The sequence below is a fragment of the Microbispora sp. CA-135349 genome, from assembly GCF_050947365.1.
Taxonomy (GTDB): domain Bacteria; phylum Actinomycetota; class Actinomycetes; order Streptosporangiales; family Streptosporangiaceae; genus Microbispora.
Genome location: NZ_CP192001.1, coordinates 898,570 through 1,009,839, shown reverse-complemented (window position 1 = coordinate 1,009,839; position 111,270 = coordinate 898,570). Strand labels below are relative to the sequence as shown.

108 protein-coding genes, 2 tRNA genes and 1 pseudogene (2 of these 111 cut by a window edge) are annotated in these 111,270 nt (G+C 71.6%); 50 read left to right on the top strand and 61 right to left on the bottom strand.

The annotated features are described in order from the left end of the window. Positions 1-1,500 carry the 5' portion of a glycoside hydrolase family 3 N-terminal domain-containing protein gene (locus ACQPZZ_RS05045; protein WP_432929413.1) on the bottom strand. It extends 867 nt beyond the left edge of the window, so only the first 1,500 of its 2,367 coding nucleotides appear in the window; it begins with the start codon at positions 1,498-1,500; its stop codon lies beyond the left edge, outside the window. Between the two features lie 178 nt (positions 1,501-1,678). On the opposite strand from ACQPZZ_RS05045, the gene ACQPZZ_RS05040 reads away from it, so the two are divergent. From ACQPZZ_RS05040 to ACQPZZ_RS05030, 3 genes are all read left to right on the top strand, one after another. Continuing rightward, positions 1,679-2,548, top strand: coding sequence for a fumarylacetoacetate hydrolase family protein (locus ACQPZZ_RS05040; RefSeq protein WP_432929411.1), 870 nt, complete (start codon positions 1,679-1,681; stop codon positions 2,546-2,548). Continuing rightward, entirely contained in the window at positions 2,545-3,267 is a 723-nt protein-coding gene (locus ACQPZZ_RS05035; RefSeq protein ID WP_432929409.1) for a LuxR C-terminal-related transcriptional regulator, read from the top strand. Before ACQPZZ_RS05040 ends, ACQPZZ_RS05035 begins: the two co-directional genes overlap by 4 nt. Before the next feature lie 79 nt (positions 3,268-3,346). Beyond that, positions 3,347-3,895 carry a hypothetical protein gene (locus ACQPZZ_RS05030; protein ID WP_363642083.1) on the top strand — a complete coding sequence of 183 codons (549 nt, stop codon included), beginning with the start codon at positions 3,347-3,349 and terminating at the stop codon, positions 3,893-3,895. A gap of 3 nt (positions 3,896-3,898) precedes the next feature. Here ACQPZZ_RS05030 and ACQPZZ_RS05025 read toward each other — a convergent pair whose 3' ends face one another. After that, the gene (locus ACQPZZ_RS05025) at positions 3,899-4,309 is read right to left on the bottom strand and encodes an SRPBCC family protein (protein ID WP_432929407.1); all 411 of its coding nucleotides are present in this window, start codon (positions 4,307-4,309) and stop codon (positions 3,899-3,901) included. Positions 4,310-4,348: 39 nt separating this feature from the next. Beyond that, entirely contained in the window at positions 4,349-5,056 is a 708-nt protein-coding gene (locus ACQPZZ_RS05020) for an SDR family NAD(P)-dependent oxidoreductase (RefSeq protein ID WP_432929405.1), read from the bottom strand. A gap of 101 nt (positions 5,057-5,157) precedes the next feature. On the opposite strand from ACQPZZ_RS05020, the gene ACQPZZ_RS05015 reads away from it, so the two are divergent. Together ACQPZZ_RS05015 and ACQPZZ_RS05010 are read left to right on the top strand one after the other, a co-directional pair. Beyond that, entirely contained in the window at positions 5,158-5,997 is an 840-nt protein-coding gene (locus ACQPZZ_RS05015) for a helix-turn-helix transcriptional regulator (RefSeq protein ID WP_432929403.1), read from the top strand. 131 nt (positions 5,998-6,128) lie between these two features. Then, positions 6,129-7,163, top strand: coding sequence for a LacI family DNA-binding transcriptional regulator (locus ACQPZZ_RS05010; protein WP_432929401.1), 1,035 nt, complete (start codon positions 6,129-6,131; stop codon positions 7,161-7,163). A 72-nt stretch (positions 7,164-7,235) separates the two neighbouring features. Here the strand turns inward: ACQPZZ_RS05010 and ACQPZZ_RS05005 are convergent, their stop codons facing one another. Beyond that, positions 7,236-8,663, bottom strand: a complete 1,428-nt coding sequence (locus ACQPZZ_RS05005) for an endo-1,4-beta-xylanase (RefSeq protein ID WP_432929399.1) — start codon at positions 8,661-8,663, stop codon at positions 7,236-7,238. Positions 8,664-9,357: 694 nt separating this feature from the next. Here ACQPZZ_RS05005 and ACQPZZ_RS05000 point away from each other — a divergent pair. The 4 genes from ACQPZZ_RS05000 (at position 9,358) to ACQPZZ_RS04985 (ending at position 14,980) form a co-directional block, all read left to right on the top strand. Then, positions 9,358-10,473 carry a cellulose binding domain-containing protein gene (locus ACQPZZ_RS05000; protein WP_432929397.1) on the top strand — a complete coding sequence of 372 codons (1,116 nt, stop codon included), beginning with the start codon at positions 9,358-9,360 and terminating at the stop codon, positions 10,471-10,473. Positions 10,474-10,520: 47 nt separating this feature from the next. Next, a complete protein-coding gene (locus ACQPZZ_RS04995; protein WP_432929395.1) occupies positions 10,521-11,876 on the top strand; it encodes an extracellular catalytic domain type 1 short-chain-length polyhydroxyalkanoate depolymerase in 1,356 nt (451 codons plus the stop codon). A 36-nt stretch (positions 11,877-11,912) separates the two neighbouring features. Continuing rightward, entirely contained in the window at positions 11,913-14,006 is a 2,094-nt protein-coding gene (locus tag ACQPZZ_RS04990; protein WP_432929393.1) for a family 43 glycosylhydrolase, read from the top strand. Between the two features lie 143 nt (positions 14,007-14,149). Then, positions 14,150-14,980, top strand: a complete 831-nt coding sequence (locus ACQPZZ_RS04985) for an SAM-dependent methyltransferase (RefSeq protein ID WP_432929391.1) — start codon at positions 14,150-14,152, stop codon at positions 14,978-14,980. A 214-nt stretch (positions 14,981-15,194) separates the two neighbouring features. On the opposite strand, the gene ACQPZZ_RS04980 is transcribed toward ACQPZZ_RS04985, so the two are convergent. Beyond that, the gene (locus ACQPZZ_RS04980) at positions 15,195-15,959 is read right to left on the bottom strand and encodes an NAD(P)H-binding protein (RefSeq protein ID WP_432929389.1); all 765 of its coding nucleotides are present in this window, start codon (positions 15,957-15,959) and stop codon (positions 15,195-15,197) included. Beyond that, positions 15,956-17,029, bottom strand: a complete 1,074-nt coding sequence (locus tag ACQPZZ_RS04975) for a patatin-like phospholipase family protein (protein WP_432929387.1) — start codon at positions 17,027-17,029, stop codon at positions 15,956-15,958. The genes ACQPZZ_RS04980 and ACQPZZ_RS04975 overlap by 4 nt, the downstream gene beginning before the upstream one ends. A 74-nt stretch (positions 17,030-17,103) precedes the next feature. On the opposite strand from ACQPZZ_RS04975, the gene ACQPZZ_RS04970 reads away from it, so the two are divergent. Further along, complete coding sequence (locus ACQPZZ_RS04970) at positions 17,104-17,850, top strand: aminoglycoside 3'-phosphotransferase (RefSeq protein WP_432929385.1); 747 nt, start codon at positions 17,104-17,106, stop codon at positions 17,848-17,850. On the opposite strand, the gene ACQPZZ_RS04965 is transcribed toward ACQPZZ_RS04970, so the two are convergent. Further along, complete coding sequence (locus ACQPZZ_RS04965; protein ID WP_432929383.1) at positions 17,843-18,241, bottom strand: VOC family protein; 399 nt, start codon at positions 18,239-18,241, stop codon at positions 17,843-17,845. The genes ACQPZZ_RS04970 and ACQPZZ_RS04965 overlap by 8 nt on opposite strands. A gap of 111 nt (positions 18,242-18,352) precedes the next feature. Between ACQPZZ_RS04965 and ACQPZZ_RS04960 the strand changes: the two genes are divergently transcribed. Next, the gene (locus ACQPZZ_RS04960) at positions 18,353-19,021 is read left to right on the top strand and encodes a hypothetical protein (protein ID WP_432929381.1); all 669 of its coding nucleotides are present in this window, start codon (positions 18,353-18,355) and stop codon (positions 19,019-19,021) included. A 74-nt stretch (positions 19,022-19,095) separates the two neighbouring features. Here ACQPZZ_RS04960 and ACQPZZ_RS04955 read toward each other — a convergent pair whose 3' ends face one another. The 3 genes from ACQPZZ_RS04955 to ACQPZZ_RS04945 form a co-directional block, all read right to left on the bottom strand. After that, on the bottom strand, positions 19,096-19,758 hold the full coding sequence (locus ACQPZZ_RS04955) for a hypothetical protein (RefSeq protein ID WP_432929379.1): 663 nt from the start codon (positions 19,756-19,758) through the stop codon (positions 19,096-19,098). Between the two features lie 126 nt (positions 19,759-19,884). Next, on the bottom strand, positions 19,885-22,425 hold the full coding sequence (locus ACQPZZ_RS04950; protein WP_432934284.1) for an FtsX-like permease family protein: 2,541 nt from the start codon (positions 22,423-22,425) through the stop codon (positions 19,885-19,887). A 5-nt stretch (positions 22,426-22,430) separates the two neighbouring features. Further along, positions 22,431-23,171 (bottom strand): ABC transporter ATP-binding protein, encoded by a 741-nt coding sequence (locus ACQPZZ_RS04945; RefSeq protein ID WP_432929377.1) that lies wholly within the window; start codon positions 23,169-23,171, stop codon positions 22,431-22,433. 118 nt (positions 23,172-23,289) lie between these two features. On the opposite strand from ACQPZZ_RS04945, the gene ACQPZZ_RS04940 reads away from it, so the two are divergent. Further along, a complete protein-coding gene (locus ACQPZZ_RS04940) occupies positions 23,290-23,529 on the top strand; it encodes a heavy-metal-associated domain-containing protein (protein ID WP_432929375.1) in 240 nt (79 codons plus the stop codon). On the opposite strand, the gene ACQPZZ_RS04935 is transcribed toward ACQPZZ_RS04940, so the two are convergent. From ACQPZZ_RS04935 to ACQPZZ_RS04925, 3 genes are read right to left on the bottom strand one after another with little or no spacing between them, the layout of a single operon-like run. Then, positions 23,519-26,491: an AfsR/SARP family transcriptional regulator gene (locus ACQPZZ_RS04935; RefSeq protein ID WP_432929373.1), complete on the bottom strand. Its 2,973-nt coding sequence runs from the start codon at positions 26,489-26,491 to the stop codon at positions 23,519-23,521. The genes ACQPZZ_RS04940 and ACQPZZ_RS04935 overlap by 11 nt on opposite strands. Positions 26,492-26,534: 43 nt before the next feature. After that, positions 26,535-27,608, bottom strand: coding sequence for a flavin-containing monooxygenase (locus tag ACQPZZ_RS04930; RefSeq protein ID WP_432929371.1), 1,074 nt, complete (start codon positions 27,606-27,608; stop codon positions 26,535-26,537). Next, on the bottom strand, positions 27,605-27,805 hold the full coding sequence (locus tag ACQPZZ_RS04925) for a heavy-metal-associated domain-containing protein (protein ID WP_432929369.1): 201 nt from the start codon (positions 27,803-27,805) through the stop codon (positions 27,605-27,607). Before ACQPZZ_RS04925 ends, ACQPZZ_RS04930 begins: the two co-directional genes overlap by 4 nt. A gap of 164 nt (positions 27,806-27,969) precedes the next feature. Here ACQPZZ_RS04925 and ACQPZZ_RS04920 point away from each other — a divergent pair, with 164 nt between their 5' ends. Both ACQPZZ_RS04920 and ACQPZZ_RS04915 read left to right on the top strand, forming a co-directional pair. Next, positions 27,970-31,167 carry a heavy metal translocating P-type ATPase gene (locus ACQPZZ_RS04920; protein ID WP_432929366.1) on the top strand — a complete coding sequence of 1,066 codons (3,198 nt, stop codon included), beginning with the start codon at positions 27,970-27,972 and terminating at the stop codon, positions 31,165-31,167. 114 nt (positions 31,168-31,281) lie between these two features. Then, positions 31,282-32,124, top strand: a complete 843-nt coding sequence (locus ACQPZZ_RS04915; protein ID WP_432929364.1) for a hypothetical protein — start codon at positions 31,282-31,284, stop codon at positions 32,122-32,124. A gap of 252 nt (positions 32,125-32,376) precedes the next feature. Here the strand turns inward: ACQPZZ_RS04915 and ACQPZZ_RS04910 are convergent, their stop codons facing one another. The 5 genes from ACQPZZ_RS04910 to ACQPZZ_RS04890 form a co-directional block, all read right to left on the bottom strand. After that, the gene (locus ACQPZZ_RS04910) at positions 32,377-34,845 is read right to left on the bottom strand and encodes a DUF222 domain-containing protein (protein ID WP_432929362.1); all 2,469 of its coding nucleotides are present in this window, start codon (positions 34,843-34,845) and stop codon (positions 32,377-32,379) included. A gap of 946 nt (positions 34,846-35,791) precedes the next feature. Continuing rightward, on the bottom strand, positions 35,792-36,472 hold the full coding sequence (locus ACQPZZ_RS04905; RefSeq protein WP_432929360.1) for a hypothetical protein: 681 nt from the start codon (positions 36,470-36,472) through the stop codon (positions 35,792-35,794). A 38-nt stretch (positions 36,473-36,510) separates the two neighbouring features. Beyond that, on the bottom strand, positions 36,511-37,686 hold the full coding sequence (locus ACQPZZ_RS04900; protein WP_432929358.1) for an AI-2E family transporter: 1,176 nt from the start codon (positions 37,684-37,686) through the stop codon (positions 36,511-36,513). A gap of 99 nt (positions 37,687-37,785) precedes the next feature. After that, the gene (locus tag ACQPZZ_RS04895; protein ID WP_363645846.1) at positions 37,786-38,679 is read right to left on the bottom strand and encodes a YihY/virulence factor BrkB family protein; all 894 of its coding nucleotides are present in this window, start codon (positions 38,677-38,679) and stop codon (positions 37,786-37,788) included. Between the two features lie 11 nt (positions 38,680-38,690). Continuing rightward, positions 38,691-39,158: a CBS domain-containing protein gene (locus ACQPZZ_RS04890; RefSeq protein ID WP_432929355.1), complete on the bottom strand. Its 468-nt coding sequence runs from the start codon at positions 39,156-39,158 to the stop codon at positions 38,691-38,693. A 100-nt stretch (positions 39,159-39,258) separates the two neighbouring features. Here ACQPZZ_RS04890 and fbp point away from each other — a divergent pair, with 100 nt between their 5' ends. Beyond that, a complete protein-coding gene (gene fbp / locus ACQPZZ_RS04885; protein WP_432929353.1) occupies positions 39,259-40,380 on the top strand; it encodes a fructose-1,6-bisphosphate aldolase/phosphatase in 1,122 nt (373 codons plus the stop codon). A 2-nt stretch (positions 40,381-40,382) separates the two neighbouring features. Continuing rightward, complete coding sequence (locus ACQPZZ_RS04880; RefSeq protein WP_363645841.1) at positions 40,383-40,595, top strand: DUF1918 domain-containing protein; 213 nt, start codon at positions 40,383-40,385, stop codon at positions 40,593-40,595. Here the strand turns inward: ACQPZZ_RS04880 and ACQPZZ_RS04875 are convergent, their stop codons facing one another. Beyond that, positions 40,596-41,231, bottom strand: coding sequence for a phosphoribosyltransferase (locus ACQPZZ_RS04875; protein WP_363645839.1), 636 nt, complete (start codon positions 41,229-41,231; stop codon positions 40,596-40,598). A 92-nt stretch (positions 41,232-41,323) separates the two neighbouring features. Between ACQPZZ_RS04875 and ACQPZZ_RS04870 the strand changes: the two genes are divergently transcribed. Beyond that, complete coding sequence (locus tag ACQPZZ_RS04870; protein ID WP_363645837.1) at positions 41,324-41,545, top strand: hypothetical protein; 222 nt, start codon at positions 41,324-41,326, stop codon at positions 41,543-41,545. Between the two features lie 9 nt (positions 41,546-41,554). Beyond that, on the top strand, positions 41,555-42,592 hold the full coding sequence (locus ACQPZZ_RS04865) for a LacI family DNA-binding transcriptional regulator (RefSeq protein WP_432929350.1): 1,038 nt from the start codon (positions 41,555-41,557) through the stop codon (positions 42,590-42,592). On the opposite strand, the gene ACQPZZ_RS04860 is transcribed toward ACQPZZ_RS04865, so the two are convergent. Next, entirely contained in the window at positions 42,583-43,563 is a 981-nt protein-coding gene (locus ACQPZZ_RS04860) for a DUF418 domain-containing protein (protein ID WP_432929348.1), read from the bottom strand. The two genes, ACQPZZ_RS04865 and ACQPZZ_RS04860, sit on opposite strands and share 10 nt — an antisense overlap. Before the next feature lie 120 nt (positions 43,564-43,683). Between ACQPZZ_RS04860 and ACQPZZ_RS04855 the strand changes: the two genes are divergently transcribed. The 5 genes from ACQPZZ_RS04855 (at position 43,684) to ACQPZZ_RS04835 (ending at position 47,388) form a co-directional block, all read left to right on the top strand. Beyond that, positions 43,684-44,895, top strand: coding sequence for a sensor histidine kinase (locus ACQPZZ_RS04855; protein WP_432929346.1), 1,212 nt, complete (start codon positions 43,684-43,686; stop codon positions 44,893-44,895). Continuing rightward, entirely contained in the window at positions 44,892-45,545 is a 654-nt protein-coding gene (locus ACQPZZ_RS04850) for a response regulator (RefSeq protein ID WP_432929344.1), read from the top strand. The genes ACQPZZ_RS04855 and ACQPZZ_RS04850 overlap by 4 nt, the downstream gene beginning before the upstream one ends. Before the next feature lie 76 nt (positions 45,546-45,621). Beyond that, positions 45,622-45,894: a GlsB/YeaQ/YmgE family stress response membrane protein gene (locus ACQPZZ_RS04845; RefSeq protein ID WP_432929342.1), complete on the top strand. Its 273-nt coding sequence runs from the start codon at positions 45,622-45,624 to the stop codon at positions 45,892-45,894. Between the two features lie 199 nt (positions 45,895-46,093). Beyond that, positions 46,094-46,996 (top strand): hypothetical protein, encoded by a 903-nt coding sequence (locus ACQPZZ_RS04840; protein WP_432929340.1) that lies wholly within the window; start codon positions 46,094-46,096, stop codon positions 46,994-46,996. 5 nt (positions 46,997-47,001) lie between these two features. Beyond that, positions 47,002-47,388, top strand: a complete 387-nt coding sequence (locus tag ACQPZZ_RS04835; RefSeq protein ID WP_432929338.1) for a hydrogenase maturation nickel metallochaperone HypA — start codon at positions 47,002-47,004, stop codon at positions 47,386-47,388. On the opposite strand, the gene ACQPZZ_RS04830 is transcribed toward ACQPZZ_RS04835, so the two are convergent. The 4 genes from ACQPZZ_RS04830 to ACQPZZ_RS04815 form a co-directional block, all read right to left on the bottom strand. Beyond that, the gene (locus ACQPZZ_RS04830) at positions 47,377-47,721 is read right to left on the bottom strand and encodes an STAS domain-containing protein (RefSeq protein ID WP_432929336.1); all 345 of its coding nucleotides are present in this window, start codon (positions 47,719-47,721) and stop codon (positions 47,377-47,379) included. The two genes, ACQPZZ_RS04835 and ACQPZZ_RS04830, sit on opposite strands and share 12 nt — an antisense overlap. After that, positions 47,721-48,860 (bottom strand): cobalamin B12-binding domain-containing protein, encoded by a 1,140-nt coding sequence (locus tag ACQPZZ_RS04825; RefSeq protein WP_432929333.1) that lies wholly within the window; start codon positions 48,858-48,860, stop codon positions 47,721-47,723. The genes ACQPZZ_RS04830 and ACQPZZ_RS04825 overlap by 1 nt, the downstream gene beginning before the upstream one ends. Beyond that, complete coding sequence (locus ACQPZZ_RS04820) at positions 48,857-50,623, bottom strand: SpoIIE family protein phosphatase (protein WP_432929331.1); 1,767 nt, start codon at positions 50,621-50,623, stop codon at positions 48,857-48,859. The genes ACQPZZ_RS04825 and ACQPZZ_RS04820 overlap by 4 nt, the downstream gene beginning before the upstream one ends. A gap of 143 nt (positions 50,624-50,766) precedes the next feature. Then, on the bottom strand, positions 50,767-51,690 hold the full coding sequence (locus ACQPZZ_RS04815) for an ROK family protein (RefSeq protein ID WP_432929329.1): 924 nt from the start codon (positions 51,688-51,690) through the stop codon (positions 50,767-50,769). A 313-nt stretch (positions 51,691-52,003) separates the two neighbouring features. Here ACQPZZ_RS04815 and ACQPZZ_RS04810 point away from each other — a divergent pair, with 313 nt between their 5' ends. Beyond that, positions 52,004-52,963 (top strand): sulfite exporter TauE/SafE family protein, encoded by a 960-nt coding sequence (locus ACQPZZ_RS04810; RefSeq protein ID WP_432929327.1) that lies wholly within the window; start codon positions 52,004-52,006, stop codon positions 52,961-52,963. Here ACQPZZ_RS04810 and ACQPZZ_RS04805 read toward each other — a convergent pair. Continuing rightward, positions 52,945-53,658, bottom strand: coding sequence for a dienelactone hydrolase family protein (locus ACQPZZ_RS04805; protein WP_432929325.1), 714 nt, complete (start codon positions 53,656-53,658; stop codon positions 52,945-52,947). The two genes, ACQPZZ_RS04810 and ACQPZZ_RS04805, sit on opposite strands and share 19 nt — an antisense overlap. A gap of 59 nt (positions 53,659-53,717) precedes the next feature. Here ACQPZZ_RS04805 and ACQPZZ_RS04800 point away from each other — a divergent pair, with 59 nt between their 5' ends. Both ACQPZZ_RS04800 and ACQPZZ_RS04795 read left to right on the top strand, forming a co-directional pair. Further along, complete coding sequence (locus tag ACQPZZ_RS04800) at positions 53,718-54,506, top strand: aminotransferase class IV (protein ID WP_432929323.1); 789 nt, start codon at positions 53,718-53,720, stop codon at positions 54,504-54,506. 232 nt (positions 54,507-54,738) lie between these two features. Next, complete coding sequence (locus ACQPZZ_RS04795) at positions 54,739-56,190, top strand: alpha/beta fold hydrolase (RefSeq protein ID WP_432929321.1); 1,452 nt, start codon at positions 54,739-54,741, stop codon at positions 56,188-56,190. Here ACQPZZ_RS04795 and ACQPZZ_RS04790 read toward each other — a convergent pair. Continuing rightward, on the bottom strand, positions 56,187-57,152 hold the full coding sequence (locus ACQPZZ_RS04790) for an LLM class F420-dependent oxidoreductase (protein ID WP_432929318.1): 966 nt from the start codon (positions 57,150-57,152) through the stop codon (positions 56,187-56,189). The two genes, ACQPZZ_RS04795 and ACQPZZ_RS04790, sit on opposite strands and share 4 nt — an antisense overlap. Positions 57,153-57,180: 28 nt before the next feature. Continuing rightward, entirely contained in the window at positions 57,181-58,278 is a 1,098-nt protein-coding gene (locus ACQPZZ_RS04785) for an NADH:flavin oxidoreductase/NADH oxidase (RefSeq protein ID WP_432929315.1), read from the bottom strand. Positions 58,279-58,372: 94 nt separating this feature from the next. Here ACQPZZ_RS04785 and ACQPZZ_RS04780 point away from each other — a divergent pair, with 94 nt between their 5' ends. The 3 genes from ACQPZZ_RS04780 (at position 58,373) to ACQPZZ_RS04770 (ending at position 60,056) form a co-directional block, all read left to right on the top strand. Beyond that, the gene (locus ACQPZZ_RS04780; protein ID WP_432929313.1) at positions 58,373-58,702 is read left to right on the top strand and encodes an ArsR/SmtB family transcription factor; all 330 of its coding nucleotides are present in this window, start codon (positions 58,373-58,375) and stop codon (positions 58,700-58,702) included. A gap of 93 nt (positions 58,703-58,795) precedes the next feature. Continuing rightward, positions 58,796-58,960, top strand: coding sequence for a hypothetical protein (locus ACQPZZ_RS04775; RefSeq protein WP_363462590.1), 165 nt, complete (start codon positions 58,796-58,798; stop codon positions 58,958-58,960). Between the two features lie 37 nt (positions 58,961-58,997). Beyond that, positions 58,998-60,056 (top strand): sulfite oxidase, encoded by a 1,059-nt coding sequence (locus ACQPZZ_RS04770; RefSeq protein ID WP_432929310.1) that lies wholly within the window; start codon positions 58,998-59,000, stop codon positions 60,054-60,056. A 9-nt stretch (positions 60,057-60,065) separates the two neighbouring features. Here the strand turns inward: ACQPZZ_RS04770 and ACQPZZ_RS04765 are convergent, their stop codons facing one another. Then, the gene (locus ACQPZZ_RS04765) at positions 60,066-61,055 is read right to left on the bottom strand and encodes a zinc-binding dehydrogenase (RefSeq protein ID WP_432929308.1); all 990 of its coding nucleotides are present in this window, start codon (positions 61,053-61,055) and stop codon (positions 60,066-60,068) included. 144 nt (positions 61,056-61,199) lie between these two features. Here ACQPZZ_RS04765 and ACQPZZ_RS04760 point away from each other — a divergent pair, with 144 nt between their 5' ends. From ACQPZZ_RS04760 to ACQPZZ_RS04730, 7 genes are all read left to right on the top strand, one after another. Then, positions 61,200-61,553, top strand: coding sequence for a hypothetical protein (locus ACQPZZ_RS04760; protein ID WP_432929306.1), 354 nt, complete (start codon positions 61,200-61,202; stop codon positions 61,551-61,553). Positions 61,554-62,088: 535 nt separating this feature from the next. Then, positions 62,089-62,481, top strand: coding sequence for a hypothetical protein (locus ACQPZZ_RS04755; protein WP_432929304.1), 393 nt, complete (start codon positions 62,089-62,091; stop codon positions 62,479-62,481). After that, on the top strand, positions 62,478-62,657 hold the full coding sequence (locus tag ACQPZZ_RS04750; protein ID WP_432929302.1) for a hypothetical protein: 180 nt from the start codon (positions 62,478-62,480) through the stop codon (positions 62,655-62,657). Before ACQPZZ_RS04755 ends, ACQPZZ_RS04750 begins: the two co-directional genes overlap by 4 nt. A gap of 68 nt (positions 62,658-62,725) precedes the next feature. Further along, positions 62,726-63,070, top strand: a complete 345-nt coding sequence (locus tag ACQPZZ_RS04745) for a hypothetical protein (protein ID WP_432929300.1) — start codon at positions 62,726-62,728, stop codon at positions 63,068-63,070. 15 nt (positions 63,071-63,085) lie between these two features. Then, the gene (locus ACQPZZ_RS04740; RefSeq protein WP_432929298.1) at positions 63,086-63,904 is read left to right on the top strand and encodes an SAM-dependent methyltransferase; all 819 of its coding nucleotides are present in this window, start codon (positions 63,086-63,088) and stop codon (positions 63,902-63,904) included. A gap of 76 nt (positions 63,905-63,980) precedes the next feature. Next, on the top strand, positions 63,981-64,256 hold the full coding sequence (locus ACQPZZ_RS04735; RefSeq protein ID WP_363645793.1) for an isoamylase early set domain-containing protein: 276 nt from the start codon (positions 63,981-63,983) through the stop codon (positions 64,254-64,256). 81 nt (positions 64,257-64,337) lie between these two features. Next, the gene (locus tag ACQPZZ_RS04730) at positions 64,338-65,519 is read left to right on the top strand and encodes a zinc-dependent alcohol dehydrogenase (protein WP_432929296.1); all 1,182 of its coding nucleotides are present in this window, start codon (positions 64,338-64,340) and stop codon (positions 65,517-65,519) included. Here the strand turns inward: ACQPZZ_RS04730 and ACQPZZ_RS04725 are convergent. The 6 genes from ACQPZZ_RS04725 to glnII form a co-directional block, all read right to left on the bottom strand. Next, the gene (locus ACQPZZ_RS04725; RefSeq protein WP_432929294.1) at positions 65,509-66,348 is read right to left on the bottom strand and encodes a metal ABC transporter permease; all 840 of its coding nucleotides are present in this window, start codon (positions 66,346-66,348) and stop codon (positions 65,509-65,511) included. The genes ACQPZZ_RS04730 and ACQPZZ_RS04725 overlap by 11 nt on opposite strands. 76 nt (positions 66,349-66,424) lie before the next feature. After that, positions 66,425-67,306: a metal ABC transporter permease gene (locus tag ACQPZZ_RS04720; protein WP_432929292.1), complete on the bottom strand. Its 882-nt coding sequence runs from the start codon at positions 67,304-67,306 to the stop codon at positions 66,425-66,427. After that, the gene (locus ACQPZZ_RS04715; protein ID WP_432929290.1) at positions 67,303-68,064 is read right to left on the bottom strand and encodes a metal ABC transporter ATP-binding protein; all 762 of its coding nucleotides are present in this window, start codon (positions 68,062-68,064) and stop codon (positions 67,303-67,305) included. The genes ACQPZZ_RS04720 and ACQPZZ_RS04715 overlap by 4 nt, the downstream gene beginning before the upstream one ends. After that, positions 68,061-69,059: a metal ABC transporter substrate-binding protein gene (locus tag ACQPZZ_RS04710; RefSeq protein WP_432929288.1), complete on the bottom strand. Its 999-nt coding sequence runs from the start codon at positions 69,057-69,059 to the stop codon at positions 68,061-68,063. The genes ACQPZZ_RS04715 and ACQPZZ_RS04710 overlap by 4 nt, the downstream gene beginning before the upstream one ends. A 66-nt stretch (positions 69,060-69,125) precedes the next feature. Continuing rightward, complete coding sequence (locus tag ACQPZZ_RS04705; protein WP_432929286.1) at positions 69,126-70,100, bottom strand: glycerophosphodiester phosphodiesterase; 975 nt, start codon at positions 70,098-70,100, stop codon at positions 69,126-69,128. A gap of 125 nt (positions 70,101-70,225) precedes the next feature. Continuing rightward, positions 70,226-71,239 (bottom strand): glutamine synthetase, encoded by a 1,014-nt coding sequence (glnII, locus tag ACQPZZ_RS04700; protein WP_432929283.1) that lies wholly within the window; start codon positions 71,237-71,239, stop codon positions 70,226-70,228. Between the two features lie 209 nt (positions 71,240-71,448). Between glnII and ACQPZZ_RS04695 the strand changes: the two genes are divergently transcribed. Continuing rightward, entirely contained in the window at positions 71,449-72,033 is a 585-nt protein-coding gene (locus ACQPZZ_RS04695; RefSeq protein WP_432929281.1) for a hypothetical protein, read from the top strand. 70 nt (positions 72,034-72,103) lie between these two features. On the opposite strand, the gene ACQPZZ_RS04690 is transcribed toward ACQPZZ_RS04695, so the two are convergent. Then, positions 72,104-72,904, bottom strand: a complete 801-nt coding sequence (locus ACQPZZ_RS04690) for a DUF72 domain-containing protein (protein ID WP_432929279.1) — start codon at positions 72,902-72,904, stop codon at positions 72,104-72,106. 83 nt (positions 72,905-72,987) lie between these two features. Here ACQPZZ_RS04690 and ACQPZZ_RS04685 point away from each other — a divergent pair, with 83 nt between their 5' ends. From ACQPZZ_RS04685 to ACQPZZ_RS04670, 4 genes and pseudogenes are all read left to right on the top strand, one after another. Continuing rightward, positions 72,988-73,533: a type 1 glutamine amidotransferase domain-containing protein gene (locus ACQPZZ_RS04685; RefSeq protein WP_432929277.1), complete on the top strand. Its 546-nt coding sequence runs from the start codon at positions 72,988-72,990 to the stop codon at positions 73,531-73,533. 67 nt (positions 73,534-73,600) lie between these two features. Next, entirely contained in the window at positions 73,601-74,479 is an 879-nt protein-coding gene (locus ACQPZZ_RS04680; protein ID WP_432929275.1) for a sugar kinase, read from the top strand. Then, positions 74,476-74,931: pseudogene (locus tag ACQPZZ_RS04675) on the top strand (nucleotidyltransferase family protein). The gene ACQPZZ_RS04680 and the pseudogene ACQPZZ_RS04675 overlap by 4 nt, the downstream one beginning before the upstream one ends. A gap of 27 nt (positions 74,932-74,958) precedes the next feature. Further along, a complete protein-coding gene (locus ACQPZZ_RS04670; protein ID WP_432929273.1) occupies positions 74,959-75,759 on the top strand; it encodes a DUF222 domain-containing protein in 801 nt (266 codons plus the stop codon). Here the strand turns inward: ACQPZZ_RS04670 and ACQPZZ_RS04665 are convergent. Next, on the bottom strand, positions 75,725-78,187 hold the full coding sequence (locus tag ACQPZZ_RS04665) for a GcvT family protein (RefSeq protein WP_432929272.1): 2,463 nt from the start codon (positions 78,185-78,187) through the stop codon (positions 75,725-75,727). The genes ACQPZZ_RS04670 and ACQPZZ_RS04665 overlap by 35 nt on opposite strands. Before the next feature lie 72 nt (positions 78,188-78,259). Here ACQPZZ_RS04665 and ACQPZZ_RS04660 point away from each other — a divergent pair, with 72 nt between their 5' ends. Genes ACQPZZ_RS04660 through ACQPZZ_RS04650 form a run of 3 tightly spaced genes read left to right on the top strand, consistent with a single transcriptional unit; the run spans position 78,260 to position 81,845 of the window. Then, positions 78,260-79,177 carry a phosphotransferase gene (locus ACQPZZ_RS04660; protein ID WP_432929270.1) on the top strand — a complete coding sequence of 306 codons (918 nt, stop codon included), beginning with the start codon at positions 78,260-78,262 and terminating at the stop codon, positions 79,175-79,177. Between the two features lie 11 nt (positions 79,178-79,188). Continuing rightward, positions 79,189-80,763, top strand: coding sequence for an amino acid permease (locus ACQPZZ_RS04655; protein WP_432929268.1), 1,575 nt, complete (start codon positions 79,189-79,191; stop codon positions 80,761-80,763). A 50-nt stretch (positions 80,764-80,813) separates the two neighbouring features. Next, positions 80,814-81,845: a phosphotransferase enzyme family protein gene (locus tag ACQPZZ_RS04650; RefSeq protein WP_432929265.1), complete on the top strand. Its 1,032-nt coding sequence runs from the start codon at positions 80,814-80,816 to the stop codon at positions 81,843-81,845. Between the two features lie 27 nt (positions 81,846-81,872). Here ACQPZZ_RS04650 and lipB read toward each other — a convergent pair whose 3' ends face one another. The 6 genes from lipB to ACQPZZ_RS04620 form a co-directional block, all read right to left on the bottom strand. Continuing rightward, the gene (lipB, locus tag ACQPZZ_RS04645) at positions 81,873-82,508 is read right to left on the bottom strand and encodes a lipoyl(octanoyl) transferase LipB (RefSeq protein WP_432929263.1); all 636 of its coding nucleotides are present in this window, start codon (positions 82,506-82,508) and stop codon (positions 81,873-81,875) included. A 54-nt stretch (positions 82,509-82,562) separates the two neighbouring features. Continuing rightward, entirely contained in the window at positions 82,563-82,778 is a 216-nt protein-coding gene (locus tag ACQPZZ_RS04640) for a PspC domain-containing protein (protein ID WP_432929261.1), read from the bottom strand. Between the two features lie 106 nt (positions 82,779-82,884). Continuing rightward, positions 82,885-83,682, bottom strand: a complete 798-nt coding sequence (locus tag ACQPZZ_RS04635) for an ABC transporter ATP-binding protein (protein WP_363645761.1) — start codon at positions 83,680-83,682, stop codon at positions 82,885-82,887. After that, positions 83,679-84,737: a FecCD family ABC transporter permease gene (locus tag ACQPZZ_RS04630; RefSeq protein ID WP_432934282.1), complete on the bottom strand. Its 1,059-nt coding sequence runs from the start codon at positions 84,735-84,737 to the stop codon at positions 83,679-83,681. The genes ACQPZZ_RS04635 and ACQPZZ_RS04630 overlap by 4 nt, the downstream gene beginning before the upstream one ends. Before the next feature lie 2 nt (positions 84,738-84,739). After that, on the bottom strand, positions 84,740-85,768 hold the full coding sequence (locus ACQPZZ_RS04625) for a FecCD family ABC transporter permease (protein ID WP_432929259.1): 1,029 nt from the start codon (positions 85,766-85,768) through the stop codon (positions 84,740-84,742). 39 nt (positions 85,769-85,807) lie between these two features. Further along, a complete protein-coding gene (locus tag ACQPZZ_RS04620) occupies positions 85,808-86,857 on the bottom strand; it encodes an ABC transporter substrate-binding protein (protein ID WP_432929257.1) in 1,050 nt (349 codons plus the stop codon). 200 nt (positions 86,858-87,057) lie between these two features. On the opposite strand from ACQPZZ_RS04620, the gene ACQPZZ_RS04615 reads away from it, so the two are divergent. Together ACQPZZ_RS04615 and rho are read left to right on the top strand one after the other, a co-directional pair. Further along, the gene (locus ACQPZZ_RS04615; protein ID WP_363645755.1) at positions 87,058-87,636 is read left to right on the top strand and encodes a hypothetical protein; all 579 of its coding nucleotides are present in this window, start codon (positions 87,058-87,060) and stop codon (positions 87,634-87,636) included. A gap of 296 nt (positions 87,637-87,932) precedes the next feature. Next, positions 87,933-89,072: a transcription termination factor Rho gene (gene rho / locus ACQPZZ_RS04610; protein WP_432929254.1), complete on the top strand. Its 1,140-nt coding sequence runs from the start codon at positions 87,933-87,935 to the stop codon at positions 89,070-89,072. 11 nt (positions 89,073-89,083) lie between these two features. Here the strand turns inward: rho and ACQPZZ_RS04605 are convergent, their stop codons facing one another. The 3 genes from ACQPZZ_RS04605 to deoC form a co-directional block, all read right to left on the bottom strand. Then, positions 89,084-89,959, bottom strand: coding sequence for an aldehyde dehydrogenase family protein (locus tag ACQPZZ_RS04605; protein WP_432929252.1), 876 nt, complete (start codon positions 89,957-89,959; stop codon positions 89,084-89,086). Between the two features lie 212 nt (positions 89,960-90,171). Beyond that, the gene (locus ACQPZZ_RS04600; protein ID WP_432929250.1) at positions 90,172-91,599 is read right to left on the bottom strand and encodes an aldehyde dehydrogenase family protein; all 1,428 of its coding nucleotides are present in this window, start codon (positions 91,597-91,599) and stop codon (positions 90,172-90,174) included. 15 nt (positions 91,600-91,614) lie between these two features. Then, entirely contained in the window at positions 91,615-92,553 is a 939-nt protein-coding gene (deoC, locus tag ACQPZZ_RS04595) for a deoxyribose-phosphate aldolase (protein WP_432929248.1), read from the bottom strand. A 198-nt stretch (positions 92,554-92,751) separates the two neighbouring features. On the opposite strand from deoC, the gene ACQPZZ_RS04590 reads away from it, so the two are divergent. Further along, complete coding sequence (locus ACQPZZ_RS04590; RefSeq protein WP_432929246.1) at positions 92,752-92,919, top strand: hypothetical protein; 168 nt, start codon at positions 92,752-92,754, stop codon at positions 92,917-92,919. Between the two features lie 132 nt (positions 92,920-93,051). Further along, entirely contained in the window at positions 93,052-95,919 is a 2,868-nt protein-coding gene (locus ACQPZZ_RS04585; RefSeq protein WP_432929244.1) for a helix-turn-helix transcriptional regulator, read from the top strand. On the opposite strand, the gene ACQPZZ_RS04580 is transcribed toward ACQPZZ_RS04585, so the two are convergent. From ACQPZZ_RS04580 to ACQPZZ_RS04535, 10 genes are all read right to left on the bottom strand, one after another. Further along, the gene (locus ACQPZZ_RS04580; RefSeq protein WP_432929242.1) at positions 95,916-96,485 is read right to left on the bottom strand and encodes a TMEM165/GDT1 family protein; all 570 of its coding nucleotides are present in this window, start codon (positions 96,483-96,485) and stop codon (positions 95,916-95,918) included. The genes ACQPZZ_RS04585 and ACQPZZ_RS04580 overlap by 4 nt on opposite strands. Before the next feature lie 212 nt (positions 96,486-96,697). Beyond that, positions 96,698-97,747: a UDP-N-acetylmuramate dehydrogenase gene (locus ACQPZZ_RS04575; protein ID WP_432929240.1), complete on the bottom strand. Its 1,050-nt coding sequence runs from the start codon at positions 97,745-97,747 to the stop codon at positions 96,698-96,700. A 129-nt stretch (positions 97,748-97,876) separates the two neighbouring features. After that, positions 97,877-98,248, bottom strand: a complete 372-nt coding sequence (locus ACQPZZ_RS04570; RefSeq protein ID WP_432929238.1) for a hypothetical protein — start codon at positions 98,246-98,248, stop codon at positions 97,877-97,879. 55 nt (positions 98,249-98,303) lie between these two features. Further along, positions 98,304-98,732 carry a MaoC family dehydratase gene (locus ACQPZZ_RS04565; RefSeq protein WP_363645737.1) on the bottom strand — a complete coding sequence of 143 codons (429 nt, stop codon included), beginning with the start codon at positions 98,730-98,732 and terminating at the stop codon, positions 98,304-98,306. A gap of 2 nt (positions 98,733-98,734) precedes the next feature. Then, positions 98,735-99,184 carry an FAS1-like dehydratase domain-containing protein gene (locus ACQPZZ_RS04560; RefSeq protein ID WP_432929236.1) on the bottom strand — a complete coding sequence of 150 codons (450 nt, stop codon included), beginning with the start codon at positions 99,182-99,184 and terminating at the stop codon, positions 98,735-98,737. 224 nt (positions 99,185-99,408) lie between these two features. After that, the gene (gene rpmG, locus ACQPZZ_RS04555) at positions 99,409-99,573 is read right to left on the bottom strand and encodes a 50S ribosomal protein L33 (protein WP_036325591.1); all 165 of its coding nucleotides are present in this window, start codon (positions 99,571-99,573) and stop codon (positions 99,409-99,411) included. Positions 99,574-99,653: 80 nt separating this feature from the next. Further along, positions 99,654-99,727, bottom strand: a tRNA-Met gene (locus ACQPZZ_RS04550). A 177-nt stretch (positions 99,728-99,904) separates the two neighbouring features. After that, positions 99,905-99,977: transfer RNA gene (locus ACQPZZ_RS04545), tRNA-Thr, on the bottom strand. Between the two features lie 93 nt (positions 99,978-100,070). Then, the gene (locus tag ACQPZZ_RS04540; protein WP_432929233.1) at positions 100,071-100,556 is read right to left on the bottom strand and encodes a hypothetical protein; all 486 of its coding nucleotides are present in this window, start codon (positions 100,554-100,556) and stop codon (positions 100,071-100,073) included. Positions 100,557-100,615: 59 nt separating this feature from the next. Then, a complete protein-coding gene (locus tag ACQPZZ_RS04535; RefSeq protein WP_432929231.1) occupies positions 100,616-100,825 on the bottom strand; it encodes a transposase in 210 nt (69 codons plus the stop codon). A gap of 145 nt (positions 100,826-100,970) precedes the next feature. Between ACQPZZ_RS04535 and ACQPZZ_RS04530 the strand changes: the two genes are divergently transcribed. Next, positions 100,971-101,591 (top strand): hemerythrin domain-containing protein, encoded by a 621-nt coding sequence (locus tag ACQPZZ_RS04530; RefSeq protein ID WP_432929229.1) that lies wholly within the window; start codon positions 100,971-100,973, stop codon positions 101,589-101,591. Here the strand turns inward: ACQPZZ_RS04530 and ACQPZZ_RS04525 are convergent. Together ACQPZZ_RS04525 and ACQPZZ_RS04520 are read right to left on the bottom strand one after the other, a co-directional pair. Next, positions 101,572-104,892, bottom strand: coding sequence for a BTAD domain-containing putative transcriptional regulator (locus ACQPZZ_RS04525; protein WP_432929227.1), 3,321 nt, complete (start codon positions 104,890-104,892; stop codon positions 101,572-101,574). The two genes, ACQPZZ_RS04530 and ACQPZZ_RS04525, sit on opposite strands and share 20 nt — an antisense overlap. A 58-nt stretch (positions 104,893-104,950) precedes the next feature. Continuing rightward, positions 104,951-105,454, bottom strand: a complete 504-nt coding sequence (locus ACQPZZ_RS04520; RefSeq protein WP_432929226.1) for a C40 family peptidase — start codon at positions 105,452-105,454, stop codon at positions 104,951-104,953. A 208-nt stretch (positions 105,455-105,662) separates the two neighbouring features. Here ACQPZZ_RS04520 and ACQPZZ_RS04515 point away from each other — a divergent pair, with 208 nt between their 5' ends. Further along, complete coding sequence (locus ACQPZZ_RS04515) at positions 105,663-105,998, top strand: STAS domain-containing protein (protein ID WP_432929224.1); 336 nt, start codon at positions 105,663-105,665, stop codon at positions 105,996-105,998. Between the two features lie 7 nt (positions 105,999-106,005). On the opposite strand, the gene ACQPZZ_RS04510 is transcribed toward ACQPZZ_RS04515, so the two are convergent. The 4 genes from ACQPZZ_RS04510 to ACQPZZ_RS04495 all read right to left on the bottom strand — a co-directional run. Beyond that, positions 106,006-108,162: a transglycosylase domain-containing protein gene (locus ACQPZZ_RS04510; RefSeq protein ID WP_432929222.1), complete on the bottom strand. Its 2,157-nt coding sequence runs from the start codon at positions 108,160-108,162 to the stop codon at positions 106,006-106,008. A gap of 68 nt (positions 108,163-108,230) precedes the next feature. Further along, positions 108,231-109,154, bottom strand: coding sequence for a class A beta-lactamase (bla, locus tag ACQPZZ_RS04505; protein WP_432929220.1), 924 nt, complete (start codon positions 109,152-109,154; stop codon positions 108,231-108,233). Positions 109,155-109,275: 121 nt separating this feature from the next. Then, complete coding sequence (locus ACQPZZ_RS04500; RefSeq protein WP_432929218.1) at positions 109,276-110,748, bottom strand: SulP family inorganic anion transporter; 1,473 nt, start codon at positions 110,746-110,748, stop codon at positions 109,276-109,278. Positions 110,749-110,817: 69 nt separating this feature from the next. Continuing rightward, a protein-coding gene (locus ACQPZZ_RS04495) for a carbonic anhydrase (protein WP_432929216.1) crosses the window boundary here: on the bottom strand, positions 110,818-111,270 show its 3' portion. The gene runs 168 nt beyond the window's last position; only the last 453 of its 621 coding nucleotides appear in the window; its start codon lies beyond the right edge, outside the window; its stop codon occupies positions 110,818-110,820.

The following is a 111,270-nucleotide window of genomic DNA, read 5'->3' as shown; positions in this document are numbered from 1 at the left end:
CGCGACGTCGGCCGCGGCGGCGGCCGCCACCGCCTCGTCGAAACCGTCCGTCGACGCGTCGATGACATCGCACCCGCGCGCGTAGCGCACCCGGTCACCCAGCCGGGCCGTGAGCTCGTCGCGTACCGTGGGCACCCCGTCCGTGCTCTCCTCGATCTCGAGGTCGTCCGGGATCGTCATCGTCTGCCCGAGCAGGCCCTTCCGCTCGCGCGCCTCCAACAGCGACTCGACGTGCGCCACGAAGGAGTAGTCGCCGAGCAGATGCCGGGCGCTGTCGGCGTTCGGCCCGATGAGGGCGACCGTTCCGGCGCCGGCCCGCAGCGGCAGGATGCCGTCGTTCTTGAGCAGGACGAGACTGCGGCGAGCCGTCTCGAGCGCCACCTCTCGGTGCCGTTCGGCGTTCACCGTCGCCGCGACCGCGGCCTCGTCGACGTAAGGGTTCTCGAACAGGCCGAGCTCGAACTTGTGCCGGAGCACCCGGGCGACCGCCTCGTCCAGCGTGTCTTCGCCGACCTCGCCGGCGTCCAGGGCGCGTGCCAGCGCCTCCGCGTACGCGTCCGTCGCCGGCAGCTCGACATCGGTGCCCGCGGTGAGCGCCAGCACCGCCGCCTGCCGTTTGTCCTCGGCGAAGCGGTGATACGAATGGAGATCGTCGACGGCGAAGTAGTCCGACACGACGGTTCCCGCGAAGCCCCACTCCCCGCGGAGGACGTCGCCGAGGAGCTCACGGTTGGCGTGGCAGGGGATGCCGTCCAGTTCGTGGTAGCCGGCCATCACCGACTGAAGGCCCGCCTCGCGGACCGCCGTCTCGAACGGATACAGATACACCTCCCGCAGCAGACGAGGCGGCAGGTGCGCCGGCGCCCAGTTCAACCCGCCCTCGGACGCCCCGTAACCGACGAAATGCTTGGCCGTCGCGATGACGCCCTCCGTCAGAGAGTCGCCCTGGAGGCCCCGGACGAACGCCGCGCCCATGCGGGCCACCAGATACGGGTCCTCCCCGTAGGTCTCCTCCGTCCGGCCCCACCGCGGGTCCCGCACCACGTCCAGCACGGGTGAGAGCCCTTGGTGGCTTCCCATCGCGCGCATCTGCGCACGAACGGCGTCCGCCAGCCGCCGGTTGAGCTCCGGCTCCCACGTGCTCGCGACGCCGATCGCCTGGGGGAAGATCGTCGCCTCCCGCGCCATCAGCCCGGAGCACACCTCCTCGTGCACGATCGCCGGAATCCCCAGCCGGGTCTCCGTCACCAGGAACCGCTGGATGGCGTTCGCCACCCGTGCCACCTGTCCGGCCTTCAGATTGGTGGCGCCCGCGACACGGGTCACGTGTCCCAGGCCGTGCCGTAGGACCGTCCGCGCCCGCTCCTCCGAGTATCGGCCGCCCTCGATCACCGAGAACGCCCAGACGCTCCCCAGCTGCGCGAGCTTCTCCTCCCGGGTCATCCGGGACAGCAGATCCGCCACGCGCTCCCCCACGGGAGCGGCCGGATCGATGTACATCGCCCCAGACTCCCGGCTCACAATGGTCACCCGGTCACCCCAATCGCCGCACCGTCCGCTTCGTAAACGTAATCGGTAACGTTTACAACTCAACGTTTGCCGATCACAATGACTTTGTCCAGAGTTCACATCGGAGACCTCCGCCCACCCGTCGGCCCGCGCAAGAGGGGAAACTGGAGTGCACATCGTCAGATACCGGCGGGATGTCGACCCCCGCCCACGCGTCGCGGTGTTGAACGACGGCGTCCTGTCCACCCTGCCGGTCGCCGGCATGTTCGAGCTTCTCCACCACCGCAAAGAGGAGATCGAACGGATCTGCGCCGACGCCGTCCCCGACGGCCTGCTCAGCGAGGTGCGCCTGCTCGCACCCGTGGACGGCGCCACGGAGGTGTGGGCCGCGGGCGTGACCTACCTGCGCTCCCGGGAGGCGCGGGTGGAGGAAAGCGCCCTCAAGTCGGTCTACGAGCTGGTCTACGACGCCGAGCGTCCCGAGCTGTTCTTCAAGTCGCCCGCCTGGCGGGTGGTCACCGACGGTGAACCCGTCGGCATCCGCTCCGATTCGCTGCTCAACGTTCCCGAGCCCGAGCTGGCGCTCGTGGTGAACCGCTTCGAGGAGATCGTCGGCTACGTCGCCTGCAACGACATGAGCTCACGATCGATCGAGGGAGAGAACCCGCTCTACCTGCCGCAGGCGAAGGTGTACGCCGGCGCGTGCGCGCTTTCCTCCGGTATCCGGCCCGCGTGGGAGGCCGACCCCTCCGACCTCGCCATCCGCCTGACGGTCGCTCGCGAGGGCGCCGTCATCTGGGCCGGCGCGACCTCCACCAGTCAGATCCGGCGCCCGTTCACGGAGCTGACCTCCTGTCTGTTCCACTCCGAGAACCATCCCCACGGGGTCGTACTCGCCACCGGGACCGGCGTCGTGCCCGATCTCGACTTCCGGTTGCACGCGGGCGACCTGATCACCGTGGCGATCGAGGAGGTCGGTGAGCTCCGCAACCAGGTCGTCGCCGGCAAGGAGCACTTCGATTTCCTGACGACCTCGTGACACAGGACCGGCTGGACCGGTTGACCCTTCGGCTGGAAGAGGCCGTGGACAAACTGCGGGGCATTCCCGTCGGCGTCGAGCTCGTCGACGACGACGAGCTCGTCCGGCAGCGGATAGCGGAGGCGGTGCGTTCGGCTCGTGAGCTGCGCGCCATGCACCCGGTGGGCTCGACGGACAAGGGGCGTCAGGAGCAGAAGAGCAGGCGCGGGGTGCTCGACGCCCTGCAGCGCGGCATGGCGATGCGCACCATCGTCCACGCGAGCGTGCTGAACGATCCCGGCAAGGCCGCGCGGATCAGGGAGCTGCACTCCTCCGGTGATTTCCACCGTGTGGTCGACGAGCCGATTCAGCAGATGCTCGTGTTCGACCGCACCGTGGCCTTCGTACGGACGACTCCCGTCGCCTACTCCCCGGGCGCTCTTCTGATCAGGCAGCCGAGCCTGATCACCATTCTCATCGACCTGTTCGAGCTCACCTGGAGCAGGGCCAGGGACGTCACCGAGCCGGTGCAGCGGCTGACCGCACGCGAGCGCGAGGTGCTCGGGCTGATCGCCGAAGGGCGCTCCAACAGCGCCGTGGCTCGCGCGCTGTCGATCACGGAGGCCGCCGTCGGCAAGCACGTGGCCAGCGTGTTCGCCAAGCTGGAGCTACCGGTCACCGAGGATGTCAACCGGCGGGTGCTGGCCGTGCTCGCCTATCTGCGCGGCACGGCGCGATAGTGCCAGGCATACCTCGTGGTCGCCCTGAGCCCCATGCGCGGGGGAGGCGGCGCCCACTTCAATGGATCGCATGCAGCGAATGACTGGATTGCTGGTCGGCGCGGTCTTCGGCGCGGTCTTCGTGCTCGTCAACGCACAGAGCCCGCTTCATCCCGTGGCCGTGAGTGTTCTGAAGGCGGCCGCCTGCCTGGCGGCCGCGGGTGTCCTCCTCATGTGGATCGTCTCCGCCCGGAACGCCCACGCGGGCGAGGGGCCGCGGCGGCCCATGTTCGGCCGCGGTTACCTGATCGTCGTCGCCGCCGAGGCGCTCCTGCTCTTCGGCGGGATCCGGCTGCTCGCGATGTGGGGGCGTCCCGAGGAGACCAACGTGGCGTGGGTGGCCGTGGTGGTCGGCGTTCACTTCATCGCGCTCGCCCCGATATGGAAGGAGTGGGGCATCGCCGTCCCCGGTGTGCTCCTCACCGTGCTGGGCGCCGTCGGCCTCGTGCTGGCCTCGACGGCCGCCGTCGCGTGGGTGCCGTTCGTCAGCGGGGTGCTGTCGGGACTGGTGCTTCTGACCGGCTCCGTCGCCTTCGGCCGGCGTGCCGTGACAGCTCGCCGCGTTGTGGGCGACGAGGCCGCGCCGTAACGGTCACCCGGTGCGATCGGCGGATTCGAGTATGCGCTTCAGCCGGGCGAGGTCGGCCTGGACGAGACCCGCGTCGCGGTCGAATTCCTCGTCGCTCACGTCCGGAAGGCGACGCAGCGTGAACACCACCTCGCAGGCGTCGCCGTCGGGAATCACCCGCATCGGGTTGTAGACGACCTCGCCGGAGGGCAGTGTGACCTCATGGTCGAGGACGCCGTACTCGTTGCGCCCCGCGAAGACGAAGCCGACCCGGCCCGACGGGGTCTGCACGAACCACTGTCCGCCGACGTTCTCCACCGCATCACCGAGCCCGGGAGCCCACGTGGGCAGATTGGCCGGATCCGAGGCGTATTCGTAGACGGCAGCCGCCGGACGGTCGATTCGCTCGCTGATGTGCCTGGATCGCGTAGCCATGTACGCCAGTATGGCGTCGCCGACCGGCCCCGGCGCGAGTCACCAGGGCAGGGCGCCCTTGGCGTCGAAGTAGCCTCCGGTCGGCCCGTCCGGGCCCACCTGTGCCATGCGGACGATGATCTCGGCGCCTTCCTCGACCGTCTGCGTGCCGGTGCGCCCGTTCAGGTCCGTCGCGGTGTAGCCGGGCTCGACCGCGTTGATCCGCATGCCCGGGAACGCCTTCGCGTACTGCACGGTGATCATGTTGACGGCGGTCTTCGACGCCGGATAGGCCACTCCCGGGTACGCGTACGCAGGCGAGCCGGGGGTGGAGGCACCGGCGAGCGAGGCCAGGCCGCTGCTGACATTGACCACGACCGGCGCGGCGGACCGCGCCAGCAGCGGCAGGAACGCGTGGGTGACGCGCACCAGGCCGAAGACGTTCGTCTCGAACACGCGCCGCATCAGGCCGGCGGTGGTCTCCGCGGCGCCGGTGACCGCGTTCTGCTCGGTGCGCTCCTCGATGCCGGCGTTGTTGACCAGCACGTCGAGCCCGCCGTCCGCCTCGACGGTCTTCGCGGCGGCGGCCACTGACGCGTCGTCGGTGACGTCGAGGAGGACCCATCGCGCACCCAGCCGATCGGCGGCGCGGCGCCCGCGCTCGGCGTCCCTGCTGCCGACGTAGACGATGTGACCCGCCGCGACGAGCCGGCGGGCGGTCTCGAAGCCGAGTCCCTTGTTCGCTCCGGTGATCAGTGTTGTCGTCATGTCTTCAGGCTGCGGCGTGGCCGCACGACCGGCCAGTGCCCCCGGCTTCCTGGGACTCCCGGTACCTGGCAGGGCCGTACAGGGCGGTGCAGACTGAGGGCATGAAGGCGACGGAGTTCGGCAGGGCGGTGCGCCGCTGGCGCGACCGCGCCTCGCCGGAGGCCGCCGGTCTGCCCGGCGGCGGGCACCGGCGCGCGGCCGGACTGCGCCGTGAGGAGCTGGCCATGCTGGCCGGCATCTCCGTCGACTACGTCACGCGGCTCGAACAGGGCCGCGCGTCCAACCCGTCGGCGTCGGTCGTCGAGGCACTGGCCAGGGCCCTGCGACTGTCCGGCACCGAGCGCGCGCACCTGTTCCGGCTGGCCGGGCTGGCTCCGCCCGGCCCGGAGACGGTGTCGGCGTACGTCACCCCGAGCGTGCAGCGGATGCTCGACCGGCTGGCCGGGACACCCGTCGCCGTCTACGACGCGTCCTGGACCCTGCTCATCGCGAACCCGCCGTACGCCGCGCTGATGGGCGATCCGTCCGGGTGGGGCGGCGGCCGGCCCAACGCGGTGCGGCGGCACTTCCTCGGGCCCGGCACCCGGGCCCGGCACACGCCGGAGTCGCTGCGCGCGTTCGAGACGGCGCTGGTGGCCGACCTGCGGGCCACCGCCGGGCGTTATCCGGCCGACAGGCGGCTACGGCGGCTCATCGCGGAGCTGTACGCGGGCAGCCGGCGCTTCGCCGAACTGTGGGACTCGGGCGCCGTCGGACACCACGAGGCCGGGCGCAAAACCATCGACCATCCGCACGTCGGCCCCCTCACGCTGGACTGCGACGTGCTCACCGTGGCGGGCAGCGACCTGCGCGTCGTGGTCTACACCGCCGAACCCGGCACCGAGGACGCCGAGCGTCTCGCGCTGCTCACCGTGCTCGGCACCCAGTCGCTCACCGGATAGCGCCGACGCATCGAGGCCCGAAAGTTTTCGGGCGCCCGGCCAGCAGCCACACGGGACTTCACCGGCATCGTCACGGCGATGGCCGAAACTTTTAGGGGCCGAACCGACGACGCGCGGTTAGACTGCGGGGTGTGACCGTTGTCGACGAGCCGTCCGCATCCGAACCAGAACCGCTGACCCTCGCGCAGCTCGCCGAACTCGCGGGAGTGTCCAAGGCGACGGTTTCCAAGGTGGTGAACGGCCGGGCCGCGGTGGCGCCGGAAACCCGCGCCATGGTCGAAGGCCTCATCCGCGAGCACGGCTTCCGCAGGCAACGGCGGCGGGCCAGCCCGGCCGCCGTGCTGGAGCTGGTCTTCCACGAGCTGGCGGGCGACTACCCGACGGAGATCGTCCGAGGGGTGGGGCGGATCGCCCGCGAGCACCATCTGGCCGTGGCGGTGTCGGAGCTGCAGGGCCACCACGTTCCGGGCGCCGATTGGCTCGAGGACGTGCTCGGCCGCCGCCCCTCCGGCGTCATCGCCGTCTTCTCCAGCCTGACCGACGTCCAGCGTGAGCGGCTCGCCACCCGCAGGATCCCCCTCGTCCTCCTCGACCCGACCGGAGACCCCGGACACCGCGTCCCCTCGGTGGGCGCGGGCAACTGGAACGGCGGGCTCACCGCCACCCGCCACCTGCTGGAGTTGGGCCACCGGCGGATCGCCATCATCACCGGGCCGCCACACGCGCTGTCCAGCCGGGCCCGTCTCGACGGCTACCGCGCGGCGCTCGACACGGCGGACGTGCCCGTCGACCCGGACCTGATCTGCCAGGGCGACTACCAGATCGAGGACGGCCTGGCGCACACGCACCGGCTGCTGCGGCTGCCCGACCCTCCCACCGCCGTCTTCGCCTCCAACGACGGCCAGGCCATCGGCGTCTACCACGCGGCCCACCAACTGGGACTGCGCATCCCGGACGACCTCAGCGTCGTCGGCTTCGACGACATGCCTCCGGTGCGCTGGGCCATCCCGCCGCTGACCACGGTGCACCAGCCGCTGGCCGAGATGGCGGCGGCCGCCGCCGCCATGCTGGTGACGCTCGCCCGGGGTGAACCCCTCCCCCATTACCGCAAGGAATTCGCCACGACCCTCGTCGTACGCGACAGCACCGCTCCTCCGAAGCACTAGAGCTCCGGTGCGACGGGGGTCCGCCGCACCGGAGGTCCGCTCACCACGAAGGAGCGGTCAGGGGCCCAGGGATCAGGGACTCGTGCAGGTGGCGGTGGGGGTGGCCGCGCTGCCGTTGGCCGTGAAGCCGAAGGTGGTGGACGAGCCGGCCGCGATGGAGCCGTTGTAGGGAGCGTTGCGGACGGTCACGGAGGAGCCGGACCCGCTCTGCTCGCCGTTCCAGACGCTGCTGATCGTCTGTCCGCTCGGCCAGGTCCACTTCACGGTCCAGCCGTTGACCGCGGAGCCGCCCGCCCGGACGGTCACCGTCGACTGGAACCCGCCCGGCCAGCTGTTGGTCGTCTCGATCGTCGCCGAGCACGCTCCCGTCACCGGCGAGGGCGTCGAGGACGGGCTGGTACGCGGGGAGGGGCTGGTGTTCGGGCTGGTGTTCGGAGACGGGCTGGTGTTCGGAGACGGGCTGGTGTTCGGGGTCGCCGCGTTGAGTGCGTTGAGGACGGAGGTGTAGGCCTGCTTCTTGTTGTAGTTGCCGTCGAACAGCAGCGGGGTGTCGCCGCTGCGCCAGGAGTATTTGTCGGTGATGCCCCACACGGTGATGCCGGTACAGCGGGGCACGGCCGTGCAGGCCTGGACGACGCGGCGGTAGGCGTCGGCCTGGGTCGAGCCGGAGCCGCCGACGTCGAGCTCGGTGATCTGGACGTCGACGCCGAGCGCGGCGAACTGGGCGATGTTCTGCTGGTAGTTCGACGGCGGGTTGCCGAAGTGCGACTGCAGGCCCACGCAGTCGATCGGGACGCCCCGGGCCTTGAAGTCCTTGACCATGTTGTAGACGCCGCGGGTCTTGTTCGCGTTGGCGTCGTCGATGTTGTAGTCGTTGTAGCACAGCTTGACGTTCGGGTCGGCCGCCCGCGCGGCGCGGAAGGCCTCCTCGATGAACCCGTTGCCGAGCTTCTGGGTGAAGATCGAGCTGCGCAGGCTGCCGACGGCGCCGCCGTCGGCGAAGGCCTCGTTGACCACGTCCCAGGCGAAGACCTTGCCCTTGTAGTGGTTCATGACCTGGGTGATGTGGTTGGTCATCGCCGAGCGCAGGTCGCTGGCCGACATGCTGCTGGTGATCCAGTTGGGCAGCTGGGCGTGCCACAGCAGCGTGTGACCGCGGACCTTCATGCCCTTGCTCACCGCGTGGTTGACGATCTGGTCGGCGGGACCCCAGTTGAACGAGCCGCGGGAGGGCTCGATCGGGCCCCACTTCATCTCGTTCTCGGCGGTGACGCCGTTGAACTCCCGGTCCCAGGTGGCGACGTAGGTCGAGTCGTTCAGGTGACCGGCCGCGATCGCGGTGCCGAAGTAGCGGCCGCTTTGGGCGGCGGCCGCGCCCAGCGTGCCGGCCGCGGCATCCGCCGAGGTGGTCGCCGCCAGCGCGGCGGCCGCGCCGAGCACGCCGACAGCGCCGGCGACCAGCATCCGGCGGGCGCCGCCGAGCCGTCGCCGCCCTGCCACCGAGTTGACCGGGACTGAGCCGGCGGATGAGGGATTTTCGCCCATGCCTGAGCCTCCACTGCGAAATCAAACGAGGAAACGCGAGCAGACGCCCGCGGAAACACCGCGCGATCCGTCGTCGCGACGGGACTGCGGCCCCTGCCGCACACCACCGACTCCGGCAGGAGGAAGCCGCTCGGGGAGTCAGTCTGGAAATCATCACGAAACGTGTCAAGGGCGTTCCCCGTAAGTTTCCATCGCCATCTTCCCGATCACGCTCGCATGCTGCACCGGCAGAGCGGGCGAATCTGGAAGTTTCCGGACGTCCCGGTGGCCGGCTTCATAAGCCGCCGTTGTCGTGAATGTTTCATCGCCGCGGCTCCACGGACCGAGCGTCCGCATCCCGTCGCAGCAGTTGGGATGCGTCGGGCGAGCGGGCGGGCCGGGCAGGCCCCGGCGCGGTCCTTGACGGGAACTCGCGACGTCGTATTTGCTCCGCCGCACCACCACCAATACCGGCACGCCACAGGGAAGGGCGGGCTTGACAGACACGATGTTAGCGTTAACAGCCTCTGGCCGACTTCACCGCCTTCCTTCCACAGGTGCGAGATTCCACCGCTCCACAACTCGGCGACAGCGGTGGAAAGCACATTGTGAGCGTTAACACCTCTCCTCGTAGAACGCACCTCCGGGAGCACTGATGAAGATCCTGAGCATGCGTAGACGGACACACCGCTTCGCCGCGATTGTCCTGGCCGCGGCTGTGATGGCGTCGGGCGCCGTGCTGGGGGCGGGTGCCGCGAGCGCGGAGTCCAACGGCGGGGTGCGGGTCATGCCGCTCGGCGACTCGATCACCGAGGGCACCCAGGTGCCGGGCGGTTATCGCATCGGCCTGTGGCAGCGCCTGGCGGCCGGGCGTTACACGGTCGATTTCGTCGGATCGCAGTACAACGGGCCGTCCAATCTGGGCGACCACGACCACGAGGGCCACCCCGGGTGGCGGATCGACCAGATCGACGCCAACATCACCCGCTGGGTGCAGACCTACACCCCGCGCACGGTGTTGCTGCACATCGGCACCAACGACGTGCTGCAGAACTACAACGTCTCGGGGGCGCCGCAGCGGCTGTCCACCCTGATCGACCACATCACCGCCGCGGCGCCCAACGCCGAGGTGTTCGTCGCGACGATCATTCCGCTGTCGAACTCCGGTCAGGAGGCGGCGGCCCGCAACTTCAACGCGCAGATCCCCGGGATCGTGCAGTCCAAGGCCAACAGCGGCAGGCACGTCCACCTGGTCGACATGCACAGCAAGCTGACCACCGGCGATCTGATCGACGGCATCCACCCCACCGCGACCGGCTACGACAAGATGGCCGCCGCCTGGTACGCCGCGCTGCAGTCGGTCCCCGGCAGCCTCGGCCAGGGCGGCGGCCCGTCGCCGAGCCCCAGCCCGAGCCCGAGTCCGAGTGCGAGTCCGAGTGCGAGTCCGAGTGCCAGCCCGTCGTCGAGTCCGTCGTCGCCGGGTGGGAAGTCGTGCTCGGCCACCTACTCCGTGACCGGGCAGTGGCAGGGCGGTTTCCAGGCCTCGGTGACTGTCACCGCGGGCGCCTCGGCCATCTCCTCCTGGACCGTCACCTGGCGGTTCGGTGACGGTCAGACGGTCGCCCAGTCCTGGAACGCCACGATCAGCAGCAGCGGTTCGCAGGTCACCGCCCGCAACGTGAGCTACAACGGCGCCCTCGGCGCCGGTGCCGCCGCCGAGTTCGGTTTCCTCGGCAGCTGGAACGGCGCCAACGGCGTGCCGGCGCTCACCTGCACCGCGGCCTGACACCCGGCCGATCCACAGGCCGCACCCCATGCAGTGAAGGACATCCCGTGAAACGAAACCTCAAAGCCATACTGGCGGCCGTCACCCTGCCCCTGGTGATCGCCGGCACGCTCCTGGCGGCCCGGCCCGCCGCGGCCGCGTCACTGACCCGGGTCACCGGCTTCGGCAACAACCCGACCAACCTGAACATGTACATCTACGTGCCCGACAGGGTCGCGGCGCGACCGGCGCTGCTGGTGCTGGTGCACTACTGCAGTGGATCCGCCAGCGCGATCTTCAACGGCAACGGGCACGACTACGTCACCGCCGCCGACCGGTACGGCTACATCATCGTGGTCCCCGAGGCCACCCGCAGCGAGAAGTGCTTCGACGTCTCCACCCCGGCCGCGCTGCGGCGCGACGGCGGCAGCGACTCCACCGGCATCATGTCGATGGTCGCCTACGCCCGTCAGCGCTACAACGTCGATCCGGGCCGGATCGTGGTCAGCGGCTTCTCCTCCGGCGCGATGATGACCAACGTCCTGGCCGCCGAATACCCCGACGTGTTCGCGGCCGGGTCGGCGTTCTCCGGCGTACCGGCCGGGTGCTTCGCCACCACCAACGGCTCGCTGTGGAACAGCCAGTGCTCCGGCGGGCAGCTCATCAAGACCGCCCAGCAGTGGGGCGACCAGGTGCGGGCGATGTATCCCGGCTACACCGGCCGCTATCCCCGCATGCAGCTGTGGCACGGCACCACCGACACCACCCTCGCCTACCCGAACTACGGCGAGGAGATCAAGCAGTGGACCAACCTGCACGGGCTGAGCCAGACCCCCGCGTTCACCGACCACCCGCAGTCGTCGTGGACCCGGACCCGGTACGGCAACACGGGAACCCAGGCCACCGTCGAGGGCATCAGCATCTCCGGCGTCGGCCACCAGCTGCCGATGAACGGCCAGATCGCCTACGCCATCTCCTTCCTCGGCCTTGACGGCAGCGGCGTGACGACGTCTCCCTCACCCTCCCCGAGCAGCTCACCGAGCAGTTCTCCGAGTAGCTCGCCGAGTAGCTCGCCGAGCAGTTCGCCGTCGCCCGGCGGCGGATCGGGCGCCTGCCGGGTCAGCGCCACCGTCAACGCCTGGAACAACGGGCTGACCGAGAACATCACGGTCACCAACACCGGCTCCTCCGCCGTCAACGGCTGGTCGCTGACCTTCACCCTGCCCGGCGGACAGGCCATCACCGGCGGATGGAACGCCACCTACTCGCCCACGAGTGGCCAGGTCACGGCGAAGAACGTGAGTTACAACGGCTCGCTGGCCCCCGGAGCCTCCACGGAGATCGGCTTCCAGGCCACCCACACCGGCAACGCCGCCAAGCCCACCGCGTTCACGCTCAACGGAAACGCCTGCACCCTCTCCTGACAGATCCCGGCAGTTCTTCACCCTCTGGAGATTCTCGTGCGCTTCACTCGACATCGACGCTGGCTCGCGGCCGGGATGGCCGCGGCGCTGAGCGTCCTCGGAGTCGCGACCGCCGGCTCCGCCCGGGCCGCCGCGGGCTGCCGGGTCACCTACACGGTGACCAACCAATGGCAGGACGGCTTCGGCGCCAACGTGGACGTGGTCAATCTGGGCGACCCGGTCGACGGCTGGCGCCTGACCTGGTCGTTCCCAGCAGGGCAAACGATCAGCCAGCTGTGGAACGGCAGCTACACCCAGTCCGGCGCTCAGGTCACCGTGACCAACGCCTCCTACAACGGCGCCATCCCGACCGGGGGCAGCACGTCGTTCGGCTTCAACGGCGCCTGGACCTCGTCCAATCCGGTGCCGACCAGCTTCGCGCTGAACGGCACGACCTGCAGCGGCACCGTCACCAGCCCCTCGGCGAGCCCGAGCACCAGCCCCAGTGCCAGCCCGAGTGCCAGCCCGAGTGCCAGCCCCAGTGCCAGCCCCAGTGCCAGCCCCAGTGCCAGTCCCTCGGTCTCTCCCTCGCCGAGTCCGTCACCGAGTCCGTCACCGAGTCCGTCGCCGGGTGGGCCGTGGCCGCCGTCGTCGACGTACTCCAACCCGGTGTTGTGGGAGGACCTGGCCGATATCGACATCTTCCGGGTGGACGACACCTATTACTACTCGGCCTCCACGATGCACTACTCGCCCGGCGCGCCGATCCTGCGTTCCTACGACCTGGTCAACTGGGAGTACGCCGGCCACTCGGTGCCCAAACTCGACTTCGGCTCCAAGTACGACCTCAACGGCGGACGCGCCTACGTCAACGGCATCTGGGCGTCGTTCCTGAACTACCGCAAGAGCAACAAGACCTTCTACTGGGGCGGCTGCATCGACTTCAGCAAGACCTACATCTACACCGCCACCAGCGTCGAAGGCCCCTGGAACCGGCACACCACGATCAACAAGTGCTACTACGACGCCGGGCTGCTCGTCGACGACAACGACACCATGTACGTCGCCTACGGCAACACCCAGATCAGCGTCGCCCAGCTGTCAGCCGACGGCAAAAGCGAGGTCCGCAGCCAGCAGGTGTTCTCCACCCCCTCCAGCGTCGGCACCCTGGAAGGGTCGCGGATGTACAAGCGCAACGGTGCTTACTACATCTTCCTGACCCGCCCGGCCAACGGGCAGTACGTGCTGAAGTCCACCAACGGACCCTTCGGCCCGTATGAGATGCGCCAGGTGCTGCTCAACATGGGCGGCCCGGTCTCCGGCGGCGGCGTGCCGCACCAGGGCGGGCTGGTCCAGACCCAAAACGGCGCCTGGTACTACATGGCCTTCCAGGACGCCTACCCCGGAGGCCGCATCCCCGTGCTCGCGCCGGTCACCTGGACCTCCGACGGCTGGCCGACCGTGCAGACCGTGAACGGCGCCTGGGGCGGCTCCTACCCCTATCCGAACGTGCCGCGCCCGCCGCGGCAGGTGAAGCCGCCGACCGGCACCGACACCTTCACCGGCTCCCAGCTGGGTCCCGAGTGGGAGTGGAACCACAACCCCGACACCACCAAATACAGCGTCGGCAACGGGCTGCGGCTGCAGACCGCCACCGTGACCAACGACCTGTACTCGGCCCGCAACACCCTCAGCCACCGCATCCTCGGCCCGTCCTCGACCGCCACGATCCAGCTGGACTACTCGGCGATGCGCGACGGTGACCGGGCCGGTCTGGCGATGCTGCGCGACTCCTCGGCCTGGATCGGCGTCAGACGCGACAACGGGCAGACCCGGGTGGTCATGACCAACGGCCTGGCCATGAACGGCAGCTGGCAGACCACCTCCACCGGCACCGAGGCCGCCGGCGCGGCCGTGTCCGGCGGGCGGATCTGGCTGCGGGTCAACGCCGACATCCGGCCAGGCACCGGACGGCAGGCCCGCTTCTCCTACAGCACCGACGGGGTGAACTTCACCGCCCTCGGGCCGGCCTTCACGATGGGCAACGCCTGGCAGTTCTTCATGGGCTACCGCTTCGCCATCTTCAACTACGCCACCCAATCCCTGGGCGGCGCCGTCACCGTCAACCGATTCGACCTCACCAAACCCTGATATCAGGGCTAGTTCACTCGGGCGAATTTCCCGTGCCGAGCGACTCTGCGCCCGTAGTCTGATCATCGAACCGGTACTCCCGTTTTGCGGCGGGAGTACCGGGTTTGATCGCGCTTACCCGGCGATGAGAACAGGAGCACTAGATGCCCGACGTGACGGGTCCCGAGCCCCCCGAGCAGGTTCTGAAGCGGATCAACACCAAGGTCCCGCACCCCGCGCGAATCTACGACTACCTGCTCGGCGGCAAGGACAACTACGCGGCCGACCGCGAGGCGGCCGAGCAGCTCCTCAAGCTCTCGCCGGGCACACGCGAGGGCGTCCGCGCCCACCGCGCCTTTCTCCGCCGGGCCGTGCGCCATCTCGCCACCGAGGCGGGGATGACGCAGTTCCTCGACCTCGGCACCGGAATCCCCACCCAGGGCAACACCCACGAAATCGCGCAGCAGGCCAACCCCGAGGCCCGGGTGGCGTACGTGGACAACGACCCCATCGTCCTGGTGCACGGCCGCGCGCTGCTGACCGGCACGGGGGTGACCACCGTGATCGAGGCCGACCTCCGCGAGCCGGACACCATCCTGTCCCACCCCGAAGTGCAGGCCGTTATCGACTTCGACCGCCCGGTGGCCGTCATCCTGGCGGGGGTCATGCACTTCATCACCGACCAGGAGAACCCGTACGACCTGGTCGAGCGGTTCAAGGCCGCCGTGCCCTCGGGCAGCCGCCTGCTGCTGTCGCACATCACGCTCGACTTCGCCCCCCAGGTACGCAGCGAGGAATTGAGCAAGCCGTACGACAAGAGCACCGCGCCCATGGTGTCGCGCAGCCACGCCGAGGTGGCGAAGTTCTTCGAGGGCTGGCAGCTGGTCGACCCGGGCATCGTCGAGGTGGTGCAGTGGCGTCCGGACGAGCGCCAGGAACACATCCCCGGCGGGGGTCACGCCTGGGCGTACGGCGGCATCGCGGTCAAGCCCTGACCCCACGGCCGTCACGGAGAGGCCGGCGAGCAGGACCACGGGCGGCAGAAAAGCCGGTCCCGGAAAGGCGACGGGAAAGAGAAGCATCCCGAACGCGGTGATCCATACCCGGGCGGCCCGATGTGTTCGGTGCGGCCTGCGCCTGCCGCGGACGCCCTCAGAGGTCTCCTGAACCGCGAGATCCTTTCCGGCCTCGGGGGACGGCGGTCGGCACTCACCGGGGCGAAGACCTCAGAGCACGTGAGACAACCGTCTCGGCGGGCCTGCCGAGCACTCGTTCCAGATCGTCGGTCCGCTGTTCCAGCTTTCCCGCGCGTATCTGGGCGTTGATCCAGCTCATCGGGCCCGGCCCGGCGTCGGGCACCTCGCGATAGGGCACGCCGAGCGCCTCGGCCACCTCGGGATAGCTCCACAGGGGCCCGGTGAAGTCGTACGCCCGGCCCAGATGTCCCTCACCGGTCAGCACGTTGGCCGCCGCCTCGGCGAGATCCGATCGGAACGCCGTGTTCAGGCCGCGACCGCCGGTGCTGCTGGTGATCTCACCGTCGCCGGCCCGGGGGACGAACGCGTCGCTGTAGAAGGGATGACGCAGGAACGTGTACGGCAGGCCGCTGCGGAGCACGGCCTGCTCCGTGGCGTGGTAGGCCTCCGTGATCCCGGTGCCGGCGGTGCCGGCCCCCAGGAAGCTGGTGAAGACGACCGCGCCGACGCCGGCCTCCTTGGCGGCGGTCACCGCGTTCAGGTGCTGCCCGATTCTACGGGCGGTGTCGAGCTCCGGAGAGGAGATCAGAAGGAGACGGGCGGCCCCCTCGAACGCCTCGCGCAGACTGGCCGGGTCGTCGTAGTCACCGCGGCGTGCCGGCACTCCTTCGGGCGCGCGGCCGGGGTCGCGCACCGCGGCCACCACCTCCGTACGGGTGCGTAAGTGCTCGATGACGAGGCGGCCGAGCGCGCCGGAGGCGGCGGAGACAATGATCATTGGACAAGTAGACTCCCGGCCGTCTCGACCCTGCCACCGATTTTCGCGGGGGGACGGTAGCGGGCGCGGTAGTCGTCCCAGTCCCATGAGGACAGGAAGGCCGCCGCGGCCGTCCGGCCATTGCGGTAGAGGTGCAGCTTCTGCCGCTCGTCGAGGTCGAAGTCGACCACTCCCACACCCTCGGTGTCGACCTGGATGGTCCTGGCGCTCACCCACGGGCGGCTCAGATACGTCTGGTCGTGGCCGACGATCGCGGTCCCGACCAGGGACGCCAGCAGCCGCAGGGCGGGCAGGTGGGGAGCCCCGACGAACGGCAGCCTGAGCGTGTCCTCCCGGAACGCGGGAAGCAGCTTTACCCCGAACGTGGGCCAGCGCGGCTGCTGCCCGTCGGGGCGGTCGAGCGTGTCGATGGGGAAATTGGACAGCACGCCGCCGTCCACAAGGGTCGACACCAGGCCGGTCGCCGAATTGGTGATCGTGACGGGCTCGAAGAAGAAGGGGATCGACATCGATGCACGGACCGCGTCGGCCACCCGCTGCCTGCCCGGGTCCGGCACGCCGTAAACGGCCCGGTAGTCCCACGGCAGGCGCACCAGCCGGCCCAGGGTGACGTCCGTGACCGTCACCACCAGGCTGTAACGCTCGTCCTCGCCCATCCAGGGCGCCGGGTCGTCGAGCGCCAGGTCGTCGAACGTCTCGACGCCCAGGTCGGCCAGCTCGTTTCCCAGCCATTCGCGCAGGTAGTCGCCCTCGAACACGCCCCGTTCGAACAGCAGGGACAGCAGCGAGAAGCCCCCGCCGACGAGCGGGACACGCTCCACGGCGGACGCGTCCCTGAACTTGCGGTAGTCGACGGCGCACAGGAGCTCGCGCATGCGCTCCGGCGGCATACCGGCCGCGGCCAGCGCTCCCACCACCGCCCCGGCGGAGGTCCCGGCGACACGGGTGCCGGCGGGCCGCCCGAACCGGTATCCGGCCGCGTGCAGCTCGTGCAGCGCGCCGACCAGGGCCACGCCCTTGACCCCGCCGCCCTCCAGAACCAGGTCGGCCCGCGTGTCTCCCCCGGCCATCGCTCCCACCACCGCCCCCGCCTTTCTTCCATCCGTCCCGCTGTTCGTGCCCACCCGCCGGGAAAATGGTGGTCATGAGCCGTCCCGCACTCGCCTCGATTCCGACCGGGCCGGTGGCCGTGCCCGGTGCCGTCGCCGAAATCGCCGGGGGCGACGCCGTCACTCCGGTGTGGCACAACCTGCTCGGCGGCCTGACGTTCCGGCTGGAGGACGCGGGCGGCGGCACGAGGTACGTCAAGTGGATCGCCGCCGGCACCCCGGAAATCGACCTGCCCGGCGAGGCGGAGCGCCTGCGATGGGCCGGGCGGTGGGCCGCCGTTCCCCGGGTCCTGGAGTGGGGCTCGGACGCGGACGGCGCCTGGCTCGTCACGGCGGCGCTCCCCGGCCGCTCTGCCGTGGACCCGCGCTGGATCGCCGATCCCGCCACCGCCGCGGCGGCCGTCGGCCGGGGGCTTCGCCTGCTCCACGACAGCCTGCCCGTGCGGGAGTGCCCGTACGACTGGGGCGTCGAGCGGCGGCTCCGCGGCCGCGGCGAGGCCCGGCGGCGCCTCGGCGAGCCGCCCGCCGCCGACCGCCTCGTCGTCTGTCACGGCGACGCCTGCGCTCCCAACACGCTGCTGCACGACGACGGGACGGTCGCCGGGCACGTCGACCTCGGCTCGCTCGGTGTCGCCGACCGGTGGGCCGACCTCGCGGTCGCCGCCTGGAGCACGGAGTGGAACTACGGCCCGGGGTACGACGGCATCGTGTACGACGCGTACGGCGTCGCCCCCGACCCCGAGCGCATCGCCTACTACCGCCTGCTGTGGGACATCACGTGAGTCCCTGCTTCTCCTGGTCCTGGGGATACCAGCGCAGCTCGACGACGTTGCCGTCGGGGTCCTTCACGTAGACCGACGTGGCGACGCCACGTGCCCCGAACCGGGGACCGGGTCCGTCGATCACGGTGAGGACGCCGGAGTCGATGACCTCCTGCCAGTCCAGCGGATCGACGACCAGGCAGAAATGGTCGACGTTCGGCTCTCCGCGGGAGCCGCGCAGCACATCGATGATCGTGTCCGGCGACACCCGCACCGAGGGGAACGGCGCCTTGCCGGCCCGCCACTCCTCAACGCGTACCGGCTCCAGGCCGAGGACGCCGCAGTAGAACGCCAGCGACCGCTCGACGTCCTCCACGGTCAGCACCAGATGGTCGAAACCCTTCACCCGCATGTCGTTCAGACTCCCCTTCGCACGTGACCTTTTCGGTACGGACCCTTCTGCACCACGTTGTACTTGCGATAGAAGATCACTCGTACCATTTCTCCTCTTTTCGAGGTACACGTGAGAAAGATCCTGCGAGTGGTCGCGGCCCAGATGTTCGCCGCCGCCTTCGTCCTCGCCACCCTGTCCGCTCCCGCTAACGCCGACACGTCTCCTGGCACGACCCCTGGCACGACCGAGAGCGACGCCGACATCGCCGCCGAGTGGCAGGCCGTGTTCGACACCTACCACTTCACCGACAACACCCCGCCCGCGCCTGACTCGGGACGCAGCCGGGTCACGAACAGCATCTCCGTCGACATCGACGCGCCGATGCCGTCGACCTTCTACAAGTACTCGGACTTCAACAACCACATGGGCAAGAACCCGTTCCTGAAGCGGGTCGTCACCCACAAGCAGTGGCTCCAGGCCCCGGTGCTCTACCGCAACCTCACCGCCATCGAGGAGATCCCGTACGAGGGCACGATCGTGGTCAGCAAGACGCACGCGCAGCAGCGTCTGCACCCGGACGGGTTCTATTACGAGACCGACAGCTGGTCGCAGCCCAACGTGGTCACGCACCAGAAGATCGACTTCACGCCGCTGTCCGGCGGGAAGACCAGGGTCACGGAGAACCTCACCTTCGAGGCGGACACCTCGCTGATCGACTTCGTCGCCGCGAACGGCACCGCCGCGCACCAGCAGCTGCAGGCGGCCCTCAAGCAGGCGATCGAGAGCGGCGAGCTCTGATCCCGGTCGGTCACTGAAACCGGGACGGGCGTCCTCCCCGGTGGGGAGGACGCCCGTTTCAGTGTCGCCGGGCTCTACCGCCCGATGCCGCTCCTGCTCTCTTCGGCCCGCAGGGTCTGGTTGATCGAGCAGTTGTCGATCCCGTTCTGGCAGTTGCCGCTGAGGGAGTCGGTGAAGACGCTGACGCTCGACACCTGCTGGGTGCCGGCGAAGTCGACGGCGCTGTTGCCCGCGGGGGCGTTCACGTTGCGTTTGCCGGTGGCCAGCTGATAGGGCGGGCTGCTGATCGTGGGCGCGTTGGCGGTGTTGACGCCGGTCGTGCGCTGTGTGCCACCGCCGTCGTCGTCACCGAAACCACCACCGAAACCACCGCCATGACCACCGCCATGACCACCGCCATGACCACCACCGGGCCCACCACCGGGCCCACCACCGGGCCCACCACCCGGGCCGTCACCGAAATCGGCGAGACGGGCGTTGAGGCGGGCGCCGCCGTGGCCGTGCCTCTTCCCCTTCTTGCCCTTCTTGCCCTTCTTCTCCTTCTTCTCCTTGCCCTTGCTCCCCTGGCCGCCCTGCCCCTGACCTTGTCCATGCGGGCCGTGGCCGGCCGCGGGGACCGGCGCCGCGAGCGTCTGCGGCACCACCACGACGCCCGCCAGCCCGATGAGGGTCGCGGCGACGACGGCCAGACGCCGCGCGGACACCACCACGACGCGGGAGCTCCTGTTGTCGCCCATCCGATCCACACCTGCCTGTCATTCGCCTCCGGACGTGTCCGCTTGCTTGAGGGACAAGCGGCGCATCCGGCTCATACCCGTCGCTTCTCCTCCCTTGTCCCGCCGGAAAGTCTTCCCGCCGGAAAGTCAGGACGTGGCGATGGCGGACAGCACGTCGAGCCGGGCCGCACGGCGGGCCGGCAGCAGCCCGGCCAGCAGGCCGGCCACGGCGGCCACGGCGACTACGGCGAGGAGCGGACCGGCCGGCAGCGTGAGCGTGGCCTCGGTGGTGCGGCCGAGTGCCGTGACCGTGCCCGCGGCGAAGGCCACGCCCAGGACCACGCCGGCGACGATCGCCAGGGCCGCGACGAGGACCGCCTCACCGCGGATCATCCAGCGCATCTGGGCGCCGGTCATGCCGACCGCCCGCAGCAGTCCGAGCTCACGGGTCCGCTCGATGATGGACAGGGCGAGCGTGTTGGTGATGCCCATCAACGCGATCAGGACGGTGAGCATCAGCAGCGCGGTCACCAGCCCCAGGACCTGGTCGATCGTCGCGTTCCGCCCCGCGACGGCCGCGGCCTGGTCGCGCACCTGCGCGGTCGGGGCGTCGGCGAGGACCCGTTCGATGGCCTTCTCGGCGTCCGCGCCGCTCACTCCGTCGGCGACCTTGACGAAGACGCTCGCGTCGACATGCTCCCGGTAGTTGCGCTCGAAGGTGTCCAGCGAGATGACGTAGCCGGTCGACAGCGCCTGAGCGTCCCGGTCGCGCAGTAGGCCGACCACCGGGAGGCGCCGGGTCCCGGTGCGGGAGAACGTCATCGCCAGGGTGTCGCCGATTTTGAGGTGCCGCTCTTTGGCGACGTTCGCGGCCAGGACGACCCCGCCGTCCGCGACGGCGTCCAGGCGTCCGGCCACCATGTGGAGCGAGGTGACGCGGGGCAGCGTGACCGGGTCGACCGCGGTGAGCGCCTCGGTGGACTGCCCGTCCTTCCAGTGGCCGTAGCGCAACCGCGAGGCCACGGCGACCTGCGGCAGCTCGCTGACGTGGTGATAGGCGTGCGCGGGAAGCCCGCCCAGCATCTCGTTGCGCGCGCTTTCCACCACGTAGTCAGCGGTGATCACCTCGGCGTACGACCGAGCGGTCGAGTCCTTGATCGAAGTGCCCAGCACGGTCATGAAGCTGATGAGCGCCAGGCCGAAGGCCAGAGCGAGGGCGGTCGCGGAGGTACGCCGGGGCGCCCGTGCGGCGGACTCGCGCGCCAGCCGTCCGGGGACGCCCGCCGCGCCGATCGGCCGCCCGAGCAGCCGGATCAGGGCCGGGGTGACCGCCGGCCCGAGCAGGGCAAACCCCACGACGGTGCAGACCGCCGCCTCGCCGAGCACCACGACCGACCCCGGCCCGGCCAGGACGATCGCCAGGCCGGCCACCCCGAGCGCGGTCAGAACCGCTCCGATGACGGTACGCGTCCAGCCGGCCCGCCCGGAGACCTCGTCGGCCGACGAGCGCCGCATGGCCTCCACCGGCGCCACCGAGGCGGCGCGCCGGGCCGGCCCGAACGCCGACAGGACCGTGACGCCGACGCCGACCGCGAACGCGACGACCAGCGTCCGGGGCGTCACGACGAGCCCGCCGTCGGGCAGCGTCATGCCGAAGGCTCCGGCGAGGTCGCGCAGCCCCGCCGCACAGGCGACGCCGAGACCCGCGCCCGCCGCGGAGGCGGCCAGCCCCACCAGCAGGGCCTCGCCGAGCACCGAGCGCATGACCTGGGCGCCGGTCGCTCCGGCCGCGCGCAGGACGGCCAGCTCGCGCGTGCGCTGGGTGACGACGATCGAGAAGGTGTTGGCGATGAGGAAGGCGCCGACGAGCAGGGCCGCCGCCGCCAGGGCGAACAGCATCACCTGCAGGTAGGAGATCTGCGTCTTGGCCGCCGCCGCGCTGGACGCGGCGACGTCCCGGCTGGAGGAGACCTCGTATCCGGCGCCGATCGCGGCCGCCACCGCGGACCGCAGCCGCTGGACGTCCGTGCCGTCCGCGGCGACGACGGCGACCTCCGAGGCGTTCCCGTCGAGTGCGAGCAGACGCTGCGCCGCGGGCAGGGCGACCAGGGCGACCGTGGTCTCGGGCAGCCCCTCGCCCGGCCCGAACCCGGCCAGCCCCACCACGCGGAGCCGTTCCGTCCGCTCGGCGCGTACGGTCACCTCGGCGCCGAGGCCGATGCGGTGCCGGCGGGCGGTCGCCGCGTCGACCACGACCTCGCCCTCGGCCGCCGGCGCGCGCCCGGCGCGCAGGGTGAACGCGCCGACCGGGGCGGGCTCCCACGACAGCAGCAGCGACGGGCCCGACGGGACGATGGTCTTCCCGCCGACGCCGATCAGTCCCTGTCCCCGGACGACGGGGGTGGCGGCGGCCACGCCCGGCACCGCGCGGACGCGGTCGACGACCTCCGCGGGCAGCGGGTCGCGCTCGACCTCCACGCCCATCGCCGAGTCGAACGCGGCGGCGTCGCGGACCGTCAGGTCGACCCCGGCGGTGGCCGTACGGAACTGCTCGTCGAGCAGCCGCTGTGAGGTGTCGGTGAGCACCAGGCTGCCGGTGACGAAGGTGACGCCGAGCAGGACGGCGAGCAGGGTCAGCGCCAGCCTGCCCCGCCGTGCGACGGTGTTGCGGACGATCAGGTGCCACATCGCGGTCACTTCTCCTCGTCGCTCGTGAGGTTGCGGGTGAGGCCGGCCACGCGGCCGTCGGCGAAATGGACCACCTGGTCGGCGTACGTCGCGGCGTTCGCGTCGTGGGTGACCATGACGATGGTCTGGCCCAGCTCGTGGGCCGCGTGGCGGAGGAAGCCGAGCAGGGCCTCCCCCGCCCGGGAGTCGAGATTGCCGGTCGGCTCGTCGGCGAAGACGATCCGCGGGCGGGCGGCCAGCGCCCGGGCCACGGCGACCCGCTGCTGCTGCCCGCCGGACAGCTCGGCGGGACGGTGCCGCAGCCGGTCGGCCAGCCCGAGCATCGCGACGATCTCATCGATCCACGTCTGGTCGGCCCGCCGTCCCGCGAGGGTCAGCGGCAGCACGATGTTCTCGGCGGCGGTCAGCGTGGGGACCAGGTTGAAGCTCTGGAAGACGAAGCCCACGTGCTCGCGGCGCAGCAGCGTGCGCTGCCGCTCGTTCAGCCGGCCGAGGTCGGTGTCGCCGATGAGCACCTGCCCCTCGTCCACCGTGTCGAGACCGGCGAGGACGTGCATCAGGGTGGACTTGCCGGACCCCGACGGCCCCATGACGGCGGTGAAACGCCCGGCGGGAATCGACAGGGTCGCGCCGTCGAGGGCCCGGACGGCGGTGTCGCCGCGGCCGTAGATCTTCACGACGTCTCGGGCCAGCGCGGCGACGTCGGTATGCGGAAGTGCCTCGGCGGGTGTCTGGGTGATGGTCATGGGGCGAGCATCACGGCCACGACTGTCGGCGGGCTGGTCGCGGTCTTGCCGGCCCTCGGGCGGTGCCGGACAGCGGGCGGACAGCGGACCGCCAGGCAGGGGCGGCACGCTGGACGGCATGGCAGACCAGACTGTGTGCGTGCCCGCACTGCTGTGCCGCAGGTGCGTCCGCCTCCTGAGCAGGCACGTACGCGACGTATCCGGCGTCACCTCGTTCGAGGTCGACGCCGCCCGTGGCCTGCTGCGTGTGCGCGGCGACGTGTCGGCCGTGGACCTGCGGGCGGCGCTGGCGTCGGCGGGGTTCGCGGGCGACCGGTGCGAGCATCGTCCGCCCGGCCACCGGCGGCTCACTCCGTGAGCGCGGCCGCCGTCTCGCGGGCTCGCCCGGCCTCGTCCGGCAGGCCCGCCGCCGCGGCGCAGCCGGCCAGGAACGACCACAGGCGGGCCCTGGCCCAGGGAAACTCGCCCTCCTTCAGCAGCGCCAGCGCGTCCCGGCACTCGCGGACGGCGAGCGCGGCGTCCCCGCGCGCGCGAGCCGTGCGGGCCCGGCCCCACGCGGCCCACGCCTGGCAGCGGGGGTTGCGCGCCCGGCGTGCGACCTCCCGCGCCTCGGCGAGCAGCGCCGTCACGTCGTCGCTCTCGTCCAGGTCGAGCCGGGTATGGGCGGTGTGCACGAGCGCGAAGGCCAGCCCGTGCAGGGAGTTGCGGCCGCGCACCTCGTCCACGGCCTCCCGCAGCACGGCCAGGGCATCCTCGTGCCGCCCGGACTCGCGCAGGGCGATGCCGAGATGCGCGAGGATCGCGCTGCCGATGATGCGGTCGCCTGCGGCCCTGGCCAGGTCGAGTGCGCGCCGCCACCGCACGACCGCGTCGTCGAAGTCGCCGAGGCGCAGGGCCAGCAGCGCCTCCAGATACTCCGTCATGCCCAGCCACCAGCCGTCGTCGGAGTCGCCCAGTTCGCGCCTGCTCCGCTCGATCATGGCGCGGTAGTGTTCGGCGTCCCCGCCGTACTGGCCGGCCCAGGACATCACGAGCCGGGAGATCGCGGCGTTGCGTACGTCGCCGGCTTCCTCGAAGATCGCGAGGCTCTTCTCGGTGGCGGCGACCGACTGCGGGGTCGGGTAGTAGACGTGCAGGAGCCCGATGCCCTGCAGCGCACGGGCCCGTGCGGTGGGGGAACCGCCGCCGGTCTCCAGCAGCGCGGTCAGCGCCCGGGTGCCCTCGTAGCGCACCCCGTAGTTCCAGAACATCACGAGCGCGCAGCCCAGCCGGAAACCGCTGTCGAGGTCGCCGCTGTCGACGGCGTGGTCGACCGCCGCACGGAAGTTGTCGTGCTCGTCGTAGAGCTTCGTGTAGACGGCGAGGTCACGGACGCGTGACCCGTGCTCTTCCGCGAGCCGGACACAGTAGGCGAGGTGGCGGTCGCGGCAGTTCCCCGCCTCGCCGGCCTCCTCCAGGCGGGCCCACGCGTAGTCGCGTACGGTCACGAGCAGCCGGAACCGTCCCGTGGCCGGTTCCGGCACCACGAGGGACCGGTCGACCAGCCGGAACAGCAGGTCGAGCACCTCGCCGCGGCCGACGCCGTCGAAGGCGCACACCTCCTCGGCGGCGGACGGCGTCCACCCGCCGCGGAACACGGCGAGGCGGCGCAACAGCCGCCGCTCGGCCTCCGGCAGCAGGTCGTGGCTCCAGTCGAGGGTCGCCCGCAGCGTGCGGTGACGCGCCTCGCCGGTACGCGGGCCCGCCGTCAGCAGCGAGAACCGGTCCGCCAGCCGGGCCTCGATGTCGGCCGGAGACAGCGCCTTCACCCGGGCGGCGGCCAGCTCGATGGCGAGCGGCATGCCGTCGAGCCGGCGGCAGATGGACGCCACGACGCGAGCGGTCTCGTCGTCGAGCGTGAACGAGGGCCGTACGGCACGGGCCCGCTCCACGAAGAGCCGCACGGCGGGCCCGTCGTTGTCCGTGACGCCCAGTGGACCGACCGCGACCTGGATCTCGCCGGGGATCGCGAGCGCCTCCCTGCTGGTGGCCAGCACCCGCAGCCCGGGACAGGCCGCGGCCAGCCGCTCCACGAGGGCCGCCGCCTCGTCCACGACGTGCTCGCAGTTGTCGACCACGAGCAGCGGCCGGCCGTCCCGCAGGTGTTCCTCCACCGCGTCGGCCGACGTGACGCCCTGATCGGGCAGCACGCCCAGCTCCGCGGCGAACGCGTCGGCGACGTCCGTCCCGGGTTCCAGCGCGGCCAGGCGGACCAGCAGCACGCGGTCGGCCGGCGACTCGTCGGGCGCCTCGTTCACCGTCTCGTTCAACGTCTCGTTCAACGTCTCGTTCAACGTCTCGTTCACCCTGCGCGCGATCTCGAACGCGAGCGTCGTCTTGCCCATCCCGCCCGGTCCGGTCAGCGTAACCACCTGCGACTCGGCGAGCCGCTCCAGCGCCGTCGCCACGTCGTCCCGGCGACCGATCACCGAGGTGAGCCGGCGTGGCAGCCGGTCATTGTGCCGCGCCTGTGCCCGCGCCTGTGCCTGCGGCTGCTCGCGCGGCGGCGACGGGATCTGCTGGCGGAGGATGGCCTCGGCCAGCGCCTGAAGCTCCGGGGACGGATCGATGCCGAGTTCGTCGGCGAGGCCGCGGCGCAGCGCCTGATAGGCGGCCAGCGCCTCCGCCTGCCGCCCGCCCCGATAGAGCGCGAGCATCAGCAGGCGGTGCAGCCGCTCACGCAGCGGATGCCGCGCGACCAGCCGTTCGATGTCGGCGACGGCCTCGTTGTGCCCGCCGGACTCCAGCAGGAGCTCGAACCGGTCCTCGACCGCCCCCAGCCGCAGCTCCTCCAGCCGGGCGCTTTCCGTCGTGGCCCAGGTCGTCCGGCCGGCGTCGGCCAGGGCGGGCCCCCGCCACAGCCCCAGCGCCTCGTCCAGACGGCTCAGGGCGGCGGCGGCGTTCCCAGCGGCCGTCTCCTCCCGCGCGCGGACGAGCAGCCGCTCGAACACGTGCGCGTCGACGGCGTCCGAGGGCACCGCGAGCCGGTATCCCGGGGCCTGCGTGACCAGGACGTCCGCGCCGAACCCGGCGGCGGCGAGGGCGCGGCGCAGCTTGGACACCCGGATCTGCAGGGCGTTCGCCGCGTCGGCCGGCAGGTCGTCGCCCTCGTCGCCCCACAGGGCGTCCGTCAGGCCGTCCACCGGCACCACGCGCCCGCACGACAGCGCCAGCCGGGCCAGCAGGGCCCGCACGGACGGCGGCAGCGCCGCCGCGGAGCCGTCGGCTCCCCGCACCTCGGTAGGCCCGAGAATCGCGAACGTCACGGCCGTGTTCGGCATGTCACTCCTCGTCGCCACCCGGCTCCGCCGGGACTGCCCAATATTAAGGGGCGATGAGCGTTTTGCCGGGATTTATCGCGCCGGTAATGAGCCGGCCAGCCAGGGTGTGAGCGTCCCGGCCCACCCATCCCAGCACCGACGAGCCACGGGCGCGCTGCCAGGGCAGACCGAGGAAGTACAGCCCCGGCCAGGCCGTCACGCCCTCGCGATGCACCGGCGCCCCCTGTTCGTCCAGCACCGGCACGTGCAGCCAGGGATAGCTCGGGCGGAAGCCGGTCGCCCACACGACGCCGTCGGGGCGCACGCGACGGCCGTCCGCGAGGACGACGTCGCGTCCCTCGGCGTCCACGGCGCGGTCCACCCGCTCCACCCGCCGCAGCAACCGCTTCACGTCGGTTCCGATGATCAGTTCCCGGCTCCTGACGCGGCGCCCGATCCCGCTGTCGCCGCGGATGTCCATGAAGCCCAGGTGGGAGAACCACCAGAACACGTCGCGGCCCAGCACCCGCTGGGGCAGCACCCGGCCCATCGACGAGACCGCCAGCCGGACGCGCCGCCCGGTGCCGGCCAGTTCCTCGGCGATCTGCACGCCCGTGTTGCCCGCGCCGACGACCAGGATCTCGCCCATGGGAAGCTGCTCGGGACGGCGATACCGGCTGCTGTGCAGCTGGGCGACGTGCGGGTCCAGGCCGGTCGCGAAGGCGGGCGTCCGCGGCGTGTGGAACGCCCCCGCCGCGACCACGACCCGCGCCGCGGAGTAGGCCCCTGCCGAGGTCTCTACCAGGAATCGCTCCCCTTCCGGCCGTACGGCCGTGACCTGGCAGCCGAGACGCGTCGGGAGGGCGAACCGCTCCGCGTACGCCTCCAGATAGTCGGCGACCTCGTCCTTGCCCGGATGGCCGTCCGGATCGCCCGGGAACGGCAGGCCCGGCAGCGCGTTGTACCGGCGCGGGGTGAACAACGTGAGCGAGTCCCACCGGTGGCGCCAGGCGTCCCCCACCCGCCGATGCGCGTCGAGGATGGCGAACCGCAGGCCCGCACGGCGCAGGTGGTAGCCCAGCGCCAGGCCGGCCTGGCCGCCTCCGACGATCAGCGTGTCGTACTCGGTGCCGCTCATTCGGCGGCCTCGTAGCCGGCCTCGGCGATGGCCTCGCGAACGGCGGCGGCGTCGGCCGGGCCGGTGACCACCACGGTCTTGGCCGTGAAGTCGACGGCCACCGAATCGACACCGGCCACCTCGCCGACCGACTTGGCGATCGCCTTGACGCAGTGGCCACAGCTGATGGCGGGCACGGACAGCACGAGCTGGTTCATCGTTCGCTCCTTCGCATCGCGGGCCGCTCCGTACGGCCCGGATGAGAAGACCATGCCGGGAGGCACTGTCCGGCCCCTGTCCTGAGCCGGACAGGGGCCGGTCAGCGGCGGGAAAGCGCCGCGCGGGACCGTCACCGCGAAGTCTTCAATCAGGAGGTGAAGCGATGACGGTCGTGACGAGCGTGCGCACACTGGACATCGGAGGGATGACCTGTGCGTCCTGCGTCCGCAGGGTGGAGAAGGCCCTCACCCGGGTCGACGGCGTGGCGGCGGCCGAGGTGAACCTCGCCACCGAGGTCGCCACCGTCACCTACGACCCCGCCCGCGTGACCGTCGGGATGCTCGCCGAGTCGGTCGTCCGGGCCGGGTACACCGCAGAGGTTACCGAGCCCGAGCCGGCGCCCGGCCCTGAGCGGGTGCCGGAGCCGGAGACCGGGCCGGACCGTGAGGTCATCCGTCTGAAGCGCACCTGGCAGGCCACCCTCGCGGCCGGGCTGTCGATGATGGTGCTGATGTACCTGCCGCTGCCCATCGACGCGATGGACTGGCTGATGCCGCTGCTGCTGGTCGTCGCCACGGTCGCGCAGTTCTGGGCGGGCCGTCCGTTCTACCGCGCCGCCTGGGCGGCGGCCCGGCACGGCGCGGTCAACATGCACACGCTCGTCGCCATGGGCACGACGGTGGCGTACGGCTACAGCGCGTTCGTCACGCTGTGGCCGGCCGCGGCGGAGCGGCTGGGGCTGCCGCTGCACGTGTACTTCGAGATCTCCGTCGTCGTCATCGCGCTCGTCCTCATGGGCCGGTGGATGGAGGCGAGGGCCAAGAAGCGGACGACCTCCGCCATCAGGGAACTGCTCGGCCTGCGTCCGAAGACGGCCCGCGTCCTGCGCGGGGACACCGAGGTCGAGGTCCCGGTCGAGGACGTCGCCGTCGGCGACCTCGTCCGGGTGCGCCCGGGCGAGAAGATCCCCGTGGACGGCGTCGTGACCGCCGGCGTCTCCACCGTGGACGAGAGCATGATCACTGGCGAGAGCATGCCGGTGCGCCGGGGCGAGGGCGACCCGCTGATCGGCTCCACGATCAACCGGACGGGCTCGGTCGTGATGCGGGCCACCGCCGTCGGGCAGGACACGACGCTGGCGCAGATCGTCCGGCTGGTCGAGCGGGCACAGGGGTCGAAGGCGCCCCTGCAGCGCCTGGCCGACACGGTCTCCGGGTGGTTCGTGCCCGCCGTCATCGGCATCGCCGTGCTCACCTTCGCCGTCTGGGCGGTCTTCGGCCCGGACCAGGGACGGCTCACGTTCGGCATCGGCACCGCCATCGCCGTACTGATCATCGCCTGCCCGTGCGCGCTCGGCCTGGCCACCCCCACAGCGATCATGGTGGGCACCGGAAAGGCCGCCGAGCTGGGCATCCTGATCTCCGGCGGCGACGCGCTCGAACAGGCCCGCCGCCTCACCACGGTCGTCCTGGACAAGACCGGCACGATCACCCGGGGCCGCCCCGGCGTGACCCGCCTCGTCACCGTCGCGGGCGGGGACGCCGACGAGCTTCTCGCGTACGCCGCCGCGGCCGAGACGGGCTCCGAGCACCCCCTCGGTGAGGCGATCGTGACACGCGCCCGGGACCGCGGGCTCCGCCTGCCCGAGATGCAGGGCTTCGACGCCCTACCCGGTCACGGCGTCGAGGCCCGGGTGGCCGGCCGGGCCGTGCTCATCGGCAACGCCGCGCTCATGCGCCGCCACGACGTGAGCGTCGGCGAGCTGGAGCAGGTGGCCGCCGCGGCGGCGGCCGAGGGAGCCACCCCCGTGTACGTCGCCCTCGACGGCCGCCTCACCGGAGTGATCGGCGTGGCCGACACGATCCGGCCCGAGTCGCACGAGGCCGTCGACCGGCTGCGCGCGCTCGGCCTGGACGTGTGGATGCTGACCGGCGACAACCGGGCCACCGCCGACGTCGTCGCCCGGCAGGTCGGCATCGACCACGTCATCGCCGACGTACGGCCCGAGGACAAGGCGGCCCGCGTGGCCGCCCTCCAGGAGAAGGGCGCGGTCGTCGCCATGGTCGGCGACGGGATCAACGACGCCCCCGCCCTGGCGACGGCCGACCTCGGCATCGCCATCGGCACCGGGACCGACGTCGCCATCGCGGCCTCCGACATCACCCTCGTCGGCGGCGACCTGCGCGGCATCGTCACGGCCATCGACCTGTCCCGGCGGACGGTCACCACGATCAAGCAGGGGCTCCTGTGGGCGTTCGCGTACAACGTGCTGCTGATCCCGGTCGCCGCAGGTGTGCTGTACCCCTTCAACGGCGTGCTCCTCGACCCCTCCCTCGCCGCCGCCGCCATGGCGATGAGCTCGGTCAGCGTCGTCACCAACGCGCTGCGCCTGCGCCGGTTCCGGTCCGGCTCCCGAGCGTCCCGGCTCGCCGACTGGGGCTATCTCGCGGGCATCGCCTGCCTCGCGGTGGCCGTGGGCGCCGGGTTCACCGCGCTCAGCCGTACGGACGCGGCGCAGCGCGGGATGAACGGCGTGCTCGCCTGGGTGGAGAACACCGGCATGCCGATGCGCCCGGCCATGAGCGTGATGATGACCACCGAATCGGAGCCCGTTCCCGCCGAGGACGCCGGCCTGAAGGTCTCCGTAGAGGCCCTCGCCCACGTCACCCCGGGCAGGCCGGCCACCCTGCGTATCCGGGTCGCCGACGCCGAGACCGGCCGTCCCGTCCAGGACGTCGTACGCAGCCACGAGGCGTGGATGCACTTCGTCGTCACCCGGGACGACCTGGGCACGTTCGCGCACATCCATCCGGAGCCCACCGGCAGGCCCGGGGAGTTCGCCGTCCCGCTCACGTTCCCCACCGAGGGCCGGTACACGATCCACAACGAGTTCAGGCTGCGCGGGGAGATGACCGACGTCCTCGACCAGCAGGAGATCACGGTCGGCCGCCCGGACGCTTTCACCCCCCCGGCCACGGCGGCGCCTTCTCCTCGCGAGCAGGTTGTCGGCGGTCTCCGGGTCACCCTCACCGGTGAGGCCGAAGCCGGCGGCAGGAGCGACTTCACCTTCCGCTTCGCGGACGCCGCTACCGGCAGGCCCGTTTCCGGTCTGCGCCCCTACCTGGCCGCCGCAGGACACGTGGTGATCATGCCGCTCGACGGCGAGGGGTTCGCCCACGAGCACGCGGAGGCCGAGGACGACCAGGGCCGTCCCGTCTTCGCCCTGCCGGGTCAGACCTTCGGGCCCGAGCTCGGCCTGCACGCCCGGTTCCCCCGCCCCGGCCTGTACCGCCTGTGGGGACAGTTCCGCGACGCGACCGGCCGGGTCCTCACCACGACGTTCACCGTCGAGGCCCGTTAGGAACGTGCACAGAACATAAACAGAACGGCTCGCCGGCTCTGCACATCCGTACGCCACGATGCTCGGATGTGCAGAGCCCGAGCATGCAGAGCCCGAACACGCACCGTCCTGCGTGTGCGACGGTTGCTCGTGATCATCACGGTCGGCCTGCTGACAGCGGGGTCCGCCGCGACGCTGCCCCCCACCAGGTCTGTCGCTGCGATCGCGACGCTGGTCGGCGATTATCTGGCCACGCATCCCACCGTGAAGCGTGTGCTGCGCTCCGGTGGAACCAGCGTCACCCTCAGCTCGTGCGGCACCGGGACCGGCTCGTCGGCCGACCTGTCGGCGAACCTGTCGTCGGATTTCGGGGAAGGCTTCAGCGGCCGTCTCATCAGGACGCGGGACGGCACCTACTTCCAGATGCCGATCGGTTCCGAAGTCGCTCCAGGAAAGCAGTTCGACAAGATCAGTGATTACTACGAGCCGTACAACCTGCTCGGCATCAGGGTGCTCGCCGTGATCGCCACCAACCTGATCGACGGCCACCGCGCGCACGCGCTCCTGATCAAAGCGGGCCGTGTCACGGCGGCGGCCATTGAAGGCGACACCGTTGAACGCGCTACCGGCCGTTCCACGATTCACTACACGGTCCGCATCGACGTGCTCCGAGCCGTCGAACGCCTCGATCTCGCGGCCTACATCGCCTACACCGATCCCATGCCGCTCGCCCGTCGGATCGAGGAGGAGTACGCCAAGGTGCGAGCGGGAGACCGGGCCGCACAGGCACGGCTCCGCGCCCGCATCGCCGACGATCTCGGCCCCTCCGCCGACTACGAGTTGTGGGTGGACCCGAGCGGGCGCCCGGTCCGCTACGTCCTGTCGGCCAGAAAACGGACCGAGATGACCTTCTCGGACTGGGGAACCTGCATGGTCGAAACGCCCCCGTCGAAGCTCGTCCGCGAGCTGAAGGGCTGATCTCTGCCCCCGGTGCCCGCCCAGGCACTCGCGCGACCCTGCCGCACGCTCCATGGTGAGCTGGTCCTCGCGCCGAGTCGCCCGGCCACGGCTGTGTGCCACAGCCGTGGGGTCACAGCCGTGGGATCACAGCCGTGGGATCACCGCCCTGGGATCACACCTGTGGTCACCGCCTGCTATCGCCGGGCGGCACGAGCGTCCCCGGTTGCAGGGTCCCGCCGTAGGCGAGGCGTCGCCGTTCCACAGGCGCGTTCAGTCTCGCCGCCTCGGAGCTCGGGTGGGGTGGTGGTAGGTGAAGGCCCAGCGGTCTTTGCCGGTTGTGTGGCGGGTGTAGCGCTCGGGGTGCTGGTAGCGGTCGCGGTTGTGGAACTGGCAGGCCGGGCCGAGGAGTTTGAGGTCGGTGAGCCCGCCGGTGCTCCAGTTGTCGGCGTGGTCGATCTGGCACATGGTGGCCGGTAGTGGGCAGCCGTCGATCCAGCAGGTGGCGTAGCGGGCGAAGACCGCCCGTCGCTGGGCCGGGGTGGCCAGTCTGACTTTTCGGCCCATGTCGAGGACCTGTCCGTCGGCGTTCATTACCAGGCGTACCAGGGTGGAGGTGCGGGCCAGGCGGTGCACGCCGGAGACCGGCAGCACCTGCCCCGTGGCCAGCAGCAGCCCCGGCGCCCTGCCCAGCAACGCCCCCACCAAGGCCCCCGGCCATGTTCCCGGCCCTGTCATCGGGTCTGCCCCTGGCCCTGGCTCCGGGTCTGGGCCCGGCCCTTGCCCCGAATCTGCCTCAGGCCGTGAATTCGGCCCTGGCTCCGGGTCTGCCCCCGGCCCTGGCACCGGCCGTTGCCCCGGCCATGTGCCCGACTCATGAGGGCCCGGGTCATGGAAGTCCGGATCATGTGAGTGCTGCCCGCCGCGCACGCCGCCGTGGGCCTCAGGCGTGCCCAGCCCATGCCGGGATCCCCTCGCGGGCCGAGGCCCGGCGTGGGCGTGACAGGCAGAGCTGCCGTCGGAAGGAGGATCCGGCGGTTGCCACTCATCCCAGTGTGACCTGCCCGACCGTGACTCGCGCTGCTGTGACTCGTGCTGTCGTGGCTCGTGCTGTCGTGGCTCGTGCTGTCGTGGCTTGTGCTGTCGTGGCTTGTGCTGTCGTGGCTCGCTCTGCTGTGACTCGTGCTGTCGTGGCTTGCTCTGTTGGGGCTCGCTCGGCCGCGCCTTCTCCGGCCGCGTCCATTCCGGCCGCGCGTGCTTGGACTGCGTCCCTCCCTGCTGCTTGCTCTCCGCCTCGTCGCCCTTCGCCTGTCCGAGCCCGACGGCGTCACCGAGCCCAGCGGCACCGGCGCCAGGAGCGATCGGGTCCGTCCCTTCGGCTTCGCCGGGTGCACCGAGCGCGGGCTCGATGGGCTCGGCGGGCTCCACGTACTCGGCCAGTTCGAGGGCGGCGGGCCTGGGCTCTGCTGACTCGATGAGTTCGGCCGGCGCGATGAACTCGGGGGCGGCGGGCTCGGTAGTCTCCGTGGGATCGCACAGGTCATCGCCCCGGCCGGCAGCGTCAACGACGTCATCCGCGCCACTCGCGTCGTCCGCATCAGTGACGTCGTCCATATCGCCGGGGGCGCCGATGTCCTGCCCGTCGCGGCCATCCCGGCTGCCGTGAACGTCTTGGACAGCCCCGGTGTCTTCGACGCTGCCGGTCTCCCCGGCCTTCTCCGCGTTCCGGCCGCCCTCGGCGCCCAGGATGTTGTCGCCGTCTGCGGCATCTGCGATGGCTTCGGTGTCTTCGGCGTCCTGGGTGTCCGGGCGGGTGCCAGGATCCTCGGCGTCACTGGTGCCGGTGTCCTCGAGGTCCTCCGTGTCCTGGCAGTTCTCGCTGTCCTCGGTGTCGGTGGCGTCCTCGGGGTGGTTGGCGTCGTCGTCCTGGTCGCCCTGGTCGCCCTGGTCGTGGACGGTGTCGGGGACGGGATCGTCGACCGGGTCAGGGGCGGTGTCGGTGACCGGGTCGGTGGGGAGGGACTCGGCGTTGACCAGTACCAGAAGCTCAGCGACGATCTTCTGCTCCAGCAGCGCGATCAACGCATCGGCCTGACGTACCCGCAGCGGCCGGTCATCACCCTCCGCTCGGGGCCGGGCATAGGCATCCAGCAACGCCCGCAACCGGGCGGCCGCCTCACGAGGAAGATAAAACTCCCCCTCCAGCCCGCCACCTCTGCCGGGGCGGACCCGCAGAAACCGCCGCCCGTAATCGGCCCGCTCATCACGCTCGTCCCCATCAGGGTCCAGCACCGCCCGCAGATACCGGCCCGCCCTGGCCACCTCCGCCGGCCCCGCCCGGCCCGCCAGCTCCAACAAAATCGGCTCGGCCAGCCCCACCTGCTCACCGGTCAGATGCTCGGTGGCCATGCAAATGGCCTCCACCACCCCCGCCGACAGCTCACCGCCCGCAAACTTCTCCCGCACCCGCGGCAACCGCGCCAACTGCACGCCCAACGTCAGCAGCCGGCCCGCCCCCGCCACGCTCAACCCACCCGCGGTACGCAACCAGCAGCGGGTCGAGGCATGCCCATGCTGCCTGGCCTGCCCCGCCCGATGCACCCGCCCCACCCGATCCGCCAACGCCGACGTGATCCGATCGCGGGCGAACATCAAGTCCTCGGCCTCGGCCAGGCAGACACCGGCATCGTCCGGAACCGGAGCCAGCGCCAACGCCTGCGCCGACTCCCGCAACGAGGCCACCAACACCCACGACGACCGGACCCCCGACGACCGGACCCGGCCCCGCCCAGCACCACCACCGGCATCCCCGACAGACCCGGCACCAGCCGAACCAGCCGAACCAGTCCCGGTACCACCGCTATCGGCGGCGCTTACGGTGGCGGCACCGTTCAGACCCCCGCTGGGCGCGCGGTCACCGGCCGGGTTGTTCGCCCCGTCGGCCGCGCTGTCATCGGCCGAGCTGTCGTCGGAGGGGGCGTCATCGGATGGGCCGTCGAGTGGGCTGCCGGACCGCCGTATTTCCGATTCGACAATCGGCAACCAGCCGCTGAAGGAGTCGTCGCGAGCAAGGGAGCCTTCGGACGACCACAAAGGGGAATCGGCGGTCAACCGGTCCCACCAGTCGCCGTCGACCCTATTCGAACGACGAGAGTGCTCAGGATCAGAGCCGAACAGATCCATCACACCCCCTCAACGGATTCGAAAACCTGTGTGAATTCTTTCATCGCCTCATCACCCAGAGCAACCACCAGAAGCGAATAGTTGGAGCAGCAGGTCAACCAGAGAAGAAGGGGGATAACAGCGCAATCTCCCCTGAATGGCGGCGACCGCATACACAATCAGCTCCCAAAGCACGGCCAAGCAGAGTGATACGGCCGGCGAGCACATCAAGCGGGACCATCGGTGCGAACCCCGCCGACTGCTGACGGAACGATCCGGCACGGTGCCGACACCACCACGCCTAGGCGGTGAGGGCACGTTCGACGGCTCTCAATGCACGGCGGAGCGGGCGGAGCGGCCGTGAGCCCCGGGGCCGCTCAGCAGGGCCGGTCCGTTCAGGGCGGCGTAAGTGACCACGCGGGGCGGCATAAGCGACCGCGGGACGGTGTGAGTGACCGCGCCGCGCGATTCGTCGGAGCCGCAGGCGTGAAACACAGACAAACGCGGCGAGGCGCAATTCACATGCTTATGGAGCGCCAGGCAGCACGTCGAGCAGGGCCTGGATCACGAAGGAGAACCCGATCGAAGCAAGCACAGGAGCCAGCAGGCTGAGACAGAGAGCCAGAACGCAGCCACGGCCTCCGCCCATCGGGTTGAGGGCCGGTTCCTGTGGCTCCAGTCCGCGCCACAGCGATCGGGGTTCGAGGAGGAGGAACAGCATCGCGCCCACCTCCCCTACCGTGAACAGCCAGAACCAGGCCCACCTGTTGCCCACCCTGGGCCGTGCTGTGCCGAGCATGATGAAGAGCGCGGCGATCCAGGCCCCGCCGACGGGCCAGGCCGCGCCGCGGACCGGGACGTGGAACGGCCAGCCCGAGAAGTACGCTCCGCGCGGCTGCATGAGTCTGGCCTCCGGCCGGGGAACGGTGGCGTCCAGGTCACGCATGAGCTCCCGGGGGGTGTAGGCCATATCCGGACCCCTCTCGACGCGATGCCAGAACAGAGGGCCCGTCGACCACCGCAGGTCCATTGGGGTGCCGGCGTAGATGACGTACGTGACCTGCCCGGCCCGCAGCGCCGTGTGGAAGTCCGCGAGAGTGCGGTCGCGCGGGATCGCGCTGAGCACGCTCACCAGGGCTCCCCACAACAGCACGACGAGCAACAGCACGCGCAGCCACAGCCCCGCAAGACGGTACGGCAGTCGCATGTCACGAGCTTTACACGACCATGCCGCCGGAAAAACCGCTACAAGCGGTCCTGCCGGGGCAGCACCACCTCACGAGCCAGGAGGAGCAGGGCCGCCGCCAGCGGGATGCCGAGCAGGGCCCCGACGATGCCGAGCAGCGCCCCGCCGAGGAGGGCCCCGACGATGGTCGCCACGGGCGGCACGTCGACCGACGATTTGAACACTTTGGGGGAGATCCAGTAGTTCTCGACCTGCTGGTAGACGACGAAGAAGATCACGCAGGCGATGCCGACCTGTGTCGAGGCGAGGAAGCCCACCCCCGAGGCCACGACCGCGCCGATGACCGCGCCCACCAGCGGGATCAGGTCGGTGACCGCGACGAAGATGGCCAGCGCGAGCGCGTACGGCACCTTCAGCATGGCCAGGAACAGGAAGGTCACCACGCCGGCGATCAGCGAGATGATCAGGTTTCCCGCGACGTAGCCGCCGATCTGGTTGATGATCTCGTCCCCGAGCAGGCGGACCCGCGTACGGCGGGAGCGGGGCACGAACCGGTAGGCCGTCTCCTTGATGGAGTTGAGTGACCCGAGGAAGTAGAGCGTGAGCACGAGCACGGTGAAGGCGCTGAACAACGCGCTGATCACGATGCTCGCCACGCCCAGGAGGCCGCCGAACATCTGGGTGGCCAGCCCGCCGCCCGCGACGTACTGCTGGATCTTGTCGAGGATCTGGTAGCGGTCGTCCACCGAGCGGATCAGCGGGTGGTTCTGGAGTTGCTGTACGTAGTCGGGCAGTTGCTGAACGAACCCGGTGGTCTGCTCGGTCAACGGCGGCACGACCGCGAGCCCGAATGCCACGAAGAACGCGATGACCGACCCGAACACGATCGTGATCGCGAGGCGGCGGGACAGGTTGCGCCGCTGGAGCGCCTCGACCGAGGGGTTGAGGCCGATGGCCAGGAACAGCGAGACCACGATCAGCACGAGCGCCGAGCCGGCGCTGGCGATCGCCTGGACCAGGAGCCACGCGGTGAGCACGCCCAGGGCGCCGGTCAGGCCGAACATGAACGGGTTGCTCCGCAGCGGGCGCCCCGGCAGGCCGAACGGCCGGTCGGGGGGCACGGCGCCGTCGTCGCCCGTCCGGCTCACGCCGTCCCGGGGCCGCTCCGGGGCCGCCGCCGGGGAGCCGGCCGGCTCCGGCGTCGTCTCCCCCTGGCCGGGGAGCGAGGGGAACACACTGGAGATGCCGCTTCCTGGGGAAAGACCGCTGTCGGACACGCCCCCACTGCTGCCCAACCAAGGTCACTTGACACGGATTTATCCGGACAAGCCGCCCTATTGTCCCCGGTTGGTGAGGTCGACCGTCTCGTCCAGATGACGCTCGATCGCACCGTTGACTTCGGCGCCGAGCAGCACGATCAACGAGGAGAGGTACAGCCAGAGCATGAGCACGGCCACGGCGGCGACCGCTCCGTACGTCTGGTTGAAGCGCCCGAAGCCGGTCACGAAGACCGACAGGCCCACGGAGATCGCCACCAGGGCGGGCATCGCGAGCCCCACCCCCCACGCGACCGACCGCCATCGCGACTCCCGGCGGCTGCCGGGGACGAACCGGTAGAGCAGCGCCAGTCCCACTCCGATGAGCAGGACCAGCACGGCCCAGCGTGCCACGGAGACGACGGTCCGGGCCACCCACCCGAGGCCGATGTGTCCCAGCACGACCGGGAACGCGGTGGCGAGCGCCAGCAGAAGCGACACTCCGGCGATCGCGGCGACCGTGTACAGCAGCGCCAGCAGGCGGGTGCCGATGAAGCCGTGGCTCTCCCTGCCTCCGTACACCGTGTTCAGGCCCCGCATGAGCGCCTGGACGGCTCGCGACGAGGCCCACAGCAGGCCGGCGAGGCTGACCGCGAGATGAACGCTGAGCCCCTTCCCGGCGCGCACCGCGGTGGAGATCTGGGACGCCAGCAGGTGGGCTACGGGCTCGGGCAGCGGCCGCGTCAGCGACGCCAGCTGATCGGCCACCTGCCGGGGGTCGGCGACCAGCCCGTAGACCGACACCACGGCCAGCAGCATCGGAAAGATCGACAGCGTTCCCCAGAAGGCGATGCCCGCGGCCATCAGGGACAGCCGCTCACGCTTCGCCTCCCTCCGCACCCGCCCGGCGATCCTCTTCCAGTCCTGCGCGGGCATCCCCATGGCAGGGCCACGCCGCGAGGTCGCGGACACCTGGCGACTCTCTAGCCGCTCTGCCGCTGCGGCTCGCTGATCTCCCTGACCACCGGCGTGAGCAGGTCGGCGGTGAGCTGGTGCATCTGGAGGAGCAGGTCGTCGATGGTCAGCATGCCGACCACACCTGCCTCATCGGCCACCGGCAGCCTGCGGAAGGTGTGGTGGCGGAATTTCTCGAAGGCCACTTCGATCTCGTCCTCCGGCCGCACCACCACGGGATGCGGCGACATCACCCGGCCGACGGGCGTGTCCCCGTCTCCGCCCTGGGCGAGCACGCGCAGGGCGAGGTCCCGGTCGGTCACGACGCCCGCGACGCCGCCCTGCTCGGAGACGTCGCCCTGCTCGGAGACATCGCCCTGCTCGGAGACGACGACGCAACCGACGCCCGAATAGTCCATGTGCCGTGCGACGTCCCGCACCGGCGTGATCGGCGGGACGACGACCACCGGCGTGGACATGAGATCTCTGATTTTCATGGCCGGCTCTCCCCCTCGTACGGAAGTCCGCCCCGCTTGTGACCTTATGCCCTATTTATCCCTCCAAGTCCGAATAAACGTAGAAATGGAGGTGATCCCTATGCTTACGCTGAGCATCATCAAGGCCGACACAGGGGGATACGTCGGCCACTCCGCCGTCCATCCCCGGCTGATGGCCGAGGCCAGGCGGGAGATCGAGCGGGCGAAGTCCTCCGGGCTCCTCATCGACGGCCACGTGGACAGCTGCGGCGACGACATCTCGCTCATCATGACCCACACGTACGGCGAGGAGGCGGGCCTGATCCACTCCTTCGCCTGGGACACCTTCCAGGCGACCACGCACCTCGCCAAGGAACTCGGCCTGTACGGCGCCGGCCAGGACCTGCTCTCGGACGCCTTCTCCGGCAACCTGCGCGGCATGGGCCCGGGATACGCGGAGCTGGAGTTCGAGGAGCGGCCCTCCGAGCCCGTGCTGTGCTTCCTGGCCGACAAGACCGAGCCGGGCGCGTGGAACCTCCCGCTGTACAAGATGTTCGCCGACCCGTCCAACACGGCAGGGCTGGTGATCGACGAGAAGATGCACGCCGGGTTCGCGTTCGAGGTGTACGACCTCCGCGAAGACCGGCGCATCGTCTTCGACTGCCCCGCGGACCTGTACGACATGCTGATGTACATCGGCGCCCCGTCGCGTTACGTGATCCGAAGCGTCCATTCCAAGACCTTGGGCACGACCGCGGCGACGACCAGCACCCAGCGACTGTCGCTCATCGCGGGAAGGTACGTCGGCAAGGACGACCCGGTCCTCATCGTGCGCTGCCAGTCGGGCCTGCCGGCCGTGGGTGAGGCGCTGGAGCCGTTCGCCTTCGCGTACTCGGTGGCGGGGTGCATGCGCGGCTCCCACCACGCGCCGTTCATGCCGGTCGCCACCGGGCAGGCGCACCCGTCGCGGTTCGACGGCCCGCCGCGGGTGGTCGCGCTCGGCTTCCAGATCAAGGACGGCAGGCTCATCGGCCCGCGTGACATGTTCGACGACCCGGCGTTCGACGGAGCCCGGCGACAGGCCACGGAGGTCATGGACTACCTGCGCCGCCACGGTCCGTTCGAGCCGCACCGGCTGCCGCTCGATGACCTGGAGTACACCACCATGACCTCTCTCACCAAGCGCCTGGCGCACCGCTGGACGCCGATCACGACCGAGGTCGCGACCCCGGTGGGCGGCTGACGATGAGAGCGTCGGTCGGCGACCACCTGATCGTCGAGAGCATCCAGCGGGGCAGGGCGGGCCGCATCGGAATCGTGGTCGCGCTCTATCACACCGACGGCTCGCCTCCCTATCTCGTGCGCTGGCTCGACGAGGAGCGGGAGACGATGTGCTTCTACCCAGGGCCCGACGCCCGGGTCGAGCACTACTGGGAGCGCACGCCCGAAAGCCCCTGATCAGCGCGCCGCCTGCCGCAGGCACTCGACCACGTCCTCGTCGCTCGCCTGGGTGAAGTCGTCGTACCACGCGCCGATCGCGTAGAAGTGGTCGGGCGTGTCCAGGCAGACGACCTCGTCGGCGTCCCTGCGCAGGCTCGCGATCGTTTCCGGGGCGCCGACCGGCACCGCGAGCACCACCCGGGAGGCCCCGTGCGCGCGGGCGACGCGGCAGGCGGCGCGGGCCGTGCCGCCCGTCGCGATCCCGTCGTCCACCACGATCACCGTACGACCGGCCAGGTCCACCGGCTCGCGGTCGCCCCGGAACCGGCGGGCCCGGCGCTCCAGCTCGGCCCTCTCGTGCCGCTCCACCTCGGCCATCTCGCCGCCGGTGATGTTGGCCAGCCGTACGACGTCGGGGTTCATCACCCGCACCCCGCCCTCGCCGATGGCGCCGAAACCCAGTTCCGGCTGGTACGGCACGCCCAGCTTGCGTACGACGATCACGTCCAGGGGGGCGCCGAGGGCCCGGGCCACCTGGAACGCCACCGGAACACCTCCCCGGGGCAGCCCGAGGACGACCGCGTCCTGCATACCGGGGAGTCGGCGCAACCGCTCGCCCAGGCGCAGTCCGGCGTCACGACGATCGACGAACACGACAGTCACCCCTGCCTTCAACCCCTGCTTCTCACCGTCGGTCCCCGCCGTCGTCCGCGGTAGGGCCGAAGGACCCGGGGAAGACTTGAAGCATGTCCCTTCCCGGAGAGATCGACGAGCTGAGGGCCAGGCTCGACGCGACGGAACGGCACGTCCGCACGCTCGCCGAGGCCGTCCGGGCGCTGGCGGGCGGCCTGGAGGGCGGGCCGCTGGAGGAGGCCGGACCCGCCCGGCCCGAGCACGCCGCCCGGCTCGCCCACGAACTGCTGCTCGCGGCCGGCCTGATCCGGCCGGAGGAGAGCGAAGGCCCATAGACTGTCGCCGTGACCTCGACCGACCCGGCCCTCGACGGGGAGCTTCCGCGTCAGAGGCTGACCGTGGCCGAGATCGCCCACCTGGCGGGAGTGTCCGCGCCGACCGTGTCGCGGGTGCTCAACGGGCATGCGGGAGTCGCCCTGGCCACCCGGCAGCGGGTGGAGGCGGTGCTGCGGGAGCACGGATACCGGCGGCGCGACAGCGAGCCCGCGGCGATCATCGAGCTCGTCTTCCACGCCCTGGAGAGCCTGTGGGCCCTGGAGATCATCCAGGGCGTCGAGCAGGTCGCGCGGGAGAGCGGGCTGGCCGTGGTGCTGACCGAGATGCAGGGCCGTCTCACGCCGGGCAGGGCCTGGACCGAGCAGGTGCTCGCCCGCCGTCCCACCGGTGTCGTGGCGGTCTTCTCCGAACTCACCGTGCAGCAGCAGTCGCAGCTCGCCACCCGCTCGATCCCCCTGGTCGTGCTCGACCCGACCGGCGAGCCGCTGCACGAGACCCCCTCGGTCGGCGCCACCAACTGGAGCGGCGGGATGGCCGCGACCCGCCACCTGCTCGATCTCGGTCATCGCCGCATCGCGATGCTGAGCGGGCCGACGCAGTGGCCGTGCTGCCGGGCGCGGCTCGACGGCTACCGCGCGGCGATGGACGCGGCGGGCGTGCCCGTGGACCCCGAGCTCGTGCGCGTCAGCACCCTGTACGTGGAGGGCGGCCTGCGCGACGGGACCGAACTGCTGCGCCTGCCCGATCCCCCGACCGCCGTCTTCACCGCCAACGACCTGCAGGCGCTCGGCGTGTACGAGGCCGCCAGGCGGGCCGGGGTGCGCATCCCCGAGGACCTGAGCGTCGTCGGGTTCGACGATCTGTCGTTCACCCGGTGGGCCGGGCCGCCCATGACGACCGTACGGCAGCCGCTCGTGCAGATGGGCGCCGCCGCCGCGCGGATGGTCCTGGCTCTCGCGGACGGCGAGCGGCTCGAACAGCACCGGGTCGAGCTCGCGACCACCCTCGTCGTACGGGAGAGCACCGCGCCGCCGCGTCAGGCCTGAGGTCGGTTCTGAGGGCGCCGGGCCCAGGTGGCCCACCGCCACAGCCACTCCAGAGGGCCGTACCGGTGCCGCCGCAGCCAGAGCGCGGACCACAGCCACTGGACGGCGAGGATGGCGGCCGAGGTCAGGGCCACTCGCGCCGAGGACCAGGTCTCCGCCGAGCCGCCGGATGCGCGGGCGACCAGCAGGACGAGGACCGTCGCGGTCAGGTAGTTGGTCAGCGCCATCCGCCCCAGCGGCGCGAACAGGGCCGCGAGCACCGGCCGCAACGGTGTCCGGAGAAGCACCGGCAGGGCGCAGACGTATGCCCCGGCGACCAGCAGCCCGCCCAGCGCCAGCGCGCGGCCGAAGCCGGGGTCGTCGGCGTCCAGCCCGGCCTGCCACCACAGGACGGGTGCGGCGAGCGCGGCGAAGGTCAGGCAGAGGACGGCCGGGGCGCGGACGGACCTCTCGATCCGGGCGGTCACGCCATACCGGGTCAGCGCGGAACCCAGCAGGAACAGCCCGGCGACCAGCAGGAACCTTTCGCCGCCGAGGATCAGCGACGCCGTGACGAACGCGGGGGCGAGCACGGCGACGGCCAGGCGTGGCAGCCAGGTCGAGGGCAGCAGCACCAGCAGGCCCACGACGGCGTACGTGCTGAGGATGTCGCCGGGCCACAGCAGGAAGAAGTGCGCCAGCCCGGCCGCGAGCAGCACGAGCAGCCGGCGCGCCAGGATCAGCCGCGGCCGGGCGGCCCGGGCCGCGGCCGATTCCACCAGCAGCGAGAACCCGGCCCCGAACAGCAGGGAGAAGATCGGGAAGAAGCGCTGCTCGACGAGCAGCCCCGTCCAGGCGTCGTCCGGGGTCACGGGCCGGCCCGGCGCCGTGAGGTCGCCGACATGGGCGATCGGTTTGACGTTGGCCAGCAGGATCCCGCACAGCGCGACCCCGCGGATCACGTCGAGCGCGGTGATCCGTTCACGTTTCATGAGGCCCAATGCTGTGCGGGGCCGCCCGGCCCCGGCATCGGCCGGAAGGGGGGATCGGGCCGCCACGACCATACTTTCGGCCGGTTCTGCGTGAACGGCCGATCTCATAGCCTCGGCATCGTGCGAGTGCGGAGATGGGCGGCCGACATCGGGCTGGGTGTCGTGTTCGCGGTGGTGCTGGCCTTCTGGGCCTCCCGGCTCGCCGACAGCTGGGGCGGCGGCTACTGGCGGTTCGGCTGCGCCGCGGGTGCGGTGGTGTGCGCGATCGCGCTGGCCCGCCGGCTCGACCTGGCGCGGGCGGCCACCGCGGGCCTGGCCGTGGCGGGGACCGCCGTCCTGGCCGCCGGATTCGCCGGGTTGCCGGGCGAACCCGGCCCCGGGGCGGCGCTCGGCCTTGCCGTGCTGGTCGGCTCGGCGGTCCGATCGCTGCCGCTGCGGCCGGCCTGCGCCGTGGCGGCCGGCGGGTTCGCCGTCGCCGCCGGCAGTCTGTTCACCGCGCACAGCCTCGCCGCGGGCGTGCCGGCCGTGACCGTGATGAACATGCTGGCGTGGCTGACCGCCGTCGTGGCCGGGCTGTGCCCGCGACTGCTCGACGCCCGCAGGCGGGCCGTCGCCGAGAGGGTGCGCCGCGCCGAACGGCTGACCCTGGCCAGGGAGCTGCACGACGTCGTCGCCCACCACGTCACCGGCATCGTGGTGCAGGCCCAGGCCGCCCGGCTCGTGGCACGCAGGAGCCCCGAGAAGGCGGGCGACGCCCTGGCCGCGATCGAGGCCGCCGGCTCCGACGCGATGGCCGCGATGCGCCGCGTCGTCGGCCTGCTGCGCGACGGAGACGACGCGGGCGGCCCCGCCACCACGGAGCCCGGCCCGCTCCGCGACCTGGTCGGCCGGTTCGAGGCCGAAGGGCGCGAGGGGCCTGAGGGGCGGCAGGAGCGCGAGGGCCGGCAGGTGCGCCTGCGGCTGCCGGACGAGGAGGAGACGGCGGTGTGGCCGCCCGAGGTGACCTCGACGGTCTATCGGGTGGTGCAGGAGTCGCTGACCAACATCACGCGTCACGCCCCGCGCGCCCGCGCCGTCACGGTCAGCGTCGAGCGGGACCGGGATGCCGTCACCGTCGAGGTCGCCGACGACTCGCCGGCCGGCCCGGCCCGGCACGTCCCCCGCGGCGGGTACGGCCTGCTCGGGATGCGCGAGCGGGTCCAGGCCCTCGGCGGCACGCTGCGTGCCGGGCCGCGCCCCGGAGGCGGCTGGTCGGTCCTCGCCACCCTGCCCCTTTCCGGGCCTCTTTCCGGGCCTCTTTCCGGGCCTCTCTCCGGGCGTGACCGCCGATGACGATCAGCGTCCTGGTGGCCGACGACCAGGCGATGGTCCGCGGCGGCCTGCGGCTGATCCTGGAGGACCAGCCCGACATCCAGGTGGTCGCCGAGGCGTCGGACGGCGCCGAGGCCGTCGAGCTGGCCCGCCGCCTGCGGCCGGACGTGTGCCTGGTGGACGTGCGCATGCCCCGGCTCGACGGCATCGAGGTCACCCGCGCCCTGGCCGGCCCTGCGGTCGCCGACCCGCTCCGGGTGGTCGTGGTCACCACCTTCGACCTGGACGAATACGTGTACGGCGCGCTGCGGGCGGGCGCGGTGGGCTTCGTCCTGAAGGACTGCGGCCCCGCCCTGCTGGTGGAGGCCGTGCGGGCGGCGGACCACGGGGACGCCCTGGTCTCCCCGTCGGTCACCCTGCGGCTGCTCCGCCACCTGACGGCTCATCTGCCCGCCTCCGGCAGGGCGAGCCATCCCCTCTCGAACCGCGAACTGGAAGTCGTCCGTGCCGTGGCCAGGGGTCGCACCAACCAGGAGATCGCCGCCGAGCTGTTCATCTCGCTGAGCACGGTCAAGAGCCACGTGGCGGCCGTACAGGCCAAGCTCGGCCTGCGCAACCGGGTCGAGGTCGCCGCCTGGGCTTGGGAGAACCGCATCGCAGCCAGCGCCTGACTTATCACTTTTGTCATGTTTTGCCCTGTTTCGTCCGGGCAGAAGGCAGGCAGCCGGACACAAGGAGCGTGGCAGCATGGCAGTCAGCGGCATCATCTCCGCCATCATCATCGGACTCATCATCGGCGCTCTCGGCCGTCTGGTCGTTCCCGGACGACAGGCCATTCCGATCTGGCTGACCGCGGTCATCGGCATCATCGCCGCCCTCATCGGCACGGCGATCGCCGGGGCCCTCGGGGTCGCCACTACCCGTGGCATCGACTGGCTGGAACTGATCATCCAGGTGGGACTCGCCGCCCTCGGCGTCATCGCCGCTGTGGCGCTCTTCCGCCGCAAGAGCGTCGGATAGACCCTCGCGGCAATCGATGGCCCCGGCTCGGCCGGGGCCATCGGCGTGTCGCCGTCTGTAGCGGTCTTTACGCAATCACCGACATCTGTTGATTCCTCCCGTCACGGCTCGGCGTACGGTCGTTAACCAGAGGAAAGGGGCTGGACTTGGACGGTGATCTCCACCTCGACCGCTCGGTGTGCGCGAGGGCGGCGGCACGGTGACCGCGCCGTTGGAGGCGGCCCGCCGCGTCGCGGACGCCGTGCTGTACGAGGGCTACCCGCTCCACCCCTATCGCGCGACGGCGGGCGAGAACCGCTCGCGCTGGCAGTTCGGCGTGCTCGTGCCGCCGAGCTGTCCCGGCGAACCGTCGGCCAGCGTGACCGAGTGCCTGCTGGAGGAGTGCGTCGAGGAGGGCCTCAAGGAGGGCGGGGACGTCACGCTCGACCTGCGGCTGCGGTTCCTGCACGTCAGGGGCAGGACGGTCGAGCGTGTCGAGGACGACGGCTACTGGCCCGTGCCGAAGCTGACCATCGGCGGGCACGACTACCGCAGCTCCGAGGAGGCCACGGAACGGGAGGCGCGGGCCGTGCTGTCCCTCGCGCAGGTGATGGGCGGGCAGCGCGTCGTCGATGTCCACGTGCCCTGCGACCGGATCATCGAGCCCATCGCCGGCCCCGGCGACGAGCGGACGGGCCGGATCGTCTGCGAGCATCAGCCGCTCGACGCGGAGATGCGCATCTCCGCCGAACGGCTGCCCGGGCCGTACGGGCTGGTCCGGCTGCGGGTCGAGGTGGAGAACACGGCAGCCTGGGAGGGGGCGGACGCGCCGCGGGAGGAGGCCCTGCGCCGCTCGCTGGTCGCCGCGCACCTGCTGATCGGGGTGAGCGGAGGGGCCTTCGTCTCGCTGCTCGACCCGCCGCTGTGGGCCGAGACGGCGGCGCGGCGATGCCACAACGAGAACACCTGGCCGGTGCTGGTGGGCGAGCCCGGCCGCCGCGACGTCGTGCTGTCCTCACCGATCATCCTGTACGACCACCCGGCCGTCGCACTGCCCGCGCTGACGATGACAGAGCAGCCCGCGGAGACCGCCCGGCGTCACCTGCGGGTCAGAAGGACGTGACGCCGATGCACGAGTTCGGGATCGCCGAGGCCGTGGTCGACGCCGTCGAGCGCCGGGCCGACGGCAGGCGGGTGCGCCGGGCCCGGGTTCGGGCGGGCGCCCTGCTGCGCATCACCCCGCAGGCCCTGGACCAGGCCTTCTGCCTGGCCTCCACGGGTACGGTCGCCGAGGGCGCGGCGCTCGACCTGGTCATCGAGCCCGTCCGGCTCGTCTGCCGGGGCTGCGGGCACTCCGCGCAGTGCGCCGACCCGCTCGCGATCTGCGGGTTGTGCGGGGGCATCGACATCGACCTGGAGGGCGGCGACAGCCTCGTCCTCGAGTCCATCCAGCTCGAACCGGCGGAGGCGTCCCACCTGCCCGGTCATCCCCCGTCCGGCCCGTTAACCGGGTGAATGGGCACCGGGCAGATCGAGGAGCACATCGTCGAGCGCGACGACCTCGAACAGGTGGCGCAGGTAGGGCGTGAGGGCGACGATCCGGAAGGCGGTCCCGCGCTCCCCCGCCCCCACGTAGGCGTTCATCAGGACAGCCATGCCCGAGGAGTCGATGAATCCCAGCCCGGACAGGTCGAGCTCGAGCAGGCGGGCTTCTTCGGCGAGCGCCTTGTCCACCGCGGCGGACGCCTCACCCGCGGTGTCGAAGTCGAGCTCGCCGATCATCACCAGACGAACGGCACCCGGCTCGGGATCGAGCGACTCGACGTGGAACGTAGGTGTGTCCTGCATCAGACGCTCGTCTCTGTTTGTAGATCGGCGGTCCGGGTGATCGGCTGGGTTCCGTTGATCGGCTGACAGCACGCCCGTGCCGCGGCGACGCCCTCGGCCAGCAGTTCGCGGGCGCGAGGGCAGTCCGTAAGTACATCACGGAAGACACGCAGCCCGAGCACGACGGACTCCGCCGGCACATTCCGGGCCACCAGCACCCGGCAGGTCCAGGTGACGAAGTCGGTGAACAGCGAGGCGTCGCCGACGTACATCGCGGCGATCAGGAAATCGGCGATGTGCTCGAGGTCTTCCGAGGCGTGCTCCAGTTGCCGCTCGCTGTAACCGCCCATAGGGGCGTGCGCCTCCCTGAGCGTGTCCATGACACGGGACAGAACGACACGGGACAGCAGGTCGGCGCGGTGCCGGGTCAGGTACGCGTACTCCTCGCCGCCGACTCGGGTTCCGCCGTCGCCCGCACCGTCGCCCGCGCCGCCGTCCGGGCCGCCCTCGTGGGCGGCGGGGAAGAACGGCAGCCCTGCGACGAGCCGATCGGCCGCCACGTCGGCGGCGGGCGCCCAGGCGTCCGCGCCGAGCAGGCGGGCGTAGCGGCCGTCGGCGCCGAACCCGGCCCCACCGGCCAGCACAGGGATCCCCACGGCCTGGCAGGCGGCGATCGTGGCGTGCGCGCGGGGCAGCCGGGTCGCCAGCGTGCAGCCGAGCGCGACCACGTCGGGACCGGTCTGGTGCAGGTGCGTGATCAGGTGCGGGCCGGGCACGCTGGCGCCCAGGAAGTCGACGTGCCACCCCCGCAGCCGCAGTACCTCCGCCATGATCCGGGTGGGCAGCGCGTGATACTCGCCGTCGGCGCAGGCCACGGCCACCCGGCCGTGGGCGCGCGTGGGCCGGACCCGCCCGCCGACGGCGGCCACCGCCCGCTCGCTGACCGCGGTCGCGGCGTGCTCGCGCGCCACCGACCACTCGTTGGACGCCCACAGCTCGCCCACCCGGCGCTGGCCCGGAGCGATCACCTTCAGCAGCACGTCCTCTGCGGGGACGCCCTCGTCGACCAGCCCCACGACCAGGTCGACCGCGCCGTACTCGTCGCCCCGGCCGATCAGCTCCAGATAGCGCCCGGTGGCGTCCTCCAGGTCCCGCGTCACGGGGACGTCTCCGTCCGGCCAGTCTGCGTCGGGCCGGTTTCCATCCGGCCCGTCCCCGCCCGTACGGCGAGCAGGGCGCGGTCGTCCCGCTGCCCGCCGCCGAGACCGCCGCCCAGGCCGTCGCCCAGGCCGCCGCACAGCCACTCGCTGCTGAGCTGTTCCAGCCGCTCCACCAGGGCGTCGGCCGGCATGCCGGCGCAGCTCGCGAGCGCCTCCTTCAACCGCTCCTCGCCGAACATCTCCCGGCCGCGCGGGCCGCCGAACGCCTCGGTGATGCCGTCGCTGTAGAGCAGGCACACCTCGCCGGGCGCCAGATCGAGCGTGGCGGGCCACAGGCTGATCCTCTTCAGCGCGCCGAGAATGGAACCGCGGACGTCGACCTCCTCCACCGTGCCGTCCCGGCGCAGGACCAGTGGCGGCGGATGCCCGGCCACGGCCAGGTCCAGCAGCACGTGGCCCCCGGGAGCGGTCCGCAGCGCCGCGAGGACCAGCGTGACGTAGGAGTTGGGAGACGGGGACGCGAGCAGCGACCGGTTGAGCAGTTCGAGCAGCCGGTCGGGACGGCTTTCCAGCAGCAGCAGCGTACGCAGGCTGTGCCGGACCTGACCGGCCAGGACCGCGGCGCGGGCGCCCTTGCCGCAGACGTCGCCCAAAATGATCAGTGGCGGCCGTTCCACGATCCCGGTCTCGGGCGCCGCCTCCGGCAGGTAGACGTCGTAGAAGTCCCCGCCGATGGCGCCCGCCTGCTGCGAGGCCCGTAGCCGACCGGCCAGCCGCATGCCCTCGATCTCCGGCAACTCGGGCGGCAGCAGGTCGCCGATCAGGATGGCGTTGATCGTGCTCTGCTCCCGGAACAGGGAGGCCGCCGAGATCGCGGCGCCGGCCCGGGTCGCGAGGTCGCGGGCTATCACCTGGTCGTCGTCGTCGAACGGCGGCCGCCCGGCCCGGCGGGCGAGCACGATCGCCCCGGCGGGCACGCCGTTGCCTGGCAGCGGGAGCACCACCAGGTGGCCGACCGGGCCGAACCCCTCCGGCACCAGCCAGTCCGGCGTGCCGCCCGGGTCCTGCCGTCCCCCGGCGCCGTTGTGGAGTCCCGTGAGCGCGTCGGTCAAACCGGGCACCTCCGCCGCCGCGGCGACCGGCAGGACGCCCTCGTCCGGGCCGCCTCGGCCGGAAACGGCGCGCACCCACTCCATCCGGCGGCGGGAGGCGGGTGGCAGCAGCACCATCGCCGCGTCGGACAGGAAGGCGACGCCCAGCTCCGTCGCCGCACGCGCGCACCGGTGCGGGTTGAGCGAGGCGGACAGGCGGTGGGCCGCCTCAAGCAGGAACTCGGTGCGCTGTGTCTTCTTGGTGCGCAGTGTCTCAATGCGCTGTGTCTCGGTGCGCTGTGTCTCGGTGCGCTGTGTCTTCTGCGTTCGCCGGGGCGTTTCCTCGCTCAGGTACCAGGCGGCCCGGCCCTCCCCCATCTCCTCCACACGAATCCGGATCACCCGGCCGTCGTGTGTCACGCTCCGGCCTTCGGCCGTCGAGGCAGATCCGGGTGCGGCGGACGGGACGGAACAGAGCGGCGCGGGCGCGGGCAGGCCCACCTCGATCTGCGGCACGAGGCGGACCGCCGCCGGGTTGGCCATGGTCACGAGTCCGTCCGCGTCGCACAGCACGACGCCCTCGCCGGCACGTTCGAGCAGCGCCGCCATGAGGTCGGGGGACGGCCGCGCCGCCCTGTGCCGCGGGTCCGCGGACCCGGTGGCGCCTTTCACCCGCGCGTTCCCGCCATGGCCGCGTCCCCCGATCGATTCGTTCCTCCACAGTACCTTTGCCCCGGTGATGGAAACATCGCACTGATCACGTCGATTCGGCAGGACGACGATCGTGTCGACGACCCGGTCCATGACTCAGGCGATCACTCGGCGCGCACGTCGTCCTGTGACAGGACGAGGGCGGCGGCGCCGAACAGCCCGGCGTCGCGCCCCAGGGAGGTCGGGTCCACCCGCAGGCGCCGCAGGAAGCCGAGCCCGGCGTTCCTCTCGATCGCCCGCCTCAGCGGGTCGAACAGGATCGGCCCCGCCGCGGCCACGCCGCCTCCGATGACGACGTGGTCGAGGTCGAGCAGGGCGGACGCCGTGAGCACGGCGGTGGCCAGCGCGCCGGCCGCGCGCCGGAAGGCGAGTGTGGCGGTGGGGTGCCCGGCCCGGGCGTCGGCGGCCAGTGCCCGCGCGTCCGCGCCGGTCCAGCCGTTCGCGGCGGCCCACCGGACCATGCCGGGCCCGCTCGCGATGGTCTCGACGCAGCCGGCGCCGCCGCAGGGGCACGGCTCGCCGCCCGGGTCGACCGTGATGTGCCCGATGTGCCCGGCGTTGCCGGTCGGGCCGACGTACGGCACGCCGTCGAACACGAAGCCGCCGCCGACGCCGGTGGAGACCACCATGCCGAGCATGGCCCGGCTCCGCGCCGCCGGGTCCTCGCTCAGGCCGCGCCACCACTCCCCGAGCGCCATGCACTGTGCGTCGCCCGCGAGCCGTACGGGCCGGCCGGGCAGCACTTCGCCGAGCGCGTCCACCAGCGGGAAGTCGCGCCAGGAGGGGATGTTCACCGGGCTGACGGTGCCCCTGCGCGGGTCGAGCGGCCCCGCGGAGCCGATCCCGACCCCGACCAGGCGTGCGGGCGCGACGCGCTCGGTGATCTGTCCGACGACCTCCGACAGCGCCCGGCCGGCCGAGTCGGCGCCGTGCAGCGGCACCTCCGCGCGGGCCAGCATCTCGCCGTCGGGCGCGACGGCCGCGGCGGCGAACTTCGTGCCGCCGATGTCCACCGCGAGGACGGTCATCGCCGCATCCCCGGCCTCTCGACCACCCCGGCACCCGCCTTCTGTTCGTATAACTCGTCACTTAACCGGATAAGGTCCGGCCACGGTATTCCGCGGGCGACCACCACGTCAACGGGCGATCACCGGCGGGACCCTTCCCCGCCCTCCGGCGTCTCCCGACGGGGGACGAAAGCCCAGAAAGGAAGGGAGATCAGCATAGGACGGCACATCCTGCCCGGGATCGAGCGAACCGGTTAAGCCGGAAAGGATCACACCGGCCATCCCCAAAAAAAGGGGGTATCCATAATTCCGATGGGTTAGGTAGGGTTAAGGGGTGGATTTCGACTACACCATGGCGATCGGCTCGTTTCTGGTCGCGGTCGTCGTCGGCCTGACCGGAATGGGCGGCGGCGCTCTGATGACGCCCATGCTCGTGACGTTCTTCGGCGTGCCGCCCCTCGCCGCCGTCTCCAGCGACCTCGTCGCCGCCGCCGTGATGAAGCCGGTGGGCAGCCTCGTGCACCTGCGCCGTGGCACGGTCAACCTGAGGCTCGTCGCCTGGCTGTGCGCGGGCTCGGTCCCCGCGGCGTTCTGCGGCGTGCTCATCGCCCGCGCGCTGGGCACGGGCGAGGGCGTGCAACAGGTGATCCAGAAGGGCCTCGGCGTCGCGCTGCTGATCGCGGCGGCGGGCCTGGCCGTGCGCGGCTATCTCGCGATGCGCGACCGCGCCGAGGGCCGCACCCCCGAGACCGGCCGCCGTACCGCCGCCCCCGGCGAACCGGCCGCCACCGAGATGCCCTCCGTCACCGTACGGCCGCTGCCGACCGCACTGGTGGGGGCCGTCGGCGGACTGGTGGTCGGCATCACCTCGGTCGGATCCGGCTCACTGATCATCGTGGCTCTGCTCGCGCTCTATCCCGCGTTGAAGGCCAACCAGCTCGTCGGGACCGACCTGGTCCAGGCCGTGCCGCTCGTCATGTCGGCCGCGTTCGGTCACCTGCTGTTCGGCGAGTTCACGCTGTCGGTCACCCTCGCACTGCTGGTGGGCTCCATCCCGGGCGTCTACCTCGGCTCGCGGATCTCCTCGCGCGCCCCGGGCGGACTGATCCGCCGGGCCCTGGCGTTCGTGCTGCTCGCCTCGGCGCTGAAGATGTTCGGTGTCCCCAACACCGGCACCATCTGGACGCTGCTCGCCGTGCTGCTGCTCGCCCCCGCCTTCTGGATGGTCCTGCGCGTGCGGTGCGGCCTGCCCGCGCTCCCCTGGAGCCGGGAGACTCAGGCCGCCGGGAGGTGACGGCGCAGGAAGTCCATGGCCAGCGCCCACGCCGTACGCCCCGCCTCCGGGCTGTGGAACATCGGCGCGTAGTAGTTGTGGAAGGCGTGGCCGGCCTCCTCCTGCACGTGGACCTCCGCGTTCGGCCGCCCGGCCGCCGCCTCCTCCACGACGGCCACCCGGTCGCGGGGGATGTAGGGGTCCCGTCCGCCGAAGTGGAACTGGATCGGACAGCGGATGCCATCCAACAGCTGCGGCGCGTCCGGCACGGCCGAACCGTAGAAGGACACCACGGCCGACAGGCCGCTCCCGTCGCCGCGGGCCGCCACCGCGTAGGCCAGCGAGCCGCCGAGGCAGAAGCCGAGCGCGCCGACCCCGCCCGTCACCTCGGGCCGCGCGGCGAGCGCGGCGACCGCGGCGGCGCAGTCGTCCGCGGCCTTCTCGGAGTCGAGGTTGGCCGACAGCTCCAGCGAGGCGCGCAGCCCCTCCTCGTCGTGCGCGGCCGCCCAGCCGGGCCGAAGCCGCCAGAAAAGGTCCGGCACGCCCACGACATAGCCGAGCCCGGCGAGGTCGGCGGCGACCGCCCTGATGTAGTCGCTCACGCCCCAGATCTCCGGGATCAGCAGCAGCCCGGGGCCGGTCCCCCGCTGCGGAATCCACAGGCGCAGGTCGAACCCGCCGTCCGTGACCGTCACCGTCTGCGTGCGCTCGGGCATCCGTTCCTCCCAACCCCGATCCCGACCGAGATCTTCTCACGCATCGCTACCGTGTGACCGTGACGCCCTCCCCCGTTCCCCGCATCGAGATCGACGGCCGCCCTCCCACGGTCGAGCAGTTGAGCCACCCCGCCCTCGTCAACTACGGGCACTTCACCGCCATGCAGGTGAGAGGCTTCGCCACCCGCGGTCTCGCCCTCCATCTGGACCGGCTCGACGCCGCCACTCGAGAGCTGTTCGGCACGGGCCTCGACGGCGACCTGGTCCGTCGCCGCATCCGGCACGCGCTGGGCGACGACACCCCCGACGCGTCGGTCCGGGTCGTCGTCCATCGTCCCGACGCCGGCGCCGCCCCGTCCGTCATGGTGGTCGTACGGCCGCCGGTCCCCGCGCCCGAGGGACCGGTCCGCCTGAAGTCCGCGCACTACCAGCGGCCGGTCGCGCACATCAAGCACGTCGGAGCCTTCGGGCAGATCCACCACCGCGAGCTGGCCGCGCGCGAGGGGTTCGACGACGCGCTGCTCACGGGCCCCGGGGGCGCGATCTCCGAGTCCGGCATCGCCAACGTCGCCTTCTTCGACGGGTCTCGGGTGATCTGGCCGGACGCGCCCTGCCTGCATGGCATCACGATGCGGCTGCTGGAGCCCCTGCTGCCCGCCGCGGGGTTCCCCTCCCATCGGGCGCCGGTGCGGCTGGCCGACCTGCCATCCTTCCGGACGGTGCTGGTGACCAACTCCCACGGGGTGGCGCCCGTCGACAGGGTGGACGGCCTCGCTCTGCCCATCGACGCCGCGTTCGCCGCGGCCGTGACGGAGATCTACGAGTCCGTTTCCCGGGACCCGATCTGAACCACGCCTCCGCCCGCACGTCGCGTCCGGAGCGGTGGCCGACTTGAGCAGCAGCCCGAGCAGGCCGCCCCGATCGCCGAGGCCGGTGCGGATCATCCCGGGACGGACGGCGTCTGATTCGGTGTGTGCGACTTCCGGCGTACGCCGCGTGGGCGGCCATACGGACGGCGTAGCGGCGGTCCCGCCGCGTGGACGATCCCCGGGGCCGCCGGAACCGGGATGATCGGGAAACGTGACCAAAGCGATGGCCGCCCTGCTCACCGCGGCCGCCCTCCTCGCCGCCCTGCAGGGCTGCGCCTCCCCGCCCCGCCCGCATCCGGCCTCCGACTGCGGTCCCGGCGCGACCTGCGGCGCCGTACGGGTGCCGCTGGACCGCAGCGACCCGTCGGCGGGCACGGTCGGGATCGGATACACGCTGGTGCGGCACCTCGACGACTCCCGGCCGGCGCAGGGGACGATCGTGCCCGATCCCGGCGGCCCCGGCGCCTCGGTGACCGCGGCGCTCACCATGTACGCCACCGGATACCGGGACCTGCTCCGCACCCACGACCTGCTGCTCGTCGACCCGCGCGGCACCGGCGTGTCCGGGCCGCTGCGCTGCCGCGCGGTGTCCGGCACGACCACGGCGAGCCCCAAGGCCGAGATCGTGAGGGCGATCGGCGCCTGCGGCCGGGAGCTCGGCGACCGGAGCCGTCACCACACCACCGAGGCCGCCGCCGACGACATCGACGCCGTCCGCGCCCACCTGGGCATCGACCGGCTCGACCTGCTGGGCCAGTCGTACGGCACCTATCTCATGACGGTCTACGCGCAGCGGCATCCCGAGCACGTCCGCTCGATCGTGTTGTCCGGGGCGTACCCGCTCCGGCCGGATCCCTGGGGCAGGCCGGGCGTGCAGGCGCTGCGCCGCGCGGTGGGGGCGCTGTGCGACCGCTCGCGCGGCGCGTGCGAGGGGCGTGCCGTGCTGGCCGATCTCGCGACGGTCGCCGCGCGGCTGCGGTCTCGTCCGGTCGCCCTGGACGGCGGCGGCACGCTCGACGAGGCGGCCCTCGCCCGGCTGGTCTACACGGTCGCTTCGGACGACCCCGAGCTGTTCGGGCGGCTGCCCGCGATGCTGCACCGGGCCGCCGCGGGCGAGACCGGGCCGCTCGCGGCGCTGGCCGCCCGGACACGCGAGGAGGGGGTGCGGGACGGTGAGGAGTTCAGTGTCGCCCTGTTCGCCTCCGTCGTCTGTCACGACTACCCCACGCCGTGGAAGGCGGGCACGCCGATCCGGGAAAGGGCCGCGCGGTACAAGTCCCTGCTGGCGGGACTCGACCCGGCCGACTTCCGGCCCTTCAGCCCGCAGGCGTGGGCGAGCGCCGTTCCGGACCGGGGCGACGTCTGCGCGGACTGGCCGGGCGACGCGCGGACTCCGTCCGCCCGGCGGCTCCCCGATGTCCCCGTGCTGGTCGTCTCCGGCGAGTTCGACCTCAACACCCCGGTCGAGGAGGGCCGGTCGGCGGCGCGGCGATATCCCACCGCCGAGGTCGTCACGGTGCCCAACAGCGGGCACGTCCCGGAGAGCGGCGGGAGCGCGGCCTCCTGCGTGATCGCCCTTCAGGCCGGCTTCATCCGCACCGGGCGGCTCCCCGGCGCCGCGTGCCTCGGAGCGGTGCCCGCCGTGCCGGTGGAGCGGCTCTAGAGGGCGCGGAGCGCGGGGAGGAGCTCCTTCTCCGACCACTCGAAGAACTCCCGCTGGCGCTCCCGCCCAACCTGCACGAGCGCGAGATGGGTGAATCCGGCCTCGGTGTACTGCCGCACGGCCTCGACCACGGCGCCGGCGTCCGCCCCGCAGGGCACCTTCTCCGCCACGTCCTCCGGCCGTACGGTCTCGGTCGCGGCGGCGAAGTTGACCGGCGCGGGCAGCTCCGACATGACCTTCCAGCCGGTCACCGACCAGCGCCACAGGCGGTGCGCCCGCTCGATCGCGGCGTCCTTGTCGGGGTCGTAGCAGACGGCGAGCTGGCCGTAGACGGGCTTGCCCTCGCCGCCGGACGCGGCGAACTTCTCCACCAGCGACCCGTCCGGGTCGGTCGCCACGAGGCCGTCGCCGAGCTCGGCGGCGATGTCCACCGACTGGTCGCCGGACGCGGCGACCGCGATGGGCACCGGCCGCTCGGGCAGGTCGAACAGCCGGGCCGAGTCGATGTCGAAGTACTCGCCACGGTAGTTGCGGTAGCCGCCCTGGAAGAGCTCCTTGACGACCTCGATGGCCTCGCGGAACATCTCGTGCCGGGTGTTGACCGGCGGCCAGCCGTGGCCGACCACGTGCTCGTTCAGGTTCTCGCCCGCGCCCACGCCGAGGGTGAACCGCCCGTCGCTGAGCACCCCCATCGTGGCCGCCTTCTGCGCCACCACCGCGGGGTGGTAGCGCATGATCGGGCACGTCACGTAGGTCATCAGCGGCAGCCGCTCGGTTGCCTGCGCCACGGCGCCCAGCACCGACCAGGCGTACGGGGAGTGGCCCATCTCCTCCAGCCACGGGAAGTAGTGGTCGGAGATGACCGCGTAGTCGAAGCCCACGCGCTCGGCGGTGACCGCGTCCTCCACCAGCTCCTTCGCGGGCGTCTGCTCGCACATCAGGGTGAAACCGATCTCTGCCATACGGCCACCCCTACCCACGTCCGGGCGTTCAGACCGCGCGGTGGTACTGGTCGGGCCAGCGTCCGCCCACACCGAGCTCCCGTGCCGCGTTGTTCGGCCAGTAGGGGTTGCGCAGCAGCTCACGGCCGAGCATCACCGCGTCGGCCCGCCCCGAGGCGACGATCTCCTCGGCCTGCCGCGGCTCGGTGATGAGGCCCACGGCCGACGTGGGCAGGTCGGTCTCCGCCTTCACCCGGGCCGCGAACGGCACCTGGTATCCCGGCTCCACGGGGATCCGGGCCTTCGGCGCGTTGCCGCCCGTCGACACGTCGAGCAGGTCCACTCCGCGCGCGAGCAGCTCCTTGGCCAGCCGCACGGTGTCGTCCGCCGTCCAGCCGTCGCGGGGGTCCTCGGGGTTCTCACTGAGCCAGTCGGTGGCCGAGACGCGGAAGAACACCGGCAGCTCGTCCGGCCACTCGGCGCGCACCGCGTCGACCACCTCCAGGGCGAAGCGCGCGCGGTTCTCGAACGGGCCGCCGTACGCGTCGGTGCGCCGGTTGCTGAACGGCGAGAGGAACTCGTGGATCAGGTAGCCATGGGCGCCGTGGATCTCCACAACCCTGAAGCCCGCGGCGAGCGCGCGGCGCGCGGCCGCCGCGAAGGCGTCCACCAGCCGCCTGATGTCCGCCTCGCTCAGCTCGTCCGGCACCGGGTGGCCCTCGTCGAACGGGATCGGGCTGGGCGCGACCGGCTGCCAGCCGTGGTCCTCCGGGCCGACCGGCGCGCCGCCCCGCCACGGGCGGTCGGTGGACGCCTTACGCCCGGCGTGCGCGAGCTGGACGCCGGGCATCGCGCCCTGGTCGGCGAGGAACCGGGCGAGGCGGCCGAACTGTGCTTGCTGGCGCTCGTTCCACAGCCCGAGGTCGGCGGGGCTGATCCGGCCCTCGGGGGACACGGCGGTGGCCTCGACCATGATCAGGCCGGCCCCGCCGACCGCCCGGGACCCGAGGTGGGTCAGATGCCAGTCGGTCGGGACCCCCTGCTCCGGGCCCTCGACGGCCGCGCAGTACTGGCACATCGGCGACATCCAGACGCGGTTGGGGATGGTCAGGTTCCGCAGGGTCAGGGGCTCGAACAACGCGCTCACGCCGCGCTCCTCTCGTCGTCGGGGACCCTTGTACGATAGCTCTCGTAGTACGCCATCTGTCAAACTACGAAGACCTTCGTACAAGGGAGGCCCGATGACCCCTCGGACGCTCGACCATCCGGACCGGTCCGAGATCCGGCTCGAGGACGTGCTGCACGCGCTGTCCGATCCCGTACGCCTCCAGGTGGTGTGCTATCTCGCCGGCAGCGGCGAGTCGTCCTGCTCGGCGATCGACCTCGCGGTCAGCAAGTCGACGAGCACCCACCACTTCCGCGTGCTCCGCGAGGCGGGCGTGATCAGGCAGGTCTACCGGGGGACCGCGAAGATGAGCTCCCTGCGCCGCGAGGATCTCGACGCCCTCTTCCCCGGCCTGCTCGACACTGTGATCCGGGCGTACGACACACAGCGGGCGGCGACTCTGTAACTGTCCAAGTTGCCTTGACCAGTTACCGTCTTTGCTCTACCTTTGTAACTGCCTAAGAAAATTAAGACAGTTACGACGGCGACCTGGACGGTAATGATGTTCTACGACTACTCCCTGGCCACCGAGCGCATGACCGAGTTGCACCGCGAGGCCGACAACGCGCGCGTCGCCAGCCGCCTGGTCGCGGCCCGGCGCTGGTCGCGTCTCGCGTCCTGGGCCCAGCGTCAGGCCCGGCGGGCGAGCCACGACCTGGGCTGACCGGCTCGTCACCGCGTCGGCCCGGAAGGAAGGGCCGATGCGTACGACACGCGACACCCGCACGGCGGTGGTGAAGCCGGCCGTCGCCGCCCTCATGGAGGACGCGGGCACCGGCCTCGACTACGGCACCCGGCCCGACCGCCTGCCGGGCCTGCTCACTCCCCTCGACCGCTTCTTCGTCCGCAACCACGCCCCCACCCCCCGCCTCGACGCGAGAACCTGGACGCTGCGCGTCGAGGGCGGCGGCGTGCGCCGGACCGTCTGCTACACCTACGACGACCTGTGGCGCCGGTTCCCGCTCGTGTCCGTCGTCCGCACGCTGGAGTGCGCGGGCAACCGGCGCGCCCTCTTCGGCGCCGAGCGCGGACACCGCTTCGGCGGTGTGCAGTGGGGCCGGGGCGCCGTCGGCACCGCCGAGTGGACCGGAATCCCGCTGCGCTACCTGCTCGAACCGGCAGGCCTCACGGACGCCGCCGTCGAGGTGATGCCGGAGGGCCTCGACGAGGCGCGCGGGCGCCGCCCGATGCCCCTCGCCAAGGCCCTGGCCCCCGACACCCTGCTCGCGCTCGCCATGAACGGCGAGATCCTGCCGCCCGACCACGGCTTCCCCGCCCGCGTGGTGGTCTCCGGCTGGCTCGGCGCGGCGAGCATCAAATGGGTGGGCCGGATCGAGGTGTCCGACCGGCCGCTCCACGTGCCGTGGAACACCGAGGACTACGTGATCGTCGCCCCCGGCCGGCCCGCCGTGCCGATCACCTCCACGCCGGTCGCGAGCCTGGTCGAGCTCCCCTGGCCCGCGCGGCTGCACCCCGGCCCGCAGACCATCCGCGGCCGGGCGTACGCCGGGGAGGACCGCGTGGCCGCCGTCGACTACCGGATCGACGACGGCCCCTGGCGGCCGGCCGCCCTCGACGGGCCGGACCTCGCGGGCGTCTGGACCCGCTGGCGGTTCCCCTGGGATCCCACCCCAGGCGCGCACGTCGTGCGGGTGCGGGCCACCGACGAGCGCGGCCGCTCCCAGCCCGAGGCCACCCCCTGGAACGACCTCGGCTACTGCCACACCTCGGTGCTCCCCCACCCCGTCCTGGTGGCTTAGGGCCGTGGCTCAGGGGACGAGCACGACCTTGCCCGTGGTCGCGCGGGTCTCCAGCGCGGCGTGCGCGGCGGCGGCGTCCTTGAGCGGGAAGCTCTGCACCAGCGGGACCAGCGCGCCCGACCCCGCGGCCGCCAGGGCCCGCTCCTCCAGGCCCCGCAGGCCGCCCGGCCGCTTCAGCACCCGCGGGCCGACCGCCACCGCAGCGGTGATGCCGCGCGCGTACAGGTCCTCCGTGGTCAGCGCCGTCGGGCCGCCCTGCGCGTCCGCCCAGCCGAACAGCACGATCCTGCCGCCGACGCCGAGCAGCTCCAGGGTCTTCCGCCCGAGGTCCCCGCCGACGCCGTCGAGCGCCAGCGTGACCTCCCGGTCGCCGAGGACCGCCCTCACCTCGTCGGGCCAGCTCGCCGAGGTGTAGTCCACGGCGTGGTGTGCGCCCAGCGCCAGCACCCGGCGGGTCTTCTCCTCGCCGCCGGCGAGCCCGACAACCGTGGCGCCGGCCCGCACCGCCGCCTGCACGAGCAGGTTGCCCACGCCGCCGGCCGCCGCCGTCACCAGGGCGACGTCGTCCGCGCGGATCTCCGCGACGTCGAGGATGCCCATCGTGGTCCGGCCGGTGCCGATCATCGCCACCGCCTCGCCATACCCCAGGCCGTCCGGGATCTCGTGGATCGCCGAGGCGTCCCGTACGGCCAGCTCGGCGTAGCCGCCGGGGGCCATGCCGAGATGGGTCACCACCCGCCTGCCGGCCAGGCCCGGGTCGGCCCCGGGGCCGACGGCGTCGACGACTCCGGCGACCTCCCGGCCGGGGATCGTGGGCAGATCGGGCACGGGAATCGGGCCGCCGGCGTACTTCCCGGCCCGCAACGTGGTGTCGACGAGGTGCACCCCCGCCGCCCGTACGGCGACGCGGACCTGGCCGGGCCCGGGCTCGGGATCCTCGACCTCCTCGTAGACGAGGTTCTCTGCGGGACCGAAGGCATGCAATCTGACGGCGTACATACGCCCGTTATAGATCTCCGAGCCGCGCTTCCACATCGGGCGATGGTCCTAGGTCCTGCGAACCGTTCCGAGCATGCGGTGCGATAGACGAGACATGCGTCCCATCCCCTGCGGCTCCTCCGGAGACGCCCGCATCCGCCGCCCGTGGGGCCGTCCAGCGACGACCGCGACCTGATCGCGGCGGTCGCGGCGGAGCACGTCGAGGCGCTGCGGCTGCTCCACGACCAGACGGAGGACGTCGCGGCGCTGTGCGAGCGGGTGGTCGTGATGGAGGGCGGGCGAGCCCTGTTCGACGGCACCCCCGCCGGGCTCGCCGCCGTCGCCACCGGCCGGGTGAGCCTCGGCGACCACCGCCCGGGGCCCGGCTCGCTCTTCTGGCGTACGGCCGACGGGCGATACCGGACGATCGGCGACGCCCCGGCGGGGGCCGTCCCGGCCGACCCGACCGTGGAGGACGGCTACCTGCTCCTCGTCGGCAGGCCCGGGGAGGCGGCATGAGCCTCGCGCGATTCGAGGCCGTCCGGTTGCTGCGCAGCCCGCTGGTCTGGGGAGCCGCGGTGCTCATGGTGGCGCTGCGCGTGTGGCAGACCTGGTCCCGCGCGCCCGCCTGGCCCGAGGTGACGATCGACACCGCGTACGGCTACCTGCTGGTGGGGGCGGGCGCGCTGCTGGCGGCGAACCTCGCCGTCAACCGGGAGCGGCGCCACGGCAGACCGGTGGCTCCCCGGGCCGGCCACCGGGCCCGTCGTGCTCTTCGCGGTCGCGGCGCCCGTGGAGCTGTCCAGGTCGGGCGGCTCGTGGGCGGCACTGCTCCCGGTGATCCTGCACCACGACCTGCCCGTGGAGATCAATCCTCGGCCCTCGGCGGCCCACCTCGTCTACCTCCTCGCGCTGATCCCGCTGGTCGCCGCCCTGGGGATGGCCCGCTACGGCCTGCGTCCCCGGCGCTCGATCGCTGCGCTGGCCGGGCTGGTCGTCGCGGTGGGGCAGGCACGGGACCGCGGCGGCGTCGGAGGTCTGGCTCGCCGGTCAGGTGGCCGCCCGTGTCGCCGGTCTCCCGGACCCCGACTACTGGTTCGTGTCGGTCACCGACCCGGTGTACGGCGCGAGCGGCTTCGGCTTCACAGAGGGCAGCCCCGGATGCGCCGAATGGGGGCGGGCGCGCACGCTCGTCGCCCTCTGGCTGGGCGGCCAGGCCGGGCCGGTGCGCACCGCCGCCTCGTCCTGGGCGCAGACGAAGGACTCCGAGCTGCCCGCCGCCGAGCGCCTATTCCGGTACGCCGAGCGGCTGGTCACGCGCCCGGACGCCCGGTCGCGGGTGTGGGCCCACTGGACGACGCTCATGGACCCGAAGACCACGGTCGAGCAGGCGCTCCCGCTGCTCGGCATCACCCCCGATCTCGACGACAGGAAGGACTGCTCATGATCCGTACGGCACTGATCCTCGTCCGCCCGATGCTCCGGGCCGTCGACTGGGCACCGCTCGCCCGGGCCTGGCTGACGTCCGCCGCCGTGATCGTCGCCGTCGCCCTCACTCGCGGCGCCGTGGTGAGCTGCGACGCCGTGGTTCTGTCGCGGCCTGGGGGACGACCCTCGCGCTGATCGTCGCCTTCCTGCCCCAGAGGGCCGGGCTGCTCGCCGGGGACCTGGCGCTGGAGGCCGCCACCTGCGTGCTCACCGGGCTGTCCGGGGCCGCCGTCGCCGTACGCCTGCGGCCCCGGCACGGCCGCTCGGTGGCCCTCGCGGGCGCGGCGGCCCAGTTCACGCTGCTCGCGCTGACGCTGTTCCTGACCGCCAAACTGTGGCTGTGGCCGCTGCAGGACGACCCGCAGTGGCCGGTGGCCCACCGGCTGTGGGCCGTCCTCCTGCCGCTGCCTCTGGTGTTCCTGGTAGCGGCGAACGGAAATCCGGCGGCCCGAAGGTGGGGCAGATGGGGTCACAGAGTTATGGCGTTCTTCGTTGGGTTTCTCCCGGGCGGCCCTTATGCTCGCAGCAAGTCCTCTTTACTGCTGTGAGTGAGGAGATGTTGCGTGGCCGATGACGCGCCGCCACCCGGTATAGACGCTCGCGTCCCCAATCCCGCGCGCATGTACAACTACTTCCTGGGCGGAAAGGACAACTTCGCGGCCGACCGGGAGGCCGCGGAGCGGGTTCTACGGGTCGCGCCCGAGGCCCCCTCGCTGGCCCGCCGCAACCGGGCCTTCCTGCGCCGGGCCGTACGCCACCTGGTGGCCGAGGCCGGGATCCGGCAGTTCGTGGACATCGGCACCGGGCTGCCGACCGCGGGCAGCGTGCACGAGGTGGCGCACGAACTCGACCCCGGCGTGCGGGTGGCGTACGTGGACAACGACCCGGTCGTGCTCGCGCACTCCCGGGCCCTGCTGTCGGGGTCCGCCGCCGCCACCGTGACCGTGCAGGGGGATCTGCGGCGGCCCGAGGAGATCCTGGCCGACCCGGAGCTGCGGGCGCTGATCGACCTCTCCGAGCCGGTCGCGGTCCTGCTCGTGGCCGTGCTGCATTTCCTCCCCGACGACGACAAGCCGGCCGAGCTCGTGGCCCGCATCAGGGAGTCCGTCGCCCCCGGGAGTCACCTCGTGCTGTCCCACGTCACCGACGAGGAACGGGCCGGCGACGCCCGCGAGGGGGCGGCCGTCTACCGGCAGGCCAGCAGCGGCATCACCCTGCGCGGCCGCGAGCAGATCCACGAGCTGTTCGGCGGCTTCGAGCTCATCGAACCTGGCCTGGTCCCGCTCGACGACTGGCGGCCCGACGACGAGAACCTGCTCGCCCGGCAGGCCCGCCGTCACCTGCCCACCTGGTTCCTCTGCGGGGTCGGGCACGCGCCCTGAAAAGGCCGTGAATATTGTGTTACGTCCTACGTGTACTGGTTTCTTCCTTTAGGCGCCATACGCCAGGCTATGCGGCATGCTCAAGCGCACCAGGCTGTTCGGGCAGAAGACCCGAGTCACCTTCACCCTGCCCGTTGACGAGCCCTCGGGGACGGTCAGCGTGGTGGGCGATTTCAACGACTGGCTGCCCGGCCGTCACGAACTCCTGCGGCGCAGGAACGGCACCCGCACCGTTTCGGTGATCCTCCCGCCGGGCGCGCACCGGTTCCGCTACCTCGCGACGGGCGGGGTGTGGTTCGACGACGACGGCGCCGACCAGGTGGACGAGCAGGGCAGCGTGCTGCACCTCTGATCGAGAGGGAACCGTTTCTCCCACCAGAAGTAGGGCATACGGGAACGATCGCGACACCCCGGCCCTTTTGGAGGGGGAATCATGAAGGCACTTACCTGGCACGGCAAGCGCGACGTACGGGTGGAGGACGTCCCCGACCCGGCCATCAAGGAACCCACCGACGCGATCATCCGGGTCACCACAACCGCGATCTGCGGCTCCGACCTGCACCTGTACGAGGTGCTCGGCCCGTTCATCGGCGAGGGCGACATCCTCGGCCACGAGCCGATGGGCATCGTCGAGGAGGTCGGCGCGGAGGTCACCCACATCCGCCCCGGCGACCGCGTCGTGATCCCGTTCAACATCTCGTGCGGCCACTGCCACATGTGCGACCGCGCGTTGTTCGCCCAGTGTGAGACCACCCAGGTCCGTGAGTACGACACCGGCGCCGCGCTCTTCGGCTACACGAAGCTGTACGGCGAGGTGCCCGGCGGCCAGGCGGAATACCTGCGCGTCCCGCAGGCGCAGTTCGGGCCGATCAAGGTGCCGGAGGGGCCGCCGGACGAGCGGTTCGTCTACCTCTCCGACGTGCTGCCCACCTCCTGGCAGGCCGTCGAGTGGGCCGAGGTGCCCGACGGCGGCAGCGTCACCGTCTTCGGCCTCGGCCCGATCGGGCAGATGTCGGCCCGCATCGCCCGCCACCGCGGCTATCGCGTGATCGGCGTGGACATCGTCCCCGAACGCCTGGAGATGGCCCGGCGGCACGGCATCGAGGTGGTCGACGGGAACGACGCCGACGACGTGCCCGAGGCGATCCGGTCGATGACCGGGGGCCGGGGCACCGACTCGGTCATCGACGCCGTCGGCATGGAGGCGCACGGCTACACCGTGGGCAAGTTCGCGCAGACGGTCACCGGCATGCTGCCCGACAAGGCCGCCGCCGCCATGATGACCCGCGCCGGGCTCGACCGGCTCGCCGCGCTGCAGGACGCCATCGAGACCGTACGGCGCGGCGGAACGATCTCGATCAGCGGCGTGTACGGCGGGATGACCGACCCCATGCCGATGCTGCGGATGTTCGACAAGGGCATCACACTGAGGATGGGCCAGGCCCACGTCAAGCGGTGGATCGACGACCTCATGCCGCTCGTGACCGGCGACGGCGACCCCCTGGGGGTCGAGGACCTGGCGACCCACCGCCTGCCGCTCGACCAGGCCCCGCACGGCTACGAGATCTTCCAGAAGAAGGAGGACGGCGCGATCAAGGTGTTGCTCACGCCCTGACGGCCACTCTCCTCGCCACGGCCCGCCTGACCCGGCCGCGTACGGCGGTGCCGAGGAAGACCGCCCCGAAGACCAGTCCCACGAACAGGGCGATGGAGGCCCCGGTCGCGACGTTCCACCGTGTGGAGACCCACACGCCCGCCAGCGCGCAGCCGACCCCGATCGCGGCGGCGATCGGGAACAGCGGCGCGAGCCTGTCGGTGAGCAGGCGGGCCGTCGCGGCCGGGCCCACGATCAGCGCCACGGCGAGGATCGTCCCCAGCGCGGGCACGGTGGCGACGACGGTCACCTCGACGACCGCGAGCAGCGCGAAGTCCAGCAGCACGGTGGGCAGCCCGAGGGCCGCCGCCCCCACCGGGTCGAACGCCGCGAGCAGCAGTTCCTTGCCCACCAGGGCGAGCAGGAGCAGCACGCCCACGGCGACGGCGGCGGTCGCCACCAGGTCGCCCGTGCCGACGGCGAGGACGTCGCCCACCGTGTAGGCCGCCAGGTCCTTGGTGAAGCCGTCCTGCGCCGACACCAGCACCACACCGAGCGCGAAGCCGCCCGACAGCGCGATGCCGGTGGCCGTGCTGAAGTCCTGCCCGCGGCCCCGGCCGAACGCGAGGACGGCGGCGACCACCAGCAGCCCGAACAGCCCGCCGCCGAGGTAGAGGTTCACCCCGAGCAGGGCGGCGATCACGATGCCGGGGAACGTCGCGTGCGTGAGGGCCATCGTGAAGAACGGCAGCCGCCGCGCGATCACGAACACCCCGACGACGCCGCCGAGCGCGCCGACCAGCACGGCCTCGACGAGGGCCCGGTGCACCGTGGAGTCCAGCCAGCTCATGCCACCCCCTCGCCTGACGGCTCGGGGTTGCATTCGCAAAGAGCGCTGTGTTTATCGATTCGCTCGCTCCGCTCGCTCATGCCGCACTCTCCACTACCGCGCTGCGGGCGCGGCTCAGGCCGACCTTCCTGCGGACGAACCCGGCGACGTGGGCCAGGCCGTACATCGCGACCAGGACCAGCACCACGGTCGCGCCGGAGGCGAGCCTGACGCCGTATCCGACCGAGGCCTCGTAGCTCACGACGAGCCCGAGCCACCCGGCGGACGCGCCGACCAGGCAGGCCAGCGGCACGATGACCACGAGCCGGTCCGACAGGCCACGCGCCGCCGCGGCCGGCACGATGAGCAGCGCGATGACGAGGATCGTGCCGACCGCCTTCACGGCGGCCACGACGACCAGCGCGACCGCGACGTTCAGCACGAGATCGAGCAGGCCGACACGCACCCCGGCCGCGCGGGCGCCCTCGGGGTCGAAGGCCCGCAGCAGCAGCGGCCGCCGCAGCACCGCCAGCAGCGCCACGACCACGACCGTCACGACGGCGGTCTGCGCGAGCTGCGTCTCGGTGACCGTCAGCACCCGCCCGAACAGGAACGCGGTGAGATCGGAGGTGAAGCCCGTCTGCCGCGACACCACCACGACGCCGACCGCGAACAACGTGGTCAGCAGCATGGCGAGCGCGGCGTCCTCGCTCACCCTGCGGCGGTGGGTGAGCAGCGTGAGCAGGACGGCTGTGACGACCCCGGCCGCCAGCGCTCCCCAGAAGATGCCGCCGTCCCCGGCCATGAGGTGGCCGATGACCACCCCGGGGAAGACGGTGTGCGTCAGGGTGTCGCTGACGAAGGCGAGCCGGCGCAGCAGCACCAGCACGCCGACCGTGCCCGCGAGTGCGCCGAGGAGGACCAGTTCGACCAGCGCGCGCGCCATGAAGGGCAGCTGGAACGGCTCGAAGAACATCATGTCTGGGTCACGATGACACGATCGCCGCGCAGTTCGAGCGCGTGCCCGCCGTACGTCGCGCGCAGCCGCTCGGGCGTCAGCACGTCGCCGGTCGGGCCGAAGCCGAACTGGTGGTGGTTGAGCAGGCACACCTCGTCGCAGGCCAGGTGCGCGATGGCGAGGTCGTGGGTGCTGACGACGACGGAGGCGCCCTGCTCCTTCAGCGAGCCGATCGCCTCCAGCAGCGCGTGCTGGCTGACCGCGTCGACGCCGTTGAACGGCTCGTCGAGCAGCAGCATCCGCGGCTTGGCGGCGATGGCGCGGGCCAGCAGCACCCGCTGGCGCTGCCCGCCCGACAGCGTGCCGAACCGGTCGCGGGCCCGCCCGGCCAGCCCGACCCGCTCCAGGGCGTCGGCCACCTCGGCCCGGTCGCCGGCGGAGGCGCGGCGCAGCCAGCCGATCCGCCGGTAGCGGCCCATCATCACCACCTGCTCGACCGACACCGGGAAGTCGGGGTCGAGCGTGTCGGCCTGCGGCACGTAGGCGACGTCGCGGCGGGCCTGCGCCGGGGGCCCGCCCAGCACCTCGATCCGGCCGCGCACGACCGGCACCAGGCCGAGCAACGCCTTGATGAACGTCGACTTGCCGGCGCCGTTCGGGCCGATCAGCGCGACGGCCTCGCCCTCGTGGACGACGCCGTGCAGTTCCTCGAGAACCGGGACGTCGCCGTAGGCCACGCTCGCCCGGTCGAGCACCAGGGTGGGCGTGCGCTCGCTCATGCGGCGGTCCCCCTCAACGCGTTGACAATGGTGTCCGTATTGTGCTCCTCCATCTGGAGGTAGGTCGCACCGGCCGAGCCCTCGGGGCCGAGCGAGTCGCCGTACAGCGCGTCCTCGCCCGCCACGACCGTCACCCCGGCCTCGCGGCCGATCGCCTCAGCCGTCTTGGGCGGCAGCGACGCCTCCGAGAAGATGGCCGTCACCCCGGTCGTCCTGATCTCGGCGACGAGATCGGACACCTGCTTGGCCGACAGCTCCGCGGAGGTGTCGAAGCTCGGAATGATCGACCCGACGAACGTCAGCTTGTATCGGTCGAGGTAGTAACCGAAGGCGTCGTGGTTGGTCACGAGCTTGCGCCGGTCGGGGGGCACGGACTCGATCTTCCTCGCGATATCGGCGTCGAGCGCGTCCAGCTTCGCGTCGTACGCCACCCGGTTGGCCTGGTAGACCGCGGCGTCGGGCGGATCGGCGGCGGCGAAGGCGGTCTCGATCGTGGCGACCATCGTCTTGACGTTGAGCGGGTTGTGCCAGATATGCGGGTCGCCCTCGGACTCGTCGTGATCGTGCCCCTCCTCCCCGTGTCCCTCCTCGTGCCCCTCCCCGGAGCCCATGCGGATCTGGACGCCCCGGGAGGCGTCGACGACGGTCCCGTCGAAGCCGGCGGCCGAGATGGTCTCATCCAGCCACTTCTCCAGGCCCACGCCGTTCTTGACGAGCACGTCGGCCTCGCCGATGGCCCGCATGTCGGCTGGGGACGGCTCGTAGTCGTGGGGATCGACGTTGGGCTTCAGCAGCTGGTGGACCGTGATCCGGTCGCCGCCGACGTTGCGGGCAAAATCGGCCACCTGCGTGGTGGTCGCCACCACCTTCAACGGCTGTGCCGGTCCCAGGGCGGGATCGGAGGAATCAGAAGGCTTCTGCGCGCCGCCGCACGCGGCTGCGAACAGCACCAGCAGCGCGGCGGACGAGAGCGTACGGGCAAGTGGCGAGAGCACGACGATTCCTCAAGTCGGTATCAGGGGAAACATCCCTTCCAAATGTCCCGCAAATGAAAATCATTGTCAACTTGCGGCGATCCGCCGGGAACGCCCCGAGAGCACGGCCCGGGCCGTGCCGGGATTGTCGGCGAAGACGCCGTCCACGCCGAGGTCGTAGAGCATCGCCAGCCAGCCCATCACGTCTCCCGTCGCCCGCGCGTACGCCGGGCCGGCCGGGTCGCCGAGCCGGAAGTCGGCCGGGAGGTGGGCGTTCTCGTCGCGGACGGTCCACACGTGCACGACGAGCCCGGCCCGGCGAGCGTCGCGCACCAGCGTCGTGGGTGCGAGGAGGCGGCCGCCGGGGCCCGCCGGGACGACCCGCGAGGTCGCCACGCCGATGCCGTCCGCGTACGACGCGATCTCCTCGAGCCCCTCGGGCGTGACCATCCGGTCGTACGCCGCACCGGAACCGCCGATCAGCTGGATCAGCGGCAGCGGGGTCCTCCTCCGCAGCTCGCGCAGGTTGGCCGCCTCGAACGACTGGATGAAGGCCGGGTCGTGCCGGCCCAGCACCTCGAGCAGCGGCTCCTCCAGCGGCAGGCCGATGGAGGAGAAGTAGGTGGGGTGCTTGGTCTCCGGATACACGCCCACGCCGTGCCGCCGTGCCAGCTCCACGACCTCGTCGAACGTCGGGATCGGAGCCAGGCCGTCGAAGGCGGCGTTGCCGGGGCGCAGATCGGGGATGCGCTCGACGGCCCGCAGCGTGCGCAGCTCGGCCAGCGTGAAGTCCTCGGTGAACCAGCCGGTGACCGCCACCCCGTCGATGGTCTTGGTGGTGCGGCGATCGGCGAACTCGGGACGGCTCGCCACGTCGGTGGTCCCCGAGATCTCGTTCTCGTGGCGGGCCACCAGGACGTGGTCCTTCGTGGAGACCAGGTCGGGCTCGATGTAGTCGGCCCCGAGCGCGATCGCCGTCTCGTACGACGGCAGCGTGTGCTCGGGCCGCAGGGCGCTGGCGCCCCGGTGACCGATGACGACGGGTTCCGGCTGGTGTGACACAGCGGCCACCGTACAGCCGCCGCCAACGCGTACGGCTCCCGCGCCGGGACGCGGGAGCCGTACGGGGACGGGGGAACCGTCAGTGCCTCGTGGAGTCGATCAGACCTGCCGATCAGACCTGCCGATCAGACCTGGCCGGCCTTCTCCAGAGCGGTGCAGCAGGTGTCGACGATCAGACGGGTGACGACGTAGGGGTCGACGTTGGCGTTGGGGCGCCGGTCCTCGATGTAGCCCTTCTTGTCCACTTCGACCTGCCACGGGATGCGGACCGAGGCGCCGCGGTCGGAGACGCCGTAGCTGAACTTGTCCCAGCGGGCGGTCTCGTGGTGGCCGGTGAGGCGGTCCTCGATGCCGTGGCCGTAGTTCTTGACGTGCTCCATGGCGTTGTCGCCCAGGGCCTGGCAGGCGGTGATGATCGGCTCGTAGCCCTCGCGCATCGCCTTCGTGGAGAAGTTGGTGTGCGCGCCGGCGCCGTTCCAGTCGCCCTTCACCGGCTTGGGGTCGAGCGTGGCGGCCACGTCGAACTCCTCGGCGGTGCGGTAGAGCAGCCAGCGGGCGACCCACATGTGGTCGGAGACCTCCAGCGGGCCGGCGGGGCCGACCTGGAACTCCCACTGGCCGGGCATGACCTCGGCGTTGATGCCGGAGATCTTCAGGCCGGCGGCCAGGCAGCGGTCGAGGTGCAGCTCGACGATGTCACGGCCGAACACCTCGTCGGCGCCGACACCGCAGTAGTAGCCGCCCTGCGGAGCGGGGAAACCACCCAGCGGGAAGCCGAGCGGGCGGCTGTCCTTGAAGAAGGTGTACTCCTGCTCGATGCCGAACCACGACTCCTGGTCGGCGAACCGCTCGGCCACCTCGGCGAGCGTGGAGCGGGTGTTGGTGGCGTGCGGCGTCATGTCCGTGTGCAGGACCTCGCACAGGACCAGCACGTTGTCGCCGCCCCGGATAGGATCGGGGCAGGTGAACACCGGCTTGAGCACCAGGTCGGAGGAGTGACCGGTGGCCTGGTTGGTGCTGGATCCGTCGAAGCCCCACAGCGGCGGCTCGGCACCGTCGGCAAGGACCTTGGTCTTGGAGCGGAGCTTCGCGGTCGGCTCCGTGCCGTCGATCCAGATGTACTCGGCCTTGTAGGTCACGTCGATCCCTTTCGAACGAGGCGGCCTGGCGTTCGTCCGCCACGCCCAACAGTGCCGCTTTGGCATTTCGTAGCTTTTGCCCGTTTGTAACCGGAGTGTTAACGCGCATTCTTTGCCTTGACGGTGGTGTGACCCGCGGCACATGATCCGCGTTCTCCTGGGCAGTCGGAGGGCGTCAACGAATCGCAACCGCACTGGAGTGAGGGCAGATGGTCTTATTGGGCCTGCTTCTGGTCCTGATCGCGGCGGCCGCTGTGATCGAGGTGTCGGTGAACGACACCGCGAACACCCTGCCGATCACGGTTCTGGACCGTACGTTCAACCTCAGCCCGTTCGAGCTGTTCATCGCCGGCGTCGTGACCGCCGCCGTCTTCGTCGCCGGTCTGCTGCTCATCACCGGCGGCATGCGCCGTGCCGCCGTGAAGCGCCGCCGGCAGCGTGAGGCGCGCCTCGCGGAGCGGGACCGCGTGTCCCGCCTGGAGGCCGAGAAGCGCGACCTGGAGCGCCGCCTGGAGACGACCGCGACCACCCCGGCGACCGCCTCGACGACCGCCCCGGCCGCCGAGCCCGTCACCAAGCAGTACCCGAAGGTCGACCGGGACCGCGACGGCGTCGACGACCGTGCCCAGAACAGGGCCCAGAACAGGGCCGCGAACAGGGCCGAAAACAGGGCTGCGGACAGGGCCGGGCGTGACACCGCGCCGCACAACCGCCTCTCCGTACCCGCCCAGCAGTCGTCCCCCGACCAGCTGGTGGCGGGCGGGCGCCACGCGGCCGACGACCGCCGCGCCTGATCCGGATGTCGTCTGATCTCGTAGTGAATTCGCCCGCGGGCCGTTCCGGCGCCCGGCCCGCGGGCGCCGGTCACGACCTGACCGGCTGCGACGGGCGGGCCCCGGCGACCGGCCGCTCGTGTGACCTCTCAGGGGCCTGGACCCTGCCGACGTCCCGCCCCTGCGCGCGCGCCAGCTCCGCGAAGGTGATCGCGTTGCGTACGGCGGCGCCGCCGGGATCGTTGTTGAAGTAGACGTAGGCGTCCGTCGCCTCGCCCAGGCGATCGACCCAGCTGTGCAGCGCACGCCGGCCGTAGCTGGGCCAGGGCTCGGCCCCACCCTCGTGGAAGCGCAGGTAAACCCAGCCGGCCGTACGCCACAGGGGCCCGGCCGGCCGGCCGAGACGGTCCGCCCAGCACAACGCGGCCCCGAACTCGGTCAGCAGGGCGCGGATCTCGTCGGTCCACCACGAGGCGTGCCGCGGCTCGACCGCGACCCGTACGGCACGCGGAAACCGGGCCAGGCAGGCCCGCAGCCGCCCGGCGTCCACCTGAAGGGTCGGCGGCAGCTGCAGCAGGATGGGCCCCAGCTTCGGGCCGAGGCCCTCGGCCACGCCCATCAGCCGCTCGACCGGCTCCTCCGGGTCCTTCAGGCGCTTGATGTGCGTCAGGAAGCGGCTGGCCTTGACCGCCATGACGAAGTCGGGCGGCGTGCGCTCCCGCCACGACTCGAACGTCTCCCGCTTCGGCAGCCGGTAGAAGGCGTTGTTGTTCTCGACCGTGGCGAAGATCTCGCCGTAGCTCTCCAGCCACAGCCTCTGGGGCACGCCGCCGTACACGAGGTCGCGCCAGTCGGCGTACTGCCACCCGGATGTCCCCACCAGCACGGCCATGCCCTTCCCCTACCCAGGAGACGGCATAGATCGCGGCGGGCGGGGCACGCGACGTCAAGAACGAGCAAAAGAGGGGAGCAACGATGATCCAGGGCAAGACGATCGCATTCCTCGTCGCCCCGGAGGGGGTCGAGCAGGTCGAGCTCACCGAGCCGTGGAAGGCCGTCGAGCAGGCGGGTGGCACGCCGAGGCTGGTCTCGGTGGAGCCCGGGGAGATCCAGGCGTTCAACCACCTCGACAAGGCCGGCGTCTTCCCGGTGGACACCGTGGCCGCAGACGTCTCCGCCGCGGACTTCGACGGGCTGGTCCTGCCCGGCGGGGTCGCCAATCCCGACTTCCTGCGGATGCGCCCGGAGGCCGTACGGTTCGTCAAGGAGTTCTTCGACGCGGGCAAGCCGGTCGCGGCGATCTGCCACGCGCCGTGGACTCTCGTGGAGGCCGACGTGGTGCGCGGGCGCACGCTCACCTCGTGGCCCAGCCTCCAGACGGACCTGCGCAACGCGGGAGCGACCTGGGTGGACCAGGAGGTCATGGTCTGCACGGGCGGCCCGAACACGCTGGTGACCAGCCGGAAGCCGGACGACCTCAAGGCCTTCTGCCAGGCCGCCGTGGACGCCTTCGGCGCCTGAGCGGGGCCTTCCCCGGGCGGATCGAGGTCTGTCATGCTTTCCGGGTGCAACCCCGCGGATACACGGCATGACCGAGGTTTTCACGCTCGGAGAGGCATTGGGCGTCGTCTCCGGCGACCGGCTCCGGCATGACACGACCATCCGCCTCGACGTGGAAGGGCCGGAGCTGACGACGGCGGTCGGCCTGGCCCGGCTCGGCCACACGGTGAGCTGGCTGGGCCGGGTCAGCGGCGACGAGCTGGGCAGCCGCACGCTGACCGTCCTGCGCGGCGAGGGTGTGGACGTCTCCCACGTACGGGTGGACGAGACGGCGGCGACCGGGCTGATCCTGCGTCAGCGGCGCATCGGCCGTTCGTCGCACGCGGTGCACTACCGGGAGGGCTCGGCCGGTTCGCATCTGTCGACCGGCGACGTGCCCGGTGAGGCGGTGCAGTCGGCGCGGATCCTGCACGTCACCGGCGTCACCCTCGGCCTGAGCGGCCTCGCGTGGAGCGCCGTCCACCACGCCGTCAAGCTCGCCAGGGACGCCGGGGTGCTCGTCTCGGTGGACGTCAACCACCGCGCGAACCTGTGGGAGAGCGCCGAGGAGGCCCGTCAGGGGCTCACCGAACTCGCCGCCTCGGCCGACGTGCTCTTCGCGACGCAGGACGAGCTCATGCTCGTGGAGTCCGTGCTCGCGTCCGGGCCAGAACTGGTGGTGACGCGGGGCGCCAAGGGAGCCAGCGCCACCGTCGACGGCCTGCGCTACGACACCCAGGCCGCCCCGGTGACCGCGGTCGAACCCGCCGAGGTCGGCGGCGCGTTCGTCGCGGGCTATCTCAGCGCGATCCTGGACGGGCTGCACCCGGCGGACCGCCTCAAGCGCGGCATCTCGGTGGCCGCCTTCGCCGTCGCGAGCCACAGCTCCTGGCAAGGCCTCCCCACCCGCGGCGAACTCCCTCCGTGACCAGTGGCGGTCATGCGGTGATCAGCCGCCTCCCGCTGGACGAACAGCTCGCCGCCCTGAAGTCTGTTCTCTCCTCCAACGAGGTGCTGCTCGACGTACTCGACCGGACGGCGTCGCTGGCGCTGCCCGACTGTTACCTGACAGCGGGGTGCCTGTTCCAGACCGTATGGAACGTCGTCACGGGCAGCCCCCCACCAGCGGGATCAAGGACTACGACGTCTTCTACTTCGATGACGGCGACCTGTCGTGGGAGGCCGAGGACGCGGTGCACGTCCACGGAATCGGCCATCGACTGCTTCGCCGCGACCACCTGCTGCCTGGGGGTGCGCCTGAAGCCGACCGGCCGGTGGCGCGTCTACGCTCCGCACGGGCTCTCCGACGTGTTCAACCTCGTCGTACGCCCGAACCCGGTGCTCGCCCCGCGTGAGGTTCACGAGACCAAGACAGCCTGATGGCGCCGCCAGTGGCCCGAGCTGACCGTGCTGGACCTGCTCACGCTGGCGGTGGAGCTGGCGCGTCTGCCCCGGGTGCGAGAGAAGTTCGCCGCCGGGGACCTGGCGGCGGGGGTGGTGGAGGCGATCTGCACCGCCACCGCCCACTTGAGCGACGAGCACGCCAGCCTGGCTGAGCCGATCCTGCTGGAGCTGGCGGGCAAGGCGGGCGCGGCGGAGGTGGCCAAAGCCGGCCGCTACCTGCGCGCGGTGCTCGACCCCGACGGGGAAGAACGCGACGAGCGGGCCGACCACGCGCGGCGGTTCCTGCGAGTCCGCCCCACCGCAGGCTCCGACGTGCGCCATGGACACCCGCCGGCGGGCACGGCGCCGGGAGCGTCACCGGGTGCGTCGCTCGGGTCGTTGCTGGGAGCTGTGTTGGGGGCAGCGCCGGGGTTGTTGCTGGCGACCGGGCAGATGCTGCCGGTCTCCAGCGTGCACCGCCTGGCCCGCACCTCCGCCCTCGTGCGGCTGGTCATGAACGCCGACGGACAGGTGCTCGACATGGGCCGCAAGGTCCGCCTGGCCACCCCCGCCCAACGCAGAGCCGTCTACGCCCGCTACGCCACCTGCTGGATCGACGGCTGCCCCCTGCCCGCCACCATGTGCCAGATCGACCACGCCGACAACTGGAGCACTGGCAGCCTCACCGACCTGAAACTGCTGGGCCCGGCCTGCCAGTTCCACAACCGCGACCGCTACCGCCACCCCCACCGCTACACCCGCCGAAAGATCAGCACCGACCGCTGGGCCTTCACCTACCGGTTGCCGCCCAGGGCTCGGCCTTGATGCGGGAGCCGTCCGGGTCGTAGAGCGGCTCATGGGTGATGGTGGCGCCCACGCGGCGGCCGTTGACGCCGATCTCCACCCGGCCGCCGGGGTCCACCTCCACGGGCAGATAGGCGTACGCGATCGAGCGGCCGACCCGGTGGCCGAAGCCACCGCTGGTCACACGGGAGACCGGACGGCCGTCCAGCCGGACGGGCTCGCCACCCAGGCACACGTCGCGCTCGTCGTCGAGCACCAGGCAGCGCAGCGCCGTACGGGGACGCGGCAGGGCGGCCCGGCGCTCCGGCCGTACGGCGAAGCCGAGCCCGGCCTCCAGCGGGGTGGTCTCCGGCGTGACGTCGAGGCCCCAGACGCGGTAGCCCTTCTCCAGCCGCAGCGAGTCGAGCGCGCGGTAGCCCGCCGGCCGCATGCCGTGCGGCAGGCCCGCCTCCATGAGGGAGTCCCACAACGTCAGCCCGTACTCGGACGGGCAGTAGAGCTCCCAGCCGAACTCGCCCACGAACGTGACCCGCTGGGCGAGCACCGGGACGTGTCCCACGCTGATCTCGGCGGCCCGCAGGTAACCGAAGGTCAGATCGTCGTCGCTCAGCGACGCCAGGATCTCGTAGGCGCGAGGCCCCCACAGGCAGTAGCACGCGTAGGCGGAGGTGACGTCGGCGACCGCAAGCCCGTGACGGCGCAGCAGGGCGGCGTCGTGGACCCCGAACGCGGTGCCGGTGACGAGGCGGAACCGGTCCTCCGCCAGCCGGGTCACGGTCACGTCCGCCTCGATGCCGCCGCGTTCGTCGAGCAGTTGGGTGTAGACCACCGGGTGGACCACTGGGTAAACCGGCGTGTAGACCGGCGTGTGGAACTCCGCGCCGACGGGCCGGTCCAGAGTGTTGCCCGCCAGCCGCTCCAGGTCAGCGACAGATCCGGATATCTCCAACTTGGCGAAGGACGTCTGGTCGAACAGCCCGGCGGCGTCCCGCGTCGCCAGGCACTCCTCGCGGATGGCCGGAGACCAGACTCGGCCCGCCCAGCCCCTCGGCCGTGCCACGTCCTCATCCGAGGTGGGTGGGTACCAGTTGACCCGCTCCCAACCGGCCTTCTCACCGAAGGACGCGCCCAGCGCCTCGTGCCGCACCCAGGCCGGCGAACGGCGCAGCGGCCGGGTGGCGGTGCGCTCCTCACCGGGATAGACGATGTCGTAGTACTTGCTGTAGGAGTCCAGGGCTCTGGCGCGGGCCCAGCGTGCGGATCGGGCATGCCCGCCGAAACGGCGGACGTCCATGCCGAAGACGTCATACTCCGGAGCGCCCTCGACAATCCACTCGGCCATGACCTTGCCCACGCCGCCGGCGGCGGCCAGGCCGTGCACGCAGAAGCCGGCCGCCACCCAGAGTCCGGCGACCGCGGTCTCCCCCAGCAGGAACTCCCCGTCGGGCGTGAACGCCTCGGGCCCGTGCACGACCTTGCGGAACGCCGCCGGGTCGTCGCCGTCCCCGACCGATCCCAGTGACGGCACCCGCCGGACCGCCGAGTCCCACGACTCGCGGAACTTCGCCATGTCGGGCGTGAAGAGCGTGCGGGGCGCGGACAGAGGCCGGTCGGTGTCCCAGACCTGCGGACTCCTGATGTAGCCGCCCACGAGGATGCCGCCGTCCTCCTCGCGGAAGTACACGATGTTGTCCGGGTCCCGGACGGTCGGCGTGTCCGCCGGGACGCCGGACGCCGGAGTCACCACGTACTGGTGCTTGATCGGCACGATCGGGATGTCGGCCCCGGCCATCCGGCCGACCACCCCGGCCGCCGCGCCCGCCGCGTCGACGACGGTCTCCGTGCGCACGACGTGCTCGCCGTCCTCGCCGCGCAGCCGTACGGCGGTCACGCGGCCGCCGTGGACGTCGATGCCGGTGACCTCCACGCCGGTGAAGATCCGTACGCCGAGCCTGCGGGCGCCCTCGGCCAGGGCGTGACCGAGCCGGGCCGGGTCGAGCCATCCGTCCCCCGGCAGCCACAGCGACCCGAGGACGTCGCCCACCTCCAGCAGCGGCAGCCGGTCGAGTGTGCCCCGGTGGTCGAGCACCTCCAGGTCGAGCCCGTACGTCTCGGCGGCCCCGGCCTGGCGCAGCAGTTCCTCCATGCGCTCGGGGGTGGTCGCCAGGCGCAGGCCGCCCACGCCGTGCCAGCCCGGATCGAGCCCGGTCAGCTCGCGCAGTTCGGGATAGAGACCGGCCGAATACATGATCATCCGGGTCTGCGTGACGGTGGACCTCAGCTGGCCGACGAAGCCGGCGGAGTGCCAGGTCGTGCCCTCGGTGAGGTCGTGCCGCTCGACCAGGATCACGTCGGTCCAGCCGAGCCGGGCGAGGTGATAGGCGACGCTGCATCCAGCCACTCCGCCGCCGATGACGACCGCGCGGGCTTCTGCGGGAAGTTGCGACATCGGTACCGTCCTGTAACACCCGGCCCAGACAATCGGATCAATGGTCTGAAGGTAGACCAAAAGGAGCCGGGCATGCCAGATCCCGTCGCAGACGCAATGGATCTCGTCACGGCCTGGGCCGGGCGGCCGCTGACCTTCACGACGATCAAGGGCGGGCTCAGCCACCACATCGCCAGGGTCGACAGCGAGGACGGCGACCGCTGGCTCCTGCGGGTGCTCGACCCGCGCATCGCCGAGACCGGGCTCGGCATCCCGCTCGACCAGGAGATCGCCAACACGGTCGCCGCGGCGTCGTCCGGGATCGGCCCCCGCGTCGTCCACGTGCTGCCGGGCGTCCTCCTCCTGGAGTACGTCGAGGGGGTCACCCTCGACGCCCCGGCCGTGGCCGCGCGGATCGAAGAGGTCGCGGACGCCTGCCGCCGCCTGCACGCAGGCCCCCGCTTCGGCAACGACTTCTCGATCTTCGACAAGCTCCGGGAGTTCGTCGCGCGCTGCCGCGCCCACGGCCTGGCCCTCCCCGCCGGGTACGAGGACGTGCTACCGGCCGTGGCCGGCATCGAGGCGGCGCTGGCCCGGCGCCCGCTCCCCACGGCCCCCTGCCACAACGACCTGCTGGCCGAGAACCTGATCGTCACCGGCGACGGCGTCCGGATCGTCGACTACCAGCTCTCCGGCAACAACGACCCCTGTTTCGAGCTGGGCGACATCGCCGCCGAGTCCGACTTCGACCCCGACCAGGTCGTACGGCTCACGCGGGCCTACTTCGGCGACGACGAGCACGTTCCCCGGGTGCGACTGAACCTGATCATGTCCAACCTCACCTGGACGCTCTGGTTCGTCATCCACGAGGGGCTGGTCCGCGACGGGGCCATGCCCGGATTCGACTACTCCGCCGAGGCCGCCGACAAGTTCGCCCAAGCCGTACGCGACCTCGATGATCCACGCTTCGGCCGCCTGATCGACGGCGTCCGGAAACTCCGCACCGGTTAGAGGAGGCCTCAGTGGCGCAAGCCCTCGACGACGCTGACCACGACGACGACGCCAAGCGACTGGCGGAACTCGGCTACAAGCAGGAACTGGCCCGCACCTGGAGCGGGTTCTCCAACTTCGCGATCTCCTTCTCCATCATCTCGATCCTGGCCGGCTGTTTCACCACGTTCAGCCAGGCGTGGAACAACGGCGGGCCTTTGGCGATCTCCATCGGCTGGCCGCTGATCTCGGCGTTCATCCTGATCATCGGGTTCTGCATGGCGGAGCTGGTCTCCGCGTACCCCACGGCGGGCGGCATCTACTGGTGGGCCGCGAAGCTGGGCGGGCCGGTGCACGGCTGGTTCACCGGCTGGCTCAACCTGATCGGGCTGATCGCGGTGACCGCGTCGGTCGACTACGGCTGCGCCACCTTCCTGAACATCACCATCGGCCGGTTCAGCGACTCCTGGGCGAGCGGCAACGCGCTGCGGCAGACCTTCCTGCTGTTCGCGATCGTCCTGGTGCTGCACGCGTTGATCAACATCTTCAGCCACCGCCTGATCTCGCTGCTGCAGAACGTCTCGGTGTGGTGGCACGTGTTCGGCGCGGCGGCCGTCGTGCTGATCCTGATCTTCGGTCCGTCGAAGCACCAGAGCGTGGGCTTCCTGTTTGAGACCTTCAACCACTCCGGTTTCGGCGAGGGCGACTCGGGCCCGGCGTTCTGGCTGTACGTGCTGCCGCTGGGCTTCCTGCTCACGCAGTACACGATCACCGGCTTCGACGCCTGCGCCCACGTGTCGGAGGAGACCCACGGCGCGGCCCGCACCGCGGCCAGGGGCCTGTGGCAGTCGATCTTCTACTCCGCGATCGGCGGCTGGATCCTGCTGCTGTCGTTCCTGTTCGCGGCGACGAACGTGGACGCCGTCAACGCCGAGGGCGGCTTCGTCGGGGCCATCTTCACCTCGTCTCTGTCGTCCTCCCTCGCCACGGTCATCTTCGGGATCTCCACCATCGGCCAGTTCTTCTGCGGCATGAGCTGCGTGACGTCGATGTCCCGGATGATGTACGCGTTCTCCAGAGACGGCGCGGTGCCGGGCTGGCGGCTGTGGTCGAAGGTCGACCGCAACCGCACGCCGGTCAACGCGATCATCGGTGGCTCCGGGGTCGCGCTGCTGATCACGCTGCCCGCGCTCTACGCGCCCGAGGGCACGACGACCCCCGTCGCGTTCCTCGCCGTGGTGTCCATCGCGGTGATCGGGCTCTACCTGGCGTTCCTCATCCCGATCTGGCTGCGGCTGCGGGCCGGAGACTCGTTCCAGCCGGGCCCGTGGACGCTGGGACGCAAATACAAGGCGCTGTCCTGGATCGCGGTGATCGAGATCGCGATCATCTCGATCTACTTCATCCTGCCCATCGCCCCCGCGGGCGTCCCGGGCAACAAGGACTTCGCCTGGACGTCGGTGAACTACGCCCCCATCGCCGTGGGCGCCGTGCTCGTCGGCATCGCCCTGTGGTGGCACCTGTCGGCCAAGCACTGGTTCGCCGGGCCCCGCCGCACGGTTGACGACATGGGCGACGACGTCGGCCGGCCCGAGCCCGTGGCCTGATCTGCCCGGAATACGGCCCGCCCCACCCGGGCGGGCCGTACGCTCGTCTAATGATCGACAACACCGGGCGCACGCCGTTCGAGGCACTGAGCCGCGCGGGGCGCACGCGCCGCCTGGCCGCGCTCGCCCGCACGGCACTGTCGGCCTACGACGTGCCGGTGGCCCGCCTGACCGCGATGGCGAAGGGCTTCAACACCACCTTCCGGGTGGACGGCGCGGACGGCCGGCGTTACGTGCTCCGCGTCCAGCGCCCCGGCGGCCCGAGCCCGGAGATGGTCAGGTCGGAGGCCCTGTGGCTGCGGGCCCTGCGCCGCGACACCGCGCTGGCCGTCCCCGAGCCGGTGCCCACACGTACGGGTGACCTGCTGACCGTGGCCGAGCACGCGGAGGTGCCGGCGGCACGCAGCTGCGTGCTGTACCACTGGGTGGACGGCCGGTTCCTGGACACCGCGCTCACCACCGCGCACCTGCGCCGGGTGGGCGCCTTCACCGCACACCTGCACCTGCACAGCGCCGGGTGGACGGCGCCGGCCGGTTTCACCCGGGGACGCGTCGACGCCGTCACCGAGCCGGGCCGCCGCACCGCGGCCCCGCCGCAGGAGGAGGCCGAGCAGGCGGCACGCCTGGTGGAGCAGGTGCATTCGGCGGCGGGCGCCGAGATCGTGCGGACGGTGGCGGACCGCGTCCGGCGCGTCCGGGACGCCCTGGGCCACGGCCCGGACGCCTACGGGCTGATCCACGGCGACCTGCACCAGGAGAACTATCTCTTCCAGCGCGGCGAGGTCCGCGCCATCGACTTCGACGACTGCGGGTACGGCCACTTCGCCTACGACCTGGCCGTGACCGCGGGCGAACTCGCCCACCTGCCACACGCCGCGGATCTGCGTGCCGCGCTGCTCGCGGGATACCGCGCCGTACGGCCGCTGCCCGCGAGCCACGAGGACGCGATCGGGGACTTCACTGCGTTGCGCCGGCTTCAGCTCACGCTGTGGGTACTGGAGGAACGAGCACAGCCGATGTTCCGCGACGACTGGCGGGAGCGGGTGGCCCGCGGCCTGGAGAGCGCGGCCCGGGCCCTGTGACCGCCGACGTCCCTGTGACCCGCGGCGTCAGGAGGCCTCGAACGCCTCCGCGACGACCGGGCGGGTCTCCTCCATGGAGGCCCGTCCGAGCTCGCGGGCGATCGAGGTCATCTCCACGTCGGGCATGCCGCAGGGGATGGCGAGGTTCCACGGCGTGAGGTCGCCGTCGACGTTGAGCGCGAAGCCGTGGCTGGTGACCGACCGGCTCGACCGCATGCCGATCGAGACGATCTTCCGCCCGGTGTCCCGCGTCCACACGCCGGTGAGCAGCTCCGACCCGGGCGGGGTGTCGCGGCGCTCGGCCGGGACGCCGATCCGGGCCAGCGCCTCGACCAGCCGCAGCTCGACCTCGCGGATGTAGTCGACCACGCCCTCGCCGTCCCGCAGCTTCACGATGAGATAACCGACGAGCTGCCCGGGCCCGTGATAGGTGAGCTGGCCGCCACGGCCGGTCGGCACCACGGGAATGCCGGCCGACGGGTCGGGCAGGTGGGTCTCCAGCGTCCGCTTGCCGATCGTGAAGACCGGCGGATGGCTGAGCAGCCACAGAGTGTCGGGCCGCGCGTCGTCCTGTCGTTCCTCGACCAGCGCGGCCATGCGCTCCATGGCCTTCTCGTAGTCGACCAGCTCGTCCTGGACCAGCGTCAGGGGCCGTTGCCGCATCATCGCTCACCTCTTCCGATGTGAGCATAAACGCGGCCACCCGCCCCGTGCTTCCTACCTGTGGCCGTACGAGTGGTCGTAGCCGTGAGCGGAAGCGGACGGGGCCTTGGGAAACAGCACCCACATGATGAGGTAGGCCACGAACTGCGGACCCGGCAGGATGCAGGACAGCAGGAACAGCACCCGCACGACCGTCGGCGACATGCCGTACCGGTCCGCGATCCCCCCGCAGACGCCAGCGATGATCTTGTGCTGCCTCGATCGGTACATCGATCGGCTCCTTTCGTTCACCCGGTTCAACGGACCGTCGGGTAATCCACGTTCCGCGAGGAACCCTGAGAAAACCCCGATCCCCTGACCCTGAGGCCACAAGGACCTATTCGCGTTGCCAGGGCGCGCCCGGCACGACGAGCGGGCCTCCCGTGACCGGGTCCGGCACGACGACCGACGTGAGTCCGAAGACCTCGTGGACCAGATCGGCGGTGATGACGTCGCCCGGTGCGCCCTGGGCGACGATGCGTCCCGCCTTCATGGCGATGAGGTGATCCGCGTAGCGGGCGGCCTGGTTGAGGTCGTGCAGGACGACGACCACGGTCCGGCCGCGCTCGCGGTTGAGCTGCCGCACCAGGTCGAGCACCTCGACCTGGTGCGCGATGTCGAGGTAGGTCGTCGGCTCGTCGAGCAGCAGGAGGCCGGTGTCCTGGGCGAGGGCCATCGCGATCCAGGCCCGCTGCCGCTGACCGCCGGACAGCTCGTCGACCGGCCGCTCCGCGAGATCGCCGGTCGCGGTGCGGTCCATCGCCTCGCTCACGGCCTTCTCGTCCGCCTCCGTCCACTGCTGCCACCACTTGTGGTGTGGCTGCCGGCCGCGGGTGACCAGCTCGGAGACCGTGATCCCCTCCGGCGGCACCGGGGTCTGCGGCAGCAGCCCGATCTCCCGGGCGACCCGTCTGGTGGGGATGCGTGCCAGCTCGGTGCCGTCCAGCAGGACCGCGCCGCGCCGCGGCCTGAGCAGCCGGCCCAACGCGCGCAGCAGCGTGGACTTGCCGCACGCGTTGGGCCCGATGATGACGGTGACCTGCCCGTCCGGGATCTCCAGATCGAGGCCGTCGACGACCGTGCGGTCCTCGTACGTGAGCACGAGCCCTTCGGCCCTCAGGCGGTTTCCGGTCATGCGGTGCCTCCGGAACGGCTGCGAGTGCGGACGATCAGCCACATCAGATACGGGGCGCCCACCGCCGCGGTGAACACGCCGACCGGCAGCTCGATCGGGGAGAACAGTCTGCGGGCCAGCAGATCCGCGACGGTCACGATCAGGGCGCCGGCCAGCGCGGAGCCGGCCAGGGGGATCTGTGCGGTGCGGGTGAGACGGCGGGCGATCTGCGGGGCGAGCAGCGCGACGAAGTCGACCGGGCCCGCCGCGCCCGTCGCCACCGACGCCAGGACGACGCCGAGGACGGTCAGGCCCAGGCGGACCCGGCCGAGCCGTACGCCGAGAGCGGTCGCCGTGTCGTCGTCGAACGACACCGTGCGCTGGGCCCTGGCCGCCCAGAGCAGCGCCGGCGTCAGCACGAGCAGCGTCCAGGCGAGCGGTGCGGCGTGGTCGTAGCCGCGGCCGTTGAGCGATCCGGTGAGCCAGACCTTGGCCTGCTGGGCCACCAGGTAGTCGCCCTTGGTGAGGAACAGCTGTGTCAGGGAGCCGAGTGCCACCGAGATGCCGATGCCGATGAGCACGAAGCGGCCGGCGTGCAGGCCCCTGCGCCACGCGAAGACGTAGACCAGCGCGGCAGCGGCCAGGCCGCCGAGGATCGAGACGTACGGCAACGCGGTGTGCGCGGTGACGCCGAAGGTCATCGCGGCGACGGTCGCCGCGCCGGCGCCGTGTGTCACACCGATCACGTCCGGACTGGCGAGCGGGTTGCGGGCCACGGCCTGGATGAAGGCCCCGGCGATGCCGAAGGCGGCGCCGGCCAGCAGGCCGACCACGAGGCGGGGCATCCGCAGGGTGCCGACCACGAACTCGTCGGGGCTCGGTCGCCCCGCAAGCACGCGGACGACCTCCGTGGGGCTGACAAAGGACTCGCCGACGCACAGATAGACGACGGCGGTCACCGCGAGCACCGCGCCGAGCAGGGCGGCGACGAGGGCCGCTCTGCGGTGCAGCAGGAAGCTGCCCCGCCCCGCGCGCAGGACCGAGAAGCCGGTGGGGCGCACGGGGCTACCGGGCATCGTCACGCCGCCACCACCGCCTTCCTGCGTACCAGTGCGATCAGGAACGGCACGCCGAGCAGTGCGGTCATGACGGCCACCGGCACCTCCGAGGGCGGGAAGACGACGCGGCCGAGCACGTCCGCGACCAGGATCATCACGGGACCGAGCAGGGCCGCCGCGGGAAGGACCCAGCGGTGGTCCGTGCCGACGAGCGCCCGCGCGATGTGCGGGACGGCCAGGCCGGTGAAGGCGATCGGGCCGGCGGCGGCGACCGCGACGCCGGTCAGGACGGTGGCGCCGAGACCTCCGAGGATCCGCAGCAGGGGGACGTTGTGGCCGAGTCCCTTGGCCACGTCCTCCCCGAGCGCGAGCGCGTCGAGTCCCCGGGCCATCGAGGCGACCAGCAGCAGCCCCGCGAGGAGGAACGGCCAGGTCTGCCCGGCGATCTCGGCGCTCCGCCCGCTGATCGAGCCGACGTGCCAGAACCGGAACTCGTCCAGGGCCTCGGCGTCGGTCGTCGTTATGGCGGAGACGACGGAGGCGAGCAGGGCGTTCATCGCGGTGCCGGCCAGGGCGAGCGTGACCGGGGTGGCGCCGCCGCGTCCGCCGCTGGCGATGATGTAGACCGCGACCGCCGCGATCCCCGCGCCCGCGAAGGCGAACCACACGTAACCGCTCAGTGAGTGCACGCCGAAGAACGCGATCGCGCACACCACGCCCACCGAAGCGCCCTGGCTGACGCCCAGGATGCCGGGCTCGGCGATGGGGTTGCGGGTGATGCCCTGCATGACCGTGCCGGCCACGGCGAGGGCGACGCCGACCATCACCCCGACGAGCGTGCGAGGCACCCGCAACGACCGTACGACGTGGGCTTCGCCGCCGCTGTGCACCCCGCCGTGCAGCAGGGCGTCCACCACCACGCTCGGCGCGATCGGGCGGCTGCCTGCCGCGAGGCTGAGCAGCACGGCGAGGACCAGCAGTCCGGCGAGAACCAGCAGGAGTGCGCCCCCGGCCGTCGGGCCGACGCGGCGTCGGGTGGCACTGGGCATTCGTTCGCTTTCTCGGAGCCGGTGGGGGACCGCGTGCGCCTATCCGGCGAGGTACCTGTCCAGATCCCCGACGACCTGCATGGCGGCGGTGACGCCGAGACCGAGATACCAGGTCTCGTCCGGGACCTCGTAGGCGTGCCCGGCCTTGACCGCCTTGAGGTTCTTCCACAGCGGATTGCCCTGGACCGCCGCCTTGTCGGTGGCCTTCGGATCGCCGTAGACGCCGGTGAAGATGACGTCCGCGTCCGCCTGGTCGATGTTCTCCGCGCTCACCTCGGCGGCGAGGTCGGGGATGTTCTGGTTGTCCGGGCGCGGAATGCCGGCGTCCTGGAGGATGGTGCCGATGAAGGAGGCGTTGGCGTAGAGCCGGATCGCTCCGTCGGGCATGAAGCGCACCATCGAGACGACGGGCTTGTCGTCGCCCAGCTTCGCGCCGAGGTCCTTCACCTTGCGGTCGTACTCCGCGAGTTTCGCCGTGGCCTCCTCGGTCTTGTCGAGGGCGGCCGCGTTGAGGAGGTAGTTCTCCTTCCAGGTGAACCCGGGACGGATGGAGAACACGGTCGGGGCGATCTTCGACAGCTCGTCGTACTGCTCGGCGGCGCGCAACTGGCTGCCGAGGATCAGGTCCGGGTGCAGCCCGGCGATCGCCTCCAGGTTGAGGTTGTTGATCGTGCCGACGTTCTTCGGGGTGCCGGCGTCCTGCTTCAGGTAGGACGGCAGTTCGGGCGACCCCTCGCTGGGCGCGAAGCCGACCGGCTTGACGCCCAGGGACACGACGTTGTCGAGCTCCCCGACGTCCAGGACGACGACCCGCTGGGGCGCGGCCTTGATCTCGGTCGTGCCCATGGCGTGGGTGACGGTGCGCGGCCACTCGCCCGGTTTGGCGTCCGTGCCCATCGCGGCGGTCTTCTCCGCGGCGGTGCCGAAGTCCGCGCCACCCTTGGCGACGGCCTTCTTGGCGGCCTCGGCGGCGGGCGTTCCGGCGGCGGCGCCCGAGCCGGAACCGGAGGAGGTGCCGCAGGCGGCCAGCGAGAGTGCGACCGCGACGGCGCCGATACCGAGACCGAGACCGCGGTGCCGGAGAAACATACAGGACTCCCTGCCGAGACTGTGATTAGGTAAGCCTTACCTTATAGGGATCTTCCCTGGTTTCTACAAGCCCGAAAAGTGTGGTTATGGTCACTGATGTCGTCCAACGCACAGGGTCGCCGATTCGGCGGCATCTCACTGGTGATCTTCTTCGGGAAGAGGGCATATAGGGAGGCAAAGAACCGTCTTTGGAGATTCACATGGACATAGCGGCCCTGCAGGCGCAGACCCGCCTGCACCTGCGGCAGAAGATCACCATGATGGTGAACAGGTACGTCGTCCATGTGGCTCGCCCCGACGGTTCTGAAGGCGAGATCGTGGCCTTCGCGGAGCAGAAGCGGATGGCGCTCAAGGAGCAGGTCACGCTCTACACGGACGAGTCCCGGCAGGAGACGCTGGCCGGCTTCAAGGCCCGTAAGGTCCTCGACCTGGCCGGCGAGTACGACGTGATCGACCACGCGGGGGCCCCGATCGGCACGTTCCGCAAGGACTTCGGCCGGTCGCTGCTCCGCTCGACCTGGCACCTCCAGCAGCCGGGACTGCCGACACTGACCGGACATGAGCGGAACATGGCGGTCGCTCTGCTGCGCCGGTTCTCCGACTCACTGGAATGGCTGCCGTACCACTTCGACTTCAGCATCGGCGCGTCGATCGCGTTCTCGGTCGACCGCAGGTGGGGCCTGCGCGACCGGTACGCCATCGAGATCCGCGACCCACGCCTCGACCGCCGCCTCGTCATCGCCATGGCCGTGGCGCTCGACGCCCTCCAGGCCCGATAGCGGGAGGGAATCACCGAACCAGGTCAGCCTGTTATAGTCAGCGGCAAGCCGTATGGTTCTGGCTCCATCTGTGAGCCCATACGCGCGTCGCACGTCCCGCGAGCATCTCTCCGCCACCGGTCCAAGCAGCACGGGCCGCCACGCACCGAGACGCCGCGCCGGGAGGAAACCTCGGTCCTCGCGAAACCCGCTCCGCCGGGCCTTCGCCGCGGTCCCCGCTCCCTCCCCCTCCGCTCCGGCCGGACCGGCCGTCCCTGATCAGCGTGCACCCACATGTCCCAGACCCAAGGAGTCCCATGACCACCACTCTCAGCGTTCCGAAGCCGCGCACCGGTTCCCGCACCAGGCCGGCCCGTACGAAGGACACCCGGACCACCGAGGTCACCGGCCTGCTCGACCGGTCGGGCACGAACACGGTCATCCGTACGAACGGCTACCTGCCCGGCCCGAAGGACGTGACCGTCCCGGCCGCGCTCTCGGACGCGCTCGGCCTGCGCCGCGGCGACCACGTCCGCGGCATCGCCCAGAACGGCAAGCTCACCGCCGTCACGGTCGTGAACGGCGCGCCCGTGGACACCGCGCGGCCGGATTTCGCCGATCTCGTGCCGATCCACCCCGACGAGCGGCTGCGCCTGGAGACGACGCGGACCATGCCGGCGACGCGGGTCATCGACCTGTTCGCCCCGGTCGGCAAGGGCCAGCGCGGCCTGATCGTCGCGCCGCCGAAGGCCGGCAAGACGATGCTGCTCAAGGCCGTCGCGAACGCGATCACGACCAACCACCCCGAATGCCACCTCATGGTCGTCCTGGTGGACGAGCGGCCCGAGGAGGTCACCGACATGCGCGAGTCGGTCCGGGCCGAGGTCATCGCCTCGACCTTCGACCGCGCGCCGCAGGACCACATCGCCGTGGCGGAACTCGCCGTCGAACGGGCCAAGCGGCTCGTGGAGACGGGCCGCGACGTGGTCGTGCTGATGGACTCGATCACCCGCCTCGGCCGGGCGTACAACATGGCCGCGCCGAGCGGCGGGCGCGTGCTGACGGGCGGCATGGACGTCCGCGCCCTGCACCAGCCCAAAAAGGTGCTCGGCGCCGCCCGCAACATCGAGGGCGGCGGCTCGCTCACGATCCTCGCCACCGCGCTGGTCGAGACGGGCTCGAAGATGGACGACATCGTCTTCGAGGAGCTCAAGAGCACCGGCAACATGGAGCTGAAGCTGAGCCGGAGCCTGGCCGACCGCCGCGTCTTCCCCGCCGTCGACGTCGTCGCCTCCGGCACCCGCCGCGAGGAGCTGCTGCTCCACCCCGCCGAGCTGCCGCCGGTGCGGCGGCTGCGCCGGGCGATGCAGGACCAGGAGGCGTTCGAACGCTTCCTCACCACGCTGAAGAACACGGGCTCGAACGCCGAACTCCTCCTGGCCCTGGCGAAGGGCTAGGCAGCCACGACCTAAACCCCGATCGGGTGCCAGACGGTCTTGGTCTCCAGGAACGCCGTCATCCGCTCGATGCCGGGGTCGGCGAGCCAGTCCACGCGATCGGCCGGCGGCCGGAGCACCCGCTTGAGGTTCTCCGCGGCCAGTTCTTCACACGTGACCGCCAGCTCGGCGTCGGCGCCCGTCAGGTCGATGCCGTTGACGTCCATGTGGCCCGCGAGCCAGGGGGCGATCTCGGCGGCCGAGCCGGTGAGGATGTTCACCACCCCGCCCGGCAGGTCGGAGGTCGCCAGCACCTCCGCCAGCGTGATCGACGGCAGCGGCGCGCGCTCGGAGGCGACCACCACGCAGGTGTTGCCCGTCACGATCACCGGCGCGATCACACTGACCAGCCCGAGCAGCGGTCCCTCCTGCGGGGCCACCACCGCGACCACGCCCGCCGGCTCCGGGCTCGACAGGTTGAAGTAGGGCCCGGCCACCGGATTGGCCGACCCGAGGACCGCGCCGATCTTGTCGGACCAGCCCGCGTACCAGACCAGCCGGTCGACCGCGGCGTCCACCAGCTCGCCCGCCTTCTTCGCGGAGACGCCGTCGGCGTCGGCGACCTCGGCGGCGAACTGCGCGCGACGGCCCTCCAGCATCTCGGCGATCCGGTACAGGATCTGTCCCCGGTTGTACGCCGTGGCCCCGGACCAGCCCGGGAACGCCTTGCGCGCGGCCGCGACCGCGTCCCTGGCGTCCTTGCGCGAAGCCCTTGCCGCGTTGGCGAGGAAGTCGCCCTTGGAGGAGGTCACGGCATACGACCTTCCGCTTTCCGAACGCGGGAACGCGCCGCCGATGAACAGCTTGTACGTCTTGCGCACGCCCAGCCGTTCTGTGCGCTCACTCATCGAAGGTTCCAATCTCCAGTGGACGGGCCGGCCGGTAGGTCTGGCCGCAGCGGCACACGCCGCCGCGGTGCGCGAACCAGCCGTGCCGTACGGCGAAGCGGCCGGAGCGACGGGCCCGGGCGAAGCCTTCGCCCGCTCCCGCGCGGGCCCGCCGTACCAGCCGGCGGCGCTGCCCGTCGCCGCACCTGCCACACGGACGGCCGGAGGGGTGATCACACCGCAAGGTATGCCTCCAGACCCTGGCGCCCGCCCTCGCGGCCGTAGCCCGACTCCTTGTAGCCGCCGAACGGCGAGGTGGGATCGAACCGGTTGAACGTGTTGGACCAGACGACGCCGGCCCGCAGCCGGGCCGCCGTCCACAGCATCAGCGAGCCCTTCTCGGTCCACACGCCCGCCGACAGCCCGTACGGCGTGTTGTTGGCCTTCTCCACCGCCTCGGCGGGGGTGCGGAAGGTCAGCACCGACAGCACCGGGCCGAAGATCTCCTCCCGGGCGATGCGGTGCGACTGGGCCACGCCGGTGAAGAGGGTGGGCGGGAACCAGTAGCCGCGGTCGGGGATCGGGCAGGCGGGCGACCACCGCTCGGCGCCCTCGGCCTCCCCCGCCTCCGACAGCTCGCGGATCTTGGCGAGCTGCTCGGCCGAGTTGATCGCGCCGATGTCGGTGTTCTTGTCCAGCGGGTCGCCGAGCCGGAGCGTGCCGAGGCGCCGCTTCAGCGCCTCGAGCAGGTCGGCGGCGATCGACTCCTGCACCAGCAGCCGCGACCCGGCGCAGCAGACGTGGCCCTGGTTGAAGAAGATGCCGTTGACGATGCCCTCGACGGCCTGGTCCAGCGGCGCGTCCTCGAACACGATGTTGGCGGCCTTGCCGCCGAGCTCCAGCGTGAGCTTCTTGCGCGTCCCGGCGAGGCTCCTCGCGATGAGGCGGCCGACCTCGGTCGAGCCGGTGAAGGCGACCTTGTCCACGCCGGGGTGGTTGACGAGCGCGGCGCCCGTCCCGCCCGCGCCGGTGACGATGTTCACGACCCCCGGCGGCAGGTCGGCCTGACGACAGATGTCGGCGAACGCCAGCGCGGTCAGCGGCGTGGTCTCGGCCGGCTTGAGCACGACCGTGTTACCGCAGGCCAGCGCGGGCGCGATCTTCCAGGCCAGCATGAGCAGCGGGAAGTTCCACGGGATGACCTGCCCGGCCACGCCCAGCGGCCGGGGGTTCTCACCGAACCCGGCGTACGACAGCTTGTCGGCCCAGCCCGCGTAGTAGAAGAAGTGGGCGGCGACCAGCGGGAGGTCCACGTCGCGGGACTCCCGGATCGGCTTGCCGTTGTCGAGCGTCTCCAGCACGGCCAGCTCACGCGCCCGCTCCTGGATGATCCGGGCGATCCGGAACAGGTACTTGGCCCGCTCCGCGCCCGGCATGGCCGACCACACGGGGAACGCCTTGGCGGCGGCCTGGACCGCGCGGTCGACGTCGGCCTCCCCCGCCCACGCGACCTCCGCGAGCACCTCCTCGGTGGCCGGGTTGACGGTCTTGTGGCGCTCCTCGCCCTGCGGCTCGACCCACTCGCCGTTGATGAACAGGCCGTACGACGGCCGGATGTCGACGATGTCCCGCGACTCGGGCGCGGGTGCGTATTCGAACATGCCTCAGTCCAGCCCTCAGTCCAGCGTGAAGTAGTCGGGACCGGCGTACCGGCCGGTGGCCATCTTCTGCCGCTGCATGAGCAGGTCGTTCAGCAGCGAGGAGGCGCCGAGGCGGAACCAGTCGGCGTCCAGCCAGTCGGGCCCGGCGGTCTCGTTGACCAGCACCAGATACTTGATGGCGTCCTTGGTGGTGCGGATGCCGCCCGCGGGCTTCACGCCCACCTTGCGGCCGGTCGCGGCGAGGAAGTCGCGCACGGCCTCCAGCATGACGAGCGTCACCGGGAGCGTCGCTGCCGGCGACACCTTGCCGGTCGAGGTCTTGATGAAGTCCGCCCCGGCGATCATCGCGAGCCAGGAGGCCCGCCGCACGTTGTCGTACGTCGCGAGCTCGCCGGTCTCGAGGATCACCTTGAGGTGACTGTCGCCGCACGCTTCCTTTGTGGCGACGATCTCCTCGAACACCTTGAGGTAGTCGCCGGCGAGGAAAGCGCCGCGGTCGATGACCATGTCGATCTCGGCCGCTCCCGCGGCCACGGCGAGGGACGTCTCGGCGACCTTCACCTCCAGCGAGGACCGGCCGCTGGGGAACGACGTGGCGACGGAGGCCACCTTCACGCCCGACCCCGCGAGGGCCTCGGCGGCGGTCGCCACCAGGTCGGGGTACACGCAGACGGCGGCGACGGGCGGCACTGAGGAGTCGGCGGGATCGGGCCGCACCGCCTTGGCGCACATCGCCCTGACCTTGCCGGGGGTGTCCGCGCCTTCCAGGGTGGTGAGGTCGACCATCCCGATGGCCATGTCGATGGCCTGTTTCTTGGCGGTCGTCTTGATGGATCGCGTGCCCAGCATCGCGGCCCGTCCGTCCGCCCCGACCCGGTCGACCCCGGGAAGGCCGTGCAGGAACGCCCGCAACGTCGAGGGTGAGGAGGCGACCTCCGCGAGCGGAGTAGTCATAGTTGGCACGGAACCAGCATCCCCGACCACTTGGATTGATTCCAAACCCGGGTTCCTAAGGCATCGCCTTATCCGCCTTAGAAGTCCTACGGCCCCTGACCGTGCCAGAGATAAGGCATCCGCCCGATGTGCCGCCCCACGCCTTAGACCGAACCTTGAAGAGTACGGAACAGAGGCCCGAAACAAGGAGACACAGCGATGGGTCCGGAACTGCAGTACCAGGTGATGATCAACCGGGCGGCCCAGCTTCAGGAGGAGGCCGCGAGCCACCGGCGCGCCCGCGAGGCGCAGGCGGCGACGAAGGGCCGGCAGCGCGCCGGTCAGCGTCGGCTGCGTGCGGCCTTCGGCAAGCTCCGCACCTCATGATTCTCCCGCGAAGGCCCGGCCGGATCCTCCCTCCCGGCCGGGCTTGTCAGCCGCCTTGAGCCCCACAGGCCACACAGGTCTGACCAGAAAACCAGGCGAAGCCACGCAAAGGGTCATGACATGCTTTACGACATGACACGCCGGGCGGTTAGCCCCGTCTTCGTCGGGCGGGACGCGGAGCTGGAGACCCTGGGCGAGGCCTACGACCAGGCCCGTAAGCAGGCCACCGCGGCGGTGCTCATCGGCGGCGAGGCGGGCGTGGGGAAGACCCGCCTCGCGGGCCGGTTCGCCGAACAGGCCGCACAGGACGGCGCCCACGTGCTCGTCGGGGGCTGCGTGGAGCTGTCCGCCGAGGGCCTGGCGTACGCGCCGTTCACCGCGGCGCTGCGGCAACTGGTAAGGGAGAGCGGCGCGGCCGAGATCGCCGCCCTGCTGCCCGACGGCGCCGCCCGCGACCTGGCCAGGCTGCTGCCCGAGTTCGGCGAGCCGAGCGGCGACGGGGAGACCGAGTCGGCCCGTGCCCGGTTGTTCGAGCTGATCCTCACCCTGCTGGAACGCCTCGCCGAGCGGCGGCCGGTGGTGCTCGTCATCGAGGACATCCACTGGGCCGACCGCTCCAGCCGCGATCTGATCGCCTTCCTCAGCCGCAACCTCAGGACGGCCCCCGTCCTGATGGTGATGACGTACCGCTCGGACGAGTTGCACCGCACCCATCCTCTGCGGCCGGTGCTGGCCGAGCTGGGGCGGGTCGACGGCGTGGTCCGGGCGGAGCTGCCCCGCTTCACCCAGGACGAGGTCGCCGCGCAGATGGCCGGGATCCTCGGGGTGACCCCCGAATTCGCCAAGGTCGACCGGGTCTTCGAACGCAGCGGCGGCATCCCGCTGTTCGTGGAGGCGCTGCTCGACTGCGGCGACGAGTGCTCGTTCCCCGACTCGCTGCACGACCTGATCATCGGCTCGGTGGAGCGGCTGCCCGAGGAGACGCAGCGGGTGCTCAGGGTCGCCGCCGCCGGGGGCGTACGCGTCGGGCACGACCTGCTCGCGGCGGTCAGCGGACTGTCCGACGTCGACCTGGAGAACGCGCTGCGGCCGGCCATCGCCGCCAACGTCCTGCAGGTGGCCGACGGCGGGGTGTACGCGTTCCGGCACGCCCTGATCCGCGAGGCGGTCCACGACGAGCTGCTGCCCGGCGAGCACGCGCGGATGCACGCGCGGTACGCCGAGGAGATCGACCGCGACCGCACCCTGGTGCCCCCGGGGCGGGCGGCCATCGAGATCGCCCACCACTGGTACTCCGCGCGCGACGACCTGTGGGCGCTGATCTCGGCCTGGGAGGCGGCCGAGAAGGCGGCCAAGTCGTTCGCCTACACCGAGCAGATCCAGCTGCTCGAACGCGTGCTGACGCTGTGGGACAAGGTGCCCGACGCCGCCGAGCGCATCGGCCACGACCACTGCACGGTGCTGGAACGGGCCTCCGAGGCGGCGTACGTCAGCGGCGAGATGGAGCAGAGCCTCAAGTATGTGCGCGGCGCGCTGGCCGAGCTCGACGAGCGGAACGCACCGGAACGGGTGGCCGAGCTCCTGGTCCGCATGGCGAACGTCAAGTCCCAGAAGGGCAAGCCGGGGGGGCTGGAGGACCTGCGGCGCGCCGAGCGGCTGGTCCCGCGGCCGGGCGACATCCGCGCGCTCGTGCTGACCCGGCTGGGTCAGGTGCTGATGTGCAGTGACGGGGTCGTCGAGGGGACCGCGCTCACCGAGGAGGCGCTGCGCATCGCCCGCGAGACCGGCGACGAGGCCCAGGAGGGCGACCTTCTGATCAACCTCGCGCTCGGCCACTCCATCAACGGGGATCTGGAGACCACGTTCGCGCTCAACGACCGCGCGCTGGCGATGGGCACCCGCCTCGACTCGCCCCGGATCATCCTGCGCGCCCTCGGCAACAACGTGGACGCCCTCGACAATCTCGGCCGCTCCCAGGAGGCCGTGGAGCTCGCCCTGGAGGGCGAGAAGCTCGCCCGGCGGTACGGCAGGTTCCGTCACCAGGGGGTGTTCATCGCCAACAACCGGGCGGAGGCGCTGGAGTCGCTCGGCCGGTGGGACGAGGCCGTCGAGGTCATCGAACGGTCCATGACCATGGGCCCCACGATGCGTACCCGCTGGCACATGCTGCGCGTCCGGGCGGACATCGCGATCGGGCGCGGCGAGGAGGAACTGGCACAGGACATCCTCACCGAGGTCGGCGCCTTCTCCCCGCATCGCGACGAGCACACGCAGGAGTGGACGAACAACACCCGTCTGCGCGTCGCGTGGCACCTGCTGCGCGGCGAGCCGCTGCAGGCCCTGGACGTGCTGGAGGCGGCGCTGGACAACCCGCCGCTGGCCCGCAAGGCCATGCTCGCCGGGCGGCTGCTCGCGTCGGTCCGGTACGTCTGCGACGCGGCGGCGCCGGTCGCCCCCGAGCGGGTCGAGCGCGTACGCGCCATGGGCGACCGCCTGGCCGAGAACCTCGGCGACGGGCCGGTGAACGAGGCGTTCGGGCTGGTGTACCGGGGTGAGTTCGACGCCGCGGCCGAGGCGTGGCGACGGCTGGGCCGTCCGTACGTCCGGGCCAAGGCGCTGTTGCACGGCGCCCTGGCCGCCGCCGCGAGCGGCGACCGCGAGGGGGCCTCCGCTCGGCTGCGCGAGGCCTGCCCGCTCGCCGTCGCGCTGCGCGCCACCCCTCTGGTCACCCAGATCGAGACGCTGGCCCGCCGCGTCGGCTCGCCCCTCTCCGACGCCGCGCCGTCCGAGCCCGTACGGCAGGCCGACCTGACCCCTCGCGAGCTGGAGGTGCTGCGCCTGGTGGCGGCCGGGCGCAGCAACCGGGACATCGCGGCCGAGCTGTTCATCTCGGCCAAGACCGTCAGCGTGCACGTGTCGAACATCCTGCCCAAGCTGGGCGTGTCGACCCGGGGAGAGGCCGCCGCCGCAGCCCACCGCCTGTCCCTGCTCGACTCCTAGGCGATCAAGGGCTCGATCAACAGCAGCACGCCGAAGACGGCGAACGCGGCGGCCGCGCCATACTTGATCCACTTCTCGGGCAGGCGCGTGCCGAGGAACCGGCCGACCAGGATGGCCAGCGCGTCGGCGGCGACCATGCCGACGGTGGAGCCGACCCACGTGCCGAACCAGCCGTGCTGGGTGGCCAGCGTGATCGTGGCGAGCATCGTCTTGTCGCCCAGCTCGCTGAGGAAGAACGCCACGGCGACCGCGACGAACGCGTTGCGGGTGGTCTTGGCCGCCTTGCCCTTCTCCTCCTCGGTGAGTTCGTCGCCGCGCAGCGTCCACGCCGCGAACGCGAGGAACGCGAGGCCGGCGACGATCGAGATGGCGGTGGTGGGGAGGGCGTCGCCGACGACCCGGCCGAGGCCGACGCTGACGAGGTGGACGAGCGCGGTCGCGACGGTGATGCCGGCCAGCACCGGCCACGTCTTGAACCGGGTCGCGAAGGTCAGAGCCATGAGCTGGCTCTTGTCGCCCAGCTCGGCCACGAAGATGACGACGAGGGAGATCCAGAGGGCTTGCACGGGGTCGCCTTCCTTGAGGGGAGGTGCGACCGGGCCGCCGTACGACACCCGGGGAGTGCGGGCACGACTTCGGCCCGGCAGCATGTGTTCATGACTGTCGGGCCGAAGGTCTCGTCCGCCACGAGGGCTCCACGACCGGGCGTGCGAACGCCAGTGTGTCGATCAGTGGATTTCGGACTACTCCCCTTCGGTGTTATCCCAGTTTAACCGAGCTAAAGACTCACTCCCACCAGCACGGGCTCGTTGACGAGCCACACTCCGAACTTCTCGTGCACGCCGTCGCGCACCTCGCGGGCCAGCGCCAGCAGCTCCTCCGCGCCCGCCTCGCCGGTGGGGTTGGTGAGGGCCAGCGTGTGCTTGGTCGAGATGCGGGCCCGGCCCCTCTCGTAGCCCTTGGGGAACCCGGCGTTCTCGATCAGCCACGCCGCCGGGACCTTGACCGTGCCGTCGGGCATGTCCCAGCGGGGATGTCCGGGCGCCCGCAGCGCCAGGGCCGCCGCCTCATCCGGGCCGAGCACGGGGTTGGTGAAGAACGACCCCGCGCTGCGCGTGTCCGGGTCGTCGGGATCGAGCACCATGCCCTTGCCCCGCCGCAGCTCCAGCACGGCCTCCCGCGCGTCGGCCAGCGGCACCCGCGCGCCGATCTCCACCCCGAGGCGGACGGCCAGCTCCTTGTAGGCCACGGGCCCCGACAGCGGTGAGCGCTCCAGAGCGTAGGTGACGGCCAGCACCAGGTGCCGGCCGGGGTCGTGCTTGAACGCGCTGTGCCGGTAGGCGAAGCCGCACTCGGCCGCCGTGAGGTCTGCCACCTCGCCGGTCATCCGGTCGTACACGCGGACGCCCGCGACGGTCTGCGAGACGTCCTGCCCGTACGCGCCGACGTTCTGGATAGGGGTGGAGCCCACCAGCCCGGGAACCCCCGACAGGCACTCGACGCCCGACCAGCCCTCGGCCACGCAGCGGGCGACCAGGGCGTCCCAGTCCTCCCCCGCCTGCACGGTGACGCGCACACGGCCGTCCTCGGCCATGGCGTCGACGCCTTGGGTCGCGACGCGCACCACAAGCCCGTCGAACCCGTCGTCGGACACCACGAGGTTGCTGCCGCCGCCGAGCACCAGCACGGGCTCGCCCTCGCGGTCGGCCTCGGCCACGGTCGCGACCAGCTCGTCCTGCGTCTCCACCTGCGTGAACGCCCGGGCGGGCCCGCCCGTACGCAACGTGATGTACGGGGCGAGCGGCACCCCTGCCAACCGGTCAGCCATCGGTCTCCTCACGCATCCCCCGGGCTGTGTGAACGACCAGGATAGCCACCCTCCCCCCGCCCCTCTGTCCCTGTGATCTTGTGGTTCGTCGCAGAACATGCGGTATCGCGAAGTGGCATCAGTGCGAGATCACGGCTGGGGGTGGTCCTCGGGGTCGTCGGTGGGGTCGTTGGCGGCTATCGACTCGTCGACCCTCGAGGTGGCCGAGCTGCCGTCCCACAGGAGCTGGGAGGCGACCACCGACGCCTCGCCCGAGGGCGTCAGCGCGGTCTCGATCGTCCCACCGGGGGCGACGTCCCGCTTGGCCTCGGCGATCTCTTCCGGGCCCGCGGCCCCGGCGGCCTGCTTGGCGTTCCGCGCCCGCGGCGACGGCATCGCGCCGCCGTGGGCGTCGCCGGCCTTGCCGGGGTCCTGGGTCTCCGCGGCGACGCCGGCGACGTCACCGCTCTCCCGCTGGGTGGTGACCGGCTCGTTCTTGGCTTCGATGTCTCGCTCGCTCACGACCCGACCGCTACCCAGCACCGCCACGGCCAATCGACCGGTCGGAAGATGCCGGTCAGGAGAGCTGGACCACCGCGCGGGCCTTGGACAGGACGCGGGCGTCGCCGGACCTCGCGGTCAGCGCGACGACGACGCGCTTGTCCTCGCGCTTGTCCTCGATGATCCCGCTGATCGTGATCGTGGCGCCGTTGTCGTCGTCGGGCACCACGACCATGGACGAGAAGCGCACGCCGTAGTCCACCACAGCGCCGGGGTCGCCCGCCCAGTCCGTGACGAACCGGCCGCCCTGCGCCATCGTGTACATGCCGTGCGCGATGACGTCGGGCAGTCCGACCGCCTTCGCGTGCCGCTCGTTCCAGTGGATGGGGTTGAAGTCGCCGGAAGCCCCGGCGTACCTCACCAGGTCCACCCGGCGGACCCGATACTCGACGGCCGGGATCTCCTGGCCGGTCTCCACCTCGTCGTACTTGACCGTCGCCGCCATGATCAGGCCGCCCCTCCCCGCTCCACGATGGTGTTGTACGTCCGGCAGACCAGTTCGCCGGAGGTGGTCGAGACGTCGCTGCGCAGGGTCAGGAACTCGTTGCGGCCGACGCTGCGGATCTCCGCGATGGTCGAGGTGCACACCAGCTCGTCGCCCGCGTGAATGGGCCGCTCGTACTCGAACCTCTGCTCACCGTGCACGACCATCGCGAAGTTGAGCCCGAGGCCGGGGTCGGCGAGGGCGTCGCCGTTCCCGAGAAGGCTGAACACGATGGGGAACGTCGGCGGCGCGACGACGTCCGGGTGCCCGGCCGCCATGGCGGCCCGCCTGTCGTGGTAGATCGGGTTGGAGTCGCCGATCGCCGTGGCGAACTCACTGATCTTCACGCGGCTGACCTCGTAGGGCGCGGACGACTCGTACGTCCGTCCGACGAAATCGCGGTTCAAAGGCATCGGGCCGGGCTCCTTCGGATGAGCTGGGTAGGCCGTACCGTAACAAAACGATCCCCGGTAGGCGGGTACCGCCACCGGAGATCAACGCTATCGAAGCACCGCGGCCCGGCGCCCTCCGGACACAGCAAATCCGGACACGACAAACCGGCGCCCCCAAAGGGGAACGCCGGTGTCGGAAGTGCGGTGGGGTCCTGAAGTGGTGCCTACGAAACCGTGCGCCGGAACTAGCGGGTCTCGCGGTGCGCCCTGTGCGTCTTGCAGTTGGGGCAGTACTTCTTCAGCTCAAGCCGATCCGGGTCGTTGCGCCGGTTCTTCCGCGTGATGTAGTTGCGGTGCTTGCACTCCTGGCAGGCCAGCGTGATCTTCGGCCTAACGTCTGTGGCAGCCACGTGGGAGTGCCTTTCTGCGTTCGGGACTACTGGACAACCCGCACCGGGGCCGCCTTGTCCAGGTGACCCGGGGAGGGTAGTAGCGGAGGCCGGACTTGAACCGGCGACACAGCGATTATGAGCCGCTTGCTCTGCCTGACTGAGCTACTCCGCCTTGACCGGAATGCATCCGGCCACGCAAGGATACCCGACCTGTACGGCTATTCGCGCATCGGGATCAGCCATGATCGAGGTCGGTCTTCCGGCGGGGACAAGATATCCCCACCAAGCCGAAAGCCCCACCCCGCAGCGCTCAGTCAGAAACACTGCTTGGATAGGACTTCTCGACTAGAGCCCCCAAACGGAATCGAACCGTTGACCTTCTCCTTACCATGGAGACGCTCTGCCGACTGAGCTATAGGGGCGGGCCCGCTTGTCGCTCTCGCGCTGCGGACAGGTGTAACCATACACGGCCACGGCGGCGTACGCGAATTCGAATCACCCCCGGCTCAGGGCGCTCAGGGCGTCGGCAGCACTCCGGACAGATCGGCCTCAGGACGGTGCCGAACCGGCACGTCGGCCGTGATCGCGTACCGGCTGAAGTAGCCCTTGCCCTTGACCGGGACCACGCTGCTCAGCGTCACCGTGGCGTCGTACGGCGCGTCGGCGCACTCGGGCAGGCACCAGGTGCCGCTGAGCTTGCCCGCGCCGGTCGCCCGGGTCGGCCCCCAGGTCCGCCAGGTGACCGCCCTCAGCGCGCTGAACTCCGAGAGCACGAGGTTCGCCGGCCGCTGGTCGGCCCTGCCCCGCTCGGCGTTCTGGAAGTTGAGCACGTACACCGGCGTCTCCGCCGCGGATCGCGTGAGCGCCGATCCGCAGCCGCCGACGGCGGCGCCGAGCGCGGCCGATCCCAGGACGGCCGCGGCGAGCGCGGAGACGGTGCCAGGCAGTCTGGCGGGCGGTCTGGCAGGCAGCCCGGACGGCGGCCCGGAAGGCAGGCGCATCGTTTCCCCCTCGGCACTCTGAGTGCCCAGGGCAGACGGCTGTTACGCCTGTGACCCGGCTACTTGACGGCCGAACGGGCGGCCGCGTCCCGGGTGGGCAGCGGGATCACCTCACACAGGTCGGCGAGGTCGACATATCGGGCGACCTCCTCGACCGACGAGCAGTCGGCCACCACACGGCCGTTTCGCCGCACCCGCAGCACCTGGCGGTCTCGGCGGTACGCGGGAACGATCTCGTATCCGTCCGGTCCCACCCATCGGCTGTCCATAGGGGAACAAAGCTATCGGGTTTTCCCCAGACCTATCTCCCGTCCCACCAGAATCGCCTTAAGTAGGGTCTTAATCGACCCCAAGTGCCGGGCCGCACAGTGAGCGTGACACACCACAGACCCCGCGTTCACGAAGGGCCCCGCGATGTCCGACACCCCCAACCTCCTGGGCTTCCGCATCACGCATCGGGCGATGCGCACCGACTCCCGCCGCCTCGCCGACGTCACCGCCGAGATCGCCGCGGGCCGGCAGCCGTGCGGCCGGGAGCGCGCCGCCGCCATCCGCGAGTACGTCACCAAGCTGTGCCGCGGCATCCATCACCATCACAAGGCGGAGGACGATCGCCTGTGGCCCCTGCTCGTCCGGTCCGCGGGCGCCGAGATCGACCTGAGCGAGCTGAGCGAGGACCACTCGGAGCTCGACCCGCTGCTGGAGGAGATCCAGACGGCCGCGGGCGATCCGGCCGAGCTGGCCAAGCCGCTGCGCCGTCTGGCCGACCTGCTCGACGAGCACATCGAGGAGGAGGAGCGCACGATCTTCCCGATCATCATGCGACACGTCTCAGGCAAGGACTGGGAGGAGCTGGAGCAGTATGTCCGCAAGGGCGGAGACGTGCGCTTCGAGCTGCCCAGGATCGAGCAGCACGCGCGGCCGGAGGAGATGGCGGAGCTGCGCAAGCTGGCCGGACCCGCCCTGGTGGTCATGCTGGCGCTGCTGCGCCGCGCCCACCGCCGCCGCGAGCGCCTCATCTTCGGCGCGGCCTGAGCGCTGCGTCGTCAAGCCCACGGCGGGCGGCCTCCACCCAGTGCGGAGAGCCGACCTGCCCGGCCACCTCGGCGGCCCGCAGGTAGTGGGCCTCGGCGTCGCCGGGCCGCCCCAGGAACACCGCCAGATCGCCGAGCGAGTGCGCGACCGGCCCGAGCGTGACCGAGCCCGAGCGCAGGCCCGCCAGCTCCCCGTCGTACGGCAGGAGCAGCCGGTAGCACTCCCCGGCCACCTCGCGGTCGCCGAGCGTGATCGCGTTGTCCGACCGCAGGGACATCAGCACCAGCCAGTAGTAGTCCCGCCGCGGCCGATGCGCGGCCCGCCACACCGTGCGCGCCTCGTCCGTACGGCCGGCCGCGACGAGCGCGCGGGTGTAGAACTCGCCGAAGTCCCCGGGCAGGCGCTCCCACCGCGCGGCGATGTCCGCGACCGCCTCCTCGGCGCGCCCCGCCGCGAGCAGAACCACGTACCGGCCGACCACCCCCACCATCGCGCCGTTGGCGTCCCCGGTGCGGGCCAGTCGCTCGCCGAGCTCGGCATAGGCGCGTTCCGCCCGGTCGAACTCGCCCTTCACGAGCAGGTGCAGGGCGTCGAGGAAAGCCAGGATGCCGAGGGCCAGGCCGAGCTGGCCGCTGGTCGACAGCTCCATCGCCTTACCGGCGTGCGTACGCGCGGTGGCCCAGTCGTTGCGGGACAGGGCGACCATGAGCAGCGCGAAGTGGCCGAGCGTCTGGTAGCCGAGGAGCCCTGCGGCGGCCGAGGCGGCCAGCAGGTCGTGCCCGAGCGCCTCCAGTCCTGCCCGCCTGTCCGGCGTCAGGCAGGCCCAGTAGCGGGCGTTGAGCGCCATGCACCGCAGGCGCGGGTCGCCGAGGGCGTCCGCGATCGCCAGGGCCTCGGCGCTCGCGCTCTCGACGCGCTCCGCGTCGTGCCCTTCGAGAGCGTGGCAGAGGGCGACGAGCATCCGGCAGCGCAGTTCTCCGGCCTCCGCGGGCAGCGAATCCCCGATCGCCTCGACGAGATCGGGATCGAGGGCGCGGCCCGGCTGAATCGTCCAGATGACCGGCGCGTCGAGTGAGGAGACCGCCCGCGCCACCGCGCCGCGGTCCCCCGTCTGGCGGGCCACCGTCAGCGCCTTCCTGCGGTTGCCCACCGCCGTGATCACGTCGCCCGCGTGCGCCTGCGCGGACACCAGCCGGCACAGCAGGTCGAGGCGGACCTCCCGGGGCGCGGCGTCCGCCCCCTCGCTCAGCAGGTCGAGCGCGCCCAGCGCGCCCTCCAGCAGCGCCGCCGCCTCCCTGTGGGCGTACAACGCGGTCGCCTGGGCGGCGGCCCGCGCCGCGTACTCGGCCGCCGTGAGGGCGGTCGCGGTGGTCGCGGCGGCGAGCGCGTGGTGCCCGAGCGCCCCCACGTCGCCGGGGCGCACCCGCTCCAGCGCCGCGAGGGCCTTCCCGTGCATGCGCGTACGGCGCAGCCGCGGGATGTCCTCATACAACGTCTCGCGGACGAGCACGTGGGCGAACCGGACGCGGCCGGGGCGCGGCTCCTCCAGCAGACCGGACAGCACGCCCGCCTCCAGGCCGTCGAGCACGGTCTCCTCGTCGGCCCCCGGCATCGCGATCAGCACGTCCGCGTCGGCCTCGCGCCCGAGGACGGCGGCGTTGCGCAGCGTGGTCCGCGCCGTGGCGGGCAGCCGGGCGAGGCGGCGGCGGATGAGATCGCGCACGCCGGGCGGCAGGGCGTGGGCCGCCGACGGGCCGTCCACCGCGAGCAGCCGGGCCGTCTCGGTCACGAACAGCGGGTTGCCGCCGGTCCGCTCGGTGACCGTGCGCACCGTGTCCTCGTCGATCTCCGTGCCGGAGCGTTCCACGAGCAGGCGGGCCACCTCCGGCTCCCCGAGGCCGCCCAGGGTGACGTTCTCCGCCGTCTGCACCGCGAGCGCCGCCCCGGTGGCCGTGAGCTCGTCGTCCGCCTCGGCCGGCCGGTGCGTCAGCAGGACGAGGACCGGCGTCCCGGCCAGGCGGCCCGCCAGGTGACGCAGAAGCTGGAGGGTCTCCTCGTCGGCCCGGTGCACGTCCTCCAGCACGATCAGCAGCGGTCCCGGCACGCGCTCCAGATAGTCGCCGGCCGCCCGCGCCAGCCAGAACTGGCCCACGGGCGCGGCGTGGTCGGTGAGCAGCGGCGCCAGGCGGGCCGCGGTCTCGGGTTCGGGCGGGCAGGCCTCGGACAGGTCCCGCAGCACCTCGCTCCACGCCCACGCGGGCGGCACGCCGCCGGTCGTCTCGGGGCAGCGGCCGACCACCGTCTGCCAGCCGTCGGCCGCCAGGCGTCGCATGAGCGCGTCGGCCAGGGTGCTCTTGCCGGAGCCCGCCTCGCCGCCGAGCCAGGCGATGCGGAACCCGGCCCTGGCCCGCTCCGCCGCCGCGGCCAGCCGGGACAGCTCCGCGGTACGGCCGACCATGCGGACGGGCCCGGCACCCGCCGCCGGCACCGGGGCGGGATCGGGCGCGGGAGCCGCGCGTACGGGCACCCTTCGTACGGGAACCGCGGCCACGGGAGCCGGGGACGCGGGAGCCGGGGTCAGCGAATCGGCCTGCGCGAGGATGTCGGCCTCCAGCGCGCGCAGGGCGGGCCCGGGATCGACGCCGAGCTGGTCGGCGAGCAGCTCACGGGTTCTGCGCAGGGCCGACAGCGCCTCCCCCTGCCGCCCGGCCCGGTAGTAGGCGAGCGCGAGCAACCGTACGGCGTTCTCGCGCAGGGGATGCGCGGTGAGGTGACGCTCCAGCTCGGGCACGACCTCGGCGTGGCGGCCGAGCGCGAGCCCGGCCTCGGCGCGGTACTCCACCGCGACCGCCCGGAGCTCGTCCAGGTGGACCACCTCGGGGACGGCCCACTCCTCCTCGGCGAACTCCGCGTACGCCGGGCCGGTCCACAACGCCAGGGCCTCGTCCACGACGTCGAGCGCCCGCCCGGGCCGCCCCTCGGCGAGCAGATCGGCGGCGGTCTCGACCAGCCGGGGGAAGCGCCAGGCGTCCACGTCGCCGGGCTCCAACGTCAGCCGGTAGCCGGGGGGAGCGGTGACCAGCACGCGCGCGGCGGCGCGGGGGGCGCGGTCCGGCTCCAGCACCCGCCGCAGGTTCGACACGTAGACCTGGAGCGCCGCCAGCGCACGCGGCGGCGGCTGGCCCCTCCACAGGTCGTCGACGAACCGGTCGGTCGACACCACGTGCCCCTGAGCGCAGACCAGCCGGGCCAGCACGGCACGCTGGAGCGAGGTGCCGAGGTCCGCCCGGTGACCGTCCACCTCTGCCGCGATTCGCCCTAAAACCCGCAGTCTTACCATGACGGGGCAAGCATAGGGATCAGACCGGATAGTGGTAGTAACCGAGCAGGTCGTCCAGCACGGACACGTCGTCCATGCGGATGCGTGTCCCGGTGGCGAACGCGTTGATCATTTTTCCTCCGCCGACGTACACCCCGACGTGGTGGGTTCTGCCGGGCCTGCCGTAGAAGACCAGGTCGCCGGGTTGCGGCACGCCGACCCGGCGCAGCCTGCCGAGGTGGTCGTCGGTGTTGCCGGGGCCGAGCACGTCGCCGCCGAAGGCCAGGCCGTACACCCAGCGGGTGAACCCCGAGCAGTCGAAGCCGCGCGTGCGGCTCGCCGGGCAGGGCCTGATCGAGCCGCTGTAGCCCCGGCACGTCCCCGGCCGCGCGGCGTGCCCCCCGCCCCACGAGTACGGAAGGGTGCCCTGGGCCGCGTACGCGACGGCGACGGCCCTGGACAGCTCCTCGTCGAGCGGCGCCGATCCCACGGCGGCCAGCGCGACGATCCCTCCGATCACCAGCAGCCGGCGTTTGACCCCCATGGATCGGGACAATAGCCACTCGTCTCTTTCTTGACCATGGAAGCTTTACTCCACTCGATCGACGCACCGGAGGGGGATTGTTACCCTGAGTGCGGCTCGGCTCATACGTTCATCGGTTTGTCCGTCGAAGCGCTTCGTCCGTCGCCCCGGACCTCCCCGTCCCGCTCCCCCGGCGGTCCCCGGCGCAAGGAGAGCGAAGGGAACCACCGTGGAGACGTGGACGGCACAACCCCCTCCCCCCACCCGCTGGTGGGTGCTCGGGCTGCGCGGAGAGCTGGATCTCCACGCGGTGCGGCGCCTGCACGAGCCGCTGCGCGCGCAGATCGAGGCCCGCGGCCCGTGGCTGGCCCTGGACCTCAGCGAGGTCCGGTTCATCGACACCACGGGCGTGGGGCTGCTCGTGCGCCTGCTGCACAACCTGCGCGACAGGAACGGCGATCTGGCGCTCATCGCGCCGGGCGGTCAGGTGCTGCGCATCCTGCGCTGGACGAACCTGACCCGGCTGTTCCGCGTCCTCGACACGGCCGACGCGCTGAGCGACTGATCCCCGCTCAGTTCGGGGTGATCTGCACCGGCGTGTCGCCGCCACCACCGCCGCCCGCCGGGCCACCGCCCCCCGTGGGAGGCGTCACGGACACCACGCGCCGGCAACTGTCGCCGCAGCCGCCGAACCGCTCGGTGTCGACGGGCGTGAACTCCGTCGGCGGCACCCCGCGCAGCGCGCCCAGCATGGTGTCCTTCCAGATCGGCCCGGGGACGCTGGCGCCGAACACCGAGCCGTAGTAGCGGCCGCCGATCGTGACGCCGTTCAGCTTGTACTTCGACGTGCCACGGGGGTCGCCGAGGCTGACCGCGCCGGCGAGGTCGGGGGTGAACCCGGCGAACCAGGCGGCGGAGGAGAGGTCGTTGGTTCCGGTCTTGCCCGCCGCGTCGCGTCCGATGCCGCCGACCGACGCCATCGTGCCCTTGGTCAGGACGCCGGACAGCACGTGCGCCGCCGCGTCCGCCACCTCGGGGTCGAAGGCCTGGCGGCACTTCGGGGTGTAGTCCGTGGTCTTGCCGGTGCTGTCGGTGATCCGCGTGATCGCCATCGGCGCGCAGTACTTGCCGCGCGCGCCGATCGCGGCGTAGGCGCCTGCGACCGTGACCGGGTCCATCTCGTTGATGCCGAGCGTGAACGTCTCGTACTCCTGGAGCGGGGCGCCGTCGGCGCGGTGGATGCCCAGCGACTTGGCCGTCTTGACCACGTTGCACAGCCCGACGCGGCGTTCCAGCTCCATGAAGAAGGTGTTGACCGAGTGCCAGGTGCCGGTCTGCAGGGTCAGCCAGCCGGGCGAGCCCTCGTCGTTGGTGACGGTGTGATTGACGTCGCCGATGCCCTGGCCCGAGCAGGTGGTGAACGTCGACAGGCTCGGGGCGCGGTAGCCCGCGCCCACGCTGAAGCCGTCGTTGATCTTCATGCCCTGCTTCAGCGCCGTGAGCAGGGTGAACGTCTTGAACGTCGAACCGGCCTGGAAGCCGATGCCGCCGCCGTGCGCGACGTCGGCCACGAGGTTGTAGGACACCTCTTTCTTGCTCTTGCGGGTGCCGTACGGACGGCTCGCGGCCATCGCCTTGATCGCCCCGGTGCCGGGCTGCACCAGCGCCTCGGCGGCCACGGGATCGTCGGACGGGTGCACCCACTTTTTGATCGCCCTGTCCGCGGCGGCCTGCATTTTGGGGTCGATCGTGGTCCTGATGGTCAGGCCTCCGCGGTTGAGGAACGCGAGGCGCTGCTTGGCCGTCTTGCCGAAGTCGGGGTTGCTGAGGATCTCGTTGCGCACGTACACGCAGAAGTACGGATACGTGCTCGACTCGCAGCCGCCGGGCAGCGGGGTCCCCTTGTAGCCGAGCCTGGCCTTCTTCGCCTCGGCCGCCTGCTCCTTGGTGATCTTGCCCAGCTCGGCCATCCGGTCGAGCACGACGTTGCGCCGCTTCAGCAGCCGGTCACGGCTGGTCTTGCCCAGGTTGGGGTCGGTGGCGTTGGGGTCCTGCACCGCTCCCGCCAGGGTCGCCGCCTGCGGCAGCGTCAGCTTGCTCGCGTCGACCCCGAAGAACCGCTTGGCCGCCGCCTCGACACCGTACGCGCCCGCGCCGAAGTAGGCGATGTTGAGGTACTTCTCCAGGATCTGGTCCTTGGAGTACTTCTTCTCCACACCCATCGCGTATCGCAGCTCGTTGAGCTTGCGGGCGTAGCTGGCCTCAAGGGCCTTGTTCTTCTCCGCCTCGGTCTGGGCGGCGTTGAGCAGCACCTGCTTGACGTACTGCTGGGTGATGGAGGAGCCGCCCTGGGCCACCCCGCCCGATTGCAGGTTCCTCGCCAGGGCGCGGAAAGTGCCCTCGAGGTCGATCGGGCCGTGCTCGTAGAACCGGTAGTCCTCGATCGAGATGATGGCCGTCTTCATGATGTCGGCCATCTGGTCGAGCGGGACGACCTCGCGGTACTGCTCGTAGAACCGCGCGATCTCGTGGCCCTTCACATCCTGCACGACCGAAACCTGTGCCAGCGGGGGCTCGGCGAGGTCCCGGGGCTCGAGGCCCACGTCCTCGACGGCCGACACCAGCCCGACGCCCGCGCCTCCCACCGCCGGCAACGCGATCCCCGCGACCAGCACGCCCGCCGCCGCTCCCATGGCGGCCAGACGCAGCACCTTCCCCGTGGCGTTCACAGGATCCTCCCCAAATGGCTATAGACAAGGTTATGGGGCCGTAAAGCGCGGCCGGCCCATACCGTGGGTCATGCCAGCCGGCCGAGGCCGCGCGCGAGCGCGGTCGCCGTCCTCGCGACGACCGCGTCGTCGCCGGCGTCGTCGGCGGCCCGGCGGTTGGTGTAGATCGCCATGATGATCGGGGCGGCTCCCTTGCCGGGCCAGACGACGGCGATGTCGTTGGCGGTGCCGTACGTGCCGCCGGTGCCGGTCTTGTCGCCGACGATCCACGTCTTGGGCAGCCCGGCGCGGATGCGCGCGTCCCCGGTCGTGTTGTCACGCAGCCACCCGATCAGCCGCGACCGGTCCTTCGCGCCGAGCGCGTCGCCCACGGTCAGCGCACGCAGGTCGCGGGCGACCGACGCGGGCGTCGTGGTGTCCCGCTTCTCCTTGGGCGACCAGACGTTGAGCTCCGTCTCCCACCGGTCGAGGCGGGAGATCGGGTCCTTGAGCGTGCGGAAGTAGCGGGTGAGTCCCTTCGGCCCGCCAATCCGCTTCAGCAGCATGTTGCCCGCGGTGTTGTCGCTGTAGATGATCGCCGCCCGGCACAACTCCGCGAGGGTCATGCCGTCTTTCACGTGCTTGCCGGTCTCCGGCGAGTTCGGCTTCACCTCGCCGGCCGTCCAGTGGACGACCTTCCGTGTCAGTTCGCGGTCGCTGGTGCGGGCCAGCACCGCCCCGGCGGCGATCGCCTTGAAGGTGGAGGCCAGCGCGAACCGCTCGCCCGCCCGGTAGCCGATCGTCTTCCCGGTCGCCGTGTCGATCGCGTACGCGCCGATGCGGCCCTTGAAGGACGCCTCCAGCGCGCGCAGCGCCGTGGAGACGTCCGTCCGTGGCGCGGCGGCGGCCGCCGGCGCCCCGGCCGCCCCGGCCGCCGGCGTCGCGGCCGGGGCGGCCCCGACCAGGACGAAGACCGTCATCACCGCGGCCCTCACCGTCGCAGGGTGTCCCATGGAATGTCCTCGCTCTCGTTCGTCACCGGTCAGTCAGACGCAGGAGCAAACCAGAGTGTTCGGATCATGTCCAATATTCATATGGGCAGGTGACCGATATCAGTCTCTGAATGCATACAGGTCAGCCCGAGTGGATGAGGCGGACCGGTTCGGCGCTTCCGCTGTTGTGCCGTTCCGTCCACGTGGCCAACGCGGTACGGAAGGCGTGATCGAGGTGACGCAGCCCGGCCAGGTTCAGTTCGATCGGCCGGTCGGTCGGCAGGGACTCCAGGGTGTCGAGCATTTTCGGCAGCCGCAGGAAGGTGGCGTTGCCGGTGATGGCGACCCTCACCGGGCCGTCCCCCCGGTCGTCGACCTCGACGTGGATGTGCGAGGTCTCCCAGGCGCACTTGACCACGGCGAGCGCCAGGCCGATCAACACACCTTCGAACATGCTGACCGACACGATCGCCAGGGCGGTGACCGCGAGGATCACCGCCTCGCCCCGGTGGGTGCGCCACAGCGGGACCAGCTTCTTGACCGGCAGCAGCTTGAACCCGGCGTGGATCAGGACCCCGGCGAGCGCCGCGACGGGCATCAGGCCGAGTACGGCGGGCAGCAGCGCGGCGAACAGCAGCAGCCACACCCCGTGCAGCACGCGGGACAGCTTGGTCTTGGCGCCGGCGTGGACGTTCGCGGCGCTGCGCATGATGACCCCGGTCATGGGGAGTGCGCCGAGCAGCCCGCACAGGGTGTTGCCCACGCCCTGCGCGAGGAGCTCCTTGTTGTAGTCGGTGCGCGGCCCGTCGTGCAGCCGGTCCACCGCCGCCGCGCAGAAGAGGGTCTCCGCCGAGGCGATGAGGGCGAACGCCACGATTGTGGCGAGGAATCCGGCGTTTGCCAGTTGTCCGAACTGCGCCGGGCCCGGCGATTGGACCGCCTCCAGCACCCCCTGCACGTCGATTTTCGCCACAGGCAGGTCGAGCAGCGCGGTGGCGGCCGAGGCGAGGGCGACGGCCGCCAGCGCGCCCGGCACGACGCGCACTCGGGCGGGCATCGTGGACCACAGGGCGATCACGGCGATGGTGCCGGCGCCCACCGCGAAGGCGGTCGCCGCCGGGGCCGAGGTGACCAGCCCGGCGGCGAGGCCGGGCAGGCCGGCGATCTTGCCGAGCCCGCTCGCCGGTGCCGGGGTGTCGGCCATGGCGTACAGCTGCCCGGCGATGATGACCAGCCCGATCCCGGCGAGCATGCCCTCCACCACCGCGACGGAGATGGCCCGGAACCAGCGCCCCAGCTTGAGGGCGCCGAGCAGGAGTTGCAGCAGTCCGGCGCCCAGGACGATGACGCCGAGAGCGGGCAGACCGTAGGTGTCGACGGCCTCGGCGACCAGGACGGTGAGACCGGCCGCGGGGCCGGAGACCTGAAGGCTGCTGCCGGGCAGCAGGCCGACGACCAAGCCGCCGACGATACCGGTGATCAGGCCGAGTTCGGCCGGCACGCCGGAGGCGACGGCCACGCCCACGCACAGCGGCAGGGCGACGAGGAAGACCACCGTCGAGGCGGTCAGGTCGGTACGCAGCGCACGCCGGAGCGATGAGTTGACGGCAGGCAAGGAAGGTCCTTCCACAAACGGGGAGACAGTGGCTTTCGGGTCGGGTGCCGTACGGAACCGCGCCGGCCGTCACAGCGGCTCGAAGGCCCCCGTACCGGGCCGATGCGTGAGAACCCGGCCCGTCTCAACCGTGTAGAACCAGGCGTGCAGGCGCAGCCGTCCGTCCGTCAGGCGCCGGGCGACGCAGGGATAAGTCCGTAGGTGCTCCAGCTGGGTCAGCACATGGCGTCTGGTCACGGCGTCGGCGTCTACGTCGGCGTCGCCGAGTGACGGGGACGGCTCCCGCTCCGCCGGCGATGCGGGCCGGTGACCGGCCCAGTCGATCCAGCGCTCCACCAGTGGCATGTCCGTGACGGTCGGGCGGTGGATCAGGGCGCGCACGGCGCCGCAGTGGGAATGCCCGCAGACCACGATGTCGGGCACGTGCAGCGCCTCGACGGCGAATTCGAGCGTCCCGGCCACCGCGCAGGCGGCCTGCGGGCGATAGCGCGGGACGATGTTGCCCGCGGTGCGCAGTTCGAA

Bases quoted from the DNA above. Each gene is read 5' to 3' on its own strand.
- ACQPZZ_RS05030 (WP_363642083.1), top strand. From the start codon at position 3,347: ATGACTGGATTGCTGGTCGGCGCGGTCTTCGGCGCGGTCTTCGTGCTC.
- ACQPZZ_RS05025 (WP_432929407.1), bottom strand. From the start codon at position 4,309: ATGGCTACGCGATCCAGGCACATCAGCGAGCGAATCGACCGTCCGGCG.
- ACQPZZ_RS05020 (WP_432929405.1), bottom strand. From the start codon at position 5,056: ATGACGACAACACTGATCACCGGAGCGAACAAGGGACTCGGCTTCGAG.
- ACQPZZ_RS05015 (WP_432929403.1), top strand. From the start codon at position 5,158: ATGAAGGCGACGGAGTTCGGCAGGGCGGTGCGCCGCTGGCGCGACCGC.
- ACQPZZ_RS05000 (WP_432929397.1), top strand. From the start codon at position 9,358: ATGCGTAGACGGACACACCGCTTCGCCGCGATTGTCCTGGCCGCGGCT.
- ACQPZZ_RS04985 (WP_432929391.1), top strand. From the start codon at position 14,150: ATGCCCGACGTGACGGGTCCCGAGCCCCCCGAGCAGGTTCTGAAGCGG.
- ACQPZZ_RS04980 (WP_432929389.1), bottom strand. From the start codon at position 15,959: ATGATCATTGTCTCCGCCGCCTCCGGCGCGCTCGGCCGCCTCGTCATC.
- ACQPZZ_RS04975 (WP_432929387.1), bottom strand. From the start codon at position 17,029: ATGGCCGGGGGAGACACGCGGGCCGACCTGGTTCTGGAGGGCGGCGGG.
- ACQPZZ_RS04970 (WP_432929385.1), top strand. From the start codon at position 17,104: ATGAGCCGTCCCGCACTCGCCTCGATTCCGACCGGGCCGGTGGCCGTG.
- ACQPZZ_RS04965 (WP_432929383.1), bottom strand. From the start codon at position 18,241: ATGCGGGTGAAGGGTTTCGACCATCTGGTGCTGACCGTGGAGGACGTC.
- ACQPZZ_RS04955 (WP_432929379.1), bottom strand. From the start codon at position 19,758: ATGGGCGACAACAGGAGCTCCCGCGTCGTGGTGGTGTCCGCGCGGCGT.
- ACQPZZ_RS04950 (WP_432934284.1), bottom strand. From the start codon at position 22,425: ATGTGGCACCTGATCGTCCGCAACACCGTCGCACGGCGGGGCAGGCTG.
- ACQPZZ_RS04945 (WP_432929377.1), bottom strand. From the start codon at position 23,171: ATGACCATCACCCAGACACCCGCCGAGGCACTTCCGCATACCGACGTC.
- ACQPZZ_RS04940 (WP_432929375.1), top strand. From the start codon at position 23,290: ATGGCAGACCAGACTGTGTGCGTGCCCGCACTGCTGTGCCGCAGGTGC.
- ACQPZZ_RS04935 (WP_432929373.1), bottom strand. From the start codon at position 26,491: ATGCCGAACACGGCCGTGACGTTCGCGATTCTCGGGCCTACCGAGGTG.
- ACQPZZ_RS04930 (WP_432929371.1), bottom strand. From the start codon at position 27,608: ATGAGCGGCACCGAGTACGACACGCTGATCGTCGGAGGCGGCCAGGCC.
- ACQPZZ_RS04925 (WP_432929369.1), bottom strand. From the start codon at position 27,805: ATGAACCAGCTCGTGCTGTCCGTGCCCGCCATCAGCTGTGGCCACTGC.
- ACQPZZ_RS04920 (WP_432929366.1), top strand. From the start codon at position 27,970: ATGACGGTCGTGACGAGCGTGCGCACACTGGACATCGGAGGGATGACC.
- ACQPZZ_RS04905 (WP_432929360.1), bottom strand. From the start codon at position 36,472: ATGCGACTGCCGTACCGTCTTGCGGGGCTGTGGCTGCGCGTGCTGTTG.
- ACQPZZ_RS04890 (WP_432929355.1), bottom strand. From the start codon at position 39,158: ATGAAAATCAGAGATCTCATGTCCACGCCGGTGGTCGTCGTCCCGCCG.
- fbp (WP_432929353.1), top strand. From the start codon at position 39,259: ATGCTTACGCTGAGCATCATCAAGGCCGACACAGGGGGATACGTCGGC.
- ACQPZZ_RS04880 (WP_363645841.1), top strand. From the start codon at position 40,383: ATGAGAGCGTCGGTCGGCGACCACCTGATCGTCGAGAGCATCCAGCGG.
- ACQPZZ_RS04870 (WP_363645837.1), top strand. From the start codon at position 41,324: ATGTCCCTTCCCGGAGAGATCGACGAGCTGAGGGCCAGGCTCGACGCG.
- ACQPZZ_RS04860 (WP_432929348.1), bottom strand. From the start codon at position 43,563: ATGAAACGTGAACGGATCACCGCGCTCGACGTGATCCGCGGGGTCGCG.
- ACQPZZ_RS04850 (WP_432929344.1), top strand. From the start codon at position 44,892: ATGACGATCAGCGTCCTGGTGGCCGACGACCAGGCGATGGTCCGCGGC.
- ACQPZZ_RS04845 (WP_432929342.1), top strand. From the start codon at position 45,622: ATGGCAGTCAGCGGCATCATCTCCGCCATCATCATCGGACTCATCATC.
- ACQPZZ_RS04835 (WP_432929338.1), top strand. From the start codon at position 47,002: ATGCACGAGTTCGGGATCGCCGAGGCCGTGGTCGACGCCGTCGAGCGC.
- ACQPZZ_RS04830 (WP_432929336.1), bottom strand. From the start codon at position 47,721: ATGCAGGACACACCTACGTTCCACGTCGAGTCGCTCGATCCCGAGCCG.
- ACQPZZ_RS04815 (WP_432929329.1), bottom strand. From the start codon at position 51,690: ATGACCGTCCTCGCGGTGGACATCGGCGGCACGAAGTTCGCCGCCGCG.
- ACQPZZ_RS04805 (WP_432929325.1), bottom strand. From the start codon at position 53,658: ATGCCCGAGCGCACGCAGACGGTGACGGTCACGGACGGCGGGTTCGAC.
- ACQPZZ_RS04790 (WP_432929318.1), bottom strand. From the start codon at position 57,152: ATGGCAGAGATCGGTTTCACCCTGATGTGCGAGCAGACGCCCGCGAAG.
- ACQPZZ_RS04780 (WP_432929313.1), top strand. From the start codon at position 58,373: ATGACCCCTCGGACGCTCGACCATCCGGACCGGTCCGAGATCCGGCTC.
- ACQPZZ_RS04775 (WP_363462590.1), top strand. From the start codon at position 58,796: ATGATGTTCTACGACTACTCCCTGGCCACCGAGCGCATGACCGAGTTG.
- ACQPZZ_RS04770 (WP_432929310.1), top strand. From the start codon at position 58,998: ATGCGTACGACACGCGACACCCGCACGGCGGTGGTGAAGCCGGCCGTC.
- ACQPZZ_RS04765 (WP_432929308.1), bottom strand. From the start codon at position 61,055: ATGTACGCCGTCAGATTGCATGCCTTCGGTCCCGCAGAGAACCTCGTC.
- ACQPZZ_RS04750 (WP_432929302.1), top strand. From the start codon at position 62,478: ATGATCCGTACGGCACTGATCCTCGTCCGCCCGATGCTCCGGGCCGTC.
- ACQPZZ_RS04735 (WP_363645793.1), top strand. From the start codon at position 63,981: ATGCTCAAGCGCACCAGGCTGTTCGGGCAGAAGACCCGAGTCACCTTC.
- ACQPZZ_RS04730 (WP_432929296.1), top strand. From the start codon at position 64,338: ATGAAGGCACTTACCTGGCACGGCAAGCGCGACGTACGGGTGGAGGAC.
- ACQPZZ_RS04725 (WP_432929294.1), bottom strand. From the start codon at position 66,348: ATGAGCTGGCTGGACTCCACGGTGCACCGGGCCCTCGTCGAGGCCGTG.
- ACQPZZ_RS04720 (WP_432929292.1), bottom strand. From the start codon at position 67,306: ATGATGTTCTTCGAGCCGTTCCAGCTGCCCTTCATGGCGCGCGCGCTG.
- ACQPZZ_RS04715 (WP_432929290.1), bottom strand. From the start codon at position 68,064: ATGAGCGAGCGCACGCCCACCCTGGTGCTCGACCGGGCGAGCGTGGCC.
- ACQPZZ_RS04695 (WP_432929281.1), top strand. From the start codon at position 71,449: ATGGTCTTATTGGGCCTGCTTCTGGTCCTGATCGCGGCGGCCGCTGTG.
- ACQPZZ_RS04690 (WP_432929279.1), bottom strand. From the start codon at position 72,904: ATGGCCGTGCTGGTGGGGACATCCGGGTGGCAGTACGCCGACTGGCGC.
- ACQPZZ_RS04685 (WP_432929277.1), top strand. From the start codon at position 72,988: ATGATCCAGGGCAAGACGATCGCATTCCTCGTCGCCCCGGAGGGGGTC.
- ACQPZZ_RS04680 (WP_432929275.1), top strand. From the start codon at position 73,601: ATGACCGAGGTTTTCACGCTCGGAGAGGCATTGGGCGTCGTCTCCGGC.
- ACQPZZ_RS04665 (WP_432929272.1), bottom strand. From the start codon at position 78,187: ATGTCGCAACTTCCCGCAGAAGCCCGCGCGGTCGTCATCGGCGGCGGA.
- ACQPZZ_RS04660 (WP_432929270.1), top strand. From the start codon at position 78,260: ATGCCAGATCCCGTCGCAGACGCAATGGATCTCGTCACGGCCTGGGCC.
- ACQPZZ_RS04650 (WP_432929265.1), top strand. From the start codon at position 80,814: ATGATCGACAACACCGGGCGCACGCCGTTCGAGGCACTGAGCCGCGCG.
- lipB (WP_432929263.1), bottom strand. From the start codon at position 82,508: ATGCGGCAACGGCCCCTGACGCTGGTCCAGGACGAGCTGGTCGACTAC.
- ACQPZZ_RS04640 (WP_432929261.1), bottom strand. From the start codon at position 82,778: ATGTACCGATCGAGGCAGCACAAGATCATCGCTGGCGTCTGCGGGGGG.
- ACQPZZ_RS04635 (WP_363645761.1), bottom strand. From the start codon at position 83,682: ATGACCGGAAACCGCCTGAGGGCCGAAGGGCTCGTGCTCACGTACGAG.
- ACQPZZ_RS04630 (WP_432934282.1), bottom strand. From the start codon at position 84,737: ATGCCCGGTAGCCCCGTGCGCCCCACCGGCTTCTCGGTCCTGCGCGCG.
- ACQPZZ_RS04625 (WP_432929259.1), bottom strand. From the start codon at position 85,768: ATGCCCAGTGCCACCCGACGCCGCGTCGGCCCGACGGCCGGGGGCGCA.
- ACQPZZ_RS04620 (WP_432929257.1), bottom strand. From the start codon at position 86,857: ATGTTTCTCCGGCACCGCGGTCTCGGTCTCGGTATCGGCGCCGTCGCG.
- ACQPZZ_RS04615 (WP_363645755.1), top strand. From the start codon at position 87,058: ATGGACATAGCGGCCCTGCAGGCGCAGACCCGCCTGCACCTGCGGCAG.
- rho (WP_432929254.1), top strand. From the start codon at position 87,933: ATGACCACCACTCTCAGCGTTCCGAAGCCGCGCACCGGTTCCCGCACC.
- ACQPZZ_RS04605 (WP_432929252.1), bottom strand. From the start codon at position 89,959: ATGAGTGAGCGCACAGAACGGCTGGGCGTGCGCAAGACGTACAAGCTG.
- ACQPZZ_RS04600 (WP_432929250.1), bottom strand. From the start codon at position 91,599: ATGTTCGAATACGCACCCGCGCCCGAGTCGCGGGACATCGTCGACATC.
- deoC (WP_432929248.1), bottom strand. From the start codon at position 92,553: ATGACTACTCCGCTCGCGGAGGTCGCCTCCTCACCCTCGACGTTGCGG.
- ACQPZZ_RS04590 (WP_432929246.1), top strand. From the start codon at position 92,752: ATGGGTCCGGAACTGCAGTACCAGGTGATGATCAACCGGGCGGCCCAG.
- ACQPZZ_RS04585 (WP_432929244.1), top strand. From the start codon at position 93,052: ATGACACGCCGGGCGGTTAGCCCCGTCTTCGTCGGGCGGGACGCGGAG.
- ACQPZZ_RS04575 (WP_432929240.1), bottom strand. From the start codon at position 97,747: ATGGCTGACCGGTTGGCAGGGGTGCCGCTCGCCCCGTACATCACGTTG.
- ACQPZZ_RS04565 (WP_363645737.1), bottom strand. From the start codon at position 98,732: ATGGCGGCGACGGTCAAGTACGACGAGGTGGAGACCGGCCAGGAGATC.
- ACQPZZ_RS04560 (WP_432929236.1), bottom strand. From the start codon at position 99,184: ATGCCTTTGAACCGCGATTTCGTCGGACGGACGTACGAGTCGTCCGCG.
- ACQPZZ_RS04540 (WP_432929233.1), bottom strand. From the start codon at position 100,556: ATGCGCCTGCCTTCCGGGCCGCCGTCCGGGCTGCCTGCCAGACCGCCC.
- ACQPZZ_RS04535 (WP_432929231.1), bottom strand. From the start codon at position 100,825: ATGGACAGCCGATGGGTGGGACCGGACGGATACGAGATCGTTCCCGCG.
- ACQPZZ_RS04530 (WP_432929229.1), top strand. From the start codon at position 100,971: ATGTCCGACACCCCCAACCTCCTGGGCTTCCGCATCACGCATCGGGCG.
- ACQPZZ_RS04520 (WP_432929226.1), bottom strand. From the start codon at position 105,454: ATGGGGGTCAAACGCCGGCTGCTGGTGATCGGAGGGATCGTCGCGCTG.
- bla (WP_432929220.1), bottom strand. From the start codon at position 109,154: ATGGGACACCCTGCGACGGTGAGGGCCGCGGTGATGACGGTCTTCGTC.